This window comes from Stenotrophomonas sp. SMYL86 (genome assembly GCF_036320025.1).
In the GTDB taxonomy this organism is placed as follows: Bacteria; Pseudomonadota; Gammaproteobacteria; order Xanthomonadales; family Xanthomonadaceae; genus Stenotrophomonas; species Stenotrophomonas maltophilia_A.
The window spans coordinates 103,417-216,722 of sequence record NZ_JAWIRU010000003.1; the positions used below are offsets into that span (position 1 = coordinate 103,417).

The window sequence follows — 113,306 nt, forward strand, 5'->3', positions numbered from 1 at the left end:
CGCCACGGGGCCGGCCGCCCCGGTGGCCGCCCCCCTCGCGGAATCTGCGGGCGTGTGCCGTGTTGCCGGCCAGCGGCCGGCACTACCGTCAAACAATCAATGCACTTCGTCGTGATAGACGAACTTCGGCATTTCCCAGCGGTAGTGGATCGCCAGCAGGCGCAGCGCGAAGCCGCCGCCGAGGCAGCACAGGATCGCGGTGGCGTCGGCCACGCCCCAGTGCAGCAGCAACAGGTAGGCCGCGCCGGTCAGCAGCGCGATGATCGCGTACAGCTCCTTCTGGAAGATCAGCGGTACCTCGTTGCAGAGAATGTCGCGCAGCACGCCGCCGAAGGCGCCGGTCAGCATGCCGGCGATCAGCACGATCGGCATGGCATGGCCGGCCTCGCGCGCGATCGAGCAGCCGATCAGGGTGAACGCGATCAGGCCCAGGCCATCGAGCACCAGGAAGGTGCGGCGGAAGTGGTGCATCCAGCGTGCGACCCAGGTGGCGATCAGCGCCGCACACACGGTGAAGCCCAGGTACTCGGGATGCTTCACCCAGCCCAACGGGTAGTGACCGAGCAGGATGTCGCGCAGTGATCCGCCGCCGAGGGCGGTAACGCAGGCGATCATGACCACCCCGAACAGGTCCATGCGGCGGCGGCCGGCGGACAGCGCGCCGGTCATGGCTTCGGCGGAAATGGCGATCAGGTAGATGATGGACAGCAGCATGAGGCAGGCTCCGGGCGCGGTGGGGCCGGCCATGCGCCACTATCGCCACTGCCTGCGCAATGACGGGATGACGATGGCCGGTGCCGCTCCCGCTGTCCTTTTGCCTGAGAGTTCAGCGGCATGGGCCGCGTGCCCCTTCGGCGGATCGTGCCGGGCATGCCCGGTGACCTCTCTCCAGCTCGGCGAGTCGAATGCATGGTTGGTGGGATTCCAGCCCACCGGCCTGAGCGATCATGGGAGCCTGCGCCTTCGGCGGGCGCCAGCGCGGCGCCTCTCTCCTGCATTCGGGCGCCAGTATATCCGTTGCAGTGCAGCACGGCATAATCCGGGCATGGCCCCGTCCCTCCGCCCGTGGTTCCTGTACCTGCTCGAATGCCGCGATGGCAGCTACTACGCCGGCATCAGCACCGATGTGGAGGCGCGTTTCGCCGCCCACCAGGCCGGCAAGGGTGCGCGCTACACCCGGGCACGGCCGCCACTGCGCGTGCTGGCCGTGCGCGAGTACCCGGACCGGGCCGCCGCCTCGCGGGCCGAGTGGCAGCTCAAGCAGCAGCCGCGCGAACGCAAGCTGGCCTGGCTGCAGGAACCGGCCGAGACGCTTCTGTAGATCCACGCCATGCGTGGATGCGGCTTGCCCATGCGATGATCGCCCCGCGCCCAGAGCCGGAGACCCGGATGTCCACGATTGCCCTGCTGTTCGCTCTTTCCGCAGCAACGAGCCCTGCCGCCGACCCGGCCACCATCGCGGCCATCGAAGCCACCTGCCACGATTACGTCGACGGCCAGCTGGAAGCCGACCCGCAGCGCGTCGCCCGCTCCCTGCACCCGGACCTGGCCAAGCGCGCGGTGCTCGGCGATACACCCGACGAACGCCTGGGCCTGCGCCGCATGTCGAAGGAAGAGCTGGTCGCGTTGACGAAGCAGGGCGCGCTGAAGACCCCGAAGGATCAATGGGACCGCCGCTGCACGGTGCTGGACGTGACCGGCAACGCCGCCTCGGTGCGGCTGGAAACCCCGTGGTTCGTCGACTACTTCCACATGGGCCGCTTCGACCAGCGCTGGGTCATCGTCAACGCGCTGTGGTACCCGAAACCAAAGGCGCAGTGAGCGATGGGCGCCGCAGGTAGAGCTTGGCTTTCAATTGCCGGTACTGCGAGAAAGGAAGACCTCTGCCGGGTTTGGTCGAAACGGCGAGTGCCCGGCGGCCTGATGAGGCAGTAGAGCCACGCCATGCGTGGCTGAGCTCCATGCGGCCTGCACAGACATTCATCCACGCATGGCGTGGATCTACTCCCAGGCAGAGAACCCGTGTCCGTCTTCGGCCCTAGCGCCCTGGTCGCCGGTCTTCCTGATCATCACCGAAGATGATGCGCGCGCTGCGCTGGTAGCTCCAGTACGCCACGGCCCAGTTCAGCAGCACCACGATGCGGTTGCGGAAGCCGATCAGGAAGAACACGTGTGCGGCCAGCCAGAACCACCAGGCGAGGACGCCCGAGAGTTGCAGCCTGCCCAGGTGCACGATGGCGGCCATGCGGCCGATGGTGGCCAGGTTGCCGAAGTCGGCGTACTTGAACGGCCCCGGTGCGGCCTTGCCATGCAAGCGCGCGCGGATCACCTCGGCCACGTACTTGCCCATCTGCTTGGCGGCGGGCGCGACGCCGGGCACCGGCTTGCCATTGGCTTGATTCAGTGCGGCCAGATCGCCGGCCACGAACAGCTCGGGGTGGTCGGGCAGGGTCAGGTCCGGCTGCACCTGCACGCGGCCGGCGCGATCCAGCGGCACATCCAGGGTGCGCGCCAGCGGTGAAGCGGCCACACCGGCGGCCCACACCACAGTGCGGGCCGGCACGAACTGATCACCGAGCTTGAAGCCCTGGCTGTCGATGTCGCTCACCGGGGTGCCGGTCAGCACTTCCACGCCCAGCTTTTCCAGCTGACGGCGCGCCTTCAGCGAAAGCACTTCCGGGAACGAAGACAACACGCGCGGGCCGGCTTCGACCAGCCGCACCTTGGCGCTGGCCGGATCGATATGGCGGAACTCGTTGCGCAGCGTATGCCGCGCGATTTCTGCCAGGGTGCCGGCCAGCTCAACACCGGTGGGACCGCCGCCGACCACGGCAAAGCTCAACCACGCCGCTTTCTTCGCCGGGTCCGGCTCGGCCTCGGCGCGCTCGAACGCCAGCAGCAGCTTGCGGCGCAGTGCGATGGCATCGTCCAGCGTCTTCAGCCCGGGCGCATCATCGGCCCATTGGTCGTTGCCGAAGTAGGCGTGGGTGGCGCCGGTAGCCAGCAGCAGGCTGTCGTAGTCCAGCGTGCTGCCATCGGCCATGCGGATCTGCCGGGCCTGCTTGTCGATGGTCACCACTTCGCCGAGGCGGACTTCCACATTGCGCTGGTGGCCGAGGATGTGGCGCAGCGGCGCGGCGATATCCGGCGCGGACAGGCCGGCGGTGGCCACCTGGTACAGCAGTGGCTGGAACAGATGGTGGTTGCGGCGGTCGACCAGGGTGATGCGTATGCGCTCGCGGGCCAGGGCACGGGTGGCCCAGAGACCGGCAAAACCGCCGCCGACAACAACCAGGTGGGGAACGCGCTCGCGACTCATCGACTCACTCCAGTGGGGGCATTGGGGGAAGCGCCTGGCATCTTCGCACGATGGCGCCCTGTCACGTCAGCGCCCGTATGGATCGGCGATACTCGGGTTCAGGCAACCGCCCGTGAGGAGCCCATGAGCGAACCGGAAAAGCGCATCGCCCTGTTGATCGACGCCGACAACGCGCCGGCCTCGAAGATCGACGAGGTCCTGGCCGAAGTCGCCCGCTACGGCGTGGCCAACGTGCGCCGCGCCTATGGCAACTGGAAGAGCCCGCGGTTGAAGGGTTGGGAGGCCGTGCTGCACGAATATGCGATCCGCCCGATCCAGCAGTTCGCCTACAGCAAGGGCAAGAATGCCTCGGACATGGCGATGGTGATCGATGCCATGGACCTGCTGTACGCGCGCAATCTCGATGGCTTCGCCATCGTGTCCAGCGATGCCGATTTCACCCCGATGGTGATGCGCCTGCTGACCGATGGCGTGAAGGTGTATGGCTTCGGCGAGAAGAAAACCCCGGAGCCGTTCGTCAACGCGTGCTCGAAGTTCACCTATCTGGAAGCGCTGGGCCAGACCCATGCCAGCGTGCTGGATACCGAACAGGCGTCCAGCGAACAGGCATCGAACGAGCCTGTTGCCAACGACGATGCCCGGCCACGCAAGAGCGGTGCGGAAATGCGCAGCGATACGCGGCTGGTGAAGATGCTGCGCCGTGCGGTGTCCTCGGCCGAGGGCGAGGATGGCTGGTCGCACCTTGGCCCGGTCGGCAGCCAGATCGGCAACCAGGCCTCGTTCGATCCGCGCAACTACGGTTACGGCAAGCTCAGTGACCTGCTGGCAGCGATCGGGCTGTTCGAGCTTAAGAAGGATGGCAAGTCCTCCTACGTGCGCGCGCTGCCGAAGAAAAACCGGTAGTGCCGGCCGCTGGCCGGCAAGGAACCGGTAGTGCCGGCCGCTGGCCGGCAAGCCCCAGATGCCAGATCCCGCATCCGCCACCCACACACCCACTCCGATCAGGCGTATCGTTGCCGCTCGCATTGCCAGCAAGGAAAAAACCCGCATGTTGAAGATCTGGGGCCGCCGCAATTCCAGCAACGTCCGCAAGGTGCTGTGGTGCGCCGAGGAGATCGGCCTGCCGTATGAATCCATCGAAGTCGGTGGCAGCCACGGCGGCACGCAGACGCCGGAGTACCTGGCGATGAATCCCAACAGCCTGGTGCCGGTGATCGAAGACCATGGCCTGCCGCTGTGGGAATCGAATGCCATCGTGCGCTATCTGAGTGCGCGCTACGCGCTGGGCACGCTGTACGCCGAAGACCCGATGGAACGCGCCCAGGCCGAGAAGTGGATGGACTGGAGCACCTCGCGCATGGCGCCGCTGTACACCGACCTGATCTGGGGCATCATGCGCACCGCCCCAGCTGACCGCGACGAAGCGCGCATCAATGCCGCCATCGTGCGTGCCGGTGACTACCTGGCGATGGCCGATGCCACGTTGGCCAGACAGCCGTGGCTGTCGGGCGAGACGTTCGCGATGGGTGACATCCCGCTGGGCTCGCTGATCTATGCCTGGTTCGAACTGCCCATCCAGCGCCCGGACCTGCCGCACCTGGCCGACTGGTACTCCCGCCTGCGCGAACGCCCGGCCTACCAGCGCGGCGTGATGTCGCCGCTGACCTGAGGGGTAGCGCCGGGCCATGCCCGGCGAGCGTGGTATGCGGAGGACCGCCGGGCATGGCCCGGCGCTAGCGTTCGTCTGCCTCAATACAGATCCGTCGGGTCCATACGGACCGACGGTAGAGTCGAGCTTGCTCGACTGTTTCTGGCGCACGGCAGTCGAGCAAGCTCGACTCTACGCAGCAGTGGGGCGCCCCCGCCAAACACTTGAGGGGGGTCCACAACAGCGCCCTCAATACAGATCCGTCGGATCCACATCCAGGGACCAGCGCACCTTGCGTGCTTCCGGCAGCGCGTACAGCTGCGGTACCAGTTGGGCCAGCACGCCATGCAGCGGTGGCCGCTGAAGCGCGGACAGCAGCAGCTGCGTGCGCTGGTAACCGGCACGCCGCGGCATCGGCGCCGGCATCGGCCCATAGGCCTCGACCACGTTCTGTTCGCCCAGCAACTGCCGCGCCGCCAGCAGGAACGCATTGGCATGCTCGACCTGCTGTGCCTCGGCGCGCATCAGTGCCAGATGCGCGAACGGCGGGAATCCGGCGGCCTGGCGCTGGTTCAACTCGGCCTGCGCGAACGGGTGGTAGCCACCGCTCACCAGGGTTTCCAGCAGCGGATGCCCGGGGTGATGGGTCTGCAGCCAGACCTCGCCGGGATCGCGTGCACGGCCGGCGCGGCCAGCGACCTGGATCAGCTGCTGTGCCAGTTTTTCACTGGCGCGGAAGTCCGCGGAGAACAAACCTTCGTCGATGCCCACCACCACCACCAGTGTCAGCTTCGGCAGGTCGTGGCCCTTGGCCAGGATCTGCGTGCCGACCAGGATGCCGGGCTGGTCACCCAGTTTCGCCAGCTGCTGTTCCAGTGCGTCGCGTCGTGAGGTGGTGCCGCGGTCGATGCGCACCACCGGAAAATCGGCGAAGGCGGCGGTGAGGTGCTCTTCCAGGCGTTCGGTACCGATGCCCTGCGGCTGCAGCGCCAGGCTGCCGCAGGCCGGGCATGCCAGCGGCGCCGGTTGCCGCGCACCGCAGTGGTGGCATTGCAGGCGACGGCCGCCACCATGCACGGTCATCGGCGCATCGCAGCGCTGGCACGGCGCGGTCCATCCGCAGTCGTGGCACAGCAGCACCGGTGCGTAGCCACGGCGGTTCTTGAACACCAGCACCTGCTGGCCACGCTGCAGGTGCTCGCCGATGCCGGCCAGAACATCGGCCGAGAGGCCATCGTGCAATGGCCGTTTGCGCACATCAAGGATGCGCACGCGCGGTGGTCGTGCATCGCCGGCACGCTGCTTCAGGCGCAGGTGGGTGTAGCGCCCGGCATAGGCGTTGTGCAGTGTTTCCAGCGAGGGCGTGGCACTGCCGAGCAGCACGGGAATGCCGAGCGCCTTGGCGCGCACCAGGGCGAAATCGCGCGCGTGGTAGCGGATGCCGTCCTGCTGCTTGTAGCTGCCGTCATGTTCCTCGTCGATGATCAGCAGACCGGCCTGCGGCAGCGGCGTGAACACTGCCGAGCGGGTGCCGACAATGACCCGTGCTTCACCACGTGAGGCGGCTGCCCAGACGCGGGCGCGCTCGTTATCGTTCAAGCCCGAATGCAGCGCATGCACGGCGATGCCGAGGCGGCCGCGGAAGCGTGCCAGGGTCTGCGGAGTCAGGCCGATTTCCGGCACCAGCACCAGCGCCTGCCTGCCCTGTGCCAGGCAATGGATGATCGCCTGCAGGTAGACCTCGGTCTTGCCGCTGCCGGTCACGCCATCCAGCAGGAAAGGCTGGAAGCCGTCGGCGGCGTTGATCGCAGTCACGGCCTCGGCCTGGTCCGGGTTGAGCGTGGGCCCGGGCAACGGCTGCGCATGCTGCGGTGCCACCGTCATCGCCACGCGCTCGGCCAGTGCACGCTTGGCCAGACTGCGTGCGGCGGTGCGCCAGTCCTCCATGCGTTCGCCCAGTACGTCTTCATCCACCACGGCCTCGGCCAGCAGTTCGGCCAGCTGCCGCGGGCGGCTGCCGGCGCGCAGCTTCCCGCGCTGGGCATGGCCTTCGGGTGTCAGTTGCCAGCCCCAGTGATGGGTGTCGGGCAGGGCCTCGCCGTGGCGCAGCGGGCCGGGCAGGGCGGTGCTGAGTACTTCGCCCAACGGCGCGTGGGTGTAGCGCGCCAGCCACTGCAGGCTCTGCCACAGCTCACCCTGCAGCAGCGGCTGCGGGTCGCACCAGGCCAACGCCTGGCGGAGTCCCTGGCCGTCGTCGGTCTGGCCGTGTCCCACCACCACACCGACCAGCTCACGGTTGCCGAACGGCACCTTCAGGCGGCAGCCGACCGCAACCGTGGGGGCCACGCCCTCCGGCGACAGGTAGTCGAACAGGCGGGGCAGGGGGACGGGCAGGGCGACCTGCAGGGTCGGAATCGGTGAAAGCATCGGGCCAGTGTACCGGGCCATGCGCGCGCGAATGGCGGAGTGGGCGGCGGCGGGGCGGGGCCCGTTGAATCATAAATGTCACCTAAATATCGGTGTCCATTGGAGATTCAGTCTTATCCACATGTTCTGTGGATAACGCTGTGCGTTACCGGTCGGCGGGCGCGCAGGAGGCCGATGGCGACGGCCTCACGCTCGGGTTGGTCAAAAAATCGCCATACTTTAAAATCCATCAAAATCAATTACTTAAGTGTGAAACAATGCTGAAACAGAGTGAATTCAGCTGGATGCCACAGTTTCCTGCGCAGGCAGCGTGGTGCTGTGCACAACCTGCAGCACGAAGTGCCTGTGGGCGCAAGTCCTACGGGCGCCGATGGCCTGCCGCTATCATGCGGGCAGACCTTTGGAGTGATCGATGACGGCTGTGCCCGCCCCTGTTTCCTCGACCGCGGCCGGCGCGCTGTCGGCGTTCCTGCGAGGTGTTGAACGCCGCGCCCTGGTGGTGGCTGAACTGCAGTGCGGCGATGCTGCCCGGGCCGAACAGACCCTGGTGGCGGTGATGCGCGCGTTTGCGGCGGTCGCCAGTGACCTGCCGATGGCGCAGTGGCCAACCCGCTTCTGGACCCTGCTGGGCCAGCGCCAGGCGCTGCGTGAGCCGGTGGGCGGCCAATGGGAGCCGCCGCTTGCCGCCTTGGGCCAGATGGGACCGTTGCCGCGCCTGGCGCTGTTGCTGCGGGTGGGCGGCAGCCTGGATGAAGGTATCGCCACGCGCGTGCTCGACCAGGACGAAGCCGGCTACCAGCAGCTGCTGGCCGATGCCTGCCCGCGTGACGCGCACGGCCAGCCCGACGCCTCGGCCTGGCGCCAGCTGGCCGAACAGGTGCAGCTGCGCATCCGCGATCTGCCCGTCAAACGCCTGCAGCAGCTGCAACAGCCGGCCGCACCGACGAACAGCAGTGAAGCGCCGACCTCCAGCTGGCGCACCCCGCAGCGCGACGAGCGGGCTGCAGCCACTGGCAAGCGCCGCCGCGCCAATGCCAAGCCGCGCTGGCGCGGTCCGTTGATCCTGCTGATAACCGTGGTGGTACTGCTGGCCGCCGCGCTGGGCTGGCGCCATTGGCAGGGACATTCGTTCGGCAGCGACGCACCGCTGCCGGAAGGCGTGGTTGGTGAGGCGGGTCCCGTCACGGTGGAAGCACTGCCGCCGAGCAAGGTCAATGCCGCGCCGGACGCGACCCCTGCGCAGGCGACGGACGACGCCACGATGCTGGCCGACCGCGACTATCCGCTCGTGGCCGATGCCGATCTGTATGCATGGACCGCCGCGGGCGGCCCGCTGCCGGTGGACGAGTCGCAATCCAAGCCGAGCCGGCCGGAGCCGGCCAGCGCCACGCTGGAAACCGCTGCTGCCGATGAATAAGACCGTATTCGCCAGCCTGCTGCTGGCCCTGCCGTTGTCGCTGTCCGCCGCGCCGCAGACTTTGAACGTGCCGCTGCCGCCGCCAGTGCCGGGCAGTTCACCGGCGGCCCCGGCCACCACAGGTACGACGCCCGCTGCGTTCGCCCAGCTCGATGCCCAGCAGCAGCGCCAGCGCCGCGCCGACTACGCCGCATGGCGGGCGTTGCCGGAGGGCGAGCGTGAGCGGATCCGTCAGGCCGCTGCGCGATTCAATGCGTTGCCGGCCGACCAGCAGCAGCGCCTGCGCCAGCAGTTCCAGGCGCAGGACCAGGCCTTCCGCGAAGGCTGGCGGCTGGGCCCGCAGCTGGGCCTGGAGTTCCCCAAGCTGCACGGCCTGTTCGGCTTCGTGCCGCCGGAACAGCGCGAGGCCGCGCTGGCCGTGCTGCGCCAGCTCAGCCCGGCGCAGCTGGCCCAACTGACCCTGGTGGCACAGCGCACGCCACCGCAGGAGCGCGACAAGGTCCGCGGCGCGTTCCTCGCGGTGCCGCCGGCCGAGCGCGATACCTGGCTCAAGCGCCAGGCCGGGCAGTAGAAAGAAAAGGGGACGGAGGGGATTAAGTCGTATTCGGCACAGTCGGGCTTGAAACGACTTAATCCCCTCCGTCCCCTTTTTCTGTTCGTAACGTGATCGCAACGCGTGATGCCGGGGCCTGCCGGAACCCAGCATTCACGCCATGTCATGGGAATGCGCGCGCTGCACGCGTAAGATGGCGGCCCGCAACCCGGTGCCTGTGCCCTTCGCGCGCAACCGTAGTTCGCGTCAAGCACCTTATGTCTACTGCAACCTCCACGCCGCGCTTCAGCAAGGAAGTCGGCGCTACCGGTCTGCTCGCCCTGCCGCTTGTGCTCGGGCATGTGTCCACCGGTCTGATCTCCTTCGTCGACAACGTCATTGCCGGCCACCACGCCACGGCGACCCTGGCCGCGGTGACCATCGGCACCGCCCTGCTGTGGCTGCCGATGCTGATCCCGATCGGCACCCTGATCTCGCTCACCGCCTCGGTGTCGCAGCTGCATGGCGCCGGCCGCGAGCGCGAGATCGGCCCGTTGTTCCGCCAGGCACTGTGGCTGGCGCTGGGCCTGGGCCTGATCATGTTCACCTTCCTCACCGTGGTGCCGCCGCTGCTGCCAGCGTTCGGCATCGCGCCGGACATCGTGCCGGGGGCCACCGCGTTCCTGCATGCGGTGCGCTGGGGCGGACCTGCGCTGACCCTGTACTTCTGCATGCGCTATCTCAGCGAGGGCATGCACTGGACGCTGCCGACCATGCTGCTCGGCTTCGGTGGCCTGCTGGTGCTGGCACCGATGGGCTACGTGCTGGCCAACGGCAAGCTCGGCTTCCCGGAAATGGGCGCCGAGGGCCTGGGCATCGCTTCGGCGGTGATGATGTGGCTGCAGGCGATCGCCTTCGCCACCTACCTGTGGTTCACCAAGCGCTTCGCCCACCTGCAGCTGTTCTCGCACTTCGAAGGACCGCGCTGGAAGGCGATCTGGGACCTGCTGCGCACCGGCCTGCCGATCGGCATCACCGTGCTGATGGAGGGCGGCCTGTTCATCGTCACCGCGCTGCTGATCGGCCGCCTCGGTGCCAATGAAGCGGCCGCGCACCAGATCGCGATCAACGTCGCCCAGCTGTGCTTCATGATCCCGATGGGCGTGGCCGAGGCCACCACCGTGCGCGTCGGCCATGCGGTCGGTCGTGGCGATGGCTTCGGCGTGCGGCGCGCGGCCTGGGCCGGCTACGCGATCATCATGGGTACGCAGACGTTGTCGGCAGCGGTGCTGCTGTTCGGCCATGACGCCATCGTCGGTGTCTACACCAACGACCTGGCGGTGGCCGGCCTGGCCTCCACCCTGCTGCTGTACGCGGCCACCTTCCAGTTCCCGGATGGCATCCAGGTGCTGTCGGCCGGCGCGCTGCGCGGCCTGAAGGACACCCGCGTGCCGATGTTCATCGCCATGTTCGCGTACTGGGGCCTGGGCATGCCGCTCGGCGCCGGGCTCGGCCTGGGCCTGGGCATGGGCCCGCAGGGCATGTGGATCGGCCTGATCGTCGGCCTGACCGCCGCCGCCATCCTGATGGGCTGGCGCCTTCGTCGCAGCAGCCTGCGCATCGGCCAATCGATGTTGTCCTGATCGTCCCGCCCGCCCTGCCGACCCATGGCGGGCGATCCCCTGACTTGTGTCCGATGCCGCATCACACGGCACCGGCTATGCTGGCACCACGGCAAGAAGCCATCCGGAGCGTTCCATGAATCAACCCGTGCCCCCGCTGCCCCCGGCGCGTCGCAACCCCGTCGCCAGTTTCTTCATCGGGCTGTGGGACGTCATGAACTTCACCCGCCGGTTGATCCTCAACCTGGTGTTCTTCGGCCTGCTGTTCCTGCTGCTGGTGATGTTCGTCATCGCCGCCGGCATGGGCGCCGGTGCCAGCAAATCGCTGCAGGACCGCACTACCCTGGTGATCGCGCCGGAAGGCCGCCTGGTCGAGCAGTTCAGCGCTGACCCGGTCAGCCGCGCGCTGGCCAAGGCGGTGGGCGACAACGGTGCCGAAGAGATCCAGCTGCGCGACCTACTGCGGGTGATCGAGTCGGCCAAGGAAGACAAGAAGATCGAGCGCGTGGTGCTGGAGCTGGACAAGCTGCAGCCGTCGGGCTTCGCTTCGCTGCGTGAAGTGGCCGCGGCACTGCAGGACCTGCGTGCGTCCGGCAAGCAGCTGGTGGCCTACAGCGAGAGCATGGGCCAGTCGCAGTACCTGCTGGCCGCACAGGCCGACGAGGTCTACCTGGACCCGATGGGGTCGGTGGTGCTCGAGGGCCTGGGCCGCTATCGCCAGTACTTCCGCACCGGCCTGCAGGACAAGCTGGGTGTGGACGTGCACCTGTTCAAGGTGGGCGAGTACAAGTCCGCCGCCGAACCCTACGTGCTCGACGCCGCTTCGCCGGCCTCCAAGGAAGCCGACCTGTTCTGGATGAACGACGTGTGGCAGCGCTACCTGGGCGACATCGCCAAGGCCCGTCGCCTGGATCCGGCACAGCTGGCCGCCGGCATCGACACGCTGCCGGAAGGCATCGCCGCTGCCGGTGGTGACCTGGCCAAGTTCGCCCTGCAGCAGAAGCTGGTGACGTCGCTGAAGACCCGCGAGGAATTCGAGGATCTGATGATCGAGCGCGGCGTGGCTGACGACGATGCCGACGGTGGTTTCCGCAACATCGACTTCGGCTCCTACCTGGGCCAGCTCGATGCGCGCCGCAACCCGGTCGACAGCCGTCCGCAGGTGGCGGTGGTGGTGGCTGCCGGCGAAATCAGCGGTGGCGACCTGCCGGCCGGCCGCATCGGTGGCGAATCGACCTCGGCGCTGCTGCGTGCCGCGCGTGACGACGAGAACGTGAAGGCCGTGGTGCTGCGCGTGGATTCGCCGGGTGGTGAAGTGTTCGCCTCCGAGCAGATCCGCCGCGAAGTGGTGGCCCTGCAGGCCGCCGGCAAGCCGGTGGTGGTGTCGATGGGCGACCTGGCCGCCTCCGGTGGCTACTGGATCAGCATGAATGCCGATCGCATCTATGCCGATCCGTCGACCATCACCGGTTCGATCGGCATCTTCGGCATGGTGCCGAACTTCAGCCGCGCGCTGGACAAGATCGGCGTGCACACCGACGGTGTCGGCACCACCCGTTTCGCCGGTGCGTTCGACGTCACCCGCCCGATGGATCCGGCCGTGGGCCAGGTCATCCAGTCGGTGATCAACAAGGGTTACGCCGACTTCACCGGCCGCGTCGCCGACGCCCGCAAGAAGCCGGTCGAGGCCGTCGACGAAGTGGCCCGTGGACGCGTGTGGAGCGGTGCGCAGGCCAAGGAACGTGGCCTGGTCGATGCCTTCGGTGGCCTGAAGGATGCGGTGGCCGACGCCGCCAGCCGCGCCAAGCTGGGCAAGGCTGATGCCTACCGCGTGCGTTACATCGAGAAGGCGGCAACGCCGTTCGCGCAGTTCGTCAGCGGTCTCGCCGGCAGCCGTGCAGGTGCCTGGATGCTGTCCGACTCGGGCATGGCGCGGATGGTGCTGGCGCGCACGATGCCCGAAGTGGATACGCAGCTGCGATTTGTCGAGAACGCGGCCCGCGAGAAGGGCAACGGCACGCCGGTGAAGGCGCTGGCGTACTGCTTCTGCGGGTTCTGATCGGAAGCCATCCACGCACGGCGTGGATCTACTGGAAGCGCCCGGCCTCGGCCGGGCGTTTTCGTCTGCGGGGTTACTGCGTCGCGTCGGCCTCGGCCTTGCGCTCACGCGCGGCGGCATCGTCCACGGTCTTCTGCACGCCCTTGGCGCGGTCCAGCGGTTCGTTGATTGCGCGCGACATCGCCCGGGGCACCGGTGGCTTTTCCGGGTTCGGCGCCGGTGGGCGCTGGCAGCCCGCCAGCAGCGCGGTGGCCAGCAGGGACGTGGACAGGATCAGGATGCGCATGGCGGCACTCCGTGATGGGCGTGCGGGCAGTGTCGCATCCTCGGCAGGGGGCGGCCGTGAGCGCGTATCCTTGCCGCATCGAAACACAGCGGGCGCGGCCCGGGAGAACACATGACCCAGCAACGGTGGCGCCTGGACGGCCAGACCGCCCTGATCACCGGCGCCAGCGCCGGCATCGGCCTGGCCATCGCGCATGAACTGGCTGGCTTCGGCGCCGATCTGATGATCGTCGGCCGTGATATCGACATGCTGGAGACCGCGCGCGACGAACTGCTGGACGTGTATCCGCAGATGCAGGTGCATGCGCTGGCCGCCGATGTCTCAGACGACGAGGACCGCCGCCAGATCCTGGACTGGGTGGAGGATCATAGTGATGGCCTGCACATCCTGGTCAACAACGCCGGCGGCAATGTCACCAAGGCGGCCACGGAGTATTCCGAGGACGAATGGCGGAAGATCTTCGAGACCAACCTGTTCTCGGCCTTCGAGCTGTCGCGCTATGCACATCCGTTGCTGGCACGCCACGCGTCGTCATCCATCGTCAACGTCGGCAGCGTGTCCGGCCTGACCCATGTGCGCAGCGGCGTGGTCTACGGCATGACCAAGGCGGCGATGCATCAGATGACCCGCAACCTGGCCGTCGAGTGGGCCGAGGATGGCATCCGGGTCAACGCGGTGGCGCCGTGGTACATCCGCACGCGGCGCACGTCCGGTCCGTTGGCGGACCCGGACTACTACGAGGAAGTGATCAACCGCACGCCGATGCGTCGTATCGGCGAGCCGGAGGAAGTGGCCGCAGCCGTGGGCTTCCTGTGCCTGCCTGCGGCCAGCTATGTGACCGGCGAGTGCATCGCGGTGGACGGCGGTTTCCTGCGCTACGGGTTCTGATCTTTCAGCAGGTAGTGCCGCCCGCTGGCCGGCAACTGCACTCATCTGAAGATCCTGTGGTTGCCGGCCCGCGGCCCGCCCGACCCGTGGGGGGGACCCGGGTGCCCCCATCGCCCCCTAATTTCACTCGCGGGGGCCCCCCCCCCCCCCCCCGGCACTACCGGTGGGTCTCACCCTGGTACCGGGCAGTTGCTGGCCTCCAGCACGCCCTGCAGCCGTTCGCGTTCACCGCGCGCGGTATCGCGGTTCTCCGGCGCGGCGAAGCGCTCACGGCCGCGGGCATCGCGGAAGCGCTGCTGCCAACCACCGCAGCGCTGCGCTTCGGGAAGCGCTTCGCAGTGGTCGCGCACCACTTCACAGCTGGCGGCATTCACCGGCGTCACTCCGCCAAGGCCCTGTACCGTCATCAGCTCGCAGCGGCCGGGCGCGGCTTCGTACTCGTACAGGTAGCCGCCGCCCTGGCTGTCGGTGCACTGGAAGATCGGAGGAAGCGGCGGCTTCGGTGGACCGTCACCTGCGGCGGCGCGGGCCTCGGCATCGCGGCGCAGCGTCGCGCTGTCGAGGATCTGGTCGTCTCCTGCGTGTTCGACCATGCCTGCTTCCATGATCGTGCGTCCTTCGTCCGCGCGTCGTGGTTCTGCTGGGGCCGCAGGGGCAACGGCCGGTCCGGACGGCACCGGCGCGGGTGTTTCAACGGGCGCGGATGCAGGTTCGGCGGCTACAGGCGCAGCGGCGGCCGGCTGCGAGTTGGCCGGGTCGGGGATGCGCAGCACCTGCTGCTTGCTGCCGGTGGCGCACGGCGTGCGCTGCAGGGTAGGGACGTCACTGCTGCTGGAGGTACAGCGGTAGATCACGCCCTCTTCGGCCAACGCGCTTCCGGGCAGCAGGACCAGGAGCAGCCAGATCACTCGGTTCATGCGCACAGCGTACAGGCTGCGACGGCGTGCTGCGCTCAGCGTTCGCAATCGCGCGACAGGCGCGCATCGATACCGCGCTGTTCGTTGCTGATGGCGGTGCGTTCACTCTGCAGCGCGCTGTTGTAACGGCGATCCAGCTCCCAGCGGCGGTCACTCAGCCGTGCGCAGACTTCCTGTGGTGGCAACGCATGGCAGCTGTCGCGGACCAGCACGCTGCCGGCCGGCACCTGCACGTCCATGCCGATCGAGGGGCGGCGATAACCCGTGCCTTCGCCGATCGGCGTGCCGATGGCCGGGCGTGGTCCGGGATAGGCTGGACCACGATGGCCGTGCGGCAGCCAGACACTGGTCCACAGCGGCACCCAGCGCGGATTGCCTTCGTTGTTGTCGCTGGTATAGCGCCGTCCGTCCTCACTCACGCACTCGTACATCGGCTGCGGCGGCTGGATGTAGACGTGGCGGACTTCGCGCTCGCGGATGACCGGGGTTTCGCTGGGCGGCGGAGGCGTGGCATCACTGCGCACCACCCGTGGAGCGGGATCGCGCGGGCGCTGCAGGTCGCGCACCTGCTGGCGGCCGCTGTTGCACGGCCTGTCCTGCAGGGCGACGGCACCGTTGCTGGCAACGCAGCGGTAGACACGCACGTCCTCGGCCGCGGGTGCCGTCCACGGCAGCAGCAGACACAGGCTCAAGGTGGCGCGCAGCAGGGTCATGGCGGCAGGGTGCGTGATTGTCCGCAGCAGCGCAATCGCCGGCTCAGGAGCGCAGCACGTTGCCGCTGAGCGCGTCGCGGATCGGGGTGGGCTGGGCCAGGCCGCCGGTCTGCCCATCGAGGATGCCGTCGAGCAGGCGCAGCAGGCGCGGGTCCAGTTCTTCGCGGCTGCGTGCCGGTGGTTCGCCGGCCAGGTTGGCGCTGGTGGAGACCAGCGGGCCGCCCCAGGCGCGGCAGAGTTCGGCCACCAGCGGGTGCGCGCTGATGCGCACCGCGATACCGCTGTGTTCGCCGGTGACCCAGGGCTGCGCGCGCGGGCCGGCAGGCAGGATCCAGGTGTTGGCACCGGGCCAGCTGGCCAGCACCGCGCGCTGGCGGGCGTCGGGCAGCGCCTGCAGCCGCACCCAGCCTTCCAGCTGCGCCAGTTCGGCCGCGACCAGGATCATGCCTTTCTCGATCGGGCGCTGCTTCAGCCGCAGCACCATGTGCACCGCAGCTTCGTGCGAGGGATCACAGCCCAGGCCCCAGACCGCTTCGGTCGGGTAGGCGATCACGCCGCCCGCGCGGAGCGTGGCGACAGCAGAGTCCAGGGTGAGTTCTTTCATGGCGGCGACCGGCCCGGCGTGGGCCTTCATTATCCCCCTGCCGCGTGCAGAAGGGGTGGACCCTGGCACCCGGTAGTGCCGGCCGCTGGCCGGCATCAGCGGTAGGTACTGACTGCTGATGGTGGGTGCGGACCGTTGGTCCGCACACCTTGACCCTCATCCACGCATGGCGTGGATCTACTTCTTTGCAGCGGCCTTCTTCGCCGGGGCTTTCTTCGCGGCAGCCTTCTTCACCGCTTTCTTTGCCGGGGCCTTCTTGGCAGGCGCTTTCTTTGCAGCGGCCTTTTTCGGCGCCGCTTCCTTCTTCACCGCGGCCTTCTTTGCCGGGGCCTTCTTCGCGGCAGCCTTCTTGGCGCCGAAGCCCTTGCGCACCGGCTTGCCGGTTTCTTCCATCAGCTGCTGCACTTCGGCCAGGGTCAGCGAGGCCGGTTCGCGATCCTTGGGGATCTTGCCGTTCATCTTGCCGTCGCTGATATACGGGCCGAAACGGCCGTTCAGCACCTGGATGTCGCTGCCCTCGAACTCCTTGATGATCCGGTTGCGCGCGATCTCTTCCTTCTCTTCGATCAGGAACACGGCGCGGGCCAGGTCGATGGTGTACGGGTCGTCTTCCTTCTTCAGCGAGGCATAGGTGCTGCCGCGCTTGGCGAACGGGCCGAAACGGCCGATGCCGACGCTGACCGGCTCGCCCTTGTCCTCACCCAGCGCGCGCGGCATCAGGAACAGTTCCAGCGCGTCTTCCAGGGAGATGGTGTGCATCGACTGGCCGGGGCGCAGCGAGGCGAACTTCGGCTTCTCCTCGGCGTCCTCGGCGGTGCTGCCGATGGCCGCATAGGGCCCGAAGCGGCCCAGGCGCACGCTGACCGGCTTGCCGGTCTTCGGGTCGGTGCCGAGCTCGCGCGCGCCACTGGCCTCGGCACGGTCGACCGATTCCTTCTTGTCTTCCACCAGCTCCTTGAACGGCTCCCAGAAGCGGGCCATCAGCGGGATCCACTCTTCTTCGCCACGCGAGACGGCGTCGAGCTCGTCTTCCAGCTTGGCGGTGAAGTCGTAGTCCACGTACCGGGTGAAGTGGCTGGACAGGAACTTGGACACCGCGCGGCCGACGTCGGACGGGCGGAAGCTGCGGCCTTCCATTTCCACGTACTTGCGGAACAGCAGGGTCTGGATGATCGAGGCGTAGGTCGAGGGACGGCCGATGCCGTACTCTTCCAGCGCCTTCACCAGCGCCGCTTCGGTGTAGCGCGGCGGCGGCTGGGTGAAATGCTGTTCGGCCTGGATGCGTTCCAGCGGCACGCGGTCGCCGGGCTTCATCGCCGGCAGCTTGCGGCCTTCGTCCTCGTCCTCGGCGCTCTTGTTGTCCTTGCCTTCTTCGTACACGGCCAGGAAGCCGGGCACCACCACGGTGGTGCCGCTGGCGCGGAACACGTGTTCGCTGCCGGCGGACAGATCGACGCTGACGGTGTTGAGGGTGGCCGGAATCATCTGGCAGGCCACCGCACGCTTCCAGATCAGCTCGTACAGCTTGCGCTCGTCATCGGTCAGGTAGCGCGCCACCTGCGCAGGCGTGCGCAGCGCCGAGGTCGGGCGCACCGCTTCGTGCGCTTCCTGGGCGTTCTTCGACTTGGTCTGGTAGGTGTTCGGCTGGTCCGGCAGCGAGGCGATGCCGTAGTCGCGGGCGATCACGTCGCGGATCTCGGCCAGCGCGTCCTGCGACAGGTTCACCGAGTCGGTACGCATGTACGAGATCAGGCCGACGGTGCCTTCGTCACCGATCGCCACGCCTTCATACAGCTTCTGCGCGACCTGCATGGTCTTGCGGGTGGTGAAGCCGAGCTTGCGCGAGGCTTCCTGCTGCAGGGTGGAGGTGGTGAACGGCGGCGCCGGGCGGCGCTTGCGCTCCTTGCTGGCCACATCGGTGACATGCAGCGAGCCCTGCGCGGCCTGCTGGATGCGCAGGCGGGCGGCCTCGGCGGTGTCGCCGTCGGTGATGGTGAACTGTTCGAACTTCTGCCCGTCCAGCTTGATCAGCTTGGCGTTGAAGTGCTGCGACGGGTGCGCGCACTCGGCGGCGATCGACCAGTATTCGCGGGCGATGAAGGCTTCGATCTCTTCCTCGCGCTCGACGATCATGCGCAGCGCCGGGCTCTGCACGCGGCCGGCGGACAGGCCGCGCTGGACCTTGCGCCACAGCACCGGCGACAGGTTGAAACCGACCAGGTAATCCAGCGCGCGGCGCGCCTGCTGGGCGTCGACCAGGTCGCTGGCGATCGCGCGCGGCTGGCTGATCGCTTCCTTGATGGCGCGCGGGGTGATCTCGGTGAACACCACGCGCTGCATCGGCTTGTCCTTGACCAGCCCGCGTTCCTTCAGGATCTCGGCGATGTGCCAGCTGATCGCTTCACCCTCGCGATCCGGGTCGGTCGCCAGCAGGATGTCGTCGGCGCCCTTGGCGGCCTTGGCGATCGCATCGACATGCTTTTCGTTCTTGTCGATCACGTCGTAGTGCATGGCGAACCCGTTGTCCGGGTCGACTGCGCCTTCCTTCGGGATCAGGTCGCGCACGTGCCCATACGAGGCCAGGACCGTGTAGTCCTTGCCGAGGTATTTGTTGATCGTCTTGGCCTTGGCCGGCGATTCGACGATGAGCAGGTGCTTGGGCATGTCAGGAAAGGTCTGTGGGCGGACCGGGGGAGAGGGGCCGCTAGGGTGGAGCAAACGGCCGCATTAGTGAAGCGGCCACGGGCAAATCCATAAACTGAACGCCCGGTAATGTGCCGGGCGTTCAGGTTTCACCTTATTAGAGGAATCACGCCCGGCCAGCCCATGTCAAGCAGCCAGGCGTGAGGATGGCCGTTCATGAGGCCATCTTGGCGATGAAGCCAACCGCGAACACCATGAGCGCCAGGCCCACCAGCGACAGCAGGCCGGTCAGTACGAGCACCAGCACGGTCACCGTGCCCAGCTCCCGGCGCTGCAGCTGCGGCTGGTCGGTGTAGGCCCAGCGGTCGACCACCAGGGTGTCGCAGATCATGTCGTGCAGGCCCTGCTTGCGCTCGGTGAAGGCGGCCATCAGGAAACCGATGCCGAGGGTGAAGGTGCTGAGCACCGCGGCCCAGTAGCGACCAAATGCGCGGGCCTTGGTCAGGCGCTCGCCATTGCTGCGCACGACCTTGATGCCGACCGCCATCTTGCCCAGCGTGGCACCGCCCTGCGAGGCATGGAACCAGGTGTAGTACGCCATGCCGATGGCCAGGTTGATCAGGGCACTGGCCAGCTGGGCCACGATTTCGATGGCCGATTCGCCGCTGCCCACCGCACCCATGCTGGCACCAAGCACCACACCGAGGATGGCGCCGATGATGCCGCCGGGGATGGCCAGCACGAAGTAGTCGATCATGTAGGCCGCCACGCGCTTCCAGAAGCCCGCGTAGACCACTTCGCCGCCCATCACCGGCTGGGCATGGCCGCCGCCGCCGAGCGCCGCAGGGGCGCTGTAGGGCGAACTGCTGAGGGCGCCGGTGCCAGGCAGTGGCGCCGTACCGTTGTCGATCGCGGCATAGTCGCCACGCAGGTCGAAGCCGCCACTGCCGGTGGCCGTGCTGGCGTCGGCCAGTGTCTGCAGTCCCAGTTCGTCGACCACCTGGCGCAGCGCAGCCCACTGCGCCATGCCTTCGCGCCAGACCAGGGTGTCCAGGTTCAGCTGGCCGCGCTGGAAGCGCTGGCGGATCTCCTGGACCGGCAGCGGGCCCTGGCGTTGCTGTCCTTCGGCGTAGTACCACTCAGTCATTGCATGTTCCCTGTTGAATCATCCTTGGAGGTGCTGGCGTGCGCGTGGTTCAGCCGCGGCACGTCGGCGGCAGGTACTTGTCGTTGCTTTCGCCACTGCATTCCCAGCGGCCGCTGTCGCGATCGTATTCCAGCCACAGCAGGTCGCCATCAAGGCTCTTGCCGGGCAACGCCAGGGTGGCTTCGATGCCGCAGTGGCCATTGTTGAAGCGACCGATGTTCACCGCCGACAGCCCTGCATGGGCGAAGTCACCCGGGGCCGGGAAGCCGGCGTCGTTGGCACCGGGGCAACGGCCTTCGTCATCGGCGAAATGCTGCACCTGGTCCTTCAACGGCTGCAGCGCGGTCACTGCGCCGGCGACCTTGGCGCGCACGGTGTAGTCGTTGTAGGCGGGCAGCGCGATGGCAGCCAGGATGGCCACGATCGGGACCAGCACCAGCAGCAGGCCGCCGCCGATGATGGCGGTCAGGGCGCAGCCGGACAGCTTCTTCTTCGGCGCCGGCAGGGCGGTGGCCGATGCACTGGTGGTGTAGGGCGTGGACGGCGGCAGTACCGGCGGCTGCGGCGGAGGCGGTGCCACCGGTTCCGGATCGGGCTCGGGTTCCACCGGCGGTGCGGCAGCGTCCAGCGCCGGCACGATCAGGCCGAGTTCGTCGACCACGGTGCGCAACGGCTGCCATTGCGGCAGGCCGTCGCGCCAGACCAGGGTGTCCAGGGAGATCTGGTTGTTGCGGAACAACTCGACCAACTGTTCCGCCGGCAGCGGACCCTGCTGCCGGTTGCCTTCTGCATGGAACCACTCGCTCACGGGGACGCTCCTGAATGCGCTATGCCCCCAAGTGTACGGTCAGTGCAGGGGTTCTGGCTCGTCCATGAACATCTGCGTCTCCATCCAGGCGTACGCCGCCTCGGAGCCGGGCTGGTTGAACAGCACCATCAGCACGACCCACTTCAGGTCGTCCAGGTCCAGTTCGTCCTGGTCCAGGGCCATGGCCCGGTCCAGCACCAGCTCGCGCTGGTCGGCGTCGAGGATGCCGTGCTGTTCCAGATACAGCAGGAAACCACGGCATTCCACGTCCAGCTTGTCCAGCTCGGGGCCGTGGTAGACGCGCACGGGGCCATCGACCCGTGCCTGGGCCACGCTCGGCCGCTGCGCGGCCAGGGCATCGAGCCAGTCGAATGCCTTGTTGATCTCGGTTGGGCTGAAACCGGCCTGGATCAGGCCGTTCTGAAGCGAATCGCGGTCACGGATCAGGTCCGCATCTTCGCTGAAATAGTGTTCAAACAGGTACAGCAGTACGTCCAGGATGCTCTCTTTCATTGCCCCTCGGCCTGCGTCGCGCGACGCTGTGGAGGTGAAGAAACTAGGGAGTTCGACAGTAGCGGCCGTGTACGCACACCACGATTCCCGCCAGTTCCATGGCCAGCAGCATGGAGGACACCTGGGGCGCCGTCAATCCACAGCGCGTGATCAGTGAATCCATACCGCTTGGGTTGTGGTCCAGGGCCCGCCACAAGCACTGGTAGTCAGGGTCGTCGGCCCAGCGCGCCGGCAGGAGTACCGGCGGTGCCTGTTCAGTGGGGGTGGCGAGCCGTGATTGCAAGCCCGGCAGCTGCTGGCGAAGGGCGGGCGCCAGCAGTTCAAGGACCTCCTCCGGGCGCTCGACCAGTGCGGCACCCTCGCGGATCAACCGGTGGCAGCCCGCGGCGCGTGGGTTGAGTACCGAACCGGGCAGGGCACAGACCTCGCGGCCGGCCTCGGCGGCCAGGCGTGCGGTGATCAATGCGCCGGAGCGCTGGGCGGCCTCGACCACCACCGTCGCCAGCGCCAGCCCGGCCACCAGGCGGTTGCGGGCTGGAAAGTGACCGGGGCGTGCCGGTGTGCCCGGCAGGTACTCGCTGAGCACCGCGCCTTCGGCGGCGATGCGGGCCTGCAGCCTGGCGTGGCTGTCCGGGTAAGCCCGGTCCGGGCCGGTGCCGATCACCGCCACGGTGCAGCCCCCGGCGTCCAGCGTGGCCTGGTGGGCGGCGGCATCGATGCCTGCCGCCAGGCCGCTGGTCACCGCCAGCCCGGCTTCGACGAAGCAGCCGGCAAACCGGGCGGCCAGGGCGCGTCCGCCCGGCGTCGGCGAGCGGCTGCCGACCAGTGCCACCGACGGGCGCCAGGCCAGGCTGGGGTCGCCGGCGATGAACAGCGCCAGGGGTGGGTTCGGGACATCCAGCAGGGGCGGGGGGAATGCCGGATCGGTGAAGGCCAGCAGGTGCTGGTTGTCGTCTTCCAGCCAGCGCCGTGCCACGGCCCAGGCCCGGGTGTCCGGGCATTCCAGCGCGGCGCACTGCTCGGGCGTGCAGCCGTGCGCGCGCCAGTTCGCGGCGCCCTGCGCGATCGCAATCTCCGCGCTGCCTGCGGCCTGCAGCAGTGCCCGCCGTGGCGCCAGCGCGCCGCCTGCCATCAACAGGCGCAGCAGCGCCTCGTCAGCTTGGTTGGTCATCTCCCCACTATCGAGCGCATACAACAAAGGCGCCCTAGGGCGCCTTCGCATGTGGCTGTCAGGTTTTGCCGGAGGTGCCTGCCGGCCAGCGGCCGGCACTACCTGCAGTGGCCGGGCAACCCGGGACTGGTTACTTCGCGTCCGGGTGCAGTGCGTTGAACCCCACGCGTACCGGCTTCACGCCCTGCATCACCAGCGCGTAGCTGACGTTGTCGAAGGTACGGAACACCATGGCGTGCGCGGCGTACTCGTCCGGCAGCGAAACCCGGCCGGCGCCGGTGCTGAGCGAATCGTCCATGCGCGACGAGGTGGGATACTTCATGCGGTGCGCCACGTGGCGGCCCGGGCGCCACAGCGAGAACACGGTGCCGTTGTCCACGCCCTGTGCGCGACCTGCGGAAATCGCGATCACATCGCGCGGGCCAGCGGCGGTGAACATGTCGGTGACGGCCAGCACGCGCACATCGACGCCCTCGACACCGGCGGCCGGGACATGGGGGACGAACTGCAGGTCGTACGGCTTGGCCTCGACCGGGACCAGGCGGTCGCCGGCACGCACCTCGCGGCCGCCTTCGTTCTTGTCCAGCACCAGGGTGGACGCCTCGACCTTGCCGCCGGCGACATGCGTGATGGTGCCGGTGGCGACCTGGGCCAGCTCATAGCCGAGTATGCCGCGGCGGTGGTTGGGGGCGTTGTAGGCCCGCCACAGGTTGCCGCTGCCGGGGGTGACGTCGCCGTTGGCGGTCAGGTCCTCGGTCGGCTTGGGCTGGGCGTAGCGCACGGTCGGGCGGACCACGGCCCAGCGCTGGCCCAGCTGGGCGTCGGCCAGGCGCACGTAGACCGCACTGCCGCTGGTGACGCGCAGGCGTTCTTCTTCCAGGCCGGCCACGTAGGGTAGCTGCTCGATGCTGTCGACCACGCTCAGCTGCTTCAGGAACGGCTCGACCTGGGCCAGCGGAATGGCATCGATCGGGGCTTCCTGGCGCGGGCCGGGCTTGGCAGCGACGGTCACCCGGTCCAGATAGGCCAGGCTGAGCACGTCACCGGGATAGATCAGGTGCGGATTGGCGATCTGCGGATTGGCCTGCCAGATCTCCGGCCACAGCCACGGCTTCTGCAGGAAACGTGCGGCGATATCCCACAACGTATCCCCTTTTCGGACCACATAGGTGTCCGGGTGCCCGCCATTCACTTCCACGGCGGTAGCATAGGCAGCCACGGTCAGCATCGCCGCGGCGACGACCGTACGAAAACGAAGCAACATAGGTGTGAAGCCCTGATTCCCCAACAGGTCCGCGCACTATAGTCCAGAAACCGGGGCGCAAGGCAAGCGTTGGAGCTAGAATCTGCGACGTATGCCGGCGTGCCGGCCCCCTATCCGGAAACAGCCATGGCCCTTCTTCCCATTCTCGAGTTCCCCGATCCGCGCCTGCGTACCAAGGCTGCGTTGATCGAAGCCGCCGAAGTCACCACGCCGGCCTTCCAGGAACTGATCGACAACATGTTCCTGACCATGTACGACGCCCCGGGCATTGGCCTGGCCGCCACCCAGGTGGACGTGCACAAGCGCTTCATGGTCATCGACGTCAGCGAAGAAAAGAATGAACCGCATGTGTTCATCAACCCGGAAATCGTCGCCAAAGACGGAGGCCGGGTGTATCAGGAGGGCTGCCTGTCGGTTCCGGGCATCTTCGCCGACGTGACCCGCGCCGATACCATCACCGTGAAGTACCTGGACCGCAACGGCCAGGAACAGCAGCTGGAAGCCGGCGAAGTGCTGGCCACCTGCATCCAGCACGAGATGGATCACCTGGACGGCAAGCTGTTCATCGACTATCTGTCGCCGCTCAAGCGCGAGATGGTGCGCAAGAAGCTGGCCAAGCAGCGCAAGCACGTGGCGTGATCGCCAATCCGGGCCGCCCATCGGGTGGCCCGTGCCTGCGCGACGCGCGCGGGCTGTACGGCGCCGGCCGACGGCGCCGTTTTCTTTCCTGCACGAATCCATCCTGCAAGTGGGGTAGCCATGAGGATTGTCTTTGCCGGTACGCCGGAATTCGCGGTGTCGTCGCTGCGCGCGGCGGCGCGCCACCATGAGGTCGTGGCCGTCTACACCCAGCCTGATCGTCCGGCCGGCCGTGGCCGTGGCCTGGCGCCGTCGCCGGTCAAGCTTGAAGCCGTGGCCCGTGGCATTCCGGTCTACCAGCCCGAATCGCTGAAGGATGAAGCCGCCCAGCAGCAGCTGCGCGACCTGCAGCCGGACCTGATGGTGGTGGTGGCCTATGGCCTTATCCTGCCCAAGGCGGTGCTGGCCATTCCGACCCACGGTTGCTGGAACGTGCATGCCTCGCTGCTGCCGCGCTGGCGCGGTGCCGCGCCGATCCAGCGCGCGATCCAGGCCGGCGATGCAAAGACCGGCGTCTGCCTGATGCAGATGGAGGCCGGCCTGGATACCGGCCCGGTGCTGCTGCACCAGGAGCTGCCGATCGCGGCCACCGATACCGGTGGCCAGCTGCATGACAAGCTGGCGGAACTGGGCGCGCAGGTGCTGTCCGACGGCCTGGGCCTGCTGCGGGCCGGCATCAAGCCGATCGCGCGGCCGCAGCCGGAGCAGGGCGTGACCTACGCGCACAAGCTGGACAAGGCCGAGGCCCGTCTGGACTGGGCGCTGGATGCAGGGGCGCTGGCACGCACCGTGCGCGCCTTCAATCCGTGGCCGATCGCCGAGGCGACGCTGGCTGGCGAGCGGGTGCGCATCCATGGCGCGGTGGCGCTGGATGAGGCCCACGGCCAGGCGCCGGGCACGGTGCTGGCGGCCAGCCGCGATGGCATCGACATCGCCTGTGGCCAGGGCGCACTGCGCCTGCGTGTGCTGCAGCGGGAAGGTGGCAAGGCGATTACTGCGGCCGACTACCTCAACGCCCGCCGCGATCTGCGCGTGGGGGCATAAGCGGTGTCGAAGCAGAACGATTTCTCCGTCGCCAAGGCGGCGCCGGGCGCGGCCACGCGCATGCTGGCCGCACGTGTGCTGGCACAGGTGTTCACCCGTGGCCGTTCGCTGAAGGCCGAACTGGCCTGGGCGCTGCCGAAGCTGGCCGACAGCCGCGACCGTGCGCTGCTGGAAGCCCTGTGTTTCGCCGTCCTGCGCCGCCGCAGCACCTATGACGCGGCGCTGCAGTCGTGGATGCAGAAGCCGCTGTCGGCGCGTGATGCCGATCTGCGCACGCTGCTGATGGTCGGGTTCGCCCAGCTGGACGTGCTGGAGCTGCCGGCGCACGCGGCGCTGTCGGCCACCGTCGATGCCGCGCGTGCACTGGGCCGTGAGCGCCAGGCGGGCCTGGTCAATGCGATCCTGCGCCGCGCGCAGCGCGAAGGTTTCCCGGAGCAGCCAGCGCGCGATGCCTTCCCGGAATGGCTGGCCGATGCGGTGGAACGCGATTGGCCGGCACAGGCCGACGCGATCTTCAGCGCCAGCCTGCAACCGGCGCCACTGTGGCTGCGCGCCAACCGCCAGCAGGGCGGTCGTGACAAGGCACTGGCCGCGCTGGCCGAAGCCGGCATTGCCGCAGAAGCCAGTCCGCTCAGTGCCGACGCGTTGCGCCTGGCCTCTCCGGTTGCCGTGAATCAGCTGCCCGGCTTCGCCGACGGCGCGATCTCGGTGCAGGACCTGTCGGCGCAGTGTGCCGCCGATGCGCTGGCCCCGGTGGCCGGTGCCCGCGTGCTGGACGCTTGTGCGGCCCCCGGCGGCAAGTCGGCGCACCTGCTCGAGCGCGACCCCAGCCTGCGCCTGCTGGCGCTGGATATCGACGCGCGCCGCCTGGCCCGTGCACGCGATACCTACACCCGTACCGGCGTGGGCGAGCATGCGCAGACCCTGGCGGCAGATGCCAGTGATCCGGGCGCCTGGTGGGATGGCGTGCCGTTCGACGCGATCCTGCTTGATGCGCCGTGCTCGGCGACCGGCGTGATCCGCCGCCAGCCGGATGTGATGTTCCACCGTCGCGCCGAAGACATCGATGCACTGGTCGGCGTGCAGGCGCGCCTGCTGGAAGCCTGCTGGTCGATGCTGCGCCCGGGCGGCGTGCTGTTGTATGCCACCTGTTCGATCCTGCGCGCCGAGAACATCGATCAGGTGCGCGCGTTCCTGAAGTGGCATCCGGATGCCGTGGCGCAGCCGCTGGGCGATGCATTCGGCGTGGATTGCGAAGGGGTGGCGCGCCAGCGGCTGCCGGGTGAAAACGATGCTGACGGTTTCTTCTACGCGCGTCTGTTAAAAGCAGCCTGACCCCCGCTGCCGTTTCGAGTCCCATGCTGAAAGCCCACGCGTCGCGCCAGACGTGGTTGTTGGTGGTGATGGCCCTGCTGGTGCTGGGGGCCGGCCTGGGCCTCCGTGATCCGTGGCCCTCGGACGAGCCACGTTTCGCGCTGGTGGCCAGGCAGATGGTCGACAGTGGCTACTGGTTGTTCCCGCATCGCGGCCCCGAGCTCTATTCGGACAAGCCGCCGATGCTGATGTGGTTGCAGGCGGCGATGTACAGCCTGGTCGGCCACTGGCGGGTGGCGTTCCTGCTGCCCTCGCTGCTGGCCGCGCTGGGCACGCTGTGGTGCGTGGTCGATCTCGGCCGCCGCCTGTGGACGCGGCAGGTGGGGCTGTACGCGGGCTGGGCACTGCTGTTCGCGCTGCACTTCACCTTCCAGGCGAAGAAGGCGCAGATCGATCCGCTGGTGGTGCTGTTCATCACCCTGGCCAACTACGGCCTGCTGCGCCATCTGCTGTTGGGGCCGGCCTGGCGCTGGTGGTGGCTGGGCTGGTTCTTTGCCGGCATCGGTGTGATCACCAAGGGCGTAGGCGTGCTGGCGCTGATGATGATCGCGCCGGCGGCAGTCGCATCCGTGCTGCACTGGCCGCGGGTACGCCTGCACGTGCGCGACCTGCGTTTCTGGCTGGCACCGTTGGCCTTCCTGCTGGCGGTGTCGTTGTGGCTGGCGCCGATGCTGCTGGCAGGCTTCGCCACCGGTTCGGAGCCGTACCGCGCCTACATGGACGACATCCTGTTCCGGCAGACCGCGCGGCGCTATACGCAGTCCTGGGACCATCACCAGCCGTGGTGGTACTTCCTGGCGATCATGCCGTCGATGTGGATTCCCGCGTTTCTGCTGCTGCCCTGGGCGCTTCCGGCCTGGTTCCGGCGGCTGCGCCGGCGCGATGCGCGCTACCTGCTGCCGTTGGCCTGGTGGCTGCTGGTCGTGCTGTTCTTCTCGCTTCCGCACGGCAAGCGCGACGTCTACATCCTGCCGGCATTGCCGATGTTCTGCCTGGCGCTGGCGCCGTTGCTGCCCGGGCTGCTGAGGCGGCGCGATGTGCAGCGCGTGCTGGGCGCATTCACCGCGTTGCTGGCACTGGCGCTGGGGCTGGTCGGTGCGCTGGCGCTGCTGGGTGATCCGGATTTCGAAGTGCGCCTTACCCATGGCCGCGGGTTGCTTCCCGGTGCCACCGATGCGCTGGCCTGGGCGGCGCTGGCGATGGCGGTCTGGTCGGCCTTGAGCCTGTGGGTGTGCGGGCGCCAGCGTCGGCACGTTGCCCTGGTCTCTACCCTGGCAGGAGTCTGGGTGCTGTACAGCCTGGTCGGTTATCCGGTGTTGAACGACTCCAGCTCGGCCCGTGGCCTGATGCGTGAAGTGAGTGCACGCATCGGCCCGCAGGCCGAGCTGGGACTGGTGGCATGGAAAGAGCAGAACCTGCTGATGGCCGATCGCCCGGCGGCCACCTTTGGATTCGAAGCACGTTGGCATCAACAGCTGCAGGCGGCCGTGCGCTGGCAGCGGCTGGTTCCGCAGCAACGCTGGCTGCTGGTGAACGAGGATGCGATGCAGGCCTGCATCGATCGTGCGCGGGCCGAGATGGCCGGCATTTCCAATCGTCGCCGCTGGTGGCTGGTGCCTGCCGATGCGGTCGCCGGCGACTGCCGGCCGTCAGTGGCGGAACTCGAGCACGAGCGCCGCCTGCAGGGGCCCGGCATCACCGATTGAGCGTTCGGGGAGCGTGGCTCAGGTGTTGGCCAGGGCGGCGTGGTAGCTGGCCAGCGTGGCGTCGGCGAATGTCTGCAGGCCGAACTCCCGCTGTGCATGGCGGCGTGCTGCGCGGCCCTGTTCCGGCAGCGCATCGCGCTGTGCGTACAGCGCCTGTACCTGGGCGGCGATGGCGTCGATGTCGCGTGTGGCAACCACCCAGCCATCGACGCCTTGTTCGATGTTCTCCGGCAGGCCTGCGTAGTCGCTGACCAGCATCGGCTTGGCGCTGGCCATCATCTCGCGGCAGGCGAAGGAGATCGTCTCGACGTCATGGGACAGTACGAAACCAGCATCGCCGGCCGCGATCAGGACGCGGGTATCGGCCAGCAGGCCGGTGAAGTGCACCTGCGCGGCCACCTCGCCCAGCGCCTGCACCTGTTCGCGCTGCTGCGCGCTGGGCAGGTGGCCGGCCACGGCCATGTGCACATGCGGACGCACCGCATCGGGCAGCCGTGCGATGGCCCGGGCCAGGTCGATCCAGCCCTTGTAATCGTCGGTGCCGGCGTTGCTGACCAGCACCAGCGCCTGTGGATCCTGCGTCCATTGCTGGCGCAGCGCGCTGCCGGTGCCGGCCGGCTGCGGTGAGTAGCGCTCCAGGTCAACGCCATTGCGGACCACGTCGATCGGGCAGCGACGGTACGGGCCCTGTTCCAGCAGGCGCTTGGTGTCGGCCGAGACCGCGATCAGCCGATCGGTGGCCCAGCGTGCGCGCAGCGCATTGCCAAAGGTATTGGTGGGTTTGCTGTTGTGCTTGGTCAGCACGATCGGCGGGCGGCGCATGCCCAGCAGCCCCTGCATCACGAAGCGGTGGTCGCGTGCACCGTTGACATGGATCAGGTCGATGCCTTCATCGTGCACCAGCCTGCGCAGTGCGCGCTGTTCGGCCAGCTGCCGGGGCAGCGTTGGCAGGCCGCTGCCGAACGCAATCGGCAGTGTGCGGGCAATGCCTTCATCGGCCATGGTCCGCAGCAGGCGGCTGTCGGCCGGCGCGGCGACGTGGAGCGTGTGCTGGCCGTGCAGCGCACGCGCCAGCGAGACGATGTACGTGGTGTGGCCGCCACCGTCGCCGTAGTGGAAGTTGGTGTACAGGATTTTCATGGGGGGTCTTCAGGCAACGCCCACGCAGTGTGACACAGCGTGGTCAAGGCCGGTCCGCGGAAGGCGCCGGGTCGGCCACCGCCTGTCCATTGCCCAGCATCCACAGCATGATGGTCTTCTGCCGCACGTAGTTGGCGCGGACGTAGGCGTAGACCAGGCCGTGCCAGCCGTCGCGGAAGCCGCCACGGAACAGGAAGCCGCGCCAGAACCGCCAGGCCGGCGCCAGCACCAGCTTGCCCAGCGTGGCCCGCTTGCCGCGCGCGAACTCGTGCTCGGCCATCATCCGCGCGTACTTCTCGGTCTTGGCCAGCTGCTGCTGCAATGACCGGTACGGATAGTGGATCAGGTCGCCGCGCAGGGTGCCCACACTGCCGTCGACACTGGCCGCCTCGTGGATCTCGCGTTTGCCGCGCCAGCCGCCGCGGCGGCGGTCGAACAGGCGCATCACCCGGTCCGGGTAGGCATTGCCATGGCGCAGGAACTTCCCGAAGTACTCCGAGAGGCGAGCGAAGCGGTAGCCGGCCTGGCCGCCGAAGCCACCGTCGCGGGCCTGCTCGATGGCGGTGCGCAGCTCGGGGCTGATGCGCTCGTCGGCGTCCAGGCACAGCACCCAGTCGTGGCTGGCCTGCTCGACGCAGAACGCCTTCTGGCTGCGGAAGCCCTCGAACCGGCGCTGCAGCACGCGGGCACCGGCGGACTCGGCGATGGCTACGGTGGCATCGGTGGACTGCGAGTCCACCACCACGATCTCATCGCAGAAGGCCAGCGAGGCCAGGCAGTCGCCGATGCGCCCGGCCTCGTTGAACGCGATAATGCACGCCGAGATGCGAGGCCGTTCGATGGGAGCGGTCGTGGAGGACATGATGGTCGGGTACCTGTTGTTTGCGACGGAGCGCTATGCGCTGCCTATTCTCGCCCCGTTGGCGCAGGCCTTGCACGCGTCCGGGCAGGAGGTGGCGGCCTGGTTCGAGGACGGCGCGGCCGGCAGCAGCCTGCCGGGGGTGCCCAACGTGGGCCTGAAGCAGGCCCTGGCAATGCGTCCGCGGGCGGTGTTCAGCGCGGCCAACTGGGTGCCGACCTTCCTTTCGGGGGCGAAGGTGCAGCTGTTCCATGGCTTCAACGTGGAGAAGCGGGACAGTGCGCGCGGCCACTTCCGGGTGCGCGGCATGTTCGACCTGTACTGCACGCAGGGGCCGGCCACGACCGCACCGTTCCGCGAGATCGCCAGCCTGCAGGGCCACTTCGCCGTGGCCGAGACTGGCTGGCCGAAGCTGGACCCGCTGTTCCGCGATGACGGAGGCGAGAGTTCCGCGCTGCGCGCACCGGCCGGTGACCGCCCGGTGATCCTGTTCGGTTCCACCTTCACCGAGCGGCTCAGCGCGGCTCCGCACCTGCATGCGCAGATCGCCGCTGATATCGCCGCCGGTGACCACTACTGGCTGCTGACCCTGCACCCGAAGTGCCCACCGGAACTGTTCGAACGCTACCGCGCGCTGGCCGGTGCCAATGCCCGCTTCATCGAGCCGGAGCAGGTGATGGCCGCGCAGCGTGCCGCCGATGTGCTGGTGTCGGACACCTCATCGATCGTTTCGGAGTTCATCGTGCAGCACAAGCCGGTGGTGACCTTCCGCAACCGCGTGCCCAAGCCGCACATGATCGATTTCGACGATGCCACGCAGCTGCCGGCGATGCTGCAGCGCGCACTGCACCCGGACGCCGTGCTGCAGGCGGAAATCGTGCGCTACGCCGATGCCATCCACCCTTACCGCGATGGCCGCTCCAGTGAACGGGTGATCGCGGCCACCGAGGATTTCCTGTCTGGTGAAATGGGTGCGTTGCGGCGCAAGCCATTCGGCAGCTGGGTGCGCGATCTGCAGATCCGCAAGGACCTGGGGTATTGGGGCCCGTCGCAGCGCTGATGCCTCGCTGACCCCGTTCGCGGTAGTGCCGGCCGCTGGCCGGCAACCTCGGGAATGGCGACAGTTGCCGGCCGGCGATCGGCACGACCTGTAGTGCTTACCAGCGCAGCTTGCGCCGCGCCAGCGCCGCGGCCAGTTGATCCAACACCTGTTGGGCCTGTGCCTGCGGCAGATGATGCAGCGTCAGCGCCACATCACCATGCGCGCCGGCGGTATCCAGCTGCAGGCTGCTGGTGCCCAGCAGTTTGTCCAGCGGCGAGCGTTGCAGGCGCAGGCCCTGCACCTTGTCCAGCTCGGCCCAGCGCCACCAGCGCTTCCACCAGCCGCCGCGCACCGCCACATAGTGTTCGTCCAGGTACCAGCCCATGCGTGCCATCTGCCGGTGCGCGACCAGCAGCGCCACCGGTAGCCACGCCAGCACCAGCAGGCCCCATGGGCCCCAGCGCCAGTACGCGGCCGCAGCCAGCAGCGGCACCAGCACCAGTGCGCCGAGGCACAGCCGCCACCAGCCGCGCTGCGGAATGGACTGCCATTGCAGCGGAGGCCACTGCAGCTGCGGCAGCAGGTGCTGCACCAGCTGCTCACAACGTGTACTGGACGCCAGCGGCGCGAGTTCGCGCAGGGCGCGGTCCTCATCGCGCGCGGGGCCACCGGCGGCACTGTCGATGCGCAGCTGACGCAGCCCGAACCAGCGCTGCAAAGTACCTTCGCGCAGCGTCCAGGCCTGGATGCGCCGGCGCGCCACGCTGCTGCGGGTGCGGCTGAGCAGACCGGCCGATACGGTCAGGCGTCGGTCCTGCTCGCTGAGGGTGAAGCCGTGGTAGCGCAGCAGCGTCAGCACCACCGACAGCACGCGCAGCGCAAGCCAGCCCAGCAGCAGCGCGGCAGCCAGCAGCAGAAACGCACCGGTCACGCCGGGGTGCAGATGGCTGGCGTAGCCAAAGGCTTCGCGTCCACCGCGCTGGAGGGCATCGTCCATCACCGGCCGTGGCACGGTCTGGAACAGCACGCCGAACGCGGCGATCGCCAGCGCCCAGCCGCGGTTGGAGAGCAGGCCCATGCGTACCACGTCCCAACTCGACAGGCGCAGCAGTACCTGCTCGTTCTCAGTCGCGGTGCTGGCAACCGGGTCGGGCTCGGTGATGCCGGCGGCCTGCGGCGCCTGCCCGCGCTGGCGGACCAGCCGTTCCAGCGCCAGCGCCTGGTCCAGCTTCAGCACCCGCATCTCCGCTTCCGGGCGCACGCCACCGGCCGATTCCAGGCGCAGCTCGGCCACACCAAACAGGCGGTGCAGCGGGTTCTGCCGCACCTCCACGTTGTGGATGCGCGCGAACGGAATCTCGCGCCGGTTGCGCGCGAGCAGACCGCTACGCACGGTGATCGCATCACTGCCGATACGGTAGCGGTAGCTGAGGTACTGCAGCACCGACACCAGTACCAGTGCGGCGATTGCCGTCAGCGGAATCAGCTGCGCCCACATCGGGTCGCGGTCGCCGCGCTGGCCGAACACCAGCAGTGCGACCAGCGGCAGGAAGTAATGGCGCAACTGCATCAACAGTACGAACAACCACGACCACGGATGCAGGCGGTCGTCCTCGCCACCGGCGGGCAGTGCTGCAGGCAGAGGCGGTGGCAGGCTCACAGGGCGTCGGCGTCCTGGTCGAGCTGGTGGGACAGGGTATCGCGCAGGCGCTCGGCATCCGCCTCGTCCAGGCCGCTGACGGTCACCGCGCTCATGCGGGTGCCGGCGGTGTGCACGATCAGCGTGGCCAGGCCGGCACGGCGTTCCAGCGGGCCGCGGCGCAGGTCCAGGTGCTGCACGCGCGAAATGGGGATGCGCGTTTCCAGCTGCCACATCAGGTCGCGGCGCAGGCCCAGCCCTTGGGCATCCAGCCGCCAGCGGGTGCGGGTCAAGCGCCGGCGGCCGAGCCAGGCGCCGAAGACGATGCCGATCAGCAGCCCAAGGGCGGCCGTCCACAGGCCGCCGGGCAGGTCGAAGAACCACGCGGCTGCGGCCAGCGGCAGGCCCGGCACAAACAGGCCGCCGAAGGCACCTTCCAGTGCGGCCAGCCGCGCGGCGCGGCGCGGCAGCGACTGCCAGGCATCGGTGGTCGGAGCAGTAAGGGGAACGTCGGTCACGCGGGCTCCGTCAGGTGGCAGGGCGGGCGGTGGCGGCCGTGGCCGCACCGCGCAGACGGTAGCAGGTCGGCTGCGTTACTGGGCAGCCTGGATCAGCGCGTCCACATCCAGCATGTGGCCGGCACGATCGGCCTTGGTGCGCAGGTAGTGCTCGTTCTCGGCGGTGATCTCGCCGGTGACCGGAATGCAGTCCAGCACCTCGATGCCAGCGTTGCGCAGGCGCTGCGCCTTGGTCGGGTTGTTGCTGAGCAGGGCCACGCGCGAAATGCCCAGGCCGCGCAGCATCGCCACCGCGCTGCCGTAGCGGCGCTCGTCGGCACCGAAGCCCAGCTGCGCATCGGCATCGATGGTGTCCAGGCCGTCGTGCTGGTAGCCATAGGCGCGCATCTTGGCTGCGATGCCGGTGCCGCGGCCTTCCTGGTCCAGGTACAGCAGCACGCCGCCGCCCAGTTCCTTCAGCTTGCGCAGGCCGCGCCGCAGCTGGTCGCCGCAGTCGCACTTGAGCGAGCCGAACAGGTCACCGGTCAGGCACGAGGAGTGCACGCGCACCGGCACCACCGCCGACAGATCCGGTTCGCCGACGATGATCGCGACCTGGTCACGCTGGGCGACGCCACCACGGAACACCGCGAACGTGGTCATGCCGACATCGCGCAGCGGTACCGGCGAACGCGCCACCAGTTCGTAGTCATGCGCGGCATGTGCTGCGCCCTCGGCCAGGTCGCACAGCGCAACCTCGGCCGCGCCATCGAAGGTGCGGTCTTCGGCGTCCAGGCGCACCGCCACCATCGCCGGCAGCAACAGGCCGAGGCGGGCCAGTTCCACCGCGCCTGCATCGAAGGCGTCACCGGCGCTCCAGCCGTCCGGCATCGGGCCCGGTTCACGCAGGTAGCCCAACGAGGGCAGGGCATCGAAGGCAACACCGGCCAGCGGCAGGCGCGCACCCTGCGGGGCCTCCACGCCAAGCACGCGGGCGCGGGTGGCGGTCAGGAACAGGTAATGGCGCTCGCGGGCGGCATTGGCGAAGGCAGCGAAGCTGCTGGCCGTGGCGCTGTCCAGCGCGATCACCGCCAGGCGCTGGCCCTGGCCATCGTGGAGCAGCACCGGGCGACCGGCACGCAGTTCGGCCACCGCGCGCTCGCAGCGGATCGCGGCCGGATCGCCGAACAGGGAAGAAGCAGCAGACATGGCAGGACCGGGGGAGTCGGACATCGCAGTCTCTATGGGGGCGCCGGCGTCGTATTCAACGTGGTGCGGCCGCCGGTCGCAGGGGCCGGATGGGCCTGGGTGCGGCGGCCGTCAGTGCGGATGCTCTTCGGTCGCGTACGGGTCTTCCTCGCCGCTGCCCGGTGGCCGCAGCGTATAGCGCTTGTAGGTCCACTGGTACTGCGCCGGATCGCGGCGGGCAATGCGCTCGATGCCGGCATTGAGCGCGGTGGCGGCCACCTGCGGGTCGGGGTCGGCCACGGCGGGGTCGGTCGGTTCGATGTGCAGGGCGAATTCCATGTCCGGGCCGATGCGCTCGCACCAGCCATACAGCACGGTGGCGCCGGTGCGCTCGGCCAGCCGGTTGACCAGGGTCATGGTCAGCGCCTGCACGCCGAAGAACGGCACGAACACGCCATCGCCGGCCTTGGGCTGCTGGTCGGGCAGGATGCCGGTGGCACCGCCGTCCTTGAGCACCTTGAACAGCTGGCGCACGGCCGGGCCTTCGGCGCGCACCTGCTGTACGTTCTGGCCGCCCCGCACCAGCTGCAGGAAGGCATCGCTGGCCTCGTCCTCCGGTGGCTTGTAGACGATGGCGATCTGCCCGCGCGAGGCCAGCCACTGGTTCAGCAGCTCCCAGTTGCCGAAGTGAGGTGCGGCCACGATCACGCCCTTGCCGCTGGCCAGGGCCGCGTCGTACAGGGCCTCGCCGTGGCGCTGCTTCAGGTGCAGGCGCAGGTTGTCGGCCGGCGCCTGGCTCCACAGGCGCAGGGTCTCGATGGCCTGCAGGGCGGTGGAGCGCAGCAGCTCCCGGTGCAGGCGGTCGCGCGTGGCGCGGTCCAGGTCCGGGTAGGCCAGCTCCAGGTTGCGTCGGGTGACGCGGCTCTCACGGGCGTTGAGACTGATCCAGGTCCAGGACAGGGCACGGGCGATTCCCCGCAGCAGCGGCCAGGGCAGGCGGGCGAACAGGGTGGTGGCGCGGTAGACCAGCCGGGCTTTGCGTTGCGGATTCATCTGCGCCAGTTTAGCCAAGGGCGCTGCTATCGTGGCCGGCCCCGTTCATTGGAGCCCACGATGCTCGTCCTTATCCAGCGTGTCAGCCAGGCTGCCGTCCACGTCGATGACGAAGCGGTCGGCCAGATTGGTCCGGGCCTGCTGGCGCTGGTGGGCATGGAACCGGGCGATACCGAGGCCCAGCTGCGGCGCATGGCCGAGCGCCTGCTGGGCTACCGGGTGTTCGCCGACGAGGCCGGGAAGATGAACCGGTCGCTGCGCGACACCGGCGGCGGCCTGCTGCTGGTCAGCCAGTTCACCCTGGCGGCCGATACCCGTTCGGGCATGCGGCCCAGCTTCACCAGCGCCGCACCGCCGGACGAGGCTGAACGCGGGTTCAATCGATTTGTCGAGATCTGTCGTGAAAATCACGCGCCAGGGGTGGAAACGGGCCGATTTGGTGCCCATATGGTCGTCAGCCTGGTCAATGACGGTCCCGTGACCTTCCTTCTCAGGCCCTGAGCCTGCGGGACCACCGCCCGGCAGGCGGGGCCCCGGGCTGGTATAATGCTACGTTCCCTATTTCTCCCTAGCCGGTGGCGCGAGCACTACATGGCCAACGAACGTCCTGCCCAATCCGAAATCAAGCAACTGATCAGCAAGGGCCTGGAACAGGGCTACCTGACCTACGCCGAAGTCAATGACCATCTGCCGGACGACATGGTCGACCCGGAACAGATCGAAGACATCATCGGCATGATCAACGGCATGGGCATCGATGTCCATGAAGTTGCGCCGGATGTGGAAACCCTGCTTCTCAACGATGGCAACACCGGTAACCGCGAAGTCGATGACACCGCGGCCGAAGAAGCTGCCGCCGCGCTGAGCGCGCTCGACACCGAAGGTGGCCGTACCACCGACCCGGTGCGCATGTACATGCGCGAAATGGGCACCGTCGAGCTGCTGACCCGCGAAGGCGAAATCGCCATTGCCAAGCGCATCGAGGAAGGCCTTTCGCAGGTCCAGGCCGCCCTGGGCCAGTTCCCGGTCTCGGTCGAGTCGCTGCTGACCGACTACGAAGCCCACAAGGAAGGCAAGAAGCGCCTGGCCGAAGTGATCGTTGGCTTCAACGACCTGGCCGACGAAGAGCCGGCGCCGCCGGCGGCTGCTGCCGATGACAGCAGCGATGCCGACGCCGAAGGCGACGAGGACGAGGACGATGATGTCGAGGGTGGCGAGGAAGAAGCCGCACCGACCGGTCCGGATCCGGAGGAAGTCGCTGCGCGCATGCAGGCGCTGAGCGATGCCTTCAACGCCTTCAAGAAGGCGGCGACCAAGGGCGACAAGAAGAACCTGCCGCGCCTGCGCGAAGAGATGTCGGCGGTGTTCGTCACCCTGAAGCTGCCGCTGCCGCTGACCGATGTGCTGACCAAGCAGCTGCGCGACACCATGGCGTCGATCAAGGCCCATGAGCGCCGCGTGCTGAATCTGGCGACCGTCACCGCCCGCATGCCGCGCAAGGACTTCATCCGTTCCTGGGAAGGCAACCAGACCAATCTGGAATGGGTGGAAGATGCGCTGAAGCGCAAGCAGAAGTGGTCTTCGGCCCTGCGCGAAGTAAAGGACCAGATCATCGCCGAACAGCAGGCGACGATCGACATCGAGAAGCTGACCCAGCTGGACCTGGAAGAGCTGAAGGAAATCAGCCGTGCCATGGCCTACGGTGAAGCCAAGGCGCGCAAGGCCAAGAAGGAAATGGTCGAGGCCAACCTGCGCCTGGTGATCTCGATCGCCAAGAAGTACACCAACCGCGGCCTGCAGTTCCTCGACCTGATCCAGGAAGGCAACATCGGCCTGATGAAGGCCGTGGACAAGTTCGAGTACCGCCGCGGTTACAAGTTCTCGACCTACGCCACCTGGTGGATCCGCCAGGCGATCACCCGCTCGATCGCCGACCAGGCGCGCACCATCCGTATTCCGGTGCACATGATCGAGACGATCAACAAGTTGAACCGCATTTCCCGCCAGATGCTCCAGCAGTACGGCCGCGAGGCTACGCCGGAGGAGCTGGCCAAGGAAATGGACATGCCGGAAGACAAGATCCGCAAGGTGATGAAGATCGCCAAGGAGCCGATCTCGATGGAAACCCCGATCGGCGACGACGAGGATTCCCATCTGGGCGACTTCATCGAGGACACCAACGTGGAGTCCCCGATCGAGAACACCACCAACATCAATCTGTCTGAAACCGTGCGCGACGTGCTGGCCGGCCTCACCCCGAGGGAAGCCAAGGTGCTGCGCATGCGCTTCGGTATCGACATGAACACCGACCACACCCTTGAGGAAGTCGGCAAGCAGTTCGACGTGACCCGCGAGCGCATCCGCCAGATCGAAGCGAAGGCCCTGCGCAAGCTGCGTCACCCGAGCCGCTCGGAGCAACTGCGCAGCTTCCTGGATATCGATTGATTTCCAGCGGCTGTTGAAGCCTTGAGAGAAACCCCGCTTCGGCGGGGTTTTTCTTTGCCCACCATATCCCTGTAAAGCCGAGCCTTTGCTCGACTGAGGCTTATGATTACGTAACAAGTAATGTAACGGAAGGCCCGCGTCGAAGCTGGCTATTCGTGAATATGTCCATTATTTTCAAGCTCATAGGTGCACAGCCGCGCTTGCAGTCCCGCTTTTTTGATGCTAATTACGTAACAAATTTCGTATTACGTAATGCACATGCCACGCGCTCAACGCCCACAGGTACTGGATCTGATCGCTCAGCTGGCCCCCGGCCAGCCGCTACCTGCCGCGGCGCTGGCCGAGCGTCTGGGGGTGGACCGGATGGCGCTCAGCCGGCTGGTGGCCGCCAGTGGCCCGCAGGTGGTGCGCATGGGCAGCACCCGGGCAACCGCCTATGCACTGCGGCGGCCCACCCGGGCCGGCAGCGAATGGCCGCTGTACCGGCTGCGTGAAGATGCGACGCTGGAGGAGCTGGGGCGGGTAATTGCGCTGGTAGGAGGCGGCTTCCACGTCGATGCCGGGCCTGACTGCCCGAACCTGCGACGCGCGCCCGAAGGTGACGTTGCCGCCTTCTTTCCTGACTTGCCGTGGTACCTGGATGACCTGCGACCGCAGGGATTTCTTGGTCGCAGCTTCGCCCATGGCCGTGCGCAGGCGCTCGGCCTGCCGAAGGACCTCAAGAGCTGGCAACCGGACGATGTGTTGATGGCCCTGGTAACCGCTGGCGGGACTGAAGCGGGCGATCTGCTGCTCGGTACCGCCGCCGTGGAGGCGGCGATGGAGACGTTGCAGGTGCCGATCGATCGGGTTGCGGCCGACGATCGTCTTGCACAGTATCGCGAGCGTGCGCGTGCTGCGCTGGACGGAGAGGACGTGGGCTCCTCGCCGGGTGGCGAGCAACCCAAGTTCACCGCCACCGTAGAGGACTACGGCAGGCGCCGCTCGGTCCTGGTCAAGTTCGCGCAGCCCGATGAAGGCGCCGCCGCCCAGCGCTGGAGCGATCTGCTGGTCTGCGAACATCTGGCGCTTGAGGCCCTGCGCGAGTCCGGACAAGCCGCGGCGTCCAGCGAACTGCTGCAGTCGCCCACGCACACCTTCCTGGAAATCGAGCGCTTCGACCGCACGCCCGATCTGCTGGGGCGGCGAGGCCTGGTCTCGCTGCTGTCGCTATCGTCTGCGTTCACCGGCGAGGTCACCCCAGCGTGGCCGGTTGCAGGCGCCGAACTGCGTGATCAAGGCTGGCTGACGGCCGACACCGTGCAGGCGATGGGTCGACGCCATGCGTTCGGGCGGCTGATCGGCAACAGCGACATGCACCACGGCAACATCGCCTTCCACTTCATTGATCGCGGCCCGCTGCCGCTGGCGCCGGTCTACGACATGCTGCCGATGTCGCTGGCGCCGTCAAAGCTGGGCGTGTTGCGCGCGGACGAGCCGCTGTCGCCGGTCGCGCCGCTGGGCAGTGGTGATCTGCAGCATCTGCGCTGGGCGGCACCGGTGGCTGAAGCATTCTGGCAGTGCGTGGCTGTTGACGGGCGGATCCAGTCGCCGGCAATGCGGTCGTTGGCGGGGGCGAACGCCGAGCGGGTGCGGGAGATGGGCGCGCGGTTTGGGTGAGCCAGCTGTTGCGCAAGCCTGGGCGCGTGGCGTTGCGCAGCGATGGCTGAGGGTTTTTCAGTGTGTCTTGGCGCCGGCGGGTAGCCGGTTGAGCGCAGGCTCCACTACACTGTAAAGCTGCGCAGGGCCTATAGCTCAACGGTTAGAGCAGGGGACTCATAATCCCTTGGTTCCAGGTTCGAATCCTGGTGGGCCCACCAACCCAGCATGCATGAACGGCTGCTGGTCTGCCTTCAAGGCAACATCTGATCCACACGCAAGGATCGAACATGCCCGACACCCGCGCCCCGGTGGAAGACTTCACCACTGAAATCGAAGACAGCCGGCATCTGTTCGCCTGGTGCCTGGTGCGCTACGGCCAGATTCCCGAAGCGCTGGCAATCGAACAGGCACGCGAACGCTATCCGGACCAGGCCGCCGGCCACGAATACGAGCACGAACTGCTCTTCCACGACGAGCCCTGGCATTGGGCGATGCTGCATGTGCTGGGCGAAGGGTACTGGCACCAGAACCCGGAACTGTTGCAGCCGTCGCTGGAGTACGACACCGAATTGGACGCGCTGTGCCTGGCGCGCGGCGAGCCGATTCCCTTGCTGGATGAGGATGAGTATCTCGGTGCGCTTGCGCACGCGCGCCATATGCATGCGTGGACGTTGATCCATCAGGCAGGGATTGCCGAAGAGCAGGCACAGCGGCAGGCGCTTGAGTACTACGCGTACTTTCCGCCGCATCATCGCTGGCGCATGTGCGTCCACGATGCGCGCGCTGCATGGGTCGACGTGATGAGCGTACTGCACATCAATGACTACTGGAGCCGGCCCGAACTGCAGAGGCCGCCTGAGGCGTACTGGCGCGCGTCACGTGCATTCGCCCTGGCACAGGGGCTCCAGCTGCCGGAAACTCCGCCTCCCTCATGAGAGGGCGCTGCAAGGGTGGCATGATGCGGCTTCCGCCGATCCGTACGACAAGGAGCCCGCATGAAGCGCAGTGCCCGTATGTTCGTCGCCCTGACTACCCTTGCGGCACTGCCTGCCGCTGCCGAGCCGTCCGACTCACCCAAGCGCCCGTCGGTTGACACCCTGCAACGCCTGATCGTCGACAAGGCACCGCAGACGCGCGTAGCAACACCGGACCACGAGCGCATCACCGCACGGCGCATCGATATCGTCGATGACACGGGGGTGATCCGCATGACGCTGTCCGGAAAGACACCGGCACCGATCATCGATGGCCTGCAGTACAAGCGCGCCTTCAATGTGGCCGGCATGGTGCTGTACGACGACCAAGGCAGCGAACGCGGTGGCTTCGGCACCGCCGATGTCGACGGCGGCATGGCGGTGCTTGCGCTGGACCATCCGGCGATGGATGCGATCGGCTGGCGGGTATCACCCGATGGTGCGGTGAGTTTTTCGATCAACCAGGCGCCGAAACTGATCCGTGAGCCTGCATTGGGCAACAAGCTGATTCCTGGGGTGCAAGCACCGACCCGCATCGGTCTGGTGGTCGGGCCTGACGGCACGCCGGCCATTGCCTTGAACGACAAGGCAGACCGCACGCGACTGCGGCTGACTGTCACTGCGGAAGGCTACGGCGCGATCGAGTTCCTCGATGCGCAGGGCAAGGTGATCCACGCATTGGCGCCGGAGGCTGAACTTCGGCGCTAGCACGTGCGGGTCGCCGATCGGCGCTTACCCGCGCCGCCCCCTGCCATCAATGCTGTACCGCCCGGCCCCGGTGCAGGCCAGCAGCAGGAAGCCACCGGCCAGCCCCAGGTTCTTCAGGAACATGATCTGTTGGGTCTGGTCGGCGAAGTTGTGATGGAAGATGAAAGCGGTGACCAGGCTGAAACCCACCAGCACGATCGACACCAGCCGGGTCTGGAAGCCAAGCAGGATGCACAGTCCGCTGCCGATCTCGAAGGCGATGGTCGGCCAGAGCAGGATGCCGGGCACGCCCATCGCTTCCATGTAGCCCTGGGTGCCGCTGAGATCACCGAGCTTGCCCAGGCCGGAGATGAGGAACAGCGCCATCAGCAGGATGCGTGCGAGCAGGTAAGCGAGCGAATGGGATGAGTGGCTCACGTCGGTGTCCTCGGAGATGGCCGGCGAAGGCGATCGGAGCCCACCGGCAGTGAAGCCCGTGTCTACGCCAAGGGCAAGGCGCCTTGACAGCTGGCCGTCCGCAGGAGACCTTTCTCCCATGACGATTGATATTGAATCGCTCAGCCTTCGGGAGCTGGGCGCCTTGGTGGTTGCCGCTGAACAGCGGAAACAGCTGATATCCAGCCGCCGTCCGGCCAGTGCGGTACGGCGGATGTTGAAGGCCGCAGCAGCAGAAGCGGGGTATACCCTCGAAGAGCTGTTCGGCGGAGAGGTGAACGAAGAGGCCGCTCCCCGCCGGAAACCGGCACGGCGCAGAACCGGGAAAGTGGCTGCCAAGTACCGTGACCCGGAGTACAAGCGCCTGACCTGGTCCGGCCGCGGGCGCATGCCGCGCTGGCTGGCGTCCAAGGTGCAGAAGGGCCACAAGGTGACCGACTTCCTGATTCCTGGCCTGGCCCGGCCGACGGCGCGCAAGAGCAGCCCGATCGGCAAGCGCACGGTTTTCAAGAAGGATTGAACCTGCCGCGCTGCTACCCTGCCGGGGTCTTTGAACGAAGGAGCGCGCGATGGCACACGATGGCAGCATGACGATCTCACCCAGAGTCCTCTACATCGCGGCAGGCGCGGCGGTGCTGGTCAGCCTGCTGGCCTGGGCGGTGGAATGGAGTGGGATGGCCTATGTCTGCCCGTACTGCCGCGTGCAGCGCACGGTCATCGGCGTGCTGGGCGTGCTGATGCTGTTTGCACGACCGGGCGGCCTCATCGTGCCCTGGTTGTCGTACACCGCAGGCGGCTTCGCGTTCGTGGTCGCGGCGATGCAGCACTTCAACGGCTGGAAGCGTATTTCCGCCGGAGATTTCAGCTTCAACGCGCAGTGGTATATCGACCCGTGGCTGCTGTCAGGTTGCGCGATGCTGATCCTGGTGGCGCAGCTGATGCTGGTGCAGACCGCATGTCGGCGCAGTCTGCACTGAGGCTTGCCCACGGGCGTAGCGTCAGGCGTTCTGGAACACCGCCAGCTGCGCAGCAAACGCACGCTGGTAGGCGGGGCGCTGCGTTGCACGGCCCACATAGGCCACCACCTGCGGGTACTCATCGAGGAAGCCGCTGCTCTTCAGGCGCAGCAGCACCGAAACCATCATCAGGTCGCCGGCACTGAACTCGCCCTCCAGCCACAACGCCGATCCCAACCAGGCGGACAGCTGTGACAGCCGCATACGCACGCGCTCATCGAGCATCGGCAGACGCTGCGCATACCAGGGCTGCTCGCGCTCCAGCACCCAGGCCATCGAGCGCTCGACGATGGGCGGCTCCACCGTATTCAATGCAGCGAACACCCACATGATCGCGCGCATGCGTGCATCTGGATCAGCAGGAAGCAGGCCGGCATGCTGCTCGGCCAGGTACAGCACGATCGCGCCGGATTCGAACAGGACCTGGCCGCCGTCCTGCCAGGTGGGGATCTGCCCGAAGGGGTTGCGGGCCAGGTGCGCGGGCTGCTTCAGCTCGGCAAAGCCGAGCAGCTGCACGTTGTAGGGCACGGCCAGCTCCTCCAGCGCCCAGCGTACGCGCATGTCACGGGCCAGGCCCTGGCCGCGGTCCGGGGAAGTGGCGAAGGCGGTGAGGATCGGGCACATCGTGGCACTCCTGCAGGTCGAAGGGCCTGCCTTTCCTGTTCCGACGAACCACGGGGCGGGAAATCGACACCCTTCCCGGGACGGCGGGCGATACACTGCCCGCCACCCATCACACCTGTGCCTCCTCATGTGGCAGCGCCGCACTTCCCTGGCCGAACTGCAGCAGCAACGCGATGTGCTGCAGGCTGAGATGGATGCGGACGCCCAGCGATGGGTCTCACAGCTTCCGCCGGATGATCTCGTGGCAGCGCTGATGCCGCAGGCGCGCCGGCTTCAGGAGCTCAATCAGCTGATCCTGCGGGCTACACCGCCGCGTGAGCTGATGAAGCGCCTGAAGGCGCTTGAGCGACAGCTGCTCGAACCCGGTACACAGAACGCAGGCGTGCGGAGGGGACTGGAAGATGAACTGCGCGATCTGCACCTCTATTTCAGCAATCCCCGCCGTCGCCCATTGACGGCAAAGGTCATTCTCATCCTGTTTTCCTGCGTTCTGGCCGCCTTGTTCCTGCCGAGGCTGCTTGTGGACCTGCTGATCGCTCTCTAGGCCGCCCTCACCCCGCCCGATGCAGCTTCCGGTACTGATCCGGCGTGCACTGCGCGTGTCGCTTGAACATCTCAGCGAAGGCGCTGACGCCGGAATAGCCCAGCTCCTCGGCGATCCGGCTGATCGGCCGGCGGGTGCACAGCGCCTCGGTGGCGCGCACGAACTTCACCCGTCCACGCCAGTCGCCGAGCGACATGCCCAGCTCGCTGCGTGCCATGCGCTCCAGCTTGCGCACGCTCATGTGGTGGCGCTGCGCGATTTCGGCAACCGATTCGGCCATCGACAGGTGTTTCTCCATGTACGCCATCACCTGCTTCAGCGCATCGCTGCTGGCGATCGGCAGGAAGCTGGGCAGTACGGCCGCATTGACGATCTGGTCGATCACCACGGCGGCCATGCGCCGCTGGGCCGGGGTCTGCGGATCGGTCACGCCCTGCCGTGCCAGTTCGTGCAGCAGCTCGCGCAGCAGCGGGCTGACTTCCAGTGCACGGCAGCGATCAGGCAAGCGGCGTGACAAGGCCGGCGACAGATAGGCCGAGCGGTAGGCCAGCTGCGAGCGGTTGCGCGAGTAGTGGGCCATTCCCGGTGGAATCCAGATCGCGTAGTGCGGCGGGGACACCATCCACTCGCCGTCGATCTTCATCTCCATCACACCCTGCGCGACGAAGTTGAACTGGCCCCACGGATGGCTGTGCGTCCCCCAGTCCGTGGGCTCCATCGCACCCTGCCGGAAGTAGATCGGACCGGGCAGCTGGCGGAAGGTGGGGATTGGCTCCATCGGTTGCCGCAAGCCGGGGTCGGTGTGGCGCATTTTCGGGATGTCCTCGATATGCGCCAAGCGTACGCTGGGCAATCCCCCACGTACACCCGCGTTCCGTGAACTATCTTTTCCCGATCCTCGCCTGCCTGCTGTGGGGCGCGAACACCATCGTTACCAAGCTTGCTTCGGGCTCGGTCGGTCCCATCGACATCGGCTTCTTCCGCTGGCTGGTCGCGGCGGTGGTCCTGCTGCCGTTGGCGCTGCCACGTCTGCGCGAAAACCTGCCGACCGTGCGCGCCAATCTCGGGCGCTTCCTGGCGCTGGGCTGCCTGGGTGGGGTGATGTACCAGTGCCTGGCCTACTATGCGGCGCACTTCACCTCGGCCACCAACATGGGGGTGATCCAGGCGCTGATTCCGTTGATCGCGCTGGCGCTGTCGCGCGTGTTCATGGGCCATCCGGTGCGAGGCACTTCCATTCTTGGCGCGGTGATCTCCACCGTCGGCGTGGTGGCGGTGGTCTCGCAGGGCGACCTGGCACGGCTGGCGGCGCAGGGCCTGAACCGAGGAGACGCGATCATGCTGATCGGCGCATTGGCCTTCGCCGCCTACAACGTGCTGATGCAGCGCTGGAAGATTCCGCTGTCGGTGCTGGAGTCGCTGTTCCTGCAGGCCACCGCTGCATCGCTGATCCTGTTGCCGGTACAGCTGCTGGTCGGCACCGGGGTGAACAACCTCACGGCGGTCGGCTGCATCGGCTTCGCCGCCGTGTGCGCTTCGATCCTGGCGCCGCTGACCTGGATGACCGGACTGTCACGCCTGGGCGCTGCGCGCGTCTCTGGCTTCTTCAACCTGGTGCCGATCGTGACCGCCGCGCTGGCTGTACTGCTGCTGGGAGAATCGCTCAGTGGCTGGGTACTGGGCGGTGGCCTGCTGGCGGTGTCCGGCGTGGTGTTCGCTGAGTACAGCGCCAGGCGCGCCGCCGCAGTGCCGAGCGAGCAGCCCGCATAGGGCTTCGGTCATGCGGGATACGTGTCTCCGCTCAGCGCCTGTTCCACCCGCTGTTGCAGCGCGTCTGCATCATGGCCGCGTTTGCCCTGCAGGCTGAGATACAGCGAAAGCGGGTCCACCACATCGCCAATACTGGTGAATGCCGGCGGATAGGCCCAGATCTGCAGCCGTGCGCTCTGAAGGCAGTCCGGGCCGGGCATGGGAAGTGCGCCCAGCAACCGCCACGCATCGATGTGCAGTGCGCGGGTGCCACCGATCGGGGGCGGTGACGTTTCAGCAAGCGCATCGAGGCCGGCCGTCGGCGCCGGATGCCCCGCATCGCGGAGTGCCTCGGCGGTCGGGCCCCAGCAGACATCCACTTCCTTCAGGATGGGGGAACGCAGGAACGGCTGTGCCCTGGCCCAGACCTCGTCGCGGTTGCCGGCCAGCTTCAGGAAGCGCTCGCGGCCCCCGGTGGAGCGTTCAACCAGGCCGCGACCGACCAGTTCGGCAGACAGGCGCGACGCCGTCATCGAGGTGTAGCCGGCGACGGCACTGATCTCGCGCGGCGACCACCAGCGCGACTGGCCGCTCAGCAGCACGTGGATCAGTACGGCCTGCGCCGAAGGCAGCAGCGAGATGGCTTTCTTCTCATGATCGGGGTCGTCGCGGAACTCAATGGCCAGGCTCGGCGCGAACAACTGGGTGTGCGGGACCACGAAGTCGATGTGGTTCTCGACCAGGAAGCGGCGCTGGGTCGGCGTGAGATAGGGCGAGACGTACAGCACCAGTGCATTCGCTGCAGAGCGCAGGCAGCGCACATCCTGGATCACGCGGGTGCTGGACTCGCCCGGCTCGCGGGCCACGGCGAGCATGGCGGGGGTTTCCCCGTACAGCATCAGCCCGGCGAGGTGGTAGCGCGATGCCATCGCGTGGGGAATGGCATGCAATGAAGCAAGTGGATGCACTGCCGAGGCGAGCCCGGGAAGAATCCTGCGCAGGTACCGCTGCGCGTCAGCGACCAGGTCGGTCAGGCCGGTGCGAACTGCCGTCGTCATCTCGTACTTCCCTTGCGGCGGCATGTCCGGAAGATCGGAACCCGGCCACACCGTCACATTCAGTGGTGAACCTGGAGACGGGTGTGCAGTGTCGGGGCGCGTGGCGATCCATGCGGTCCTGCTCCTTAGCCGTCATGACATCAAGTGTTGCCGGGAACCTTGGAGATTCCGTCGAAAAACGATGGAGATTGGGTGGAGGCGGTGTGCATCGTGGCCGGCGGACTCCCCTTCCGCCGGCCACGAGCACGGACCTGCCCGTCAGAAGCGCTGCGAGTACTTCACGTACACGGTGCGGCCGATATCGAAGCCGCCGTAATAGGGGAAGGAGCTGGACGGCTTGGAGAACATGATCGGGCCCTGGTGGTTGAACACGTTGTTCGAACCCAGCGCCACGGTGCCGTCCCACGGCAGCTTGTAGCTGACCTGGATGTCGTGGAAGGCATTGGAGCCGACCTTGCGCAGGGCATCCGGTTCACCGTAGGCGTAGCGGTCGGGCAGGGTGCACGGACGGTTCGGTACGCAGTTTTCAACCATGCCGGAGTAGTAGCGCACGGTGTACTGCGTGCTGAAGTTGCCGAGCTGCCAGTTCACACCCAGGTTCGAGCGCAGGCGGGAAATGCCCGGCTGGCCGATCCGGCCCATCATGATCGTATCGCCGGCCGAGTTCTGGTTCTCCTCGTCGTACTTGGAGACATAGCTGTTCTGCAGGTCGATGGTGAAGCGGCCGAACGAGAACTCGGGCAGGCGGTAGCGGATACCCAGGTCCCAGCCTTCGGTTTCCATCGAGCCCAGATTGGCCAGACCGTAGAACATGCTGGTGATGTGGCCATCGCCAGCGCGCTTGACGCTGCCACAACGCGAAGCGTTGCCGAGCACGTAGCAGTCACGCAGGATGCGGTCGACGCTGTCCTGGATGATCATGTTGGTGATCTTGTAGCTGTACCAGTCGAGGTTGATGTCCAGCCCGTCCACCCAGCGCGGGCTCCAGACCACGCCCACGGTCTTGCTCTTGGACTCTTCCGGGCGCAGCTTCGGATCGGAGCCGGTGGTGAACTCGTCAGGCGTGGCGCACGGATAGCTGGCGCAGGGCTTCAGGCTCTGGTTCAGCTGCTGGTAGCCCAGCGGGACGCCGGCGGCGTTGCAGGCGGCATTGCCGTTGACGCTGTTGGTGGCGCCGATGCCGCACGGGTCGACATAGGTTTCGAAGCTGGTGCCCAGGCCGCCATACAGATCGGAGATGCTCGGTGCGCGGAAGCCTTCGGCGAAGGTGCCACGGATCATGAGCTCTTCGATCGGACGCCAGGCGAAGCTCGCCTTGGAGTTGGTGGTGCTGCCGAAGTTGCTGTAGTCGGAGTAGCGCGTAGCCAGGTTCACGGTCAGTTCCTTGGCGAACGGCAGGTCGCGCAGGATCGGCACGTTCACTTCGGCGAAGAACTCGTTGAGGCTGTAGTCGCCGGCGGTGGTGGATGCGCCCAGTGCAGTGCTCTGGCGCGACTGGGCGAAGGCATCGGGCACGAAGCGGCCTTCTTCCTTGCGGTACTGATACCCCAGGGCGACGGACAGGTCACCGGCAGGCAGTTCGATCACCGGGCCGGAGATGTTGGCGAAGTAGCTGCGGGTCTTGGTGATGCCGGTATCGTTGAACGTCGGGAACAAGAAGCGCTGCAGTTCGGGATCGGAGAGAGAGCCAGCCCCCGCGACCCCGAACGGCAGCAAAGGATTCCAGGCCAGGCAACCCGAGACCGGCGATGCCGCCGTGCCACACCGGGCCACACCGTTGGCATCGAGGTAGGAGGGCCCCAATGCCTGCCGGGAAGCGATCAGGCTCATGTCGCCACGGCCTGTTTTTGTAACTTCATTGCGGTTGAACAACGCGCCGACTTCCCAGTCGTACGTCTTGGTCCCCAGCTCGAAGTAGCCGGACAGACTGGGTGCAACCCGCAGCGACTTCAGCTTGCTTTCGGTCGTGCGCGGCACTTCCCACAGGCGGCGATTGAACGCGATGCCGTGGTCGAGCGGGTTGAATACGCTGGCCGCGTCCAGGGGCGTGCCGAACTTGGTCGACTGGTACGGGTAGCCCGCGATCTGCTGGTCGGTGGTGCGCTCGTTGTAGCCGATGTCGGCAGTGAACTTGATCTGGTCGGTCAGGGCGTAGTCCGTGCTCAGGAACAGCGAGCGGCGCTCGATGCCGGTCTGCAGGTGCATCTGGTCGTTGCCGTTGGCGAACTCGGCCGGCGTGATCGGGTGGTAGTCGTTCGGGTTCTTCGGATCGCCGCCACGATTGAGGGTCTTGAATACGGCATCACCGGTATTGCACTTGTAGAGCGCCGGGTCGCACCAGGAACCGTTCTGGCTGATGTTGCTCCAGTCCGCGCCCGGGTAGTTGGGGCCGGCGCCACCGTACCGGGAGAACTCGCGGTCGCGGGCAAACACCGGGTCTGACTTCTGGTATTCCAGTGCGAGCGTGTACCCGCCACGCTCCCCACGGGCGCCGGTGACCAGCGAGAACGTGCTGTCCTTGCCATCGCCCTGGCTGAACTGCCCGTGCTGCATGGACACTTCCAGGCCTTCGTAGTTCTTGCGGGTGATGATGTTGACCACGCCAGCGATTGCATCCGAGCCGTACAGCGAGGAGGCGCCGTCCTTCAGCACGTCGATGCGTTCCACCGCGCTCATCGGAATCTGGCTGAGATCCTGCAGGCCGCTGGTGGTGGCGCCGAGCCGCTTGCCGTTGACCAGAACCAGGGTGCGCGTGGCACCCAGATTGCGGATATTGACGTAGTAGCCGCCAACGTTCTCGCCGGACGCCAACGCGCGCGCACGCGAAATGGTCGGCGCGCCGGTGGAGGTCAGGTTCTGCAGCAGGTCGGCGATGGTGGTGAAGCCCTGCTGCTCGATCATCGCGCGGGTGATGGCGATGATCGGCTGCTGCGTTTCGATATCCACGCTGCGGATGGCCGAACCGGTAACCTGGATGCGATCGAGGTTCTTCGGTGTTTTATCGCTGTCATCCTGCGCATGCGCGGCCGGTGACCAGGCAGCGGCCAAGGCCGTGCCCACTGCCAGGGAAAGCAGGGTGTACTTGTAGTGCATTTGGCTCTCTCCAAATCCAGTTGAATGGGTTTCCGCATCGCTGCGTGGAAACCGATCTGAAATCCCGCTGTGCGGAATCGGAAGGAACCTAACACTCCGTTTACAACTCGATTACGTTATGGACGCGTTATCGTCGCGCGCCGGATACAGCGTTCATGCACAGGCCATGCACGAAACCGCGACGCGCACCAAGGGTGCTCTGCTTCAGTCTGGCTGCGGGCTGATGACAGACTCCAGGAGACATCCGATGAATACCCCCGGCAAACCAAGACCCACGTGGAAGCAGTGGCATGTGCTGTTGCTGGTGCTTGCCATCGCACTGTTGGTGACGCTGATCATCGTCATCGCGCCATGGTGAATCGTCGGCGTTCTGCTCAGGTACCGTGAACGCGGAAATGCGACGGGATGAAGGAGTCAGGGCGCGTTGAGGGTGGTGATGCATGCATCAATTCGTACTCACCCAATCGGCACATTCAAACCTCCACAGTGGTCCCGAAGGCAACGCACTCGCGCTGTCATTCTCCATAGACCATCGAGCACACAGGAGCGATTCCATGAGCACCCAGTCCACCATCGAACACCGCCTCAACGACCTGATCGAGATCGCCCGCGACGGAAAGTCGTTCTACGAGGAAGCTGCGACCAAGGTGAAGGATGCCGAACTGTCGGCCCTGTTCACTCGTATTGCCGGCGTCAAGGGCCGCATCGTCGCCGCACTGAGTGGCTCCGTTGCTGCCAGCGGTGGCAAGCCGGCCGAGCACGGCACCGTGGTCGGTTCGATGCAGCAGTTCTATGGCAAGGTCCGCGCTGCATTCGGCGACACCAACTATGGTTACGTGGCCGAGCTGGAAGAGTCCGAAGACCGGCTGCTTGGCGCGTTCAAGGACGTGCTGAAGGACAACGAACTGCCGCCGGCCGTGCGCCAGGAAGTCACCCAGCTTCTGCCTGAAGTGCAGGAGTGCCATAACGTGATGCGTGCTCGCAAGCACGCCATGAAGGCGGCCTGACGATCATCGGCGGCCTTCTCCCCGGGGCCGCCACGGTCGGGGCAGCGTGGCTGCCCCGGCCAACCTGGAGGCGGCGTGCAGGACTCAGCGTGGCGCATCGGGCGCGATGTCCTGCAGGTGCAGAACGCGCCCCATCAGCTCGCTGAAGATGGGAGCTGCGACTGCTCCACCACCGTAGCCTCCGCGGCGTGCATCGGGATCGTCCACTACCACGGCGACCGCATAGCGTGGATGTCGCGCTGGTATGACCCCCGCAAACAGGGACATGTAGTGGCGCGCGTATCCACCGGCAGCCGCCTTGCGCGCGGTTCCGGTCTTTCCGGCGATGGCATAGCCGCTGATGCGGGCCCGCGTCGCGGTGCCGCCGGGCTCGGTGATGGTGGCAATCATGTCCATCACCTGGTCGGCCACGTTTGCAGGCATGGCACGGCTCATCGCTGTTGCGCGACCATGCTCGAAGGTCGGTTGCACGCGCAGGCCATGGTTGGCCAGCGTCGCGTAGGCATTGGCCAGCTGCAGCGTGGTCATCGACAGCCCGTACCCATAAGCCAGGGTCTGCTTGCTGGTGCCGCTCCATGCAGCAGGAGCGGCCAGTACACCGTTGCGCTCGCCGGGAAATCCGCTGCCCGAGACATGCCCTGCGCCCAGTGCGGCAAACATCGCGTGCAGCTGCTCGCGGCTCAGGCGGTGCGAAATCAACGATATGCCCACGTTTGAGCTTTTCTTCAGGACGTCGCTGGTATCCAGTACGCCCAGATCCCGATAGTCACGGGTGGTGAAGCGCCCATTGCGGATCCAGCCTGGGTGGGTGTCGAACGTGCTGGCAGACGTGATCACGCCGGCCTCGAGCGCTGCAGCCACGGTGAAGGGTTTCACCGTGCTGCCGGGCTCGAACACATCGGTCACCGCACGGTTGCGGCGTGCATCGGCGGCGCCGGTACCGGGCGCATTGCTGTTGTAGGTGGGCCAGTTGGCCATCGCCAGGATCTGGCCGGTACCGACTTCCAGCACCACGATGCTGGCGGCAGCCGCGCCGTAGCGCTGTACTGCCGGTCCGAGTCCTGCCTGCAGGGTGTGCTGCATACGGCTGTCCAGCGACAGCACGATGTCCTCGCCGGGACGCGCCGGACAGCCACGGTCGCGCAGTTCGACCGGGCGGCCCTTGCGATCGATGATGACGTCACGGTAGCCGGCCTGTCCGCTCAGGCGCGCGTCGAACAGGCGCTCAAGGCCTTCAAGCCCACGGCCTTCGATATCGGTGACGCCGACGGTCTGCGCGAACAGCTCCGACTGTGGATAGAAGCGTTTGAACTCCTGCTGCAGGTGGACGCCTATGGGGGCCCTGGCCTGCAGTGCTTCAAGGCGGGCTGGATCGCCGCGACGAAAGCCAGGCAGATAGACGAAGCGTCGTTGCCGGTTGCGCGCCAGCAGTCTGGTCAGCACCGTCGCATCGGCATCCAGTACCGAGGCCAGCTGCTCGACTGAACCTGATGCGTCGAAGAAGGCGCGCGGATCGATCCACAGGGATGCTACAGGAGCCGATCCGGCAATGACGATGCCGTGGCGGTCGTACAGCGTTCCGCGATGCGCGCGCAGCGGATGGTGGCGGAGCATCCGTGCTTCGGCCTGGTGCCGGTAGAAGTGGTGATGGATGATCTGGACGTCAGCTGCCCGCGCCAGCAGCAGGCCCGCCAGCACGGCCAGTGCGGCGCAGGTCAGGCGGTAGCGGCGTCGGAAGTCATGGGCACGCGCGCGGCGTCGCGCCATGGTGGGGGTGCGCATGCGATGGGGCATCGAGACAATGGTTACAGCGGTTGCCCGGCGATGTAGGCCAGCAGTGCGGAAGCACGGTCGATGACATTGGCGTGGCTGCGGCCATCGGCAACAGCCATGCAGGCGATCTCCGCATCGCGCAGCGTGGCCAGCCGGTCCTGCAGGACCGGATAGGGTTCGGCCGTGCGATAGGTTGCGGTGTAGCCGGCATCCAGCAGCGGCTGGACCTGCACGGGATGGCTGTCGTGCTGGTTGCGCAGGGTGCGGTCGATCCGTGCGACATCACAGGAGGCGATGGCGTTGAACGCGTACTCCCATGCCACGGCGTTCGCCATGCCCTGGTCGATCTGGCTGAGCAGCGCTGCACGAGGTGGTTCGATGGGAGAACTGGACGATGCCGCCCCTGTGGTGGCTACCGGCATGGCGAACAGGAACAGGATCAGCGGGAGGTTCAGTCGCATGCGCGCGGCTCCGGGCGTTGCAGGAGGGATGGTGCTTCTGCCGCAGACCGGCTACGGCCCAGCAGCAACACCGCAAGGCTGGCCAGCAGCGCGGCGATGGCCGACGTCCACAGTGCACTGGCAAATCCATGGCTGTAGATCGCCTGTGCGAAGGCGGCGGTGCGCGTATCGGCGAAGGTGCCGGTAGCGATCGCATCGGCCATGGGCAGTACGTTGCGCGCGGGAACCGCCGCGGACAGTGCGCTGCGGATGCCCAGGCTCAAGGCACTGGACAGTACGGTGAATCCGAGCAGGATGCCGACAAAGCGCGTGGTCGCGCTGATGCCGGAGGCCATGCCGGCGCGCTCGCGCGGTGCCGCGCCGATGATGGCTTTGGATGTCTCGCCATTGAGGATGCCGCCGCCGGCACCGATCACCACCATTGCGACGAGTGCCAGCCACGGCAGGTGCTGCCACGCGGCCAGTCCGGCCACGGCATTGCCCGCGGCGGTGACCGACAGCCCGATCGCCAGCACCGCCGGACTGGTCAGATGGCGACCGAGCCGCCGGCCCACGCTGGGAAACAGCAGCATCGCCGCAGCGAACGGAAGCATGCCAGCACCGGCAGCCAGTACGCTCAGGCCGATGCCGTTCTGCAGGTACTGCGGCAGCATCGATGCCATCACCTGTGCGCTGACCGAATAGCCGACCATGGCAATGAGTGCGCCGACGAAACGCGGACTGGCCAGCAGCCCGAGATCGACCATGGGATGTGACCGTGCCCGTTCAACGATGACGAAGGCAACAGCCATGATGATGGCCAGGCCCAGCCCAATCAGCGCCGGGGCCGATGTCCATCCTTCTGCCAGTCCTTCCACCAGGAAGAACACGATGCCGAAGATGGCAGCGCTGAACGTGATGATGCCGGGCGGATCGAGCGGGCGGACCACGCTGTCTGACGACTCGGGTATCCAGCGCAGCGTGCCGTAGCCGAGCAGGCCCAGGAACGGCAGGATCGCGACGAACACCGCGCGCCAGCCCCAGAGTGCGGACAGCACGCCGCCGATCAGCGGTGAGAGCACCATCATCACGCCCATGGCTGTGCCCCAGAACGCCCATGCAGTGTCCTTGGCGGCCCCCTCGTGGTACGTGTGGCCGATGATCGACAGCGAGGGTGCCAGCAGAAAGGCTGCACCCATGCCCTGCAGAGCCCGCGCCAGGTAGAGCAGGGCAGCACCGGGCGCCAGTGCGCAGAGCAGAGAGGTGAGGGCGAACAGGCTGATGCCGATCAGCAGCACCCGGCGGCGGCCGTAGCGGTCGGCGACCGCACCGGCGGGCAGCAGAAGTGAGGTGAAGGACAGGATGTAGGCACTGATCACCCACTCGATATCCGCGAATCCGGCGTGCAGGTCACGTGCGATGCTGGGCAATGCGACCGCGACGGCATTGGTCTCCAGCACGGTCATCGTGCAGCCCAGCGAGGCCACCAGCAGGACCGCGTCAGGCAGCGTGTGCCGTGCAGGCGAAGGGGGAGGAGAGGGCGGCACCGGTCACTCGCAGGAAGGGGAGGACGGCCATTCCATCAATGATCGGTGTTTGTTTCATTCTCGGTGTTTTCTGGTTACGTTAGCTTGAACCTAACGAAATGCCGCCCATGGAACGCCGTCACCTGGAGTACTTCGTCACCCTGGCCGAGGAGCTGCACTTCGGTCGTGCGGCCCTGCGCCTGGGAATTGCCACTCCCACGCTGAGCGTGCAGATCCAGGACATCGAGCGTCGGCTCGGCACGCGCCTGTTCGACCGCGGCCGGCGCGAGGTGCTGCTGACCTCGGCAGGCGAGGTGTTCCTCGCGGAAGCCCGCGATGTGCTGCGCCGGTTCGAACAGGCCGAAACCCTGGGCCGGCGCGCCGGGCGAGGTGAGATCGGCAAGATCGAGATCGGCTACGTCGGCTCGGCGCTGTATGCCGGAGCATTGCAGGATCAGCTCAGCCGGTTTCGCAGCCGCTACCCGGGCGTGGAACTGCAGGTGAGCGAATGGCCGATGGGCGAGCTCCCGCAGCTGCTGCAGGAAGGACGGGTGGATGTGGTGTTCTGCCGGCCTCCGATGGATGTGCCCGACAGTTTCGGCGAACACACCCTGGTCGAAGACCAGTTCTGCGTGGCCCTGCCGGAAACCCATCCGCTGGTGCAGGCCCGGTCGCCGGTGCAGCCGGCGTCATTGGCCCGGGAGGGTTTCGTCATGCCGGAGCAGCCGGTGGGCGCAATGGAAGTCGGGCGCCGCGGCGGGTTCATTCCACGTATCCGTTCCCAGCCCGGGCATCTGGCGGCGGTGTTGGCCGAGGTGTCGGTCGGCGTTGGTTCGGTGGCGATCGTGCCATCGGTACTGCAACGCACGCTGGTGCTGCCCGGAATGATCTATCTGCCACTGGCGGGCCCCACCATCGTCTCGACCATCGCTGTGCAGTACCGGCGGGCAGAGACTTCGCCCGTGGTGCGACGGCTGATCGAGCAGGTGAAGGAGACACCGTGCAGGCGCATCGACATGTTGCCCCTGACCTGAGCGCCGCGCGGCAGGTGGACGATTGCTACACTGGTGCCACCTGCATTCGCATTCGATGGACACCATGAACAACGGGAACGGTCCGCAGACAGTTCGCTGAGCCGCAACAACGATGCAGACGTTGTTGCGGTGATCATCCCTGCGATGCACGCGAATTGGATGGATCACCGCCGGATTCACTCTGGGCGGAGACTCCCCATGTTCAATCGACAGGCCCCGCGTTGGGCCCATACCCTGCCATCGGCCATTGCGCTGATGGCTCCGTTCGACCTCCTGGCCTCGCTGGCCATGGATATCTATCTTCCCGTGGTACCGGTGATGCCGCAGGCATTGCAGACATCACCGACGCTGGTGCAGCTCACCTTGAGCATCTACCTGCTGGTACTTGGCCTCGGCCAGTTGCTGTTCGGCCCGTTGTCCGACCGCATCGGGCGGCGGCCGGTCCTGTTGCTGGGGGCGTTGCTGTTCGCGCTTTCGTCGTTCGCGCTCGCCATGTCCAGCAGCGGCGCAGCATTCCTGGCCTGGCGAGCCGTGCAGGCGGTGGGAGCGTCGGCGGCACTGGTGGCGACCTTTGCCACGGTGCGTGATGTGTATGCTGATACAGCCGAAGGCGCGTCGCTGTACGGGCTGTTTGCCTCGATGCTGGCCTTCGTGCCGGCGCTGGGACCGATCCTCGGCGCCCTGCTGGCAGGCGCCTTCGGCTGGCGCGCGATCTTCGTTCTGCTCGGCGTACTGGGCATGATCGCCGGCATGCGCGCGGTACGGCATTGGCAGGAAACCCGCCCGCAGTGCCGGGACGCGTCGCGACCCGCGCTACGACGCATCCTTGGCAGCGGCGCGTTCTGGGTCTACACGCTGGGCTTCAGTGCGGGCATGGGCACGTTCTTCGTGTTCTTCTCGGTCGCGCCCCGGCTGCTGGTCGGGCGCATGCAGTACTCGCCGCTGTCGTTCAGCCTGGCCTTCGCCACGGTGGCGCTGGTGATGATCGTCACGGCGCGGATGGCGAACGTGTGCATTGCCCGCTGGAACGTGCGCGGTACCTTCCTGCGTGGTCTGTGGGTGATGGTGGCCGGAGTACTGCTGATGGCGTTGGCCGCAGCGTGGCCTCCCTCGTTCGTCGGAGTGGTGCTGCCCATGTGGGGCATCGCGGTGGGGCTGGTGATGGTGGTTTCGGTGGCTGCAAGCGGTGCGCTGCGTGATTTCGCCGATGCGTCAGGTACGGCGGTGGCCCTGTACTACGCCGTGCAGAGCCTGATCGTGGCAGGCATCGGCACGCTGGTTACCCTCGTGCTGCCCGGCGATACCGTGTGGCCGCTGGTGGCCTATGGGTTGCTGTTGCCACTTGCCAGCCTGGCAGGTGCCGCCGCGCTGCGGCATCGCGCATAACGCTGGGTGGCGGGCAAAAAAGGGGGCGGCCGCAAGGCCGCCCCAACCCGTCAAGAGAGCACGTGTTTAGAAGCGCACAGACCAGCGTGCGGTGGCGCCATGGTCGCGGCTTTCACTGCCGAACTGGCCGCTGTAGCCCAGCTCCAGCTGCTGCCGCGGGGTCAGCCACGCCGCCAGGCCCAGCTCGGCCACGACGGCGTTGTCGGCAATCGGTGCGCCCTCGACTGCAAAGGTGGTGCTGCTGTTGGCGAAGGCCAGGTTGGCCACCTGGCTGCGGTCACCGAAGGCGCGGCGATAGCCCACGCCACCGCGCAGGTGCAGCCAGCTGTCCTGCTGGAACGAGGCCTTCAGGCCCTTGTCGAAGCGCAGGCCAGCGGTGGCGATGGTGGTGCCGGTGTCGTCCACCTTGCCGTGCAGTGCGGCCGCGCCGCCACGCTCGTTGACCTGCTTCAGGTCCACTTCCACGCGGGCGACCTGCAGGTACGGCTCCAGCCCACCTTCCGCATTGCCGAAGCGGTAGCCCGCTTCGATGAAGGCCTGGCGCGTACGTGCGTTGTAGCGCGCGCTGAGGCTGTCGCTGAAGCCGGCGAAGGCAACATCACGCGTGCTCTTCACTTCGTTGCGGCTCCATGCCACGCCACCACGCAGGCCGAAGCCGCCCCAGGTGTGGCTGGCATAGGCGCCGAAGTGCGTGTTGTCGATCTTCGACTTGGCACGACGCTCCTGCTGCTTCACGTCGGTGCGGCCTGTACCGGCCAGCACGCCGATCTGCCAGCCACCGAACTCGCGGTCCATGCCGACCAGCAGGCCGTTGCTGTTGGCGTCGGTGCGCGCGGTGTTGCTGTTGCCATCCAGCTTGCTGTTGCCGCCCAGTGCCTGCACCCAGGCGCCGGTGGCATCACCCGCATCGGCACCGGGTGCGGTGACACCGGCACGACGTGACAGTGCGGCATCGCGCACATAGCGGCTGCCCTCGACCAGGGCCAGCGCCGTGGCCGGATGCAGCTCGCCGCTGAGGCCATCGAGCACGCCACCCACCTGTTGCGGGAACAGTTGGGTCAGCGGCTTGGGCAGGCCCTGGTTGATCGCCAGTCCATCGGCCACCGCCGCGGCCGCACGCTGGTTCGGCGTGGTGGCGGCGCTGGCGAGCGAGGCACCCCGGGTCACGTCGATGCGGGTGCCATTGGCGCCGTAGGCCAGGCTGAACTGCAGGAACGGCGAGAACGCGCTGAAGTCGGTTTTCGCGAACTGGCCGCTGACACCGCCGTCGGCGCGGATGAAATTGAACTGCTCGCCGAGGTAGTAGGTACCCGGCTCCGGCAGTGCGACCAGGGTGCCGCCGAGAGTGGCGGTGCCGGTTACGTGCAACTGGTCACTGCGGCCGCCCGGGGCAAGTTCGGCGGCATAGACGCCGGTTGCGCCCTGCACGTAGTTGCCGTTGATGGTCAGCGTGCCGATCGAATTGCCGGGCGCGATGATGCCGTCCACACGGGTGTTGCCCAGCGTGCCGATGCCCTTCAGCAGGCCGTTGGCACCGACCGTGGTGGTGCCGCCGGTCTGCGTGCCGTTGAAGGACACCACGCCACCGTTGACCGTCAGGTTGCTGTCCTTCAGCAGGCCGCTGCTGCTGACCGTGCTCACGCCTCCGGTGGTGTTCAGGGCGGTGGAGACCAGCGAGCCGTTGAGCAGGAACTGGCCACCCTGGACCTCGACCGCTGACGTGAGTGTGTTGGTGCCGTTCAATTCCAGCGTGCCGTCCTGCAGCACTGCGCCGTTGAAGGTGTTGCCACCACTCAGGCGCAGCCAGCCGATGCCGGACTTGGTCAGCTTGCCGGGGCCGCCGATGTCGTTGGTCCAGTCATCCCAGGCATCGCCTTCCCACACCTTCAGGCCACCGGCCTTCTGGTTCATTACCACGTTGGTGTCCACGCGCAGCGAGCCGTAGCCTTCGATGGCCTTGCGCAGGTCGACCATGCCCCAGCCGTAGATCTCATCGACGCCCGGATCGCCCAGATCGCGGGCGGTGGTCAGCAGCACGTCGCGGACCTGTGCGCTATCGAGATAGGGGAAGCGCTCAAAAAGCAGCCCGAGAGCACCGGTAATGTGCGGGGCCGCCATGGACGTTCCGCTCTTCTCTCCATAGCCGTGCGTCGGCACGCGCTGAGTTACGTCAAGCGAGATGTTGCCATTCGCATCGGTGCGAATATCTGCCGTTGGCGGGGCAGAGGGGTCGTAGGTAGTTGAGTTGATGTCTGTCCCAGGCGCCGCAATGCACCAGTTGGCGCTCAGGCCACATTTGTTTGATCGATTGCTCAGCGTCAAGTCCTCCTGGACGTTGACCACGCTGAGCCAGTACCGCTCGATGTCGGGAAGGGCTCGCGGCAAGGTTGCATATATGCCGGCAATCGGACTTTCCTCAGGCGTGGGAATTTCCACATCAGTGTTGCCGGCTGCCCAGACCTGAATCATGCCCCTGGCGCGTGCGCCGTCCGCGAAGATGGAGAGTCTCTCAAGCCATTCGGGATCGCTGTATCGGCTATCAAATTCAGCTGCTGACTTGGGCTCTTCAGCCAATCCCCAGCTGTGATTGATCGCACGCACGCCCTGGGTATTCATCTGATCGTATAGATCGACAAGCGCCGAATTCTCTGGCCCTGTGGACTTAACCCGCGTATCAAGACCGAGTCCTTTGAGATAGATCTCGGTGACGCTGTTAAAGAACAATCTGGCGACGGTCAGATCTGCACCGAATCCCACGCCATGCATGCCTGCGCCATCCCGATTGGCAGCGATGGTGCCACCCACATGGGTGCCATGATCCTCATAGGATGCGTTTCGCAGGAGCTCGCTAATCTGCGGGTCGCGCAGAATCAGATCGGCAATGAACTTGGGCATCTTGGGATCAAGCGTATACCGCTGAACCTGCACCTCATCGCCAGCACTGGAGAAGCATGCATCCGGACCCGTCAATGCAGTCCTGTTCGTACACCGGCTGCCATCGCTCAACAGATCAGCAATAGTGATGCTGCGATGATTCTTGCCGGCGAATTCCGGGTGATCCAAGCCGGTGCCGCTGTCGAACACCCCCAGCCGGACGCCAGTGGCGGTCAGCCCCCGCGCGTACGCAAATTGGGCATTCATTGCACCCAGACCCCAGTCGGCATTGAATTCGTCCGTGCGCCAGCTGGCCGGGTCACCCGGCTTACCGAGAATCGAAGTGGTGCTGGCTGCTGCTGCGGCTGCTGCAACCGGCAACTGAAGGGGCGTGGAAGAGGGCGCCGACGTGGCAGGTTGCGCCCAGGCCGCCTGCAATTGTCGCTGTTGCTGCCAGGTGTCGAGTGATTCGCTGGCGATGGCGGGCGTAGCAGCCAGCAGCAGGGAACTGGCTACAGCCAGTGCGAGGCGGCTATGCATCGGAGAACGGGAGTGGGACGAACGGCCGTGCAGCGGGTGATTCATCGGACAACTTCCTTGGATGACGGACTACAAAACCGTTAACGCCAAGGCACGGCGATACCCCCCAGCTATGTGGCAGGAATTTTATGAACACGTTAATTGGGCGTGACGCTGGCGTTCACTCCATCTCCCGGAGGCCTCGCTACCGTGGCCCGGCCTGGGCTCACCAGGCTTATCAAGGAGTGATGTCGATGCGTACTTTCAGGAAAATGATCGCGGGTGCGGTGTTCGCCTTGGCCTGCAGCGGTTCGGTTGCTGTGGCTGGGCCGATTCCGCCATGCGATCTTCCCTGTTGGAAGGCTTACCAGGCGTGTCTGTCCGGTGGCGTTGATGCGATGGAATGCCAGTACGAATACGATCGTTGCATCATGGATCGCTGCGGCGCTGTGTAAGCAGTGGCAATGCAGGATTGATGACGAGCCCCGTCCCTGACGGGGCTCTTCTGTTTCAGCGCCGCCCGCTTGCAGGCCATGCACGCAGCGGCGAGGATGGGGAATCGCATCGGAGCCGCCGCACATGGCCGTCACCGGCACCGCAGTGCCGGACCTGTCGATCGAAGTGGACAATCTGCAACAGGTACTGGAGCGCATGCGCGCGGCCGGCATCCCGCTGGAATATGGCCCGGCCGATGAGCCCTGGGGCGTGCGCCGCTTCTTCGTCCGTGACCCGTTCGGGCGGTTGTTGAACATCCTCGCCCACACCTGAGCGGCAGAACGTCCGTCAGCGCCGTTTGGTACTGGTCGGTGGCACGCCGACCATGCGCAGGCAATCATCCACCACGGCGGCGATGAAGGCATCGGCATTCTGTGCGGGTGTGGCGATCAGGTCGTCGGTGGCGCCGTGCACGCCGGCATAGATCAACGAGGCGGTGACTTTGGGCGCTGGAAGCTGCCACAGAGCTGCGGCATTGCCTGCTTCGAGGATGCCCAGCAGTTGCTGCTGGATCGCATTGCGTTCGGCGTTGCCACGCTGGTGGTGATGATGGTTGGCGTACACCACGTCGTGCAGTGCATGGGTGCGCACATAAAGTTCGATGTTGGCGCGGATCCAGGCGCGCAGGCGCGCTACGCCATCGCTGGCCGGGTAATGCTGCACGGCGCGGTCGACGTCTTCCATGAAACGCCGGGTATAGCGCTGCGCCAGCGCCTGCAGAATCTCGGTGCGCGAGGCGAAATAGGTATAGAAGGTGCCCTTGGCAACGTCGGCTGCGGCGACGATGTCGCTGATGGTGGTGGCATCCACTCCCTTTGACAGGAACAGCGCCTGCGCGGCGTCCATCAGTTCTTCCTGGCGGGTTTCCGCAGGTTTGGTGCGTGGCCTGGCGACAGCTGGGGTCTGCATGTGGGAGGGATCCGGGTGCGACGGGAGCCATTCTAGCTGGCCTGTGGCACCGACTGACCGTCAGTCATTGACCGACGGTCAGTCAGTGGCTAGGATGCGCACACATCCTTCCCCCGGGAACCGTACATGCGACGTTTCCAGCGGCCGGCCCTGTTGCTGGCGGCCTATCTCGGCACATTCCTCGCCTCGCTGGACATCAGCATCGTCAACGTCGCCCTGCCGACCCTGCAGCAGGCGTTGAATACCGACATGGCCGGCCTGCAGTGGGTGATCAATGCGTATGCAATCGCGCTGTCGGCGTTGATGCTGTCGGCGGGGCCGCGTGGGGACCGTTACGGTCATCGGCGGATGTGGCTGCTCAGCGTCGCCACCTTCACGCTGGGGTCGCTGCTGTGCGCCTGTGCCGGCAATCTTGCGACCCTGGTAGCCGGGCGTGCAGTGCAGGGCATCGCGGGCGCTTTGTTGATTCCCGCCGCAATGCCGATCCTCAGCCACGCGTTTCCCGACGCGCGCCAACGTGCACGTGCGATCGGTGGCTGGTCGGCGTTCAGTGCGCTGGCCCTGGTGCTTGGCCCGCTGCTGGGAGGCGTGCTGGTACAGCGCGTCGGATGGCCCAGCATCTTCCTGATCAACCTGCCGTTGGGCCTGCTAGCACTGGCGCTGGGCGCCTGGGGAATTCCGGAGCGGCGGCATCCGCAGCACGCTGCGCTGGACCCTGCCGGGCAGCTGCTCAGCGTCGTCGCGCTGGGTGCGCTGAGCTATGGCCTGATCGCGATCGGCGCGCATGGCCTGCTGGCCCCGGTGACGCTGCTGGCGCTGGGCGTGGCAGCTGCCGGGTTGATCCTGTTCGGCATCGTCGAACGCCGGGTGGCACGCCCATTGCTGCCGCTGGACCTGTTTGCCGACCGCCGCTTCGGCATGTTCAACCTGGCCTCGTTCGTGCTGGGCTTCACTGCCTATGCCAGCCTGTTCTTCCTGTCGCTGTTCTTCCAGCAGGCACAGGGGCACAACGCTGCGCTGGCAGGCTCCCAGTTGGCCCCGCAGTTCCTGTTGATGGGTGCCGTCTCGCTGTTGTTCGGGCGTCTGGTCGCCCACCTCGGGCTGCACGCCGCGCTGGTGCTGGGCTATGCCCTGGCCGGGGCGGCGCTGTGCGCGATGGCCACGTTCGAACCGGCTACTTCGCACGCCTATTCCAGTGCTGTGCTGGTGCTGCTTGGCATTGGAATGGGGCTGGCAGTGCCGGCGACCGGCATGGCGGTCATGGCCAGCGCGCCGGTCGAGCGCGCGGGTATTGCCTCAGCCACGATGAACGCGTTACGTCAGGCAGGCATGAGCCTGGGCATCGCGCTGCTGGGCAGCCTGATGGGCCAGCGCGCCGTGCAGCAGTTCGCCGCGTCCGCGCAGGCGGCCGGGCAGCGGGAGCTGGCGGCACAGGCGCGCGAACTGATCCTGCAACCAGGCTCGATGCACGCCACGCCGCAGATGCTGACGTGGTATCGCAGTGCGATGGCCAGTGGTTTCGGATGGGCGATGGCTGTGGCCGGTGCGCTGGCCCTGCTTGCGGCGCTCGGGCTGTATCGGCAGCGCGCACCGGCCTGACGCGCTGCATTCAGCCCTGCTGGCGTTGCGGACCCGCTGCCGTGCGTTCGATCTCCTGAGGCTGTTGTTGCTGCTGGCGCGCATTGGCGTGGCGAGCGTGTCCACCTTCACGACCGATCTCGGCCATGTGCTGGCGGTTGCGGCTGATCGCCTCGCCGCCCTTGCGGCCTGCGACACGTGCCTCGGCCGGACTGAATTCATGCGCGTTGCCGGAGGCATGTGCGGCGCGCCCGCCCTTGGCCGCGATCGCGCGCTGCTTTTCCTGGTCCATTGATGCGAAACCCCGGTTGGAGCTGCGCGGGTTCTGCTCAGTCATGTGAAATCTCCTGCGGTATGGGCGTCGCCTTCGTAGACGACGGCATCCATGCTTGGCCATCGCACGCTAAGTCCAGGTCGCCATCTTCGCCCCGGTTTTCACGCGCCCTGCGCACGGGGCTGATCAGGCAGCCATTCAGGCGGGCGCTGCCTTCGCTGCGGCGATCTCGCTCAACTGCGGCAGCAGGGCCGCAGGAAGACAGTGAGGATGGAGTGTTGCGTAGAAGCACACGTGCATCCACCGGTGATCATGATGGGGCCACCGTTGCTGTTGATAGGATGCGCAACAACGCCACTCGCCTGGCCACGACAGGGACGTAGAACATGAACAGGGTTGGATTGATCGCAGTGCTGGCCTGTACCGCTCCCGTCCACGCAGCCAGCCCTCTGTTGTCCGGCAGCTTCGTCCACGTTGGCTACTCGGGCAGCGACGAACAACTGCCGGCTGCGCAGTTGCCGCTGTTCCTGGATGAACTGCAGGACCTGGGCAACGACACGATCATCCTCGGTCAGGTGCGTGCCACCCGTGCCGGCGTCGGCTGCGCCAGCGGCGTGCAGGATTTCGAATGGATTGCCGGCTTTCCCGGCAAGCTCGGCACCGTGCTCGATGCGGCGGCCGCGCGCGGCATGAAGGTCGTGGTCGGCACCACCTACAGCTCGGGGCAGTGCGCCACCTTCTGGCAGGGGCAGAACGCAACGGCCGTGGCACAGGATGCGGCGCAGTCGCTGGCCCAGCTGGGCCAACAGTACGGATCGCATCCGGCGTTCGCTGGCTGGTACATCACCGACGAGCCAGCACAGGTGCCGGCTGATCGCGCGCCGTTCTACCGTGCGATCGTGACGGCGCTCAAAGGCAGTACACCCTCGCAGCCGGTGATGGTGGCCCCCTACCTGGCGTCATCCAGCGTGGATCCGGCCAGCGTGGGCCGGGCTGCTGCACAGTTCCGTACGGCCACCGGCGTGGATGTGCAGATCTGGCAGGACGGCATCGGCGCCGCCTCGCATGCACGCCTGTTCCAGTGGGATCGCCCGGGTCATTCCACCGAGGCGTATTACGAGGCGCTGTCGGCGGCGCTGGGGGCCAGCGGCCTGTGGGCCGACATCGAACTGTTCAACCATGGCAGTCCCTTGTTCCTGGAAACCGGCAACGGATTGTCCGGTGCCTATCGCTCCGCGTCGGTGCAGCGTATCAACCAGCAGTTGTGGAGCGCGCGTTCGGCCGGCAAGCGCGTTGCCTGGCTCAACCAGTACCACATGTCCGAGGTGGTCGGCCCCGGCCAGGGCTATGCCGAATCGTCGCGGATGATGAACACCTATCGCGGGCTGTATGGGCTCGGCGCGTCCTACCTCGTCGATCCGGTGCAGACCACCTACAGCTACAGCGTGACGCCGGATGCGAACTATCCCGACAGCACCGGGCATGAACTGTTCGATCGTCGGGTGGGGGATCCGCGCAACCCGATGGATGCAGGCTGGGTAGGCGTGCATGGCAACGCCAGCATCACCATCGACCTGGGCCAGCGCCGGCGGGTGGACTGGATCGGCCTGCATACGATGACCCGCCCGGCGTGGGGCATCGTCACGCCGACAGCTGTGGAGGTGATGTGTGCCGAGCCGGGCGCCGCTGCGGTGAAGATCGGTGTGCTGTCGGCGCCATTCACCCAGGCCGGACTGAGCGGTTCGACCGAAGAGGAATACGTGCTGGGCAACGCCGCGCCGCTGGCCGCGCAGTGCCGCACGCTGGAGCTGCGGTTGGCCAATGGCAGCTGGACGTTCCTCAGCGAAATCGAGATGGCGGCCGAGCAGTAAGCGCCTCAGCGTTGGGGCGTGCCGCGCAGTCGCTGCGCGAACGGCCGCTGTTCAAGTGCCTGCAGTGCGTCGCGCAGCACCTGCTCCAATGACTGTCCAAGATCGGCATCGAGGCTGCGCGCCGCGCGTGCCGTGGCCTGCCACTGCGCCTGCAGCGCCGGCAACGCCTGCAACGCGCGCGGGCTCAGCTGCAGGATGCGCTCGCGGCTGTCTTCACCGACCGCAGCGTGCAGCCAGCCGTCGCGCACCATAGCTGAAACCGTCTGGCTGAGCGCCGAATGGCTGAGCCCGCAGGCCAGTGCGAGATCCTTGATGCGGCAGGGTCCCTGCGCCATCAGCGTGCGCAGCACCGGGGTGTAGCGCGGCCGGTAGTCCAGTTTCAGGTCGCGGTAGGCCTGCTCGACCGCCGGGTCCAGCTGGTCGAGCAGGGCCCGCAGCAGTGTTCCCAGGGTGGCATGTTGGAGATCCATGGTGGCGATGATATATAAGCGCTTACATATCATCAACATGGGGTGCGGTCATGGCGGTTTCGTGGATCCTGGGCGCGCTGCTGGCGGCGTCCTGCCCGGCCCAGGACGCGGTGCTGCAGGCGGCGGCCACGGCGATACAGGCGCAGTACCTGGACGTGGCCGAAGGCGCGCACATTGCCGAGGCCGTGCGCGGCTGGTCCACCCAGCAGCGCTATGTGGACAGCTGCGCGGACCCCAAGGCGTTCAGCGCACGCTTGAACCAGGATCTGGACGTGTTCGATGGCCACTTCCATGTCGAGCGGGTGGATGCCCGCGCCGGCCAGGACGACTGGCTGATGGCCTGGCGCGCGGATGCGCGCAGCAATGGTGCGGGCGTGCGCGAGGTGCGGGTGCTGGAAGGCAACATCGGTTACCTGCGCCTGAGCACCTTCTATCCGCTCGATCTGGCCCGGCCGAAGCTGGCTGCTGCCTTCACCCTGCTGGCCGACACCGATGGCCTGGTGCTGGACCTGCGCCAGAACGGTGGTGGCGATGACGGCAGTGCGGACCTGCTGGTGCGGGCCCTGCTGGCGCCGGAGATCACCCAGGTGCAGTCACTGCAACGCCGTGGCCAGCGCAGTCCGGTACCGTTGCCACCGGCGAGCCTGGGGCTGTACCTGAAGCCGCTGGTGGTGCTGATCGACCGCCGCACCGGGTCGGCCGCCGAATTCGTCGCGTACTCGCTGCAGGCGCAGGGGCGGGCACGTGTCGTTGGTAGTCGAAGTGGCGGCGCGGCACATATGTTCGATGATCCTGTGCTGCTGCCGGATGGCTATCAGATCAGCATTCCCGACCGGCAGCCGATCAACCTCCGTACCGGAACCAACTGGGAACGCACCGGCGTCACGCCTGATGCAGCAGGCGGTGACGATCCGCTGTTCGTCGCCCGCCAGCTGCTGGCCCAATCGGTATCGCCAGAATGAACGCACAATTGCAACCACGCCCTATCGCAGACGACATGCAGCGTGCCTAGAATCGATGCATCCCGGTAGTTCCCGGGCGCTTCGAGTGAATGGACTCAATGAAGATTCTGTTGACCGGCAGTTCCGGGCGGATCGGGCGTGCGATCTTCGGCGCGCTGGCGGCGGCCCACGAAGTGGTGGGGCTGGATCGCAGCCCATTCGCCACCACCCGCATCATTGCCGATGTCACCGATCGTCAGGCCGTGATGCGGGCAGTGCAGGGCGTCGACGCGGTGATCCATACCGCCGCCCTGCACGCACCCCATGTCGGCCTGGTGCCGGATGCGGTATTCCAGCAGATCAATGTGGAGGCGACCGCACACCTGTTGCAGGCTGCCCGCGAGGCCGGTGCACGCCGCTTCGTGCTGACCAGCACCACGGCGCTGTATGGCCATGCGGTGGTGGCGGGCGGTTGCCGCTGGATCGATGAAGATACCGAGCCGCTGCCACGCACCATCTATCATCGCAGCAAGCTGCAGGCCGAGGCGTTGGCTGAAGCCGCTGCGGCGCCGGGCTTCAGCGTGCGCGTGCTGCGCATGGCCCGCTGTTTCCCCGAGCCACCGGAGCGGATGGCGATGTTCCGCCTGCACCGCGGCATCGACGCGCGCGACGTGGCCAGCGCACATGCCGCGCTGCTGCACGATGAGGGCGCTGCCTTCGCACGCTACATTGCCTGCGCACCGACGCCGTTCCTGCGCGAGGATTGCCTGGAACTGGCGACCCAGCCGCGCAGGGTGCTGGCCCGCCGCGCCCCGCAGTTGCTGGCCGAGTTCGAGCGCCGTGGCTGGCCGCTGCCGCTGAGCATTGACCGCGTCTACGACAGTGCACTGATGCGCCGCACATTGGGCTGGCAGCCGCGCTTCGGCCCGGACGACGTGCTGCAGCAGTACGCGGTTGGCAGCATCGAGGTGCTGCCGCGGGCCGAATGGATCAAGGACCGCGTGGCCGAATAGGGCGGCAGCAGGGCGGGTTCCTGACCCGACCCTGAGCAGGTTCAGGAATGTGCAGATGGACCGCCTCAACCTCGTTCGCAGGCGGCCGCTAACCCGGTGCGCTTCCAGCGCCGGGCGTGTCCCGGCGGCCGGTGGCCTGCGCGACGGATCGCGCACCTGCGCGGTGCCCTCGCGGTGCCGGTCGTCCTGAACTGCCTTGCGGACCCTTCCATGCCTTCTCCCCGTTCCGCCGCTGCCCGCCGCCCGGGCAGCATCGCCCACAAGCTGATGCTGGGCACCGCTGCGATCGCGCTGCTGTGCTTCGGCCTGACTGCGTTCCTGATCTACCGCCAGGCCAGCGCCAGCCTGATCGACGCCTCGCGCCAGACCATGGCCAGCGAAGCCACCGCCGAAGCCCGCCAGGTCGCGGCCGATCTGGGCACCGCCTTTGCCAGCAACGACGCCATGGTCGAGGCCGTGCTCGCCCAGCGCGCGCGCGGCGATGTTCCGGACCGTGCCAGCCTGGCTGCCGTGCTGGGCGAGCAGCTGCGCACCCACCCCGAGTGGCTGGGCAAGAGCACCATGTGGGAGGCCGACGCCTTCGATGGCAAGGATGCCGAGTTCGTCAACACCGAAGCGCACGATGCCACCGGTCGTTACATGAGCTACTGGGCCTGGCACGACGGCAAGCCGCAGCAGTCGACGATGACCGACTACACCGAGACGGCCAGTGGCTCCGGTGACTGGTACATGGTGCCCAGCCGCGACAAGCTGGCGAAGGTAAGCGAGCCCTACGCCTACGACATCGGTGGCCAGCAGGTGCTGATGAGCACGCTGAGCACGCCGATCATCGAAAACGGCCGGTTCCTCGGTGTATTCACTGTGGACTTCTCGCTGGCGGCGCTGCAGAAGCACCTGGCCACGCTGAAGCCGATGGGCGCCGGGCGCGTCGAACTGCTCTCGCCCAATGGCGTGGTGCTGGCCTCGGCCAATGCCGCCGAAATCGGCAAGCCGCGTGGCGACGCATTGACCCGCAGCATGCTGGCAGACATCGCCGCCGACCGCCGGTTCGAAGCCTTCACTCCGGATGCCGCCGGCAACGTGCGCGTATACGTGCCGCTGCGTGTGGGCGATGCGCCGCAGCGCTTTGCACTGGGTGTGGTGATGCCGCACGCGGTGATCGTGGCCGAGGCGCGCCAGCTGCTGTGGCTGACCCTGCTGGTTGGTGTGGTGGCCGCGCTGACGCTGAGTGCCGGTGTCTATGTGCTGCTGCGCCGGTTGGCGATCCGCCCACTGGCCGAAGCCGTGCGCGTGGCCGGCGACGTCGCCGCGGGCAAGCTGGACAGCACCCTGCCGGCACGCAGCAACGACGAAGTGGGCCGCCTGCTGGACGCGATGCAGGGCATGCGGGGGCAGCTGCAGTCGGTGATGGCGGCGCAGGCGGAAATGGCGCGTCGCCATGACGCCGGTGAAATCAGCTACCGCATGGACGCCTCGGCGTTCCCGGGTGAGTACGGCCGGATGGTCGCTGACAGCAACCAGCTGGTGGCCTCCAGCAACGCCGTCACCCAGCGCCTGGTCGACGTGATGCAACGCTATGCGGTGGGTGACCTGAGCGTGGACATGGAAGCGCTGCCGGGCGAGAAGGCGGTGTTCACCGCTGCAATGGCCACCACCAAGAGCAACCTGGCGGCGATCAACGATCAGATCCAGCAGCTGGCCGCCGCCGCAGCGGCCGGCGATTTCGCGGTGCGCGGCGACACGCTGCGCTTCGACCACGACTTCCGCCGCATGGTGGAAACCCTCAACACCATGATGCAGGTCAGCGACCACAACCTGGCCGAGCTGTCGACGCTGCTGCGCGCGATTGCCGCAGGCGACCTCAGCGCGCGCATGCAGGGCGACTTCCACGGCGTGTTCGCGGTGATGCGCGACGATGCCAACAGCACCGTGCAGCAGCTGACCCAGATCGTTGGCCAGATCCAGCAGTCGGCGGCCAGCATCCGCCTGGCGGCGGGTGAGATTGCCGCCGGCAACAGTGACCTGTCGCGCCGCACCGAGCAGCAGGCGGCGAACCTGGAAGAGACCGCGGCCTCGATGGAAGAGCTGACCTCCACGGTGCGCCAGAATGCCGACCACGCGCTGCAGGCCAACACCCTGGCCGGCTCCGCAGCGGGCGTGGCCAGCGAAGGCGGGCAGGTGGTCAGCCAGGTGGTGCAGACCATGGAACAGATCGAGGCCTCCTCGCAGCGCATTGCCGAGATCATTTCGGTAATCGATGGCATCGCGTTCCAGACCAACATCCTGGCGTTGAACGCGGCGGTGGAAGCGGCGCGTGCCGGCGAACAGGGCCGCGGATTCGCCGTGGTCGCCAGCGAAGTGCGCGCGCTGGCCCAGCGCTCGGCAGGTGCGGCCAAGGAGATCAAGGAGCTGATCGACGCTTCGGTGGCGCAGGTCGGCGCCGGTGCACAGCTGGTGCACGGCGCGGGCCGCACCATGCAGGAAATCGTCGGCCAGGTCGGCCGAGTGAACGAGATCATGGCCGAGATCTCGGCAGCCTCGCGCGAGCAGTCGGCGGGCATCGAGCAGGTCAACCAGACCGTGGTGCAGATGGACGAGACCACCCAGCAGAACGCCGCACTGGTGGAAGAGGCCAGTGCCGCCGCGCGTGCGATGGAAGAACAGGCCGAGCAGCTGGCGGTGGCGGTCTCGCGCTTCCGCCTGCAGGCCGAGCCGGTGGCTACGGTCCGCCGCGCGGCCTGATCCTGTTGCGCGCACATGAAGACGCCCGGCCAAGGCCGGGCGTCTTCATGTCTGCTTGATGCTATGCCAGGCCGGAGTGCGGCGGCAGCATCGCGTCAGAACATGCCTTCGAAGGGATTCCAGCTGGCTTTGCCCTTCACCTGCTCCAGGTAGTAGCTGTAGTTGGTGCTGGCGGCAACCAGGAAGTTCATGGCGATGAACAGCGGGCGCGCGATGATGTCCGGCAGGAACAGGGACACGATGCCCAGCACGAGGCCGATGCCGATCACCACCAGCGCCTTGCGCCACATGCCCAGAATGAACAGGTAGATGAAGCCGAAGAAGAAGGCGAAGAAGTTGATGTTGATCTTGAGGCGGTCGCCGAAGGACAGCGCCTTCCAGGCTTCCTTGAAGCGCGGCTCCTTCGGAGCGCCGTGCTGCTGGAAGAAATTGAAGCGGAACTGCCACTTCGGGCTGAAGCGGGAGAGGTCGACGGCGTTCATTGACGATTACGTCCTTGTAGGAAAACGGTTACATGATACGAGGCCTACGGTTCAGGAAACTACCCTCAACCGTCAAAAATGTGACGCGCCCGGCATGTGCAGGCCTGCGGCGGGGCGCCGCACCGTCACCCATCCGCCTTGTTTTTAGGATAGGGTGCGCAGTTCCGCTGCCGCCCCAGCTGAACCCGGGCGGCGGCGGGATGTCCATGGAGGTTGCATGACCACACCTGCTATACCGGAAAACGCACCGGGACCGGTGCTCCTGCCGACACCTGAAGTGGTGCAGGCACAACAACTGCTCGCACGCCAGCAACTGGCGCTAGCGATGGACCGTGCACGCACGGCCGCTACGCAGAACGCGGCCGCGGCCGCGCTGGAAAGCGAGTAATCCGCAACACCGCCGATCGCGCTGGCGTGCTGCCAGCGCGATCGCGGCGCGCGCCGCCGGTCAGAACCGCGCGGTCATGCTCATGAAGTAGCTGCGCCCGGCCACGAAGTAGTCGGTGGAGCCTTCGGCATACAGCTTCTTGTCGGCCAGGTTGCTGACACCGCCGCGCAGGGTCAGTACCTCGTTGACGTTCCAGGCTGCGGTCAGGTCATACAGGGTGTAGGCCTTGAGGAAGGTCGTGGCGGTACCGGTCTGCTTGCCGGTGTACTGCGCCGACAGGCTGCTGGAAAACACCGTGTTGGGTGTCCAGTCCAGCGACGAATAGCCGGAAAACTCCGGCGTATCGATCAGGTTCCTGCCGGTGGTCAGGTTCTTGGCTTCCTTCATCCAGGTGGCCGAAGTGCGCCAGCGCCACTGCTCGCCGAAGCGGACATTGAAGTTGCCTTCCATGCCACTGGTGCGCGCGCGCTGCACGTTGCTCATGCGCGTCCACCAGATGCCGTTGAACTTGCCCAGGGGCGCGTACTCGATCTTGTTCTTGAAGTCGGTATGGAAGTAGGTCAGGCCGGCATCGAACAGGTCATTGTCGAAGCTGATGCCGATCTCTCGGTTGGTGCTGGTTTCAGGGTCCAGGTCCGGGTTGCCGGCCATGTAGCAGCCACCGCGGGTATAGCCCAGCGGGATCAGCGAGGTGCAGCCGCGGCCGCCGGACTGGGTGGCCGCGCTGGGCGAGTTCTCGGTCAGGCTGGGCGCGCGGAAGCCCTTGGAAACACCACCGCGTATCGTCCACTGTTCGGCCGGGTGCCAGACCAGGTAGGCGCGGGGGCTGACGTGGCTGCCGAACTTCTCATGATGATCCAGGCGTGCGCCCACGGTCAGCGCCAGCGTGCGGTGCAGCTTCAGTTCGTCCTCGACAAACAATGCCCAGGTATCCACTTCCAGGTTGGAGCCGCTGACGGCATTGCCGGCATAGTCGATCGGCGCGCGGCCGATGGTATCGGTATTGGTCAGTTCCTGGCGCTTCCACTGGCCACCGACGGCGAACTGGTGTTCAACGCCCAGGGTGAACGGCGTGGTCAGGCTGCCTTCGATGATGGTATCGGTGGCCTCGGAGCGGCCGGTGGCACCGATGTCGTTCTTGTACTCGGTCCAGTACGCGCTGAGCTTCGAGTTGCCGAAGCTCCACTTGCCATCGTGGTTGAGTGCCAGCGAGCTGCGCTTGAGTTCGCTGGCACCCCAGGCGCCTTCGTCCTGCTTTTCCAGCGATGCGTCGATGAAGGCCTGCTGCACGCCGTGGCCGGCTTCCAGCGACAGTTCCTGCGCATCGCTGAGCTTCCACTGCAGCAGCGCGTCGACATTGCGGTCCTTCTCGCCGGCGTAGGCATTGCCATAGACACCACCGTTGGAGCGGTCCGAGTCGCGGCGCATGCTGTTGGCACCGATGCGCAGGCCGAAGCGCTCGCCGAGCGGGCCGGAGAACGTCGCACCGATCTGCTGGGTATCACCGCGCTTGCCATCACCCGGGCGGGTATAGCTGTGGGTGGCGCTGCCGTTCCAGTCATCGCCGATGCGCTTGGTGATGATGTTGATCACGCCGCCCATGGCGTCGGAGCCGTACAGCGACGACATTGGTCCGCGCACCACCTCGATGCGTTCGATCTGGTCGGGCGAGATCCAGTTCAGATCCTGGCGGCCGAGGTCGGGCCGGTAGTTGGTCGAGGCCGAGCTGCCCATGCGCTTGCCGTCCACCAGCACCAGCGTGTAATTGGACGGCATGCCACGCAGCTTGATCTTGGACTGCTCGCCGACCGCGCTGAGGCCACCGGTCACGCCCGGCACGCGGCTGAGCAGGGTGGCCAGGTCGTGCACGGGCTGGCGCTCGATGTCCTCGCGGCTGATCACGCTGATGCTGGCCGGTGCATCCTTGATCCATTGCTGGTTGCCCGAGGCGGTGACCACCACGGTATCCAGATCCTTGGTGGAGGCATCGGCGCTGGCCTCTGCGGCGGCCAGGCCGGGCAGGGCCAGCAGGCAGGCGGTGGCCAGAGCGCAGGCCAGGCGGGTGCGCGGCAGGCGCGCGGAAGGGGTACGGAACGACAGGGACATGACGGCTTCCATCGGAGGAGGGGGACCCGGTGGAAGCAGCAGGCGCACGCAGCAGGCAGCCCCCTTCCATGGGTCGTTGGGCGCTGGGTTGGAACCGGCGCAGCTGGGTGGGTCTCGGCCGTGCGGAAGACGGTGACCTGCCTGGTTAATGAAATGATAACCGTTCGCGTTTGTTACGATCCAGTACCTGGGGCGACCAAGTGACATCCGTTCCCCTGCCCCGGCACTCGCCTGCTGTTTGCTGAATGGGGATAAATCCCGGCGTAGACCTTCGCACTCGGCTTACATCCGGCGCCCTAGACTGAGCCGCATTTTCGATTCCGCCCCGTTGGAGATCGTGTGGGTTCCGGTAGTGACAGACAGCGACTGCGTGGCGTGACGCCGACGCAGCCAGGACAAGTGCGGGCGCCGGGAAAGCGCGCCGGGAACCTTGGTGCATGCAGCCCGGCCGGGATGGCCGGCCGTGCCGACTGCGCGGAGTAGGCGGCAATGGAGGTGCAGACCATCCATGCGGAAGCAGATACGTCCCGGCTTGATGCCGGCTGGACGCTGCTGCCGGCTGAATCGCCGTTGCAGATGCCTGAGCAGACCCTGCGCGAAGGCCAGCTGAAGGTTCGCCGCCACCGCACCTCGCCGCGGCTGATCGGCCTGCGCCGGTTCTATATCTTCGGCGGCACGCTGGCGATGACCGCCATCGCTACCCGGATGATGTGGCGGGTGCTGTCGGCCAATGGCATCAGCGTGCTCGAGGCCTGCCTGCTGGTGCTGTTTGTCGGCCTGTTCGCCTGGATCGCGCTGTCTTTCGCCAGCGCCGTGGCCGGCTTCCTGACTGCCGTGTTCGACCGGGGGTATCGCCTCGGCATCGACCCGGACAAGCCACTGCCGACGGTGCACAGCCGCACCGCGCTGCTGATGCCGACCTACAACGAAGATCCGCGCCGGCTGTTGGCCGGCCTGCAGGCGATCTACGAGTCGGTGGCCGCCACCGGCCAGCTCGACCGGTTCGACTTTTTCGTGCTCAGTGATACCCGGCGCGAAGACATCGCACGGGCCGAGGAGCAGGTGTTCGCCGAACTGCGTGAGCGCGTGCCCGATGGCCAGGCGCGGCTGTTCTACCGCCGCCGTGGCGACAACAGCGGGCGCAAGGCCGGCAACATCGCCGACTGGGTCCGCCGCTTCGGCGGCGCCTACCCGCAGATGCTGATCCTGGACGCCGACAGCCTGATGACCGGCGACAGCATCGTGCGCCTGGTCGCGGGCATGGAGCACAACGCCGACGTCGGCCTGATCCAGACCCTGCCGTCGGTGATCGGCGGGCGCACCCTGTTCGCGCGCATGCAGCAGTTCGGCGGCCGTGTGTACGGTCCGGTGATCGCCCGTGGCGTGGCCTGGTGGCACGGTGCCGAGAGCAATTACTGGGGCCACAATGCCATCATCCGCACCCGCGCCTTCGCCGATCAGGCCGGGCTGCCGGCGCTGCCGGGGCGCAAGCCGTTCGGTGGCCACGTGCTCAGTCATGACTTCGTCGAAGCGGCGCTGATGCGTCGTGGCGGCTGGGCCGCGCACATGGTGCCGTACCTGGGCGGCAGCTATGAAGAAGGTCCGCCGACCCTGACCGACCTGCTGGTGCGTGACCGCCGCTGGTGCCAGGGCAACCTGCAGCACGGCAAGGTGGTCGGCAGCCGTGGCCTGCACTGGATCAGCCGCATGCACATGCTGATCGGCATCGGTCATTACTTCACTGCGCCGATGTGGGCGATGCTGATGCTGATCGGCATCGCCATCCCGTTGTTCCAGGAAGGCATCGATTTCAACGCCCTGCTGCACCTGTCGCCCAGCGTGTACTGGCGGGCCCAGGACGAGGAACAGGTGGTGCGCCTGTTCGCGGCGACCATGGCGGTGCTGTTGCTGCCCAAGGTGCTGGGTTACCTGGCGATGCTGCTGGACCCGGTCGACCGCCGCGGGTGTGGCGGTGCCCTGCGCGCGTTCGTCTCGATGCTGGTGGAAACCGTATTGGCCGCGTTGATGGCGCCGGTGGTGATGTACGTGCAGTCGCGCGGCGTGGCCGAAGTGCTGTCCGGCCGCGATTCGGGCTGGGACGCGCAGCAGCGTGACGATGGTGGCATTTCGTGGCTGGCGCTGATCCGTGGCTACGGTGGGCTGGGGGTGTTCGGCGCCTTCATGGGCATGCTGGCCTGGGCGGTGTCGCCATCGCTGGCCGCGTGGATGGCGCCGGTGGTGATCGGCATGGTGCTGGCGGTACCGGTGGTGGCACTGACGTCTTCGCGTGGCCCCGGCGCCTTCCTGCACCGTCTTGGCCTGCTTGATATCCCCGAGGAGAACATCCCGCCGCCGGTGCTGGTACGCGCCGCGCAGCTGCGCCGGGAAGCGGCCGAACAACCGCCGCTGTACTGATCGTCCCGCGGCAGCGGCATAATGCGGCTCGAACTTGAAGGAGCCGCATCATGCTGCAAACGGTGGAACAGGAGACCGGCGCCTCGCCGCAGTGGTCGGTGATCTGGCTGCACGGCCTCGGTGCCGATGGCCACGACTTCGCGCCGATCGTGCCGGAGCTGGTGCGTCCGCATTGGCCGGCGCTGCGCTTCGTGTTCCCGCATGCACCGGTGCGGCCGATCACGATCAACAACGGCGTGCCGATGCGCGGCTGGTACGACATCGTCGGCATGGATTTCCGTTCGCGCGCCGACATGGTGGGCGTGCAGGAATCGGTGGTGCAGCTGGATGCGCTGATCGCGCGCGAGATCGAGCGTGGCATCGCGCCGGAGAAGATCTTCCTGGCCGGTTTCTCGCAGGGGGGCGCGATCATCCTGACCGCCGCGCTGTCACGCACTGCGCCGCTGGCCGGCCTGATCGCGCTGTCCACCTACCTGCCCGAAGCCGACGGCGCAAAGCGCGCTGAAGGCGCCGTGCAGGTGCCGGTGTTCATGGCCCATGGCAGCAGCGATCCGGTGATTCCGCAGGCGGTGGCCGCACACAGTGCGCAGGCACTGCAGGCGCTGGGCCTGGAGGTGGAATGGCACAGTTACCCGATGGCCCACCAGGTCTGCGCCGAAGAGATCCAGGCGCTGGGTGACTGGTTGCAGGAACGCCTGGGCGCTGCCTGACCCATGCCGCCGGCCAGCGCCCCGCCCTGGATGCCGGAACTGTGCCGCCTGCCGCGGCTGGCGGCGATGCTCGGCCTGGCCGAACTGGTGGTGGTGGTGCTGGCCCTGGCCCCGGATGGCAGCCGCCACTGGACTGTGGGCGAACTGCTGTCGGCCAGTGGTTTCGCGTTGTGGCTGGCGCTGGCCGTAACGGCCAGCCTGTGTCTGCTGCGGAACGCGTTGTCGAGGTTGCCACAGGTTCTGGGGGCGGTCTCGGCCATCGCACTGGCGACGCTGATCGCGGTGGTCTGCGCGGGCATCGTGCATGCCCTGTACGCGGTGCTTGGCGACAGCTTCGCCCGCGGCATCAGCTTCTGGCGCTTCACGCTGGGCAGCGCGGCGACGACGGCGCTGATCACAGCCTTGGCCCTGCGCTACTTCTATGTGAGTGATCGCTGGGCCGCGCAGGTACAGGCCAACGCACGCGCACAGGCCGATGCCCTGCAGGCGCGGATCCGCCCGCATTTCCTGTTCAACAGCATGAACCTGATCGCCAGCCTGCTGCATCGCGACCCGGTCGTGGCCGAGCGTGCGGTACTGGACCTGTCCGATCTGTTCCGTGCCGCGCTGGGGGCAGGCGAGGGTGATTCCACCCTGCGTGACGAATGCGAGCTGGCCGAGCGCTACCTGTCGATCGAATCACTGCGCCTGGGCGAGCGCCTGCAGGTGCGCTGGCAGCGCGACGAACCGCTGCCCTGGGATCTTCCCCTGCCTCGCCTGGTACTGCAGCCGCTGGTGGAGAACGCCGTGCTGCATGGCATCTCGCGGCTGCCCGAGGGTGGCACCATCGAGTTGCAGCTGATGCGCGAGGGTAATGAACTGCAGATCTGCGTGCGCAATCCGGCGCCCGACCCGCAGGCCCCCGGGCTGGCCCTGGCGCGCGGTGCCGGCCATGCCCAGCACAGCATCGGCCATCGGCTGGCCTGGCGCTTCGGCAGCGCCGCGCGGATGACGGCTGGCTGGAGCGAGGGCTACTATGCCTGCCAGGTGACAGTGCCGATCCAGTGAGGGAGCGATCGTGAGGGTAGTCATCGCCGATGACGAACCGCTGGCGCGTGAGCGCCTGCGCAGCCTGTTGGCCGCGCAGGACGGCGTGGATGTGGTGGCCGAAGCCGGCAACGGCGAGCAGGCCCTGCACGCGTGCGCGGAGCTGCAGCCGGACCTGGTCCTGCTGGATATCGCCATGCCCGGGCTGGATGGCCTGGAAGCCGCCCGCCACCTGGCCAGCTTCGAGCCGCGGCCGGCGGTGGTGTTCTGCACCGCCTACGATGCGCATGCGCTGTCGGCGTTCGAGGCGGCAGCGATTGATTACCTGATGAAGCCGGTACGTGCCGAGCGTCTGGCCGCGGCCATCGCGCGCGCGCGCACGTTCCTGGCCGGCCGTGATGGCCAGCCACAGGACCACCGCGGGCAGCAGGCGCGCAGCATGCTGTGCGCGCGCCTGCGCGGCAGCCTGCGCTTGATTCCGTTGGACGACATCCATTACCTGCAGGCCGAAGAGAAGTACGTGGTGGTGCACCACGCGCGCGGCGAAGACCTGATCGAGGAATCGTTGAAGTCGCTGGAGGAAGAGTTCGCCAGCCGCTTCATCCGCATCCATCGCAACTGCCTGGTGGCGCGCCATGAGCTGGTGGAGCTGCGTCGTGGGACGGGTGGGCAGGTGCAGGCGATGTTGCGCCATGGCAAGCAACCGCTGGAAGTCAGCCGCCGCTGCGTGGCGACGCTGAAGCAGGAACTGCGGCATCTGTGAGTGTTCCGCGCGGCCTGCGGCCGCGACTGCTTACGAGCAACGTCTGAAGCAACAGCAACAGCAACAGCAACAGCAACGGCGGGTCATGGCTCGGTGTTTCTACGTGCTGGGTGAGGCGGGATGGGCGGGCGGGACACGCCGTAAACCCATCCATGGGGTCTCGATGGCGCCTTGCTCGTGTGCGCAATCCTGCGCACACGGCAAGACCGGGGTTGGGCGTCCTGCCCAACCCGCCCGAGGCATGCCTCGGGCCCATGGCGCCAACGGTCCCGCCACCCCACCCCGGCGCAACCCTCTCGTTCTCCACTGCATCGGACAGCAAAAGCATTGTTGTTATCGGGTGGGGAGAGAAATGTAGAGTCGAGCCATGCTCGACTCAGAGCGAAGCGACCCGCTGTTGCTCTGCTCTTCTTTTGATCTTCCGTGGCTGGCGCACACGGAAACTGTCATAGGTCGGGCGGGATGGGCTGCGCAGGGGCGTGAGCCGCATGGATGCGGCGACCGAGCTTACATGGACGTACTTGCAGCGTCCCCTGCGTGGTCCATCCCGCCCGGCCAAGCACGGCTGTTGCTTCAACCGTACCCCCCACCAGCCACGAGGGGCTCCGCCGTTGGCCGTATCCCGCCGATAGGCGCGATAATGACCGGATGGAAACCGTCCGCATCGCCACCCGCAAGAGCCCGCTCGCCCTCTGGCAGAGCGAACACGTCGCCGATCGCCTGCGCCAGGCCCACCCCGGCCTGCATGTGGAACTGGTGCCGATGAGCACCCGCGGTGACGAGGTGCTGGACCGCTCGCTGGCCGCCATCGGTGGCAAGGGCCTGTTCCTGAAGGAACTGGAGCTGGCCATGCTGCGTGGTGAGGCCGACTGCGCCGTGCATTCGCTGAAGGATGTGCCGATGGAACTGGATGAACCCTTCGCGCTGCCGGCGATGCTGACCCGCCACGATCCGGCCGATGGTTTCGTCTCCAACCTGTACGCCTCGCTGGATGCGCTGCCGATCGGTGCGCGGGTTGGCACCTCGTCGCTGCGCCGCCAGGCCCAGCTGCGCGCGCTGCGCCCGGACCTGGAACTGCTGGACCTGCGCGGCAACGTCAACACCCGCCTGGCCAAGCTCGACAACGGTGGCTACGACGCCATCGTGCTGGCCGTGGCCGGCCTGGAGCGTCTGGGCCTGGGCGCGCGCATCGTCGCGCGCCTGCAACCGCCGCAGTGGCTGCCGGCCCCGGCGCAGGGCGCGGTGGCGGTGGAGTGCGACGGTGGCAATGCGCGCCTGATGGCGCTGTTCGCGGGCCTGGATGACGGGGAAACCCGTGCCTGCGTGGAAGCCGAGCGAGCGATGAACCGTGCGTTGCATGGCAGCTGCCACGTGCCGGTGGCGGCGATCGCGCAGTGGCAGGGGACCGACCTGCACCTGCAGGGCCTGGTCGGCAGTGCCAGTGATGGCCGTGCGGTGCGTGCCGAGGCGATCGGCCCGGCCAGTGACCCGGAAGCACTGGGCCAGCGCATGGCGAAGATGCTGCTGGATGCCGGTGCCGGCGAACTGCTGAACGTCTGAGCCATCGCAGGTAGTGGCGGGGGGGGGGGGGGGGGCGCCCCCCGCGGCGGGGGGGGGGGGGGGGCCGCCCCGCCGCCCGCCCCCGCCCCCCCCCCGCCACTACCGAAAGAAGAACGGGCGCCTTCGGCGCCCGTTTCTTATTTGAATTTGTAGACCACGTTCATCGTGGTCAGCGTATCGGTCTTGCGCTTGTCCTCGGCCACGTCACTGTTGTAACGCGCCTGCCAGCCGGCCTTCAGCGCCAGATGTTCGTTCATGCTCACCGAAACACCGAAGTCGTTCTGGCCGAAGGTGTTGTAGGAACCCGACTCGACCAGCAGGGTGTTGACCAGGTCGGTGTTGTCGGTCAGCGAGTACTTCATGTCGAACAGGCCGCGGCCGATCATGCCGGTGCGGGTGCGGTCGTCCTCGGTGCTGTGGGTGCGGCGCACACCGGGGCCGATCTGCGCGTCGAACGAGAAACGCTCGGTGTTCCACAGGCGGGTGCCGTAACCCAGACCGAACGAGCTCTGGCGGTCGTAGGTGGCGAAGTCATCGCGCTCGGTACGCACCGTGGCCGTCAGCTGGCGGTGCTCGCCCAGCTGCAGCGCGCTGCCGGCACTGCCGGTGTAACGGTTGGCGGTGGTGTTGTTGCGGCGGCTGGTGGAGCCGTCGTCGCGGGTCTCGATCACCTTGGAGCTGGAGCGCAGGCCAGCCAGGTCCATGCTGTGCACCCAGTCGCCATCGGTGTAGCGCAGGCGCAGGCGGCCGTTGAAGCTCTCGGTGCTGCTGTTGCCGCGTGCCGAAGCGAAACCGAGCTCGCCGCCACTGCCGCTCCACGGCGAGGACATCGCCGCCAGTTCGGAGGCATCCTGCGCATACGCGAGCGGTGCGCACAGCAGCAGGGGGATCAGCAGGGACACGCGTAGGGACATCGGGGCTTCTCCGAAGCGGTTGACAGCCGGTGATGATACTGGAAGCGTGATGGCGGTCCGAATCGATCCAAACGGTTTCTTCAGCAGGCGTTGCCGCGATCGCCTATTCAGGGCAGATCGACGCGCAATGCCGGGTCGTTGAAGCGCGAATAGCGCAGGCGCAGCTGGAAGCTGCGGCCATTGCTGCTGCCGCTGCGTACGATCTGCCGCGGCAGGCCCTGCGCGTCCACCCAGTACTCCAGGCGTTCGCCGGGCTGCGCGCCACGCAGGCGGTAGTGACGCGTCTCGACCCCGTCCAGCGACTGGCTGCCCAGGTCTTCGGCCTGCAGATCGGCGGGCAGGGCATCGGCCGGCAGCGGGTTGCGCCATTGCTCGAGCAGGCCCGGCGGGGTCGGCACCTGCCGGATCGCGTCGTCGGCCTGCAGGAACATGGTGTCGCCGATGATCGTCTGCGGACCGGCCGGGGTCTGCACCCGGAAGCGGTCGGGGGCGACGAAGTCCATGGCGCTGCGCACCGGCTGGGGCGCGCCCAGCACCTCCAGTTCGGCGTGGAAGCTGCGCAGGGCCGAGAAGCGCTGGCTGGCGCCCAGCACCGCCTGCGCCGGATCCGCCGCAGGCACGGGCGCTTCGGTGCTGGCCGGCGCGGGCGCGCGATCACAGGCGGCCAGCAGCAGGCAGGCCAGCAGGGACAGGGCAGGCAACCGGCGCATCGGGTGTTCCAGAGGGGTGGGGGCGACCACGATAGCCCAAACGTCCCACACAAGACCCGCGACTCGGACATAATCGGGGGTATGGACCGATACGAACGCATCACCGCCCTGCATCGTCTGCTCAAGTCCGCACGCTATCCGGTGACGGTGGCGACCCTGCAGGACAAGCTCGGTTGCTCCCGTGCCACCGTCTACCGCGATCTGGCCTTCCTGCGCGATGCGCTGATGGCACCGATCGAGGGCGACGGCGAAGCCGGCTTCCGTTACCAGGCCGACGAGAGCGACCGCTTCGAGCTGCCCGGCCTGTGGCTGAGCTCGGAGGAGCTGCATGCCCTGCTGGCCTCGCAGCACCTGCTGGCGCGGACCGGCGGCGGCGTACTGTCGTCGGTGCTGGCACCGCTGCAGCAGCGCATCGAGAGCCTGCTGGCGGCCCAGGCTGGCGTTTCCAGCTGGCCGGTGGACCGGGTGCGGGTGATTCCGCACCGTGGCCGCAAGTTCGATGAAGGCAGCTTCCGCAGCGTGGCTTCGGCGGTGCTGGAGCGCCGCCAGCTGGCGTTCGAGTACCGCGCCCGTTCCACCGACGAGCCGACCAAGCGCACCGTTTCGCCGCAGCGCCTGACCCACTATCGCGACAACTGGTACCTGGATGCCTGGGACCATGACCGCGAGGCGCTGCGCAGCTTTGCCGTGGATCGCATCCACAAGGCGCGGGTGATCGACAGCACCGCCCGCGACGTGGCCGACGGCGAGCTGGACGAGCAGCTCGGGGCCAGCTACGGCATCTTCTCCGGTGCGCCGAAGGGCTGGGCGACCATCCTGTTCAGCGCCAAGGCCGCGCGCTGGGTGGCCGACGAGCACTGGCATTCCAAGCAGCAGGGCCGCTTCCTGGCCGATGGCCGCTATGAACTGAAGGTGCCGTACAGCGTCTCGCGCGAGCTGCTGATGGACGTGCTGCACTACGGCTCGGATGCCGAGATCGTCGAACCGGTGATGCTGCGCGAACAGGCCAAGGCGCTGCTTGAGCTCGCCCTGAGCAACTACGACAACTCCTGACACTCCCCCCGAGAACCCTTCCGCCCATGAAGAAGACCCTGTTGCTGCCCCTGCTCGCCGCTGCGCTGGCCCTGACCGCCTGCGGCAAGTCCGGCGAGCCCTCGCAGAAGCTGGTGGTGGCCGCCACGGCCGTGCCGCATGCCGAGATCCTTGAAGTGGTCAAGCCCATCCTCAAGCAGGAAGGCGTGGACCTGGACGTGCGCGTGTTCAACGACTACGTGCAGCCCAACGACCAGCTGGTGCAGAAGCAGGTGGACGCCAACTACTTCCAGACCGAGCCGTATCTGGATGCCTACAACCGCGATCGCAAGACCGATCTGGTGAAGGTGATCGGCGTGCACATCGAGCCGTTCGGTGCGTACTCGCGCAAGATCAAGTCGCTGGCCGAGCTGCGCGAAGGTGCCGACGTGGTGATCCCGAACGACCCGAGCAACAACAGCCGTGCACTGATCCTGCTGCACAAGGCCGGTGTGATCGAGCTGAAGGATCCGACCAACGCGCTGTCGACCCAGCGCGACATCACTGCAAACCCGAAGAACCTGAAGTTCCGCGAGCTGGACTCGGCGATGCTGCCGCGCGTGCTGGACCAGGTCGACCTGGCCCTGATCAACACCAACTACGCACTGGATGCGGGCCTCAACCCGACCAAGGATGCACTGGCGATCGAGAGCAAGGACTCGCCGTACGTGAACTTCCTGGTCGCACGCCCGGACAACAAGGACGACGCCCGCGTGCAGAAGCTGGCCAAGGCCCTGACCAGCCCGCAGGTGAAGGCCTTCATCGAGACCAAGTACAAGGGCGCGGTGCTGCCGGCGTTCTGACGGCCGCTGGCCATGTGGTAGTGGCGGGCGGGGGGGGGCCCCCCCCCCCCCCCCCCCCCCCGGGGGGGGGGGGGGGCCCGCGGGGGCCCCCCGCCCCGCGGGGGCCGGCCCGCGCCGCCCCATCCCGCCCCCCCCCCCCCCCGCGGGGGGGGGCCCCCCCCCCCCCCGCCACTACCGTCAGTCGACGTGGAAGGCGAGGGTGGCCGCCACGGCCTGCTGCCATCCCGCATACAGCTTCTCGCGCCGCGCCACCTCCATCTGTGGCTCGAAGCGCCGGTCCAGGCCCCATTGCGCGGCGATCTGTTCGCGGCTGGACCAGAACCCCACCGCCATCCCGGCCAGGTAGGCCGCGCCCAGTGCGGTGGTTTCGGTCAGCCGCGGCCGCAGCAGTGGCACGCCAAGGATGTCGGCCTGGAATCCGGCCAGGAAGTCGTTGCCGATCGCACCGCCATCGGCGCGCAGCTCGGTCAGCGCGATGCCGGCATCGGACTGCATCGCATCGAGCACGTCGCGGGTCTGGTAGGCCATCGCCTCCAGCGCGGCACGCACGAAGTGCGCCTTGCGAGTGCCACGGGTCAGGCCGAACATCGCGCCGCGCACATCACTGCGCCAATAGGGCGCACCGAGGCCGACAAATGCTGGTACCAGGTAAGCACCGCCACTGTCGGGCACCTGCGCGGCCAGCGCCTGGCTGTCGCTGGCGCGTTCGATCATGCGCAACCCATCGCGCAGCCACTGCACCACCGAGCCGGCGATGAAGATCGAACCTTCCAGCGCATATTCCACGCGCCCGTCCAGGCCCCAGGCGATGGTGGTCAGCAGGCCATTGCGCGAACGCACCGCCTGCGCGCCGGTGTGCATCAGCATGAAGCAGCCGGTGCCATAGGTGTTCTTGACCATGCCTGGCTGGAAGCAGGCCTGGCCGAACAGAGCCGCCTGCTGGTCACCGGCGATGCCGGCGATCGGAATCGGGTGATCGAAGAAGAACTGCGGCCGGGTATGCGCGTACACCGCGCTGGAATCGCGCACCTGCGGCAGCATCGCGCGCGGGATGTCCAGCAGCGCCAGCAGGTCGTCATCCCAGTCCAGCGTGTGGATGTTGAACAGCAGCGTGCGCGCCGCGTTGCTGTAGTCGGTCACATGCGCCTGGCCACCACTGAGGTTCCAGACCAGCCAGCTGTCGATGGTGCCGAACAGCAGCTCGCCGCGCTCGGCACGCTGCTGCGCGCCCTCGACGTGGTCGAGGATCCAGCGCACCTTGGTGGCGGAGAAATAGGCATCGATCAGCAGGCCGGTGCGCTCGCGGATCAGCGCCTCATGCCCTTCGGACTTCAGCCGCTCGCAGATGGCGTGGCTCTGCCGCGACTGCCAGACGATGGCGTTGTGGATCGGCTGTCCGGTGGCACGGTCCCAGACCACGGTGGTTTCGCGCTGGTTGGTGATGCCCAGTGCGGCGATGTGGCGCGGGTCGATCTGCCCGCGGCTGAGCAGTTCGGTCAGCGTGGCATAGACGCTGGTGAGAATCTCGCGCGGGTCATGCTCGACCCAACCCGGCTGCGGGAAGATCTGCGCGAATTCGCGCTGCGCGCTGCGCGCTGCCGACGATGTCGCCGGTGCGGTCGAACAGGATCGCGCGCGAACTGGTGGTGCCCTGGTCGATGGCCAGCACGTAGCGGGGCGTCATGCAGCGTCTCCGGTAGCGATGGTGTTGGTAGAGTCGAGCCTGCTCGACTGCTTTTCATGTCAGTCGAGCAAGCTCGACTCTACCGTCTATCGATCCACGCCTGCAGCCGCGCCACCTGCGCAGCATCCAGCCGCAACCCCAGCTTGCTCCGCCGCCACAGCACGTCCTCGGCGTCCCAGGCCCATTCGTGGTCGCGCAGGAAAGCCACTTCCCGCGCATGCAGGTCGCCGCCGAAGTCCTCTCCAAGATCGTCCATGCCCCGTGCACCCTGCAGAAGGGCGGCGCTACGGCTGCCGTAGGCTTCGGCCCAACGCCGTGCGATCTCCACGGGCAACCACGGTGCCAGCGCCTGCAGGCGGGAGCGCGCCTGTGTGGCGTCACCCCAGTCGCTGCCCGGCAGCGGGTCTCCGCCTGCCGTCCAGGCCGGTCCCATCTGCGGCAGGGCAGGGCGCAGCAGGTTCAGCGCTTCCTCGGCCAGCACCCGGTAGGTGGTCAGCTTGCCGCCCAGCACATGCAGCGCCGGCGCCGGGCTGGACTGCAGCTGAAGGCGGTAGTCGCGGCTCAGCGTTGCCGCACGCGGGTCCGGGTCGGCCAGCAGTGGCCGCACACCGGCGAACTGCCAGACCACGTCTTCCGGAGTGATCGGCTCGCGCAGATAGCGGTTGGCGGCCGCGCACAGGTAGCTCACCTCGGAAGGCAGCACGCTGCAGCGCGCCGGGTCACCGCGGTAGTCGGTGTCGGTGGTGCCGACTAGCAGATGCTCGTGGGCGAACGGCAGCAGGAACACCACGCGGCCATCGGGCTGCTGCAGCAGGCAGGCACTGTCATCGGGCCAGGGGCGGCGCAGCACGATGTGGCTGCCCTGTACCAGCCGCAGCGCGGGGCCGCCGCTGCGGGCCTCCATCTGCTCCAGCAGGCCACCGGCCCATGGGCCAGCCGCATTGGCGACGGCGCGCGCGGTCACATGCTGCTGGCCATCGGCGGATTCCAGCACGGCCAGCCAACGGCCCTGCACAGGGCGCAGCTCGATGCAGCGGCTGCGCACATGTACCTGTGCGCCACGCCAGGCAGCATCCAGGGCATTGAGCAGTACCAGACGCGCGTCATCGACCTGCGCGTCGGCGTAGCTGAAGGCCTGCCGCAGATCCGGGGAGAGCCAGGGGCCGAGCGGATCATGCTGAAGGTCCAGGGCGCGCGAGGCGGGAAATGCCGGGCTGCGTGGGCCCAGGTGGTCGTACAGCCACAGTCCCACGCGCAGCATCCAGCGTGGGCGCAGGTGCGGTTCCCACGGCAGCACGAAACGCAGCGGGTGGACCAGATAGGGTGCCTGCCGGCGTACCACTTCGCGTTCACCCAGTGCCTTGCGTACCAGGCCGAACTCGCGCTGTTCCAGGTAGCGCAGGCCACCGTGGATCAGCTTGCTGCTGGCGCTGGAGGTATGCGCAGCGAGGTCGTGCTGCTCGCACAGCAGCACGCGCAGGCCGCGGCCGCTGGCATCACGGGCGATGCCGGCACCGTTGATGCCGCCACCGATCACCAGCAGGTCGACGTCGTGCATCGCGCCTCCGCATCCTGTGTGTGTAGAGTCGACTGTCAGTCGACTGCTGTTGCAAAAGTCGAGCATGGCTCGACTCTACGAAAGGCAGTCGAGCAAGCTCGACTCTACAGAACGCGGGTGACGGAAACGACGACGGGCCCCGAAGGGCCCGTCGCGTTACATCAGTGAAGCAGGTGCAGCCTGGATCAGAAGCGGGCGCCGATGCCGAAGCCGACGGTCCACGGATCCATCTTGGCTTCGCCGATCTTCTCGCCGCCAACCTTCACGTCCGGGCGGGCGCGCATGTAGCGGGCGTCAGCACGGGCGAACCAGGTGGAGTTGATGTTCATGTCCACGCCGACGGTGCCGATCACGCCCTTGGCATCCTTGAAGCGGATGTCGGTGTCAGCGCCGTTGCCCAGCTTCTCGTTGCTGAAGCTCGACTGGTAGTAGCCCACGCCCACGAACGGACGGAACACGTTGTCAGCCTGGCCGAAGTGGTACTGGCCGCTCAGCGCGATCGGCTGCTGCTCGACCGAGCCCAGGCGGGCGTTGTTCGGGCCCTTGAACTTGTTGTCGAACTTGTCGGCAGCGCCCCACAGTTCAACGGCCCAGTTGTCGTTGATGTAGTAGCTGAAGCTGACGGTCGGCGCCGGGCCACCATCGGTCTTCTTGACGCCGGTGATCGGGTCGTTCTTCGGTTCCAGCAGCGAGATGCCGCCAACAACGGCAAAATGCTTGCCCGAAGCGGTGTCGGTGCTGCTGCTGTCCTGGGCGAAAGCGGCCGGCGCGAAGGCGGCGGAGGTCAGCAGGGCGAGACTCAGGATACGGATGGAGCGCATGGGGGTATCTCCTAATGTTTCTTGTTTTGGGCCCCCGGTTGCGGGGCGAGCACACCGTAGTCGCCCCAACATGAATCGAATCCGACGCACGTTAAAAAATAGTTTCCCTTGTTCAGCGACTGGAGCGAAAAGCCTGTTTTCATGGGCTTTTCAGCCTTCGGCGACATTCATGCAGTTGGAGACGATGTGAGCGAAGCAACGGTGTGCATCGGCCTGCAAGCGCAGGTGAACATGGAGTGCAGGGTGCTGCTGCTGGGTTCGATGCCCGGCGTTGTGTCATTGCAGGAGCAGCGCTACTACGCGCATCCGCGCAATCGCTTCTGGCCTGTGCTGGCCGATATCTGTGGCTTCGATGTGGCCCTGGCGTACCCGCAACGGCTGCGCGCACTGCAGGCAGCCGGTGTGGGTCTGTGGGATGTGATCGGTCAGTGCGAGCGGCGTGGCAGCCTGGATGCCGACATCATGCGTGGCACGGAAGTACCCAATGCGCTGCCGGCATTGATCGCTTCGCTTCCTGAGCTGGAGCTGATCGGCTGCAACGGTGCGGCATCGCTGAAGGCATTCCAGCGTTGGGTGCTGCCCGGCCTGGAGGCGCCGCCAAGGCTGCTGGCGCTGCCGTCCACCAGTCCGGCCAACGCGGCCTGGTCGCTGCCGCGGCTGCGCCAGGCCTGGCAGCCGGTAGCCGACGCACTGGCGACATGAAGCGGACATCGTCCGGACAATACGCTACCGACTGGTCGCGGCCGCAACCCATGAGCAACAGCGTGTCCCGGCTGCGTGAGTACTGAAAACACCTGTAACGGTTGGCGCTGGCCCCCGCTGGCCGCACAATAGACGTTTCCCTACACCAGATTGCCGGAGTTATCCCCATGGCCGAAATCAAGGAAGCACTTGTCCCCGATATCGGTGACTACAGCGATATCCCGGTAATCGAGGTGCTTGTCGCCGTCGGCGACACGGTCAAGAAGGACCAGGGCCTGGTGACGCTGGAAAGCGACAAGGCGACCATGGAAGTGCCGTCGGCCGTCGCTGGCGTGGTCAAGGAGATCAAGGTCAAGGTCGGTGACACCCTGTCCGAGGGCAAGGTCGTGGCGCTGATCGAAGTGGCTGAAGGCGAGGCGGCCAAGCCGGCCGCTGCCACCCCGGCACCGGCCAAGGCCGCAGCGCCGGCCGCTGCCACCCAGAGCGCGCCGGCCCCGGCCGCAGCTGCGCCGGCCGCTCCGGCTGCCAGCGGTGGTGCGGTTGAAGCGCTGGTGCCGGATATCGGCGACTATTCCGGCATTCCGGTCATCGAAGTGCTGGTCGCCGTCGGCGACACGGTCAAGAAGGACCAGGGCCTGGTCACGCTGGAAAGCGACAAGGCCACCATGGAAGTGCCGTCGTCGGTGGCTGGCGTGGTCAAGGAACTGAAGGTCAAGGTCGGCGACACTCTGTCGCAGGGCAATGTGGTCGCCATCATCGAGGCCGAGGGCGCTGCCGTGCCGGCGCCGACCAAGGCAGCCGCTGCTGCCGCTCCGGCTGCCGCCGAGACCGCCACCAAGGTCGAGCCGGTCGCTGTGCCGGCGCAGCCGGACAAGCTGGCGGCCCGCGAGGTCGCCTCGGCCGGTACCCCGTCCAGCCCGCCGGTGCAGTTCAACGCCGATGGCGTGCTGCCGGCCAAGGTGCCGTATGCCACCCCGGCGGTGCGTGTGTTCGCCCGCGAACTGGGCGTGGACCTGCTGCAGATCAACGGCACCGAGAAGGGTGGCCGCATCACCAAGGGTGACGTGCAGAAGTTCGTCAAGGCCGCACTCAGCGGTGGCGTGCCGGCTGCCGGCGGTGCTGCTGTTGCTGCCGGTGGTGGCCTGAACCTGCTGCCGTGGCCGAAGGTCGACTTCAGCAAGTTCGGCGAGACCGAAGTCCAGCCGCTGTCGCGCATCAAGAAGATCTCCGGTGCGAACCTGGCCCGCAACTGGGCCATGATCCCGCACGTCACCCAGTTCGAACAGGCCGACATTACCGACCTGGAAGGCCTGCGCGTGGCGCTGAACAAGGAAAACGAGAAGGCCGGCATCAAGCTGACCATGCTCGCCTTCCTGATCAAGGCCAGCGCCGCGGCGCTGAAGAAGTTCCCGGAGTTCAACGCCTCGCTCGATGCCAGCGGTGAAAACCTGACCCTGAAGAAGTACTTCCACATCGGCTTTGCAGCCGACACGCCGAACGGCCTGGTCGTGCCGGTCATCCGCGACGTGGACAAGAAGGGCGTGGTGCAGATCGCGCAGGAAACCGGCGAACTGGCCAAGAAGGCGCGCGACGGCAAGCTCGGCCCGGCCGACATGAGTGGCGGCTGCTTCTCGATCAGCTCGCTGGGCGGCATCGGCGGCACCGCGTTCACCCCGATCGTCAATGCACCGGAAGTGGCCATCCTCGGCGTCTCCAAGTCGTCCATCCAGCCGGTCTGGAACGGCAAGGAGTTCGCACCGAAGCTGATGCTGCCGCTGTCGCTGAGCTACGACCACCGCGTCATCGACGGCGCACTGGCCGCACGCTTCACCACGTACCTGTCGCAGGTACTGGCCGACATGCGCCGCGTGCTGCTGTAAGGCACCGCTTCGCCCCCACCGTGCGGCCGCCGCCCCTGGCGCGGCCGCGTGAACAGATGCAGTGACAGCCCGCCGGTACCGCCGCGCGGGCACGAGGAAAACCCACCATGGCCACGATTGAAGTCAAGGTTCCCGACATCGGCGATTACAGCGATGTGCCGGTGATCGAAGTGTTGGTCGCCGTCGGCGACACGGTGAAGAAGGATCAGGGTCTGGTGACCCTGGAATCGGACAAGGCCACCCTGGAAGTGCCGTCCTCGGCTGCCGGCGTGGTCAAGGAAATCAAGGTCAAGCTGGGCGACACCCTGTCCGAAGGCGCCGTGGTCGTGGTGCTGGACGCCGAAGGTGCCGCCGAAGTCCCGGCCAAGGCCGCCGCGCCGGCCCCGGCAGCGGCCGCTCCGGCCAGCAAGCCGCCGGTGACCCCGTCGCACCGCGCCCCGGCTGAACCGGCTGCGCCGAAGCCGGCGCTGTCCAGCGGCAAGCCTGCCGACATCGAATGCGAAATGGTCGTGCTGGGCTCTGGCCCGGGCGGCTACACCGCCGCTTTCCGCGCCGCCGACGTCGGCCTGGATACGGTGCTGGTCGAGCGCTACGCCAGCCTCGGCGGCGTCTGCCTCAACGTGGGCTGCATTCCGTCCAAGGCGCTGCTGCACGCTGCAGCGGTCATCGACGAAGTGGCCCACGCCGGTGATTTCGGCGTCGAGTTCGGCAAGCCGACCATTACCCTGGACAAGCTGCGCGAGTACAAGGAAAAGGTCGTCAACCAGCTGACCAAGGGCCTGGCCGGCATGGCCAAGCAGCGCAAGGTCCGCAGCGTGCAGGGCGTTGGCAAATTCGTTTCGGCCAACGAGCTGGAAATCACTGCCGCTGACGGCAGCACCCAGCTGCTGCGCTTCCAGAAGTGCATCATCGCCGCCGGTTCGCAGGCGGTGAAGCTGCCGAACTTCCCGTGGGACGACAAGCGCGTGATGGATTCCACCGACGCGCTGGAGCTGGCCGAAGTGCCGGGCTCGCTGCTGGTTGTCGGTGGCGGCATCATCGGCCTGGAAATGGCCACCGTGTACGGTGCGCTGGGCAGCAAGGTGACCGTGGTCGAGTTCATGGACCAGCTGATGCCGGGCGCCGACAAGGACCTGGTCAAGCCGCTGGCCGACCGCCTGAAGAAGCAGGGCATCGAAGTCCACCTGAAGACCAAGGCCTCCGGCGTCACCGCCGATGCCAAGGGCATCACCGTGACCTTCGACGCCGCCGAGGAAGGCCAGGCGCCTGCGCTGGCGCAGGGCACCTTCGATCGCGTGCTGGTGGCCGTGGGTCGCTCGCCGAACGGCAAGAAGATCGATGCCGAGAAGGCTGGCGTGCAGGTCACCGACCGCGGGTTCATCCCGGTCGACCGCCAGATGCGCACCAACGTGCCGCACATCTTTGCCATCGGCGACATCGTCGGCAACCCGATGCTGGCCCACAAGGCCACGCATGAGGGCAAGCTGGCCGCCGAAGTGGCTGCCGGCCACAAGAAGGAATGGGTCGCCCGCGTGATTCCGTCGGTGGCCTACACCAACCCGGAAATCGCCTGGGTCGGCGTGACCGAGACCGAAGCCAAGGCCAAGGGCCTGAAGGTCGGCGTGGCCAAGTTCCCGTGGGCCGCCAGTGGCCGCGCGATCGGCATCGGCCGCACCGAGGGCTTCACCAAGCTGATCTTCGACGAAGAGACCCACCGCATCATCGGTGGTGCGATCGTCGGCGTGCACGCCGGTGACCTGCTGGCCGAGATCGGCCTGGCCATCGAGATGGGTGCCGAAGCCGAAGACATCGGCCACACCATCCACGCGCACCCGACGCTGAGCGAATCGGTGGCGATGGCCTCGGAAATCTACGACGGCACGATCACCGATCTGTACATGCCGAAGAAGAAGTAAGGCGCCCGCGCCTTCGCGAACGAGAAGCCCCGGCATCTGCTGGGGTTTTTTGTTTCTCCGCTCCGGATTTTTGCGAGCGGTGGGGCCGCTGCGCGGGTGGCAGGCGTTTGGACAAATGTCCCCCGTCGTCCGCCTGCGGCGGTCGCCTCCTCCTTTACTTTGTCCAAACGCCTGCCACCCCCCCCCCCCCCACCCCCCCCCCCCCCCCCCCCCCGCCCCCCCCCCCCCCCCCCCCCCCCCCCCCCCCCCCCCCCCCCCCCCCCCCGCGGCTCGGCTTGCGGATAGTCGAGAGCCACAGCTTGGCCCGCCTGGATGCCTGACACGCGGGGGAAGAGGGGCTTGCGTGCGAAGTAAAGGAGGAGGTGACGGCCGCAGGCCGGTGCCGGGGGACATTCGCACGCAAGCCCCTCTTCCCCCAGCGCTCGACCAACCTGCTTCTCTGCTCGACGATGCAAAGAAAAAGCGCGGCCCCGATGTTCCGGAGGCCGCGCCAGGAGAGAGAGTGCCGTGGAAGGGGCGGGGGATCAGAACACGAAGCTGACGCCGGCCACCGGGCCCTTGAATTCCTGCTTCAGGCCGATGCTGCCGTCGCTGCCCTTCTTGTCCGCGTCGAGCTTGAACCAGTCATAGCCAGCGAACACACCGAAGTTCTTCGTGAAGCGGTAATCCACGATTGCGTTGGCGCGGCTCAGGTCGCCCTTGTAGTCATCGAAGCTGCCCCAGCGCGTGTTGAGATACTGGCCCTGCAGCGTGATCATCCACTTTTCCGACGGGGTGAAGCTCAGGCGCGCACCGACCACCGGCGCCACGCCGTCCGTCTTCTCATTGAGGAACTGGCCTTCGTAGACGGTGCCCAGATCGGCGTAGGCCTTGGTGCTGACCTTGGCGTACTCGGCACCCAGCTGCAGGCCGAGGTCGAAGGTATCGGTGTCCACCACCGAGTAGTCATAGACCAGGCTGGCGACCTGGTATTTCAGTTCGCCCTTGACGAAGCTGCCGGACGGCACGTTGACGTCACCGAAGGAGATGTCCTGGCCAAGGGTCTCGCGGCGGTCCTTGTCGTACTTGAAGTAGTTGAACAGCAGGCGCTGGCGGTTGCTGATGCGGAACATGCCATCGATGCGTGGCTCCCATTCCTTGCCACCCAGCTTGAAGTCCTCGGAGAAGCCGATGTCCTGGCCGGCGACGTTGGTCTTGCCGCGAAGGGTGTTGTCCGAGTCGATGTTCATCGCACCCAGGCGCAGGGCGAAGCGGTCGTCGCCTTCAGCGGCGTGGGCGGCAGTGGCGAACGAAGCGCCGGCGGCGAGCAGGGAGAGGGCGAGCAGGGTGGGTACGGGGCGCATCGAAGAGTCCTTGCAGTGGTTCATCAGAATGAAGACCACTGTGCCGGACAGGCCCGTCCACCATCCGTGAACGTATGGTCCACGAAGTGTGCACGGTTCAGCGCTGTCGCGACGATGCAAAAAGATGGCCCCGGAGCCGGGCTTCGGGGCCATCGTGGGACCTGCGGGGCGGAGCGTCGACGAGGTTGCTGCAGGCAGGTCGAAAGATCGGACCGGCGCATTCGGCGAAAGTTCCGCCGCCTGCGACCAAAGTTCAATACTGCGCTGCAACATCATACGGACGTCATTGTCCCCTGGGTGGCACGCAAAAATGTAACCGTTACCGCAACTTGCGGCCTCCCGGGATGAACAGGGGGCGGTTGTCTCGCAAATTGTCCCATTGCTATAATTTGGCGGCTCGATGAGGCCCCCCTGCTGTAGTCGCCTCAGCCCTCCACTTGCAACCACGCGGGACGTCCTGTGCTGAACTCCGTTGATGCGGGTCGGCGACTGATGCTGCGCGCCGCGGTCTACCCGCTGGCCGCAGTGGCTGTCCTGGCCCTGGCCTTCCTGCTGGTAGGTCCGAAATATGCCCTCGGCGCGCTGGCGTCCGGTGTGGCCATTTCGGCCGGTGGCTGGGTGGCGGCACGGATGGCACTGGGCGGTGGGGCACTGGCCGCAGGTTCGGCGATGGCTCGCCTGATCATTGCGATCGTGGCCAAGTGGGTGGTGGTTTTCGGCGTCCTGCTGGTGGGGTTCCTGGTCTTCAAGCTGCCTGCATTGGCGCTGTTGGCTGGTATCGCCGTCGGCTTGATGTTCCAGGTCCTGGCGATGGCCAGGCGTTGACAGAATTCAATTAACTGAAGGTTCCGGACACATGGCGGGCGAGGCTCTAACCCCTACCAGCTACATCCAGCATCACCTGCACAACCTGACCGCGCCGGTCGGCAAGGGTGAGGGTATGTTCTGGCATATCCACGTCGATACCTTCCTCACCGCGGTCCTGATGGGCCTGGTGATCGTTGTCGCGTTCTGGCTGGGCACCCGCAAGGCCACCGCCGGCGTGCCGGGCAAGTGGCAGGCCTTCGTCGAGATCTGCCTGGAGTTCGTCGACCGCCAGGCCAAGGACACCTACCACGGCAAGAGCAAGCTGGTCACGCCGATCGCCATCACGATCTTCTTCTGGATCCTGTTGATGAATCTGCTGAAGATGATCCCGGCCGATTTCATCGCCAAGCCGCTGGAATGGGTGGGCGTGCACTACTGGAAGCCGGTCCCGACCGCTGACGTCAATGCCACCTTGGGCATGGCCATCAGCGTGTTCTTCCTGATGCTGTTCTTCGCGCTCAAGTCCAAGGGCCTGGGCGGCTTCATCAAGGAATTCCTGACGGCGCCGTTCGGCAAGTGGATGATGCCGTTCAACCTGATCCTCAACATCGTCGAGTGGCTGAGCAAGCCGATCTCGCTGGCGATGCGACTGTTCGGCAACATGTTCGGCGGCGAAATCGTGTTCCTGCTGATCTGGGTGCTGGGTGGTGCCGGTTTCTTCGGTGCCATTGCCGGTGGTGTGTTCGGCCTCGGCTGGATGCTGTTCCACCTGCTGGTGATCCCGCTGCAGGCCTTCATCTTCATGATGCTGTCGATCGTGTACCTGAGCCTGTCGGAAGACGCTCACTGAGTTTCAAGCTTCAACGCGTTTCAACCTTCATCCGTTTCATCACCCTTAGCAACTTAAGTTCCTGGAGATAACCATGTACTTCGCCGTCCTGACCAACTTCGCGCAGATTCAGAGCTCCACCGCCCTTGCCGTCGGCATCATGATCGGCCTGGCCGCGCTGGGCGCCGGTCTGGGTCTGGCCATCATGGCTGGTAAGTTCCTGGAGTCGGCCGCCCGCCAGCCGGAACTGATCCCGGTCCTGCAGGTCCGCATGTTCATCACCGCCGGCCTGATCGACGCCGCGTTCATCATCTCGGTCGCCGTCGGCCTGCTGCTGGCCTTCGCCAACCCGCTGTCGGCTGCCTTCGCTGGCGCCGTCACCAAGGCTCTGGCCGGCTGATACAGCGGTTTGAGACGACCGGGTGCTGATGCACCCGGTTTCGGATGAAGGCCGGATGCGCCGCTACGGCGGCGCGTCCACCCCGAAACCAGCGATCGAGCTAACCATGAATATCAATTTCACCCTTCTTGCGCAGGCGCTGGCCTTCGCTGGTCTGATCTGGATCATCGCGACCAAGATCTGGCCGCCGCTGATGAACGCGATCGAAGAGCGCCAGCAGAAGATTGCTGAAGGCCTCGCTGCTGCCGACCGCAGCCAGAAAGATCTGGCCCAGGCGCAGGAGAAGGTCAACGAAGCGCTGAAGGAAGCACGTACCAAGGCCAACGAGATCATCGATCAGGCCCACGCACGTGCCAACCAGATCGTTGATGCTGCCCGTAACGAAGCGATCACCGAAGCCACCCGTCAGAAGGAACTGGCCCAGGCTGAAATCGACGCCGCCGCCAACCGTGCCCGTGAAGATCTGCGCAAGCAGGTGTCTGCGCTGGCCGTGACCGGTGCCGAAAAGCTGCTCAAGCGCGAAATCGACGCCAACGCCCACAAGGCGCTGCTCGACGAGCTGGCCTCGGAGATCTAAGGATGAGCCAGGCCCTCACGCTTGCCCGCCCGTACGCCCGCGCCGCGTTCGCGACCGCGCGCGACGAAGGCGCGTTCGCGCCGTGGTCGGACGCCCTGGCGTTCTCCGCCCACGTCGCCGCCGATCCGCGCGTGGCGGCCCTGCTCGCCAACCCGGAGCTGGGTCGTGACGACGCCGTCGCCCTGCTGGCGCCGGTGTCCCACGGCGAGACCTACTCGCGCTTCCTGGCCATCCTGGCCGAATCGCATCGTCTGCCGCTGCTGCCGGAAATCTCCGGCATGTTCGACGCCCTGCGCGCCGAAGCCGAGCACGTGGTCAAGGCCACGGTGACCTCGGCTTCCGAGCTGTCGGCCGGAGAGCTGGACGCGATCAAGGTTGCGCTGCGCAAGCGCTTCAACCGCGAGGTCGACGTGACCACCGCGGTCGATGCTTCGCTGATCGGCGGCGCCGTGATCGACGCCGGCGACGTGGTCATCGATGGTTCGCTGAAGGGCAAGCTGGCCCGTCTGCAGACCGCGCTCGCTAACTGAATTCATTTAACGTCCGGCCCCGCTGCCGGCACTAGGACTTGACGATGGCAACCACGCTCAACCCCTCCGAAATCAGCGAACTGATCAAGAACCGCATCGAGAAGGTCAAGCTGGCCGCGGAATCGCGCAACGAAGGCACCGTGACCAGCGTGTCCGACGGCATCGTGCGCATCTTCGGTCTGGCCGACGTGATGCAGGGCGAAATGATCGAACTGCCGAACAACACCTTCGCCCTGGCCCTGAACCTGGAGCGCGACTCGGTCGGCGCCGTGGTCCTGGGTGACTACGAAAACCTGCGCGAGGGCGACGTCGCCAAGACCACCGGCCGCATCCTCGAAGTGCCGGTCGGTCCGGAACTGCTGGGCCGCGTCGTGAACGCGCTGGGCGAGCCGATCGACGGCAAGGGCCCGCTGGGCACCGACCTGACCGCTCCGGTGGAGCGCGTTGCTCCGGGCGTGATCTGGCGCAAGTCGGTCGACCAGCCGGTGCAGACCGGTTACAAGTCGGTCGACTCGATGATCCCGATCGGCCGTGGCCAGCGCGAGCTGATCATCGGTGACCGCCAGACCGGCAAGACCGCGATGGCGATCGATGCGGTGATCAACCAGAAGGGCACCGGCATCAAGTGCGTGTACGTTGCGATCGGCCAGAAGGCTTCGACCATCGCCAACATCGTGCGCAAGCTGGAAGAGAACGGCGCGCTGGCCCACACCATCGTGGTGGCCGCGACTGCTTCCGAATCGGCTGCCATGCAGTACATCAGCGCCTACTCGGGCTGCACCATGGGTGAGTACTTCATGGACCGCGGCGAAGACGCGCTGATCGTGTACGACGATCTGTCCAAGCAGGCCGTCGCCTACCGCCAGATCTCGCTGCTGCTGAAGCGCCCGCCGGGCCGTGAAGCCTACCCGGGTGACGTGTTCTACCTGCACTCCCGTCTGCTCGAGCGCGCTGCCCGCGTGTCCGAGGAATACGTCGAGAAGTTCACCGAAGGCAAGGTCACCGGCAAGACCGGTTCGCTGACCGCGCTGCCGATCATCGAAACCCAGGCCGGCGACGTGTCCGCCTTCGTTCCGACCAACGTGATCTCGATCACCGACGGCCAGATCTTCCTGGAAACCGACCTGTTCAACGCCGGCATCCGCCCGGCCGTGAACGCCGGTATCTCGGTGTCGCGCGTCGGTGGCTCGGCCCAGACCAAGATCATCAAGAAGCTGTCGGGCGGCATCCGTATCTCGCTGGCCCAGTACCGTGAGCTGGCTGCGTTCGCGCAGTTCGCCTCGGACCTGGACGAAGCGACCCGCAAGCAGCTGGAGCGTGGCCAGCGCGTCACCGAGCTGATGAAGCAGAAGCAGTACGCGCCGATGTCGATCGCCAACCAGGCGCTGTCGATCTACGCCGTCAACGAGGGTTACCTCGACGACGTGCCGGTCAACAAGCTGCTGGCGTTCGAAGAAGGCCTGCACGCCCACTTCGCCAACACCCAGGGCGAACTGGTCAGCAAGGTCAACGCCACCGGCGGTTGGGACAACGACATCGAAGGTGCCTTCAAGAAGGGCATCGCCGAGTTCAAGACCACCGGCAGCTGGTAATCGCGGTCCTGTAGAGCGGAGCCTCTGGCTCCGCTGGACCAGATGACAAACGGTTGAACAACGCGGGGCAGCAGCCCCGCGCCACGGGAAACAAGAGATGGCAAGCGGACGCGAAATCAAAACCAAGATCAAGAGCGTGCAGAACACCCGCAAGGTGACGCGCGCCCTGGAAATGGTCTCGGCCTCCAAGATCCGCAAGGCGCAGGATCGGATGAAGACCTCGCGTCCGTACGCGCAGGCGATGAAGCAGGTGATCGGTCACCTGGCCCAGGCCAGCACCGACTACCAGCATCCGTTCCTGGTCGAGCGCGAGCAGGTCAAGCGGGTCGGCTTCATCGTGATCTCCTCCGATCGCGGCCTGGCCGGCGGCCTGAACAACAACCTGTTCCGCAGGATGCTGGGCGAAGCCAAGGCATGGCAGGACAAGGGCGCGGAAGTGGACCTGGTGACCATCGGCCAGAAGGCATCGACCTTCTTCCGCCGCGTAAAGGTCAACATGGTCGGCAGCGTGACCCACATCGGCGACGTGCCGAAGCTGGAATCGCTGATCGGTGTGATCAAGGTCATGCTCGACGCCTTCACCGAAGGCAAGGTCGACCGCGTGTACCTGGTCTACAACCGCTTCGTGAACACCATGACGCAGAAGGCCAGCTTCGATCAGCTGCTGCCGCTGCCGCCGGCTGAGAAGCAGGTCGCTCACCACGACTGGGATTACCTGTACGAACCCGATGCCGCGACCGTGCTGGAGCACGTGATGACGCGTTACATCGAGTCGCTGGTGTACCAGGCGCTGCTGGAAAACGTTGCCTCCGAACATGCCGCACGCATGGTCGCGATGAAGGCGGCGAGCGACAACGCCAACAAGCTGATCGGTGAGCTGCAGCTGGTCTACAACAAGGCACGCCAGGCAGCGATCACCCAGGAAATCTCCGAAATCGTCGGCGGCGCGGCAGCAGTCTGACCGCGTTCGTTCAAAGCACACATTTAGAGGATGCAGCAATGAGTCAGGGCAAGATCGTTCAGATCATCGGCGCGGTCGTCGACGTCGAATTCCCGCGTGAGTCGGTGCCGAAGGTGTACGACGCACTGAAGGTCGACAACACCGAAATCACCCTCGAAGTCCAGCAGCAGCTGGGCGACGGCGTGGTGCGTACCATCGCCCTCGGTTCCACCGACGGCCTGAAGCGCAACCTGGTTGCCACCAACACCGACCGCGGCATCTCGGTGCCGGTCGGCGCTGGCACCCTGGGCCGCATCATGGACGTGCTCGGCCGTCCGATCGACGAAGCCGGCCCGGTGGCCGCCAGCGACAGCTGGGAAATCCACCGTGCGGCCCCGTCGTACGAAGACCAGTCCCCGGCTACCGAGCTGCTGGAAACCGGCATCAAGGTCATCGACCTGATGTGCCCGTTCGCCAAGGGCGGCAAGGTCGGCCTGTTCGGCGGCGCCGGCGTCGGCAAGACCGTCAACATGATGGAGCTGATCAACAACATCGCCAAGGCGCACAGCGGTCTGTCCGTGTTCGCCGGCGTGGGTGAGCGTACCCGTGAGGGCAACGACTTCTACCACGAAATGAAGGACTCCAACGTCCTCGACAAGGTGGCGATGGTGTACGGCCAGATGAACGAGCCGCCGGGCAACCGTCTGCGCGTCGCCCTGACCGGCCTGACCATGGCCGAGTACTTCCGCGACGAGAAGGACGAAAACGGCAAGGGTAAGGACGTCCTGCTGTTCGTCGACAACATCTACCGCTACACCCTGGCCGGTACCGAAGTGTCGGCACTGCTGGGCCGCATGCCGTCCGCCGTGGGTTACCAGCCGACCCTGGCCGAGGAAATGGGCGTCCTGCAGGAGCGCATCACCTCGACCAAGAACGGTTCGATCACCTCGATCCAGGCCGTCTACGTTCCCGCGGACGACCTGACCGACCCGTCGCCGGCGACCACCTTCGCCCACCTGGACTCGACCGTCACCCTGTCGCGTTCGATCGCCTCGCTGGGTATCTACCCGGCCGTCGATCCGCTGGATTCCACCAGCCGCCAGATGGACCCGCTGGTCATCGGCCACGAGCACTACGACACCGCCCAGCGCGTCCAGCAGACCCTGCAGAAGTACAAGGAGCTGAAGGACATCATCGCGATCCTGGGCATGGACGAGCTGTCCGAAGAGGACAAGCAGGCCGTGTCGCGCGCCCGTAAGATCGAGCGCTTCTTCAGCCAGCCGTTCCACGTGGCCGAAGTGTTCACCGGTTCGCCGGGCAAGTACGTGCCGCTGAAGGACACCATCCGTGGCTTCAAGGCCATCGTCGATGGCGAGTACGACCACCTGCCGGAGCAGGCGTTCTACATGGTCGGCGGCATCGAAGAAGCGGTCGAGAAGGCCAAGAAGATGGCCGAGAAGGCCTGATCCGGGACGGGCGGGAGCGATCCTGCCCGACCTGACGCCGGCGCCGGGCAACCGCCCGCGCCGGTGGACTCCCACGGTGGCATTGCGCCGCCGCGAACAGCGAAGAGATTTGCATGAGCACGATCCGTTGCGACATCGTCAGCGCCGAGCAGGAAATCTTCCGTGGCGAAGCGACCCTGGTCGTGGCCACCGGTGAGCTGGGCGAACTGGGCATCGCGCCCAAGCACGCGCCGCTGATCACCCGCCTGAAGCCGGGCAAGGTGGTGGTGACCACGCCGAACGGCGAGCAGCTGGATTTCGCCATTTCCGGCGGCATCCTGGAAGTGCAGCCGCAGGTGGTGACCGTGCTGGCTGACACCGCGATCCGCGCGCAGGACATCGACGAAGCCTCGGTCCGCAAGGCCAAGGAAGAAGCCGAGCGCATCCTGGCCAACCGCGGCGAGGCGATGGAAGTGGCTGAAGCCCAGCAGAAGCTGGCCGAAGCCGTCGTCCAGCTGCAGGCCCTGGAGCGCCTGCGCAAGAACCTCAAGCACTGAGGTTTCTCGCGCTGCATCCACGAGAACGCCGGCCCTGTGCCGGCGTTTTTGTTTGTGCGAGGTAGAGTGTCGGCTGGGCAGAGTCGACTGTCAGTCGACTATCGCGCGCAGCGCGGGATTTCCGCAGTCTGATGGAAGAGCAGTCGACCAACAGTCGACTCTACCGATCCCGATCCCGATCCCGATCCCAGCGCCGTATCAGCGGTAGACCACGCAGCGCATCAGCAGGAAGGAAACGCACGCCAGCCCGCCTTCCACCAGCGGCTTGGCCAGCCAGGTGTACTGCAGGCCCAGCGCGTGGTCGACCAGGCTCACCAGCAACGTGCTTGTCGCGGTCAGCAGCAGCCACAGCCCGAAGAAGCGTGAAAATCGACGCCAGCCAAGGCGCGCATCACCTGCGTTGGCAAAGGTGTAACGGCCGTTGAGCCAGAAGCCCAGCAGCATCCCGGCCAGGCGACCGGCAATGTTGGCAGGCACCACCGGCAGGCCCAGCGCGGTCGCGGTGACGAACACCAGCCAGTCGAGCAGCAGCTGCACGAGCCCGATGATGAGATAGGTGCTTCCCTGGCGGACGAGGCCCATCAGTGCGGTGAAGGAGGTGGGATGCACATGTTAACGGCCCACGCTCTAGAATCATCGGCAACGAACCACGGACTGCCGTTTCCATGACCCAACCCCTGCACGTCATCATCCTCGCCGCTGGCGCGGGCAAGCGCATGAAGTCGGTGCTGCCGAAGGTGCTGCAGCCGATCGCCGGCCAGCCGATGCTGGCACACGTGATCGCGGCCGCCCGCGAACTGGAACCGGCGGCGATCCACGTGGTCTACGGCCATGGTGGTGAAGCGGTGCGCCAGTACTTCGCCGACCAGCCCGACCTGCAATGGGCTGAACAGGCACGGCAGCTGGGCACCGGCCATGCGGTGGCCCAGGCGATGCCGCAGGTGCCTGACGCCGCGCAGGTGCTGGTGCTGTACGGCGACGTGCCACTGATCCGCGCGCAGACCCTGCGCGACCTGCTGGCGCAGCCGGGTCGCCTGGCGGTGCTGGTCGCCGATGTCGATGACCCGACCGGTTATGGCCGCGTGCTGCGCGATGCCGAAGGCAAGGTGGGATCCATTGTCGAGCAGAAGGACGCTACCGACGACCAGCTGCGTGTGCGCACGATCAATACCGGCATCATTGCCGCCGAGTCGACCGCGCTGCGGCGCTGGCTGTCGCAGTTGTCCAACAGCAACGCGCAGGGCGAGTACTACCTGACCGACGTGTTCGCCTTTGCCGCGCACGAGTACACCCCGGCCGAAATGGCACTGGTGGCCGACGCGCAGGAAGCCGAAGGGGCAAACGATCCCTGGCAGCTTTCGCAGCTGGAGCGTGCCTGGCAGCGCCGCGCGGTACGGGCCCTGTGCGCGCAGGGCGCGCGCGTGCGTGACCCGGCACGACTGGATATCCGTGGCACCGTCACCGTGGGCAGTGACGTGCTGATCGATGTCGATGTCGTTCTGGAAGGCCACATCGTGCTCGGCGACGGCGTCACCGTGGGGCCGTTCAACCGGCTGAAGGACGTCAATCTTGGCCCGGGCACCGAAGTACGTGCGCACTGTGATCTGGAAGGCGTGGTCACCGAAGGCGCAGCACTGGTCGGTCCGTTCGCGCGCCTGCGCCCGGGTACCGTGCTGGCCGATGGCGTGCACGTCGGCAACTTCGTCGAGACCAAGAAGGTCACCCTCGGTGTTGGCAGCAAGGCCAACCATCTGACCTACCTGGGCGATGCGGTGATCGGCAGCAGGGTAAACATCGGTGCCGGCACCATCACCTGCAACTACGACGGCGTGAACAAGTCGACCACCACCATCGGCGACAACGCCTTCATCGGTTCCAACAGTTCGCTGGTAGCACCGGTGACCATTGGCGACAGCGCGACGATTGCCGCCGGTTCGGTCATCACCCGCGACGCCCCGGATGGCAAGCTGACACTTGCACGTGCACGACAGGAAACCATCGATGGCTGGAAGCGCCCGCTCAAGAAGTCCTGAGCCACGCATCCCGCATGCCGACGAACTCGGCATGCTGCCGGCAATTGAACAACGTGCCGGTGAACTGCTGAAGGGTCACCAGGCCTACCCGGTGTTTGCCGGGCATGGTCTGGACCTGCCGACGCTGCAGGATGGCCTTCAACGTGGCCAGTTGTGGGTGGTGGATGCGGCTGACGGTGGTATCGCGGGTTACCTGCTGGCCGGTGAACTCTGCGGTGAATTCCATGTGCTGCAGATGGACGTGGATCCCGCACACGCGCGGCGTGGCCACGGCCGCGCTTTGCTGCGCCATGCCTTGGCGCAGGCGAGGGCGGGAGGCTACGCGGCCGCGGTGCTGACCACGCTGTCCGATGTGCCGTGGAATGCGGCCTTCTATGCCAGCGAAGGATTCAACGTAGTGCCCGAGGCGCAGTGGAACGATGGCCTGCGCGCGGTGATGGCCGAAGAGGCTGCGCTCGGGTTCCCGATGCACCTGCGGGTGGCGATGCGGCAGGTTTGGTAGGTGCCGACCTTGGTCGGCACATCCGCGCATGGCGTGGACCTACCCGCTCAACCCACCGGCAACAGGATCGACACGCACAACCCGCCATCGCCGCGATTCTGCAGTGATACCCGGCCGCCATGCGCTTCCACGATCTCGCGGGTCAAGGCCAAGCCCAGCCCGGTGCCATTGCGCTTGGTCGAATAGAACGGCATCAGCGCATTCTGCAGCACCTGCTCGTTCATGCCCTTGCCGCGATCCAGTACGTCCAGGCGCAGCCACTGCGGCAGCCGCGTGAGTTGCACCTGTACGTCGTCGTTGGGCGGTTCTGCTTCGGCGCAGGCTTCGTGCGCGTTCTTCAACAGGTTCAGCAGTGCCTGCCCGAACTGGGCGATGTCGATGCGGCTGCTCAGTTCCTCGTCCGGCTCACGTTCCATGCCGAATGGGATCTGCTGGCGCAGGCTGGACAGGAAGGGGGCCCAGTGCACGGTCTGCAACTGCGGTTGCGGCAGCTTGGCAAAGCGCGCATAGCCGCGGATGAAGCCTTCCAGGTGGCGTGCGCGATCCTCGATGGTGGTGAAGATCTCCGGCAGCCGGTCAAAGCGCTCACGCTGCACCAGCACACCGCCGGAATGGGCGAGCGATGCGATCGGCGCCAGCGAGTTGTTGAGCTCGTGGCTGATCACCCGGATCACCTTCTTCCAGGTCTGCACTTCCTGGCGCCGCAGCTCGGCGGTCAGCAGACGCACCAGCAGCAGGTCATGCGGTCGGCCGTTGAGCTGGAAGGCGCGCCGCGACAGGTGGTAGACCTGCTCGTCGTCCTCGTCGCCATCCTCTCCCTCGGCATGCACCGCGAACAGGCTGTCGCCACCGCGGGCGATGGCATCGCGCAGCTCCACCGGCACCTGTTCCAGCACGTCCTCCAGGCGCTGGCCTTCCAGCTTCCAGCCGCCATGCAGCAGCTTGCGCGCAGCCAGATTGGAGAACACCACGCGGGCGATGCCATCACCGCCCGAGGCGATCAGCAGCATCGCCACCGGCGTGTTCTGCACCATCGTGTCCAGCAGAAGTTCGCGTTGCACCAGGCCCTGCCGCTGTGCACGCAGCACATCGCCCAGTTCGCGGTGTGCCTGCACCAGGTCGCCGAGCTCGTCATTGCCGGGCCAGTGCACGCCGAAGTTGTATTCGCCGTCGCGATAGCTGCTGGTGGTGCCCGCCAGGGCCCGCATCAGTGACCGCACCGGGGCGGTAGCGCGACGCAGGGTCCACCACATCAGCGACAGCAGGATCAACGCCGACACCGTGGTCACCACCCAGCCATGGTCCATCCAGTAGGCCAGCAGCCACGGCAACGCGGCGGCCAGCGCCAGCACCGGCAGCAGGCGCAGGAACAGGCGGAAAGTGAACGAGCGCCGTTTCATTCGCGCGGGATACCGTGGCGGTCCATGCGCCGGTACAGCGCCTGGCGGCTCAGGCCGAGTTCGGCGGCGGCCTGGGCGATGACGCCATGGTTGCGCGCCAGTACCTCCTCGATGCGCGCGCGGTCGGGGTCATTGCCCGCACTGGGGGCCGGGCGCGGTGCGGCGGCTGCGCGCGGCAGGTTGAGATCGGCCACTTCAATACGGTTGCCGGTAGCCAGCAGTTCGGCGCGCTGGATCACGTTGCGCAGTTCGCGCACGTTGCCTGGCCACGGGTGCCGCTGCAGGGCGGCGGTGGCGGCGCTGGACAGGGGCTTGCCAGCGGTCAGGAAGCGCTCGGCCAGCGGCACGATGTCGCCCGGGCGATCGGCCAGCGGCGGCAGCACCAGTTCCACCGTGTTGAGGCGGTAATAGAGGTCTTCGCGGAAGGTGCCGTCGCGGATCATCGCCGGCAGGTCGGCATTGGTCGCGCTGACCACGCGGACCTTGACCTGGCGTTCGCGGTTGGAGCCCAGGCGCTCGAAGCGGCCGGTTTCCAGCACACGCAGCAGCTTCATCTGCCCGCCCAGCGACAGGTTGCCGATCTCATCCAGGAACAGGGTGCCACCATCGGCGGCCTCGAACTTGCCTTCGCGCGCCTTGTTGGCGCCGGTATACGCACCGGCCTCGGCACCGAACAGTTCGGCCTCGATCAGTTCCGAAGGCAGCGCGCCACAGTTGACCGCCACGAATGGACCCTTGGCCACCAGGGAATTGGCCTGGATGATCTGCGCGATCTTCTCCTTGCCGGCACCGTTCGCGCCGGTGATCAGTACCGGCAGTTCCGAGCGTGCGACCTGGCAGGCAAGAGCGATGACGCGCTCGCTGGCGGGGTCGGCGAAGACCGCGCCGCACAGGTCGTACTTCTCTTCCAGCGCATTGCGCTGGCGCAGTTCACGGCTGCGGCGCCGGTCCAGTTCGCGGCGCGCCTCGGACAGTTCCAGCAGGTTGTTGACCGTGGTCATCAGCTTGCGGTCGTCCCAGGGCTTGGCCAGGTAGTCGGCCGCACCGGCCTTGACCAGATCCACCGCGCTGCTGAGGTGGGTCCAGGCCGTCAGCAGGATCACCGGCAGATCGGGATGGCGCGCGCGGATCTGCGCGAACAGGGCCTCGCCTTCTTCGCCGGAGGTGGTGTCCTCGCTGAAGTTCATGTCCTGGATCACCAGGTCGACCGGCTGCGACTCCAGCAGGGCCAGCCCTTCGGACGGGCTCTGCGCCTGCAGGGTGTCGATGTCGTGCAGGGAGAACAGCACGTCCAGCGCGGTACCCACGCTGGCGTTGTCGTCGATGATCAGGATCGCAGGCATCAAGCGGTTCTGCAGAAAGGGATGGGCGGCGCCGTTGGAGCCGTTCGTGTCCACGCACCGGGAGAGCCCGGCGCCACCCATCAAGCATAGCCAAACCCGTGGCTGTGCAGGAGCGGCCCTCGGGGAAGGCCGGAGGCCGGGCCATCGACACGGCCCGGCCTGTCTGGAGCGGAGCCTCAGGTGCCCCGGGTGGCGACCGCCGGCGGGACAGCCGCAGCCCGGCGGGCCGGGCCGAACACGGCGATCTGGCCCAGTGCCCACAGCAGCAGTGCACCCAGCGGCAGGTACAGCAGCGGCATGCGCGGCAGCTCGTACAGATTCATCAAGGCCAGATTGATCGCGTAGGCCGCCAGCATGCCCAGCACGATGCCCAGCGTGGCCAGCAGGAAGTTCTCGGTCTGGAAGTAGCGCAGGATCTGCCCGCGGGTCGCGCCCAGCGCACGGCGGATGCCGATCTGCTTGCTGCGCTGCTGCACCCAGAAGCTGGCCAGGCCGATGATGCCCAGCGCGGTGACCACCAGCAACGAGACGCAGACGGTGATCAGCAGGCCGACCATCGCGCGGTCGTTCTTGAAGTAGTCCTTGCGCTGATCCTCGTAGGTCTCCTTCTCGCGCACCAGTCGATTGGGGTCATTGCGTTCAAGCGCGGCGATCGCACCCTTGAGTACTTCCTCGCGCCGTTCCGGGGCGGTACGCAGCACATAGGGGCCCTGGGTGAAATCAGTTCGCACCGGCAGCACCATCGACAGCGTGGTGTTGTTGTTGTAGTCGGTGGGCGTTGCCAGTGCGGCGACGATGCCGACCACGTGCAGCGGCTGCTTGCCCATGTAGAACGTCTTGCCCAGTGCATTCTCGCCCGGGTACAGCTTGTCAGCGAGGGTGCGGCTGATGATCACCGAGGACGCCGTATTGGACGAGGCGTTCTTCTGTGCGTCCTCGAAGTTGCTGTACTCGCTGGACTGGAAGTCACGGCCGGCGGTCAGCTGCAGTCCAAGCGTGGGCAGTCCGCCTTCGCCGAACATGTACATGGTGACGAAGGCGGTCGGACGCTCCTGCTCCTGTTTAAGCGAAACGCTGGTATTGGAGGAGTTCGGGCGGAACGGCAGCTGGTTGACCTTGGCTGCGGCAGTCACGCCGGGCACCGCACGCAGGGCAGACAGGTCTTCCAGAGTGCGGGACTGACCGTTGGTCTGTTTGCCGATGCCGCTGACCCGGACGAACACCAGTTCGTTCTCGGCCAGGCCGCTGGTCTGGCTGATCCGTTCCACGCGCTGGGTGACCAGGAACAGGGCGTTGCAGACGATGGCGCAGGTCAGGGCGACTTCCAGCACGATCAGGGCGGCGGCCGTCTTGTGCCGGCGCAGGGTGCTGAGGATGGGGCGGATATCCATGGGAGGTCCTCGTACTCGTGCTTACTGCGACTTGAGCTGGATGGCCGGGGTGACCTGCATCGCGCGCCAGGCGGGCAGGAAACCGGCGGCGAGACTGGCGAACAGGGTCAGGCCGATGGCCAGCAGCAGCATGCTGCCGTCCAGGTGGGCGAGATCCGCGTAGTCCACGGGTTGCTGGCGTACCGCGTACAGTCCAAGCAGGGCCAGGCCGATGCCGAGCACACCGCCGGCAACGCCGATTGCACCAGCTTCCACCAGGCACTGCAGGAAGATCTGCCCCCGGCTGGCGCCGAGGGCGCGACGCACGCCGATTTCGCCGCTGCGGCGCAGGAACTTGGCCAGCAGCAGGCCCACCGTGTTGACCAGGCAGACGCCGAGGAAGCCCAGTGCCAGCCACATCTGCAGGCGCACGTCGCTGGGCACGGCGTTCTTGAACGTCAACCACTCCATTACCGGGCGAAGCCGCACGTTGGTGGGACGCTCGAAACGCCCTGCTGCGCGCTGCTGGTCCGAGTAGTTGACCAGGTAGCTGCGGTAGTCCTCGACCTTGGCAGGGTCCAGCTCTACCCAGTACTGGATCCAGCTGCACGGCGCGCTGATCGAGTTGCTGCTGCCATCGGGATTCTCGCCAAAGCAGTTCATGTTGCCGTTGCTGCCGAACTCCAGGTCCATCGCGGTCGAGAACGGCACCAGCAGGTCTTCATCCTTGCCGTAGTTGCCGGTGGTCAGATCGAAGAAGTGGGGTTCGGGGTTCCACTTCTTCATCACGCCGATCACCCGCAGTGAATGGCCACTCAGGCGGATCTCGCGACCCGTGCTGTCGGCACCCTGGAACAGTTTGTCGTTGATCGCTTTCGACAGCACCACCACGCGGCTGCGGCTCTCATCGTCGCTGCTGCTCCAGGCGCGCCCGTACTGCATCGGCACGTCGAACATCGGGAAGAAATCAGCCGACGTCCAGCGCGTATCCACCGAGAACGGCTTGAGCGTGCTGAGCTCCGGTTCCACCGTGCCGCCGCCCGCACTCATCATCGCCTGGCGGACGCCGCGCTTCTCGCGCAGCAGGGTCTCGGCATCGCGCCGGGTCATCTGTTCCTCAGGCTCCTCACCCGGGGTATAGCCGCCACGCGGACGCGGCTCGACCTGCACATAGAACAGCTGGTCACTCTTGCCGGGAATCGGGTCACCGGACAGCACGTGGAACACGGTCAACGTGGTCATCGAGGCGCCGATGCCGAGCGCGATAGCGATCACCATCAGCGCGGTCAGTACCTTGTTGCGGCGGAAGCTGCGCACCGCCAATCGGGCGTAGTAGGCGAACATGGTCGGGCCCTCACTCGTTGACGGCGACGATGTGGCGCGGCGGGGTGGCCAGCACCGGCTCGCGCACCAGGTCGGTCACCTGGCCATCGACGATGTGCACGTTGCGCTGCGCGCGCGCAGCCAGTTCCGGGTCGTGGGTGACCATCACGATGGTGGTGCCGGCAGCGTTGATCTCCTCCAGCAGTTCCATCACGCCGCGGGCCATCTGTGTGTCCAGGTTGCCGGTCGGTTCGTCGGCCAGCAGCAGGCGCGGGCTGCCGGCAAGCGCACGCGCGATGGCCGCGCGCTGCTGCTGGCCACCCGACAGTTCATTCGGATAATGCTTCATGCGCGAGCCGAGGCCGACCTGGCTCAGCGCCTTCTCGATACGTTCGCGGCGCTCGTTGGCGCTCATCTTCCTGTAGCGCAGCGGCACGTCGACGTTGTCGAACAGGTTCAGGTCGGGGATCAGGTTGAAGCCCTGGAAGATGAAGCCGATCTTCTGGTTGCGCAGGCGGCTGCGGGCGTCGTCGCCCAGCGTGCTCACGTCCTGGCCGTCCAGCATGTAGGTGCCGCTGGTGAAGGTTTCCAGCAGGCCGGCGATATTGAGGAAGGTGGTCTTGCCGGAGCCTGACGGGCCGGTGACGGCGACGAACTCGCCTTCCTTGACCTGCAGTTCCAGCGAGCGCAGTGCGTGGGTTTCCACCTGTTCGGTGCGGAAGACCTTGGCGACCGAACGCATTTCGAGCATGTACATGGGGTGTCCTCTCTCCAGGATTCAGGTATCAGGTATCAGTTGACGGAGACGCGTTCGGCGTCCTTGAACAGGTCGCTGCCAGAGACCACGATGCGGTCGCCCGGCTGCACACCCGACTTGATTTCCACTTCGCCCAGGCTGCTGACGCCCAGTTCCACCGGACGCCGCACTGCGGTGCGGCCATCCATCACGTAGGCGATGCCGTTGCCCTGTTCGACGAACGGGCCGCGCTCAACCTTCAGCACGTCCTTGCGGGTGTCGAGCAGCACGCGCACCGACATCCGCTGGCTCTGGCGCAGGCCTTCCGGCTGCGCGCTGGCGAAGCGCACGCGGGCGTTGACCTCGCCGTTGACCACTTCCGGCGACACCGCACTGATCTCGCCCGGGAACGGCTTGCCGTTGCCGCCGGTCAGCTGCGCCGGCATGCCGATCGCCAGGTCGCGGGCGAAGCTCTCCGGCACCTTGATCTCGACCTCGAACTTGGACAGGTCGACCACGCCCAGCACGGGCGCATTGGCGGCCAGGTTGGTGGACTGGACGGCCTGCACCTGGCCGACCTGGCCGTCGAACGGTGCGCGCAGGGTCAGCGCGTCCACCTGGCGCTGCACCTCGGCCACCACCGCCTTCTGGCGGTCGGCCAGCAGGCGCTTGTTGCGGGCGTCCAGGTCCGCGCCCTGGCTCTGCAGGCGGGCATCGGTGGTGGCGTTGGCCAGGGTGATATCGGCCTTCTTCAGCGAGTCCTTGGCCTTGGCCAGATCGATCTGCGGTACTGCACCGCCGTCGTAACCGCGCTGGTAGCGCTGCAGGTCGCGGTCGGCGGCCTGGCGCTCGATGGTGGCCTGGTCGGTTTCCTTGCGCGACTTGGCGCGGGCCAGGGTGGCGTCCAGCGCGGCGCGGCTGGCCTCGGCTTCCAGGCCGGCCAGGGTGGCCTGCTCCTGGGCCAGCTTGCTGCGCAGTTCCGGGCTGTCGATGACCGCCAGCTCCTGGTCCTTCTTGACCACGTCACCGGCAACGACTTTCAGGTCCACGGTACCGGCCGAGATGGCGTACAGGATCGGGCTGTTGGCGGCGATCACGCGGCCGTCGGCGGCGATGTCGCGGACCAGGTCACCGCGCTTCACTTCGGCGATGCGCACGCGGCTGCTGTCGTAGGAGCGGCTGGCGTTGGACCAGGCGTACACGGCCCAGCCGATGCCGGCCAGCAGCGCGATGGCGCCCAGTGCCGGCCAGCGGTAACGCTGCCAGTTGGCGCGGGTGGTGCCGGCCGGGGCGGAGGAAACGATCTGGTCCTGTGCGGAGGTGTCGCGGATCATCGGGTGCGTGCCTGACGGTGGTAGTGGGTACCAAGCACGTAGCGTGCCAACTTTATTTCCTTGTGGGTCAATGGGTTGGGAGGCGCCCTGAAGTGTCCGGGTGTCCGCGGACACCTTTCCGGACACTTTCATTAAGCGGACAGGAGGGGGAGCGCGGGCCCGCAGGCTAGAATGCGGCGATCGTCTTCAAGGAAACGCGTGACATGTGTGGAATCGTGGGTGCGATCGCTGATCGCGACGTAGTGCCGGTGCTGATCGAAGGCCTGAAGCGCCTTGAGTACCGTGGTTACGATTCCTCGGGCATCGCGGTGATCGACCATGCCGAACGGCCGGATGTGCGCCGCGTGCGTCGTACCGGCCGTGTGTCGGAAATGGCCACTGCGGCCGAGGCCGAGGGCTTCAATGCAGTGCTGGGCATCGGCCACACCCGCTGGGCCACCCACGGTGGTGTCACCGAGGCCAACGCGCATCCGCACATCAGCCACGGCGTGGCGCTGGTGCACAACGGCATCATCGAAAATCACGAGGAGCAGCGCGAGAAGCTGCGTGCCCTGGGTTACACCTTCGAGTCGCAGACCGACACCGAAGTCATCGCGCACCTGATCCATCACCACCTGAAGGACGGCGACGACCTGCTGGTGGCGCTGCAGCACACGGTGAAGGAGCTGACCGGTGCCTACGCACTGGCCGTGGTCAGCCGCGCGGAGCCGGAACGCTTCGTCTGCGCGCGCATGGGCTGCCCGCTGCTGATCGGCCTGGGCGAGGGCGAGAACTTCGTGGCGTCCGACGTTTCGGCCGTGATCTCGGCCACCCGCAAGGTGATCTTCCTGGAAGAGGGCGACACCGCGGAGATCCGCCGCGACGGTGTGCGTATCTTCGATGAGCATGACCAGCCGATCGAGCGCGAGGTGCACCTGTCCGACGTATCGCTGGCATCGCTGGAGCTGGGCCCGTACCGCCACTTCATGCAGAAGGAAATCCACGAGCAGCCGCGCGCGCTGGGCGACACCATCGAGGCAGCGATCGACGCCGGTGGTTTCCCGGCCGAACTGTTCGGCAAGAATGCCGAGGCCGTGCTGTCAGGCATCGAAGGCGTGCAGATCATCGCCTGCGGCACCAGCTATTACGCCGGCCTGACCGCGCGCTACTGGATCGAAGCCATCGCCGGGCTGCCGTGCAGCGTGGAGATCGCCAGCGAGTACCGCTACCGCGCCGCGTATGCCAACCCGAAGCACCTGATCGTCACCATCTCCCAGTCCGGCGAAACGCTGGATACGATGGAAGCGCTGAAGTACGCCAAGTCGCTGGGCCACAAGCACACGCTGTCGATCTGCAATGTGCCGGAAAGCGCGATTCCGCGCGCCAGCGAGCTGGTCTGCTACACCCGTGCCGGCGCCGAGATCGGCGTGGCGTCGACCAAGGCCTTCACCACCCAGCT

At 66.8% G+C, this 113,306-nt stretch carries 99 protein-coding genes, 1 tRNA gene, 4 pseudogenes and 2 riboswitches (1 of these 106 running past the window's edge); of the genes and pseudogenes, 57 read left to right on the forward strand and 47 right to left on the reverse strand.

The features are described from left to right. Positions 1–96 precede the first annotated feature (96 nt). Complete coding sequence (locus V3B64_RS05280; protein ID WP_005411215.1) at positions 97–714, reverse strand: trimeric intracellular cation channel family protein; 618 nt, start codon at positions 712–714, stop codon at positions 97–99. A gap of 84 nt (positions 715–798) precedes the next feature. Beyond that, positions 799–902: riboswitch (glycine riboswitch) on the reverse strand. A 13-nt stretch (positions 903–915) separates the two neighbouring features. Further along, positions 916–1,005, reverse strand: a riboswitch (glycine riboswitch). A 40-nt stretch (positions 1,006–1,045) separates the two neighbouring features. Between V3B64_RS05280 and V3B64_RS05285 the strand changes: the two genes are divergently transcribed. After that, entirely contained in the window at positions 1,046–1,321 is a 276-nt protein-coding gene (locus V3B64_RS05285) for a GIY-YIG nuclease family protein (protein WP_153854631.1), read from the forward strand. 68 nt (positions 1,322–1,389) lie between these two features. Next, positions 1,390–1,821, forward strand: coding sequence for a nuclear transport factor 2 family protein (locus V3B64_RS05290; RefSeq protein WP_329913765.1), 432 nt, complete (start codon positions 1,390–1,392; stop codon positions 1,819–1,821). A 217-nt stretch (positions 1,822–2,038) separates the two neighbouring features. Here V3B64_RS05290 and V3B64_RS05295 read toward each other — a convergent pair whose 3' ends face one another. After that, positions 2,039–3,319, reverse strand: coding sequence for an NAD(P)/FAD-dependent oxidoreductase (locus tag V3B64_RS05295; protein WP_329893342.1), 1,281 nt, complete (start codon positions 3,317–3,319; stop codon positions 2,039–2,041). Between the two features lie 123 nt (positions 3,320–3,442). Here V3B64_RS05295 and V3B64_RS05300 point away from each other — a divergent pair, with 123 nt between their 5' ends. Then, the gene (locus V3B64_RS05300; protein ID WP_329913766.1) at positions 3,443–4,222 is read left to right on the forward strand and encodes an NYN domain-containing protein; all 780 of its coding nucleotides are present in this window, start codon (positions 3,443–3,445) and stop codon (positions 4,220–4,222) included. A 145-nt stretch (positions 4,223–4,367) separates the two neighbouring features. After that, the gene (locus tag V3B64_RS05305) at positions 4,368–4,988 is read left to right on the forward strand and encodes a glutathione S-transferase (RefSeq protein WP_329913767.1); all 621 of its coding nucleotides are present in this window, start codon (positions 4,368–4,370) and stop codon (positions 4,986–4,988) included. A 228-nt stretch (positions 4,989–5,216) separates the two neighbouring features. Here V3B64_RS05305 and V3B64_RS05310 read toward each other — a convergent pair whose 3' ends face one another. Further along, a complete protein-coding gene (locus V3B64_RS05310; RefSeq protein ID WP_121504294.1) occupies positions 5,217–7,394 on the reverse strand; it encodes a primosomal protein N' in 2,178 nt (725 codons plus the stop codon). 412 nt (positions 7,395–7,806) lie between these two features. Between V3B64_RS05310 and V3B64_RS05315 the strand changes: the two genes are divergently transcribed. The 4 genes from V3B64_RS05315 (at position 7,807) to sppA (ending at position 13,024) form a co-directional block, all read left to right on the forward strand. Beyond that, positions 7,807–8,811, forward strand: coding sequence for a hypothetical protein (locus V3B64_RS05315; RefSeq protein ID WP_121504295.1), 1,005 nt, complete (start codon positions 7,807–7,809; stop codon positions 8,809–8,811). Further along, positions 8,804–9,382, forward strand: a complete 579-nt coding sequence (locus V3B64_RS05320) for a DUF3106 domain-containing protein (RefSeq protein ID WP_049423404.1) — start codon at positions 8,804–8,806, stop codon at positions 9,380–9,382. Before V3B64_RS05315 ends, V3B64_RS05320 begins: the two co-directional genes overlap by 8 nt. Positions 9,383–9,621: 239 nt before the next feature. After that, entirely contained in the window at positions 9,622–10,986 is a 1,365-nt protein-coding gene (locus tag V3B64_RS05325; RefSeq protein WP_032129679.1) for an MATE family efflux transporter, read from the forward strand. A 115-nt stretch (positions 10,987–11,101) separates the two neighbouring features. Continuing rightward, positions 11,102–13,024, forward strand: coding sequence for a signal peptide peptidase SppA (gene sppA / locus V3B64_RS05330; RefSeq protein WP_329913768.1), 1,923 nt, complete (start codon positions 11,102–11,104; stop codon positions 13,022–13,024). A gap of 73 nt (positions 13,025–13,097) precedes the next feature. Here sppA and V3B64_RS05335 read toward each other — a convergent pair whose 3' ends face one another. After that, positions 13,098–13,310 carry a hypothetical protein gene (locus tag V3B64_RS05335; RefSeq protein ID WP_049400999.1) on the reverse strand — a complete coding sequence of 71 codons (213 nt, stop codon included), beginning with the start codon at positions 13,308–13,310 and terminating at the stop codon, positions 13,098–13,100. Between the two features lie 111 nt (positions 13,311–13,421). Here V3B64_RS05335 and V3B64_RS05340 point away from each other — a divergent pair, with 111 nt between their 5' ends. After that, positions 13,422–14,198: an SDR family oxidoreductase gene (locus V3B64_RS05340; RefSeq protein WP_010481164.1), complete on the forward strand. Its 777-nt coding sequence runs from the start codon at positions 13,422–13,424 to the stop codon at positions 14,196–14,198. A 170-nt stretch (positions 14,199–14,368) separates the two neighbouring features. Here V3B64_RS05340 and V3B64_RS05345 read toward each other — a convergent pair whose 3' ends face one another. The 9 genes from V3B64_RS05345 to V3B64_RS05385 form a co-directional block, all read right to left on the reverse strand. Then, the gene (locus tag V3B64_RS05345) at positions 14,369–15,115 is read right to left on the reverse strand and encodes a hypothetical protein (protein WP_121504299.1); all 747 of its coding nucleotides are present in this window, start codon (positions 15,113–15,115) and stop codon (positions 14,369–14,371) included. A 35-nt stretch (positions 15,116–15,150) separates the two neighbouring features. After that, positions 15,151–15,828 (reverse strand): DUF4124 domain-containing protein, encoded by a 678-nt coding sequence (locus V3B64_RS05350; RefSeq protein ID WP_049401000.1) that lies wholly within the window; start codon positions 15,826–15,828, stop codon positions 15,151–15,153. A gap of 43 nt (positions 15,829–15,871) precedes the next feature. Then, positions 15,872–16,462: a Sua5/YciO/YrdC/YwlC family protein gene (locus tag V3B64_RS05355; RefSeq protein WP_019338925.1), complete on the reverse strand. Its 591-nt coding sequence runs from the start codon at positions 16,460–16,462 to the stop codon at positions 15,872–15,874. Positions 16,463–16,609: 147 nt separating this feature from the next. Continuing rightward, on the reverse strand, positions 16,610–19,096 hold the full coding sequence (locus V3B64_RS05360) for a DNA topoisomerase I (protein ID WP_032129673.1): 2,487 nt from the start codon (positions 19,094–19,096) through the stop codon (positions 16,610–16,612). A gap of 193 nt (positions 19,097–19,289) precedes the next feature. After that, on the reverse strand, positions 19,290–20,222 hold the full coding sequence (locus V3B64_RS05365) for an RDD family protein (RefSeq protein ID WP_132810846.1): 933 nt from the start codon (positions 20,220–20,222) through the stop codon (positions 19,290–19,292). Between the two features lie 49 nt (positions 20,223–20,271). Next, positions 20,272–21,030 (reverse strand): pilin, encoded by a 759-nt coding sequence (locus V3B64_RS05370; RefSeq protein WP_049423390.1) that lies wholly within the window; start codon positions 21,028–21,030, stop codon positions 20,272–20,274. Between the two features lie 39 nt (positions 21,031–21,069). Then, positions 21,070–21,543: a DUF494 family protein gene (locus V3B64_RS05375; protein WP_005411195.1), complete on the reverse strand. Its 474-nt coding sequence runs from the start codon at positions 21,541–21,543 to the stop codon at positions 21,070–21,072. A 43-nt stretch (positions 21,544–21,586) separates the two neighbouring features. Beyond that, positions 21,587–22,714 carry a DNA-processing protein DprA gene (gene dprA, locus V3B64_RS05380; RefSeq protein WP_329913769.1) on the reverse strand — a complete coding sequence of 376 codons (1,128 nt, stop codon included), beginning with the start codon at positions 22,712–22,714 and terminating at the stop codon, positions 21,587–21,589. A gap of 130 nt (positions 22,715–22,844) precedes the next feature. Beyond that, entirely contained in the window at positions 22,845–23,978 is a 1,134-nt protein-coding gene (locus V3B64_RS05385) for a LysM peptidoglycan-binding domain-containing protein (RefSeq protein WP_032128553.1), read from the reverse strand. A gap of 126 nt (positions 23,979–24,104) precedes the next feature. Here V3B64_RS05385 and def point away from each other — a divergent pair, with 126 nt between their 5' ends. The 4 genes from def to V3B64_RS05405 all read left to right on the forward strand — a co-directional run bounded on the left by def (position 24,105) and on the right by V3B64_RS05405 (position 28,741). Next, the gene (gene def / locus V3B64_RS05390) at positions 24,105–24,617 is read left to right on the forward strand and encodes a peptide deformylase (protein WP_008267110.1); all 513 of its coding nucleotides are present in this window, start codon (positions 24,105–24,107) and stop codon (positions 24,615–24,617) included. Between the two features lie 120 nt (positions 24,618–24,737). After that, complete coding sequence (gene fmt, locus V3B64_RS05395) at positions 24,738–25,661, forward strand: methionyl-tRNA formyltransferase (RefSeq protein ID WP_032128555.1); 924 nt, start codon at positions 24,738–24,740, stop codon at positions 25,659–25,661. Between the two features lie 3 nt (positions 25,662–25,664). Continuing rightward, positions 25,665–26,996, forward strand: a complete 1,332-nt coding sequence (gene rsmB / locus V3B64_RS05400) for a 16S rRNA (cytosine(967)-C(5))-methyltransferase RsmB (RefSeq protein WP_329913770.1) — start codon at positions 25,665–25,667, stop codon at positions 26,994–26,996. A gap of 23 nt (positions 26,997–27,019) precedes the next feature. Further along, entirely contained in the window at positions 27,020–28,741 is a 1,722-nt protein-coding gene (locus V3B64_RS05405; protein ID WP_329913771.1) for a glycosyltransferase family 39 protein, read from the forward strand. An 18-nt stretch (positions 28,742–28,759) separates the two neighbouring features. Here the strand turns inward: V3B64_RS05405 and V3B64_RS05410 are convergent, their stop codons facing one another. Then, on the reverse strand, positions 28,760–29,881 hold the full coding sequence (locus V3B64_RS05410; RefSeq protein ID WP_107433228.1) for a glycosyltransferase family 4 protein: 1,122 nt from the start codon (positions 29,879–29,881) through the stop codon (positions 28,760–28,762). 43 nt (positions 29,882–29,924) lie between these two features. Beyond that, positions 29,925–30,743, reverse strand: a complete 819-nt coding sequence (locus V3B64_RS05415) for a glycosyltransferase family 2 protein (RefSeq protein ID WP_049401006.1) — start codon at positions 30,741–30,743, stop codon at positions 29,925–29,927. Between V3B64_RS05415 and V3B64_RS05420 the strand changes: the two genes are divergently transcribed. Continuing rightward, positions 30,742–31,800, forward strand: a complete 1,059-nt coding sequence (locus V3B64_RS05420) for a CDP-glycerol glycerophosphotransferase family protein (RefSeq protein WP_329913772.1) — start codon at positions 30,742–30,744, stop codon at positions 31,798–31,800. The two genes, V3B64_RS05415 and V3B64_RS05420, sit on opposite strands and share 2 nt — an antisense overlap. 97 nt (positions 31,801–31,897) lie before the next feature. Here V3B64_RS05420 and V3B64_RS05425 read toward each other — a convergent pair whose 3' ends face one another. The 4 genes from V3B64_RS05425 to V3B64_RS05440 form a co-directional block, all read right to left on the reverse strand. Continuing rightward, complete coding sequence (locus V3B64_RS05425; RefSeq protein WP_329913773.1) at positions 31,898–33,442, reverse strand: PH domain-containing protein; 1,545 nt, start codon at positions 33,440–33,442, stop codon at positions 31,898–31,900. Further along, a complete protein-coding gene (locus tag V3B64_RS05430; RefSeq protein ID WP_032128561.1) occupies positions 33,439–33,939 on the reverse strand; it encodes a PH domain-containing protein in 501 nt (166 codons plus the stop codon). The genes V3B64_RS05425 and V3B64_RS05430 overlap by 4 nt, the downstream gene beginning before the upstream one ends. Positions 33,940–34,014: 75 nt before the next feature. After that, positions 34,015–35,151 carry a GTP cyclohydrolase II RibA gene (gene ribA, locus V3B64_RS05435; protein WP_049401010.1) on the reverse strand — a complete coding sequence of 379 codons (1,137 nt, stop codon included), beginning with the start codon at positions 35,149–35,151 and terminating at the stop codon, positions 34,015–34,017. An 87-nt stretch (positions 35,152–35,238) separates the two neighbouring features. Beyond that, the gene (locus V3B64_RS05440; RefSeq protein WP_032128563.1) at positions 35,239–36,159 is read right to left on the reverse strand and encodes a lauroyl acyltransferase; all 921 of its coding nucleotides are present in this window, start codon (positions 36,157–36,159) and stop codon (positions 35,239–35,241) included. A 60-nt stretch (positions 36,160–36,219) separates the two neighbouring features. Here V3B64_RS05440 and dtd point away from each other — a divergent pair, with 60 nt between their 5' ends. From dtd to V3B64_RS05470, 6 genes are all read left to right on the forward strand, one after another. Then, the gene (gene dtd, locus V3B64_RS05445) at positions 36,220–36,660 is read left to right on the forward strand and encodes a D-aminoacyl-tRNA deacylase (protein ID WP_049401012.1); all 441 of its coding nucleotides are present in this window, start codon (positions 36,220–36,222) and stop codon (positions 36,658–36,660) included. Between the two features lie 90 nt (positions 36,661–36,750). Further along, positions 36,751–38,604 carry an RNA polymerase sigma factor RpoD gene (rpoD, locus tag V3B64_RS05450; protein WP_014038623.1) on the forward strand — a complete coding sequence of 618 codons (1,854 nt, stop codon included), beginning with the start codon at positions 36,751–36,753 and terminating at the stop codon, positions 38,602–38,604. Positions 38,605–38,862: 258 nt separating this feature from the next. Then, positions 38,863–40,263, forward strand: a complete 1,401-nt coding sequence (gene yjjJ / locus V3B64_RS05455; RefSeq protein WP_285303466.1) for a type II toxin-antitoxin system HipA family toxin YjjJ — start codon at positions 38,863–38,865, stop codon at positions 40,261–40,263. A 124-nt stretch (positions 40,264–40,387) separates the two neighbouring features. After that, positions 40,388–40,463, forward strand: a tRNA-Ile gene (locus V3B64_RS05460). Between the two features lie 69 nt (positions 40,464–40,532). After that, entirely contained in the window at positions 40,533–41,180 is a 648-nt protein-coding gene (locus V3B64_RS05465; protein ID WP_329913774.1) for a hypothetical protein, read from the forward strand. 60 nt (positions 41,181–41,240) lie between these two features. Beyond that, entirely contained in the window at positions 41,241–41,927 is a 687-nt protein-coding gene (locus V3B64_RS05470; protein ID WP_329913775.1) for a hypothetical protein, read from the forward strand. 24 nt (positions 41,928–41,951) lie between these two features. Here V3B64_RS05470 and V3B64_RS05475 read toward each other — a convergent pair whose 3' ends face one another. Beyond that, a complete protein-coding gene (locus V3B64_RS05475; protein WP_121504312.1) occupies positions 41,952–42,344 on the reverse strand; it encodes a DoxX family protein in 393 nt (130 codons plus the stop codon). A 118-nt stretch (positions 42,345–42,462) separates the two neighbouring features. Between V3B64_RS05475 and V3B64_RS05480 the strand changes: the two genes are divergently transcribed. Beyond that, positions 42,463–42,882 (forward strand): H-NS histone family protein, encoded by a 420-nt coding sequence (locus V3B64_RS05480; RefSeq protein ID WP_049423730.1) that lies wholly within the window; start codon positions 42,463–42,465, stop codon positions 42,880–42,882. A gap of 49 nt (positions 42,883–42,931) precedes the next feature. Then, positions 42,932–43,339 (forward strand): hypothetical protein, encoded by a 408-nt coding sequence (locus V3B64_RS05485; RefSeq protein WP_329913776.1) that lies wholly within the window; start codon positions 42,932–42,934, stop codon positions 43,337–43,339. A 21-nt stretch (positions 43,340–43,360) separates the two neighbouring features. Here V3B64_RS05485 and V3B64_RS05490 read toward each other — a convergent pair whose 3' ends face one another. Then, positions 43,361–44,002 (reverse strand): glutathione S-transferase family protein, encoded by a 642-nt coding sequence (locus tag V3B64_RS05490; RefSeq protein ID WP_329913777.1) that lies wholly within the window; start codon positions 44,000–44,002, stop codon positions 43,361–43,363. Positions 44,003–44,129: 127 nt separating this feature from the next. Between V3B64_RS05490 and V3B64_RS05495 the strand changes: the two genes are divergently transcribed. Then, positions 44,130–44,546: a hypothetical protein gene (locus tag V3B64_RS05495; protein ID WP_329913778.1), complete on the forward strand. Its 417-nt coding sequence runs from the start codon at positions 44,130–44,132 to the stop codon at positions 44,544–44,546. 7 nt (positions 44,547–44,553) lie between these two features. Here V3B64_RS05495 and V3B64_RS05500 read toward each other — a convergent pair whose 3' ends face one another. Next, entirely contained in the window at positions 44,554–45,357 is an 804-nt protein-coding gene (locus V3B64_RS05500; protein ID WP_329913779.1) for a helix-turn-helix transcriptional regulator, read from the reverse strand. Between the two features lie 65 nt (positions 45,358–45,422). Between V3B64_RS05500 and V3B64_RS05505 the strand changes: the two genes are divergently transcribed. Beyond that, positions 45,423–46,316, forward strand: coding sequence for a DMT family transporter (locus tag V3B64_RS05505; protein WP_329913780.1), 894 nt, complete (start codon positions 45,423–45,425; stop codon positions 46,314–46,316). 8 nt (positions 46,317–46,324) lie between these two features. Here the strand turns inward: V3B64_RS05505 and V3B64_RS05510 are convergent, their stop codons facing one another. Together V3B64_RS05510 and V3B64_RS05515 are read right to left on the reverse strand one after the other, a co-directional pair. Then, positions 46,325–47,353 carry a hypothetical protein gene (locus V3B64_RS05510; RefSeq protein ID WP_049462006.1) on the reverse strand — a complete coding sequence of 343 codons (1,029 nt, stop codon included), beginning with the start codon at positions 47,351–47,353 and terminating at the stop codon, positions 46,325–46,327. Positions 47,354–47,611: 258 nt separating this feature from the next. Next, complete coding sequence (locus V3B64_RS05515) at positions 47,612–50,446, reverse strand: TonB-dependent receptor (protein ID WP_032128574.1); 2,835 nt, start codon at positions 50,444–50,446, stop codon at positions 47,612–47,614. A gap of 554 nt (positions 50,447–51,000) precedes the next feature. On the opposite strand from V3B64_RS05515, the gene V3B64_RS05520 reads away from it, so the two are divergent. After that, positions 51,001–51,453, forward strand: coding sequence for a PA2169 family four-helix-bundle protein (locus V3B64_RS05520; RefSeq protein WP_005419568.1), 453 nt, complete (start codon positions 51,001–51,003; stop codon positions 51,451–51,453). Between the two features lie 84 nt (positions 51,454–51,537). Here V3B64_RS05520 and V3B64_RS05525 read toward each other — a convergent pair whose 3' ends face one another. From V3B64_RS05525 to V3B64_RS05535, 3 genes are read right to left on the reverse strand one after another with little or no spacing between them, the layout of a single operon-like run. Next, the gene (locus V3B64_RS05525) at positions 51,538–53,235 is read right to left on the reverse strand and encodes a penicillin-binding protein 2 (RefSeq protein WP_329913781.1); all 1,698 of its coding nucleotides are present in this window, start codon (positions 53,233–53,235) and stop codon (positions 51,538–51,540) included. A 23-nt stretch (positions 53,236–53,258) separates the two neighbouring features. Then, positions 53,259–53,687, reverse strand: a complete 429-nt coding sequence (locus tag V3B64_RS05530; RefSeq protein ID WP_285302872.1) for a hypothetical protein — start codon at positions 53,685–53,687, stop codon at positions 53,259–53,261. Then, a complete protein-coding gene (locus V3B64_RS05535) occupies positions 53,678–55,213 on the reverse strand; it encodes an MFS transporter (protein ID WP_329913783.1) in 1,536 nt (511 codons plus the stop codon). The genes V3B64_RS05530 and V3B64_RS05535 overlap by 10 nt, the downstream gene beginning before the upstream one ends. 107 nt (positions 55,214–55,320) lie before the next feature. On the opposite strand from V3B64_RS05535, the gene V3B64_RS05540 reads away from it, so the two are divergent. Together V3B64_RS05540 and cml are read left to right on the forward strand one after the other, a co-directional pair. After that, a complete protein-coding gene (locus V3B64_RS05540) occupies positions 55,321–56,226 on the forward strand; it encodes a LysR substrate-binding domain-containing protein (RefSeq protein WP_329913784.1) in 906 nt (301 codons plus the stop codon). A 198-nt stretch (positions 56,227–56,424) separates the two neighbouring features. Beyond that, entirely contained in the window at positions 56,425–57,612 is a 1,188-nt protein-coding gene (cml, locus tag V3B64_RS05545; RefSeq protein ID WP_121504320.1) for a CmlA/FloR family chloramphenicol efflux MFS transporter, read from the forward strand. A 66-nt stretch (positions 57,613–57,678) separates the two neighbouring features. On the opposite strand, the gene V3B64_RS05550 is transcribed toward cml, so the two are convergent. Next, entirely contained in the window at positions 57,679–61,071 is a 3,393-nt protein-coding gene (locus V3B64_RS05550) for an autotransporter domain-containing protein (RefSeq protein ID WP_329913786.1), read from the reverse strand. 188 nt (positions 61,072–61,259) lie between these two features. On the opposite strand from V3B64_RS05550, the gene V3B64_RS05555 reads away from it, so the two are divergent. Together V3B64_RS05555 and V3B64_RS05560 are read left to right on the forward strand one after the other, a co-directional pair. Further along, a complete protein-coding gene (locus V3B64_RS05555) occupies positions 61,260–61,460 on the forward strand; it encodes a hypothetical protein (protein ID WP_080291777.1) in 201 nt (66 codons plus the stop codon). Between the two features lie 133 nt (positions 61,461–61,593). After that, a pseudogene (locus tag V3B64_RS05560) lies at positions 61,594–61,773 on the forward strand (VOC family protein); the annotation flags it as partial. Positions 61,774–61,788: 15 nt separating this feature from the next. Here the strand turns inward: V3B64_RS05560 and V3B64_RS05565 are convergent. Further along, complete coding sequence (locus V3B64_RS05565) at positions 61,789–62,409, reverse strand: TetR/AcrR family transcriptional regulator (RefSeq protein WP_329913787.1); 621 nt, start codon at positions 62,407–62,409, stop codon at positions 61,789–61,791. 126 nt (positions 62,410–62,535) lie between these two features. Between V3B64_RS05565 and V3B64_RS05570 the strand changes: the two genes are divergently transcribed. Then, a complete protein-coding gene (locus tag V3B64_RS05570; protein WP_329913788.1) occupies positions 62,536–64,008 on the forward strand; it encodes an MFS transporter in 1,473 nt (490 codons plus the stop codon). A gap of 10 nt (positions 64,009–64,018) precedes the next feature. On the opposite strand, the gene V3B64_RS05575 is transcribed toward V3B64_RS05570, so the two are convergent. Next, complete coding sequence (locus tag V3B64_RS05575; RefSeq protein ID WP_032128582.1) at positions 64,019–64,324, reverse strand: KGG domain-containing protein; 306 nt, start codon at positions 64,322–64,324, stop codon at positions 64,019–64,021. Between the two features lie 323 nt (positions 64,325–64,647). Between V3B64_RS05575 and V3B64_RS05580 the strand changes: the two genes are divergently transcribed. Then, positions 64,648–66,132, forward strand: coding sequence for a DUF4434 domain-containing protein (locus V3B64_RS05580; RefSeq protein WP_329893365.1), 1,485 nt, complete (start codon positions 64,648–64,650; stop codon positions 66,130–66,132). A gap of 5 nt (positions 66,133–66,137) precedes the next feature. Here the strand turns inward: V3B64_RS05580 and V3B64_RS05585 are convergent, their stop codons facing one another. Then, positions 66,138–66,602 (reverse strand): MarR family transcriptional regulator, encoded by a 465-nt coding sequence (locus tag V3B64_RS05585; protein ID WP_032128584.1) that lies wholly within the window; start codon positions 66,600–66,602, stop codon positions 66,138–66,140. Positions 66,603–66,652: 50 nt separating this feature from the next. Between V3B64_RS05585 and V3B64_RS05590 the strand changes: the two genes are divergently transcribed. The 3 genes from V3B64_RS05590 to V3B64_RS05600 all read left to right on the forward strand — a co-directional run bounded on the left by V3B64_RS05590 (position 66,653) and on the right by V3B64_RS05600 (position 71,298). Continuing rightward, positions 66,653–67,564, forward strand: coding sequence for a S41 family peptidase (locus V3B64_RS05590; protein ID WP_329913789.1), 912 nt, complete (start codon positions 66,653–66,655; stop codon positions 67,562–67,564). A gap of 98 nt (positions 67,565–67,662) precedes the next feature. Next, on the forward strand, positions 67,663–68,556 hold the full coding sequence (locus V3B64_RS05595) for an NAD(P)-dependent oxidoreductase (RefSeq protein WP_049423766.1): 894 nt from the start codon (positions 67,663–67,665) through the stop codon (positions 68,554–68,556). A gap of 210 nt (positions 68,557–68,766) precedes the next feature. Beyond that, positions 68,767–71,298 (forward strand): methyl-accepting chemotaxis protein, encoded by a 2,532-nt coding sequence (locus V3B64_RS05600; RefSeq protein ID WP_032128587.1) that lies wholly within the window; start codon positions 68,767–68,769, stop codon positions 71,296–71,298. 95 nt (positions 71,299–71,393) lie between these two features. Here the strand turns inward: V3B64_RS05600 and V3B64_RS05605 are convergent, their stop codons facing one another. Next, positions 71,394–71,780 carry a DUF2628 domain-containing protein gene (locus tag V3B64_RS05605; protein ID WP_071227807.1) on the reverse strand — a complete coding sequence of 129 codons (387 nt, stop codon included), beginning with the start codon at positions 71,778–71,780 and terminating at the stop codon, positions 71,394–71,396. Between the two features lie 217 nt (positions 71,781–71,997). Here V3B64_RS05605 and V3B64_RS05610 point away from each other — a divergent pair, with 217 nt between their 5' ends. Beyond that, the gene (locus V3B64_RS05610) at positions 71,998–72,168 is read left to right on the forward strand and encodes a hypothetical protein (protein WP_329913790.1); all 171 of its coding nucleotides are present in this window, start codon (positions 71,998–72,000) and stop codon (positions 72,166–72,168) included. A gap of 60 nt (positions 72,169–72,228) precedes the next feature. Here V3B64_RS05610 and V3B64_RS05615 read toward each other — a convergent pair whose 3' ends face one another. Continuing rightward, positions 72,229–74,274 carry a TonB-dependent receptor gene (locus V3B64_RS05615; protein WP_201117386.1) on the reverse strand — a complete coding sequence of 682 codons (2,046 nt, stop codon included), beginning with the start codon at positions 74,272–74,274 and terminating at the stop codon, positions 72,229–72,231. Positions 74,275–74,763: 489 nt separating this feature from the next. Between V3B64_RS05615 and mdoH the strand changes: the two genes are divergently transcribed. The 5 genes from mdoH to hemC all read left to right on the forward strand — a co-directional run bounded on the left by mdoH (position 74,764) and on the right by hemC (position 80,748). Continuing rightward, positions 74,764–76,689 (forward strand): glucans biosynthesis glucosyltransferase MdoH, encoded by a 1,926-nt coding sequence (gene mdoH, locus V3B64_RS05620; RefSeq protein ID WP_032128590.1) that lies wholly within the window; start codon positions 74,764–74,766, stop codon positions 76,687–76,689. A gap of 50 nt (positions 76,690–76,739) precedes the next feature. Continuing rightward, a complete protein-coding gene (locus V3B64_RS05625) occupies positions 76,740–77,399 on the forward strand; it encodes an alpha/beta hydrolase (protein WP_080291776.1) in 660 nt (219 codons plus the stop codon). A gap of 3 nt (positions 77,400–77,402) precedes the next feature. Continuing rightward, positions 77,403–78,446 carry a sensor histidine kinase gene (locus V3B64_RS05630; RefSeq protein WP_177179491.1) on the forward strand — a complete coding sequence of 348 codons (1,044 nt, stop codon included), beginning with the start codon at positions 77,403–77,405 and terminating at the stop codon, positions 78,444–78,446. Positions 78,447–78,456: 10 nt separating this feature from the next. Continuing rightward, positions 78,457–79,188, forward strand: coding sequence for a LytTR family DNA-binding domain-containing protein (locus V3B64_RS05635; protein ID WP_010481294.1), 732 nt, complete (start codon positions 78,457–78,459; stop codon positions 79,186–79,188). Between the two features lie 648 nt (positions 79,189–79,836). Then, entirely contained in the window at positions 79,837–80,748 is a 912-nt protein-coding gene (gene hemC / locus V3B64_RS05640; protein WP_329913791.1) for a hydroxymethylbilane synthase, read from the forward strand. A gap of 137 nt (positions 80,749–80,885) precedes the next feature. Here hemC and V3B64_RS05645 read toward each other — a convergent pair whose 3' ends face one another. Beyond that, entirely contained in the window at positions 80,886–81,662 is a 777-nt protein-coding gene (locus V3B64_RS05645; protein WP_010481298.1) for a DUF481 domain-containing protein, read from the reverse strand. A gap of 107 nt (positions 81,663–81,769) precedes the next feature. Further along, entirely contained in the window at positions 81,770–82,372 is a 603-nt protein-coding gene (locus V3B64_RS05650) for a hypothetical protein (RefSeq protein WP_049399177.1), read from the reverse strand. An 81-nt stretch (positions 82,373–82,453) separates the two neighbouring features. On the opposite strand from V3B64_RS05650, the gene V3B64_RS05655 reads away from it, so the two are divergent. Continuing rightward, the gene (locus V3B64_RS05655; RefSeq protein WP_329913792.1) at positions 82,454–83,425 is read left to right on the forward strand and encodes a YafY family protein; all 972 of its coding nucleotides are present in this window, start codon (positions 82,454–82,456) and stop codon (positions 83,423–83,425) included. A gap of 26 nt (positions 83,426–83,451) precedes the next feature. Further along, positions 83,452–84,246 (forward strand): MetQ/NlpA family ABC transporter substrate-binding protein, encoded by a 795-nt coding sequence (locus tag V3B64_RS05660; protein WP_032129055.1) that lies wholly within the window; start codon positions 83,452–83,454, stop codon positions 84,244–84,246. A gap of 177 nt (positions 84,247–84,423) precedes the next feature. On the opposite strand, the pseudogene glpK reads toward V3B64_RS05660, so the two are convergent. From glpK to V3B64_RS05680, 4 genes and pseudogenes are all read right to left on the reverse strand, one after another. Continuing rightward, a pseudogene (gene glpK / locus V3B64_RS05665) lies at positions 84,424–85,876 on the reverse strand (glycerol kinase GlpK). Continuing rightward, positions 85,866–85,988: pseudogene (locus tag V3B64_RS05670) on the reverse strand (hypothetical protein); the annotation flags it as partial. The pseudogenes glpK and V3B64_RS05670, both read right to left, overlap by 11 nt. A gap of 21 nt (positions 85,989–86,009) precedes the next feature. After that, positions 86,010–87,488, reverse strand: coding sequence for a glycerol-3-phosphate dehydrogenase (gene glpD, locus V3B64_RS05675; RefSeq protein ID WP_329913793.1), 1,479 nt, complete (start codon positions 87,486–87,488; stop codon positions 86,010–86,012). Between the two features lie 185 nt (positions 87,489–87,673). Next, positions 87,674–88,309 (reverse strand): OmpW family outer membrane protein, encoded by a 636-nt coding sequence (locus V3B64_RS05680; protein ID WP_032129052.1) that lies wholly within the window; start codon positions 88,307–88,309, stop codon positions 87,674–87,676. Between the two features lie 186 nt (positions 88,310–88,495). On the opposite strand from V3B64_RS05680, the gene V3B64_RS05685 reads away from it, so the two are divergent. From V3B64_RS05685 to lpdA, 3 genes are all read left to right on the forward strand, one after another. After that, positions 88,496–89,011 carry a DNA-deoxyinosine glycosylase gene (locus V3B64_RS05685; RefSeq protein WP_329913794.1) on the forward strand — a complete coding sequence of 172 codons (516 nt, stop codon included), beginning with the start codon at positions 88,496–88,498 and terminating at the stop codon, positions 89,009–89,011. 167 nt (positions 89,012–89,178) lie between these two features. Continuing rightward, positions 89,179–90,891 (forward strand): dihydrolipoyllysine-residue acetyltransferase, encoded by a 1,713-nt coding sequence (gene aceF / locus V3B64_RS05690; protein WP_329913795.1) that lies wholly within the window; start codon positions 89,179–89,181, stop codon positions 90,889–90,891. Between the two features lie 107 nt (positions 90,892–90,998). Next, complete coding sequence (gene lpdA / locus V3B64_RS05695; protein ID WP_182266734.1) at positions 90,999–92,807, forward strand: dihydrolipoyl dehydrogenase; 1,809 nt, start codon at positions 90,999–91,001, stop codon at positions 92,805–92,807. A 524-nt stretch (positions 92,808–93,331) separates the two neighbouring features. Here the strand turns inward: lpdA and V3B64_RS05700 are convergent. Then, positions 93,332–94,150 (reverse strand): hypothetical protein, encoded by an 819-nt coding sequence (locus V3B64_RS05700; RefSeq protein ID WP_329913796.1) that lies wholly within the window; start codon positions 94,148–94,150, stop codon positions 93,332–93,334. Between the two features lie 459 nt (positions 94,151–94,609). Between V3B64_RS05700 and V3B64_RS05705 the strand changes: the two genes are divergently transcribed. From V3B64_RS05705 to V3B64_RS05745, 9 genes are all read left to right on the forward strand, one after another. Next, positions 94,610–94,975, forward strand: coding sequence for a hypothetical protein (locus V3B64_RS05705; protein WP_006394654.1), 366 nt, complete (start codon positions 94,610–94,612; stop codon positions 94,973–94,975). A 31-nt stretch (positions 94,976–95,006) separates the two neighbouring features. Continuing rightward, complete coding sequence (gene atpB / locus V3B64_RS05710) at positions 95,007–95,807, forward strand: F0F1 ATP synthase subunit A (protein WP_010481316.1); 801 nt, start codon at positions 95,007–95,009, stop codon at positions 95,805–95,807. A gap of 73 nt (positions 95,808–95,880) precedes the next feature. Continuing rightward, positions 95,881–96,186 (forward strand): F0F1 ATP synthase subunit C, encoded by a 306-nt coding sequence (gene atpE, locus V3B64_RS05715; RefSeq protein ID WP_005411133.1) that lies wholly within the window; start codon positions 95,881–95,883, stop codon positions 96,184–96,186. A 106-nt stretch (positions 96,187–96,292) separates the two neighbouring features. Continuing rightward, complete coding sequence (locus tag V3B64_RS05720) at positions 96,293–96,763, forward strand: F0F1 ATP synthase subunit B (RefSeq protein ID WP_005419512.1); 471 nt, start codon at positions 96,293–96,295, stop codon at positions 96,761–96,763. 2 nt (positions 96,764–96,765) lie between these two features. Further along, positions 96,766–97,293 carry a F0F1 ATP synthase subunit delta gene (locus V3B64_RS05725; protein WP_032129048.1) on the forward strand — a complete coding sequence of 176 codons (528 nt, stop codon included), beginning with the start codon at positions 96,766–96,768 and terminating at the stop codon, positions 97,291–97,293. Between the two features lie 44 nt (positions 97,294–97,337). Next, positions 97,338–98,885: a F0F1 ATP synthase subunit alpha gene (gene atpA / locus V3B64_RS05730; protein ID WP_032129047.1), complete on the forward strand. Its 1,548-nt coding sequence runs from the start codon at positions 97,338–97,340 to the stop codon at positions 98,883–98,885. Positions 98,886–98,982: 97 nt separating this feature from the next. After that, positions 98,983–99,846, forward strand: coding sequence for a F0F1 ATP synthase subunit gamma (atpG, locus tag V3B64_RS05735; protein ID WP_032129046.1), 864 nt, complete (start codon positions 98,983–98,985; stop codon positions 99,844–99,846). Positions 99,847–99,884: 38 nt separating this feature from the next. Beyond that, positions 99,885–101,291: a F0F1 ATP synthase subunit beta gene (gene atpD, locus V3B64_RS05740; RefSeq protein ID WP_032129045.1), complete on the forward strand. Its 1,407-nt coding sequence runs from the start codon at positions 99,885–99,887 to the stop codon at positions 101,289–101,291. 113 nt (positions 101,292–101,404) lie between these two features. Continuing rightward, positions 101,405–101,827, forward strand: coding sequence for a F0F1 ATP synthase subunit epsilon (locus V3B64_RS05745; RefSeq protein WP_005419509.1), 423 nt, complete (start codon positions 101,405–101,407; stop codon positions 101,825–101,827). A 198-nt stretch (positions 101,828–102,025) separates the two neighbouring features. Here the strand turns inward: V3B64_RS05745 and V3B64_RS05750 are convergent, their stop codons facing one another. Further along, positions 102,026–102,409: a GtrA family protein gene (locus tag V3B64_RS05750; RefSeq protein ID WP_049460896.1), complete on the reverse strand. Its 384-nt coding sequence runs from the start codon at positions 102,407–102,409 to the stop codon at positions 102,026–102,028. An 83-nt stretch (positions 102,410–102,492) separates the two neighbouring features. Here V3B64_RS05750 and glmU point away from each other — a divergent pair, with 83 nt between their 5' ends. Then, positions 102,493–103,860: a bifunctional UDP-N-acetylglucosamine diphosphorylase/glucosamine-1-phosphate N-acetyltransferase GlmU gene (gene glmU, locus V3B64_RS05755; RefSeq protein ID WP_329913797.1), complete on the forward strand. Its 1,368-nt coding sequence runs from the start codon at positions 102,493–102,495 to the stop codon at positions 103,858–103,860. Next, positions 103,829–104,362: a GNAT family N-acetyltransferase gene (locus V3B64_RS05760; RefSeq protein ID WP_329913798.1), complete on the forward strand. Its 534-nt coding sequence runs from the start codon at positions 103,829–103,831 to the stop codon at positions 104,360–104,362. Before glmU ends, V3B64_RS05760 begins: the two co-directional genes overlap by 32 nt. A 47-nt stretch (positions 104,363–104,409) precedes the next feature. Here V3B64_RS05760 and V3B64_RS05765 read toward each other — a convergent pair. The 6 genes and pseudogenes from V3B64_RS05765 to V3B64_RS05790 all read right to left on the reverse strand — a co-directional run. Continuing rightward, positions 104,410–105,834 (reverse strand): annotated as a pseudogene (locus V3B64_RS05765) (HAMP domain-containing sensor histidine kinase); the annotation flags it as partial. Continuing rightward, entirely contained in the window at positions 105,759–107,105 is a 1,347-nt protein-coding gene (locus V3B64_RS05770; protein WP_032129058.1) for a sigma-54 dependent transcriptional regulator, read from the reverse strand. The gene V3B64_RS05770 and the pseudogene V3B64_RS05765, both read right to left, overlap by 76 nt. 176 nt (positions 107,106–107,281) lie before the next feature. Further along, on the reverse strand, positions 107,282–108,496 hold the full coding sequence (locus V3B64_RS05775; RefSeq protein WP_285301738.1) for an FtsX-like permease family protein: 1,215 nt from the start codon (positions 108,494–108,496) through the stop codon (positions 107,282–107,284). A gap of 21 nt (positions 108,497–108,517) precedes the next feature. Beyond that, entirely contained in the window at positions 108,518–109,819 is a 1,302-nt protein-coding gene (locus tag V3B64_RS05780; RefSeq protein WP_197616699.1) for an ABC transporter permease, read from the reverse strand. Between the two features lie 10 nt (positions 109,820–109,829). Then, on the reverse strand, positions 109,830–110,555 hold the full coding sequence (locus V3B64_RS05785; RefSeq protein WP_032129038.1) for an ABC transporter ATP-binding protein: 726 nt from the start codon (positions 110,553–110,555) through the stop codon (positions 109,830–109,832). Positions 110,556–110,590: 35 nt separating this feature from the next. Next, the gene (locus V3B64_RS05790; RefSeq protein WP_049399200.1) at positions 110,591–111,868 is read right to left on the reverse strand and encodes an efflux RND transporter periplasmic adaptor subunit; all 1,278 of its coding nucleotides are present in this window, start codon (positions 111,866–111,868) and stop codon (positions 110,591–110,593) included. 203 nt (positions 111,869–112,071) lie between these two features. Between V3B64_RS05790 and glmS the strand changes: the two genes are divergently transcribed. Then, positions 112,072–113,306, forward strand: the 5' portion of a protein-coding gene (gene glmS / locus V3B64_RS05795; RefSeq protein WP_049399202.1) for a glutamine--fructose-6-phosphate transaminase (isomerizing). 604 nt of this gene lie beyond the right edge of the window; only the first 1,235 of its 1,839 coding nucleotides appear in the window; the start codon lies at positions 112,072–112,074; its stop codon lies off the right edge, out of view.

Coding starts and splice junctions, on each gene's coding strand:
- V3B64_RS05285 (WP_153854631.1), top strand. CDS start 1,046: ATGGCCCCGTCCCTCCGCCCGTGGTTCCTGTACCTGCTCGAATGCCGC.
- V3B64_RS05375 (WP_005411195.1), bottom strand. CDS start 21,543: ATGAAAGAGAGCATCCTGGACGTACTGCTGTACCTGTTTGAACACTAT.
- V3B64_RS05320 (WP_049423404.1), top strand. CDS start 8,804: ATGAATAAGACCGTATTCGCCAGCCTGCTGCTGGCCCTGCCGTTGTCG.
- V3B64_RS05365 (WP_132810846.1), bottom strand. CDS start 20,222: ATGACTGAGTGGTACTACGCCGAAGGACAGCAACGCCAGGGCCCGCTG.
- V3B64_RS05500 (WP_329913779.1), bottom strand. CDS start 45,357: ATGCGCCACACCGACCCCGGCTTGCGGCAACCGATGGAGCCAATCCCC.
- def (WP_008267110.1), top strand. CDS start 24,105: ATGGCCCTTCTTCCCATTCTCGAGTTCCCCGATCCGCGCCTGCGTACC.
- atpB (WP_010481316.1), top strand. CDS start 95,007: ATGGCGGGCGAGGCTCTAACCCCTACCAGCTACATCCAGCATCACCTG.
- yjjJ (WP_285303466.1), top strand. CDS start 38,863: ATGCCACGCGCTCAACGCCCACAGGTACTGGATCTGATCGCTCAGCTG.
- V3B64_RS05295 (WP_329893342.1), bottom strand. CDS start 3,319: ATGAGTCGCGAGCGCGTTCCCCACCTGGTTGTTGTCGGCGGCGGTTTT.
- V3B64_RS05655 (WP_329913792.1), top strand. CDS start 82,454: ATGGACCGATACGAACGCATCACCGCCCTGCATCGTCTGCTCAAGTCC.
- V3B64_RS05590 (WP_329913789.1), top strand. CDS start 66,653: ATGGCGGTTTCGTGGATCCTGGGCGCGCTGCTGGCGGCGTCCTGCCCG.
- V3B64_RS05480 (WP_049423730.1), top strand. CDS start 42,463: ATGACGATTGATATTGAATCGCTCAGCCTTCGGGAGCTGGGCGCCTTG.
- V3B64_RS05410 (WP_107433228.1), bottom strand. CDS start 29,881: ATGAAAATCCTGTACACCAACTTCCACTACGGCGACGGTGGCGGCCAC.
- V3B64_RS05385 (WP_032128553.1), bottom strand. CDS start 23,978: ATGTTGCTTCGTTTTCGTACGGTCGTCGCCGCGGCGATGCTGACCGTG.
- rpoD (WP_014038623.1), top strand. CDS start 36,751: ATGGCCAACGAACGTCCTGCCCAATCCGAAATCAAGCAACTGATCAGC.
- V3B64_RS05650 (WP_049399177.1), bottom strand. CDS start 82,372: ATGCGCCGGTTGCCTGCCCTGTCCCTGCTGGCCTGCCTGCTGCTGGCC.
- V3B64_RS05610 (WP_329913790.1), top strand. CDS start 71,998: ATGACCACACCTGCTATACCGGAAAACGCACCGGGACCGGTGCTCCTG.
- aceF (WP_329913795.1), top strand. CDS start 89,179: ATGGCCGAAATCAAGGAAGCACTTGTCCCCGATATCGGTGACTACAGC.
- V3B64_RS05720 (WP_005419512.1), top strand. CDS start 96,293: ATGAATATCAATTTCACCCTTCTTGCGCAGGCGCTGGCCTTCGCTGGT.
- V3B64_RS05360 (WP_032129673.1), bottom strand. CDS start 19,096: ATGCCCAAGCACCTGCTCATCGTCGAATCGCCGGCCAAGGCCAAGACG.
- atpG (WP_032129046.1), top strand. CDS start 98,983: ATGGCAAGCGGACGCGAAATCAAAACCAAGATCAAGAGCGTGCAGAAC.
- V3B64_RS05310 (WP_121504294.1), bottom strand. CDS start 7,394: ATGCTTTCACCGATTCCGACCCTGCAGGTCGCCCTGCCCGTCCCCCTG.
- V3B64_RS05290 (WP_329913765.1), top strand. CDS start 1,390: ATGTCCACGATTGCCCTGCTGTTCGCTCTTTCCGCAGCAACGAGCCCT.
- V3B64_RS05470 (WP_329913775.1), top strand. CDS start 41,241: ATGAAGCGCAGTGCCCGTATGTTCGTCGCCCTGACTACCCTTGCGGCA.
- V3B64_RS05305 (WP_329913767.1), top strand. CDS start 4,368: ATGTTGAAGATCTGGGGCCGCCGCAATTCCAGCAACGTCCGCAAGGTG.
- dtd (WP_049401012.1), top strand. CDS start 36,220: ATGCTCGTCCTTATCCAGCGTGTCAGCCAGGCTGCCGTCCACGTCGAT.
- V3B64_RS05550 (WP_329913786.1), bottom strand. CDS start 61,071: ATGAATCACCCGCTGCACGGCCGTTCGTCCCACTCCCGTTCTCCGATG.
- V3B64_RS05345 (WP_121504299.1), bottom strand. CDS start 15,115: ATGAACCGAGTGATCTGGCTGCTCCTGGTCCTGCTGCCCGGAAGCGCG.
- V3B64_RS05785 (WP_032129038.1), bottom strand. CDS start 110,555: ATGTACATGCTCGAAATGCGTTCGGTCGCCAAGGTCTTCCGCACCGAA.
- V3B64_RS05490 (WP_329913777.1), bottom strand. CDS start 44,002: ATGTGCCCGATCCTCACCGCCTTCGCCACTTCCCCGGACCGCGGCCAG.
- V3B64_RS05415 (WP_049401006.1), bottom strand. CDS start 30,743: ATGTCCTCCACGACCGCTCCCATCGAACGGCCTCGCATCTCGGCGTGC.
- V3B64_RS05530 (WP_285302872.1), bottom strand. CDS start 53,687: ATGCGACTGAACCTCCCGCTGATCCTGTTCCTGTTCGCCATGCCGGTA.
- V3B64_RS05420 (WP_329913772.1), top strand. CDS start 30,742: ATGATGGTCGGGTACCTGTTGTTTGCGACGGAGCGCTATGCGCTGCCT.
- hemC (WP_329913791.1), top strand. CDS start 79,837: ATGGAAACCGTCCGCATCGCCACCCGCAAGAGCCCGCTCGCCCTCTGG.
- sppA (WP_329913768.1), top strand. CDS start 11,102: ATGAATCAACCCGTGCCCCCGCTGCCCCCGGCGCGTCGCAACCCCGTC.
- V3B64_RS05645 (WP_010481298.1), bottom strand. CDS start 81,662: ATGTCCCTACGCGTGTCCCTGCTGATCCCCCTGCTGCTGTGCGCACCG.
- V3B64_RS05555 (WP_080291777.1), top strand. CDS start 61,260: ATGCGTACTTTCAGGAAAATGATCGCGGGTGCGGTGTTCGCCTTGGCC.
- V3B64_RS05770 (WP_032129058.1), bottom strand. CDS start 107,105: ATGCCTGCGATCCTGATCATCGACGACAACGCCAGCGTGGGTACCGCG.
- V3B64_RS05615 (WP_201117386.1), bottom strand. CDS start 74,274: ATGTCCCTGTCGTTCCGTACCCCTTCCGCGCGCCTGCCGCGCACCCGC.
- V3B64_RS05570 (WP_329913788.1), top strand. CDS start 62,536: ATGCGACGTTTCCAGCGGCCGGCCCTGTTGCTGGCGGCCTATCTCGGC.
- V3B64_RS05725 (WP_032129048.1), top strand. CDS start 96,766: ATGAGCCAGGCCCTCACGCTTGCCCGCCCGTACGCCCGCGCCGCGTTC.
- V3B64_RS05495 (WP_329913778.1), top strand. CDS start 44,130: ATGTGGCAGCGCCGCACTTCCCTGGCCGAACTGCAGCAGCAACGCGAT.
- V3B64_RS05350 (WP_049401000.1), bottom strand. CDS start 15,828: ATGACCCTGCTGCGCGCCACCTTGAGCCTGTGTCTGCTGCTGCCGTGG.
- V3B64_RS05760 (WP_329913798.1), top strand. CDS start 103,829: ATGGCTGGAAGCGCCCGCTCAAGAAGTCCTGAGCCACGCATCCCGCAT.
- V3B64_RS05355 (WP_019338925.1), bottom strand. CDS start 16,462: ATGAAGGCCCACGCCGGGCCGGTCGCCGCCATGAAAGAACTCACCCTG.
- V3B64_RS05440 (WP_032128563.1), bottom strand. CDS start 36,159: ATGAATCCGCAACGCAAAGCCCGGCTGGTCTACCGCGCCACCACCCTG.
- V3B64_RS05605 (WP_071227807.1), bottom strand. CDS start 71,780: ATGAACGCCGTCGACCTCTCCCGCTTCAGCCCGAAGTGGCAGTTCCGC.
- V3B64_RS05325 (WP_032129679.1), top strand. CDS start 9,622: ATGTCTACTGCAACCTCCACGCCGCGCTTCAGCAAGGAAGTCGGCGCT.
- V3B64_RS05520 (WP_005419568.1), top strand. CDS start 51,001: ATGAGCACCCAGTCCACCATCGAACACCGCCTCAACGACCTGATCGAG.
- V3B64_RS05775 (WP_285301738.1), bottom strand. CDS start 108,496: ATGGATATCCGCCCCATCCTCAGCACCCTGCGCCGGCACAAGACGGCC.
- glpD (WP_329913793.1), bottom strand. CDS start 87,488: ATGCACGACGTCGACCTGCTGGTGATCGGTGGCGGCATCAACGGTGCC.
- V3B64_RS05680 (WP_032129052.1), bottom strand. CDS start 88,309: ATGCGCTCCATCCGTATCCTGAGTCTCGCCCTGCTGACCTCCGCCGCC.
- V3B64_RS05630 (WP_177179491.1), top strand. CDS start 77,403: ATGCCGCCGGCCAGCGCCCCGCCCTGGATGCCGGAACTGTGCCGCCTG.
- V3B64_RS05340 (WP_010481164.1), top strand. CDS start 13,422: ATGACCCAGCAACGGTGGCGCCTGGACGGCCAGACCGCCCTGATCACC.
- V3B64_RS05315 (WP_121504295.1), top strand. CDS start 7,807: ATGACGGCTGTGCCCGCCCCTGTTTCCTCGACCGCGGCCGGCGCGCTG.
- V3B64_RS05585 (WP_032128584.1), bottom strand. CDS start 66,602: ATGGATCTCCAACATGCCACCCTGGGAACACTGCTGCGGGCCCTGCTC.
- V3B64_RS05540 (WP_329913784.1), top strand. CDS start 55,321: ATGGAACGCCGTCACCTGGAGTACTTCGTCACCCTGGCCGAGGAGCTG.
- V3B64_RS05625 (WP_080291776.1), top strand. CDS start 76,740: ATGCTGCAAACGGTGGAACAGGAGACCGGCGCCTCGCCGCAGTGGTCG.
- atpA (WP_032129047.1), top strand. CDS start 97,338: ATGGCAACCACGCTCAACCCCTCCGAAATCAGCGAACTGATCAAGAAC.
- V3B64_RS05745 (WP_005419509.1), top strand. CDS start 101,405: ATGAGCACGATCCGTTGCGACATCGTCAGCGCCGAGCAGGAAATCTTC.
- dprA (WP_329913769.1), bottom strand. CDS start 22,714: ATGACCAACCAAGCTGACGAGGCGCTGCTGCGCCTGTTGATGGCAGGC.
- V3B64_RS05780 (WP_197616699.1), bottom strand. CDS start 109,819: ATGTTCGCCTACTACGCCCGATTGGCGGTGCGCAGCTTCCGCCGCAAC.
- V3B64_RS05465 (WP_329913774.1), top strand. CDS start 40,533: ATGCCCGACACCCGCGCCCCGGTGGAAGACTTCACCACTGAAATCGAA.
- V3B64_RS05790 (WP_049399200.1), bottom strand. CDS start 111,868: ATGATCCGCGACACCTCCGCACAGGACCAGATCGTTTCCTCCGCCCCG.
- V3B64_RS05280 (WP_005411215.1), bottom strand. CDS start 714: ATGCTGCTGTCCATCATCTACCTGATCGCCATTTCCGCCGAAGCCATG.
- V3B64_RS05600 (WP_032128587.1), top strand. CDS start 68,767: ATGCCTTCTCCCCGTTCCGCCGCTGCCCGCCGCCCGGGCAGCATCGCC.
- V3B64_RS05510 (WP_049462006.1), bottom strand. CDS start 47,353: ATGACGACGGCAGTTCGCACCGGCCTGACCGACCTGGTCGCTGACGCG.
- V3B64_RS05660 (WP_032129055.1), top strand. CDS start 83,452: ATGAAGAAGACCCTGTTGCTGCCCCTGCTCGCCGCTGCGCTGGCCCTG.
- V3B64_RS05750 (WP_049460896.1), bottom strand. CDS start 102,409: ATGGGCCTCGTCCGCCAGGGAAGCACCTATCTCATCATCGGGCTCGTG.
- V3B64_RS05485 (WP_329913776.1), top strand. CDS start 42,932: ATGGCACACGATGGCAGCATGACGATCTCACCCAGAGTCCTCTACATC.
- V3B64_RS05580 (WP_329893365.1), top strand. CDS start 64,648: ATGAACAGGGTTGGATTGATCGCAGTGCTGGCCTGTACCGCTCCCGTC.
- mdoH (WP_032128590.1), top strand. CDS start 74,764: ATGGAGGTGCAGACCATCCATGCGGAAGCAGATACGTCCCGGCTTGAT.
- V3B64_RS05515 (WP_032128574.1), bottom strand. CDS start 50,446: ATGCACTACAAGTACACCCTGCTTTCCCTGGCAGTGGGCACGGCCTTG.
- V3B64_RS05335 (WP_049400999.1), bottom strand. CDS start 13,310: ATGCGCATCCTGATCCTGTCCACGTCCCTGCTGGCCACCGCGCTGCTG.
- cml (WP_121504320.1), top strand. CDS start 56,425: ATGTTCAATCGACAGGCCCCGCGTTGGGCCCATACCCTGCCATCGGCC.
- V3B64_RS05575 (WP_032128582.1), bottom strand. CDS start 64,324: ATGACTGAGCAGAACCCGCGCAGCTCCAACCGGGGTTTCGCATCAATG.
- V3B64_RS05525 (WP_329913781.1), bottom strand. CDS start 53,235: ATGCGCACCCCCACCATGGCGCGACGCCGCGCGCGTGCCCATGACTTC.
- atpD (WP_032129045.1), top strand. CDS start 99,885: ATGAGTCAGGGCAAGATCGTTCAGATCATCGGCGCGGTCGTCGACGTC.
- V3B64_RS05300 (WP_329913766.1), top strand. CDS start 3,443: ATGAGCGAACCGGAAAAGCGCATCGCCCTGTTGATCGACGCCGACAAC.
- ribA (WP_049401010.1), bottom strand. CDS start 35,151: ATGTCCGACTCCCCCGGTCCTGCCATGTCTGCTGCTTCTTCCCTGTTC.
- V3B64_RS05565 (WP_329913787.1), bottom strand. CDS start 62,409: ATGCAGACCCCAGCTGTCGCCAGGCCACGCACCAAACCTGCGGAAACC.
- V3B64_RS05595 (WP_049423766.1), top strand. CDS start 67,663: ATGAAGATTCTGTTGACCGGCAGTTCCGGGCGGATCGGGCGTGCGATC.
- V3B64_RS05700 (WP_329913796.1), bottom strand. CDS start 94,150: ATGCGCCCCGTACCCACCCTGCTCGCCCTCTCCCTGCTCGCCGCCGGC.
- glmU (WP_329913797.1), top strand. CDS start 102,493: ATGACCCAACCCCTGCACGTCATCATCCTCGCCGCTGGCGCGGGCAAG.
- lpdA (WP_182266734.1), top strand. CDS start 90,999: ATGGCCACGATTGAAGTCAAGGTTCCCGACATCGGCGATTACAGCGAT.
- atpE (WP_005411133.1), top strand. CDS start 95,881: ATGTACTTCGCCGTCCTGACCAACTTCGCGCAGATTCAGAGCTCCACC.
- V3B64_RS05405 (WP_329913771.1), top strand. CDS start 27,020: ATGCTGAAAGCCCACGCGTCGCGCCAGACGTGGTTGTTGGTGGTGATG.
- fmt (WP_032128555.1), top strand. CDS start 24,738: ATGAGGATTGTCTTTGCCGGTACGCCGGAATTCGCGGTGTCGTCGCTG.